The organism is Mesorhizobium tamadayense (assembly GCF_003863365.1).
GTDB lineage: Bacteria > Pseudomonadota > Alphaproteobacteria > Rhizobiales > Rhizobiaceae > Mesorhizobium > Mesorhizobium tamadayense.
Genome location: NZ_RQXT01000029.1, coordinates 1 through 88,880, shown reverse-complemented (window position 1 = coordinate 88,880; position 88,880 = coordinate 1). Strand labels below are relative to the sequence as shown.

Genomic DNA, 88,880 nt, shown 5'->3' with positions numbered 1-88,880 from the left:
GGTCAGCCGAGCGAAGCGGAGGCTGGGTGAGGGGGAGCGTCCTATGCGATAGCCCTCCCGTCGAAGGGGAGGGGGACCTTTGACGGATTTTCACCGCCGCCACCGGCTGATAGGCTGGCTCATCCCGGGAGGAGAAGGCGATGGCGATCAAACTCGACGAGCTCAAGAACGCCACAAATCTGCGCGGGCGTAGCACTTTCATTGCTCCGGTGGACGGCAGGGCGCATGTCTCGGGCGATCGCTCGGTGCCCTTGCTCGACAAGACCATTCCGGCGCTGTTTTCCGATACGGTGAGCAAATACGCCACGCTCGACGCCGCCGTCTTCGTCGGCCAGGACAAGCGCTTTACCTGGAGCGAGCTGTCCGACACGGTCGATGCTTTAGCCGCCGGCTTCCTGGCGCTCGGCCTCGAAAAGGGCGATCGCGTAGGCATCTGGTCGCCGAACCGCTGGGAATGGCTGGTGACCCAATTCGCCACCGCGCGCATCGGCCTCATCCTGGTCAACATCAACCCGGCCTACCGGCTGACCGAGCTGGAATATGCGCTGAACAAGGTCGGCTGCAAGGCGCTGGTCACTGCCGCACAGTTCAAGACCTCCGACTATCTCGGCATGGTCGAGACGCTGGCGCCGGAGATCGCCACGGCCGAGCCCGGCAAGCTCGAGGCAAAGAAGCTGCCGGCGCTGAGGATCGTCATCCGCATGGGCGACGACAACTCGCCCGGCATGTTCAACTTCGGCGACGTGCTGGCCATGGCCGGTCGCGACGAGCATGACAGCCTCGACCGCATCTCCGAAGGGCTGAAGCCCGGCGACGCCATCAACATCCAGTTCACCAGCGGAACCACGGGCGCGCCCAAGGGCGCGACGCTGACCCACGCGAACATCGTCAACAACGGCAATTTCGTCACCTCGGCGATCAAGCTCACCGTCGACGACCGGCTCTGCATCCCGGTGCCGCTCTACCACTGCTTCGGCATGTCGATGGGCACCATGGGCTGCGTCACCAAGGGCGCGACCATGGTCTTCCCGGGCGAGGGTTTTGATGCCGGCGCGACGCTGAAGGCGGTGGCGCAGGAGCGCTGCACCGGCCTCTATGGCGTGCCGACCATGTTCGTCGCCATGCTCGACCATGCGGATTTCTCCAGCTTCGACCTTTCCAGCCTCCGCACCGGCATCATGGCCGGCTCTCCCTGTCCGATCGAAGTGATGAAGAAGGTGGTCTCGCTGATGCATATGGCGCAAGTGACCATCGCCTACGGCATGACGGAGACCAGCCCGGTCTCGTTCCAGAGCAGCGTCGATGATCCGCTGGAAAAGCGCGTCTCAACGGTCGGCCGCATCCATCCCCACGTCGAGGTCAAGGCGATCGACGCTGACGGCGCCACGGTCGCGGTGGGCGCGCCGGGCGAGCTCTGCACGCGCGGCTATTCGGTGATGAAGGGCTACTGGGACGACGCCGAGAAGACCCGCGAGGCGATCGACACGGACGGCTGGATGCACACCGGCGACCTCGCCACCATAGACACCGAGGGCTATTGCAACATCGTCGGCCGGGTGAAGGACATGGTCATCCGCGGCGGCGAGAACGTCTATCCGCGCGAGGTGGAGGAATTCCTCTACCGCCATCCCAAGGTTAAGGAAGTGCAGGTCTTCGGCATTCCAGACCCAAAATATGGCGAGGAGCTCTGCGCCTGGATCGTGCTGAAGCCCAACCAGATTGCCACGGAGCAGGAGATCAAGGCCTTCTGCGCCGGCCAGATCGCGCATTACAAGGTGCCGCGCTACATCCGCTTCCGCACCGAGCTGCCGATGACGGTGACCGGCAAGCCGCAGAAGTTCTTGATGCGCGAGGCGATGATGGAGGAGCTAGGACTCGTGGCGCAGAAGACGGCGTGAGGCGACGAACGCCGGTGGGGTGGGGGACTGCCGGCTTCGCAATCAAGGTTACCACCGGACAGGCTTTTCCCCGGGGTTCTCAGAAACGCACAAGGGCCGAATGAGTGGTTTCACACGATCGGTGACTTCATATGCGATGCCGTTGGCCGCCTTGGTGATGGCAGTCGCTGTCAGAGCTAGCGGTTTGTCGGTAGACGAAGGTTCGACGAGCGTCAGGATCCTCATCGGTGCGCTTTCGAGCGCGATCATGTTCATCACCATTTTCGTGGTGCTCGACCACGCTGAGGCAGTGGCCCGGCGTGTAGGGCAGCCGTACGGCACACTGGTGCTGACCTTCGCCGTGACGGCAATCGAAGTGTCGATCATCGTTTCCATGATGCTGCATGGAGCGAACAACCCTACGCTTGCCCGTGAGTCCGTCTTCTCGACGGTGATGATTACATCCACCGGCGTCGTCGGCACGTGCCTCACGCTTGGCGGCTGGCGTCATCGCAAGCAGGCAATTGTTCGACAAGGCACGAGCGCCTACCTGGCGGTTCTGGTCGCACTGACCGTCATGACGCTTATTCTCCCGACCTACACGCAAACTACGGAACCTGGCACATTCTCAGCAGCTCAACTCGGTTTTGTGAGCGTCCTTTCAGTGCTGCTCTATGCAGGTTTCGTTTTCGCCCAGACCGTCCGGCACCGGGACGACTTCACCGAAGGACAGGCACACGGCGTCTCGATGCGAGCCGCTCCGCAAGAAAGCATCTCTGCCAGCGCTCTGCTCCTGCTGATCGGGCTGATCGGAATAGTCATGCTCGCCGAGCAAGTCGCCGCAAGCGTCGAGAATACGCTCGTTGCCTACCAGGTGCCCCAGGCTGACAGTATTGTAGGGGCATTGATCGCGGGGCTGGTTTTGATGCCGGAGGCCATTTCGGCGGTTCGCGCTTCACTCAACAATGAGCTGCAGCGCGGCTTGAACGTTGCGATGGGTTCGGCTTGCGCCACAATTGGCTTGACGATACCGGCAGTCGCAGCCGCCAGCCTCCTGACGGGAAGAGGGTTGACCCTGGGGCTCCCGGCGACTGACGCAGTACTTTTGATTTTAGCGCTTTTCATATGTAACGTAAGCTTTAGCACCGATAGAACGACGTTCCTGACGGGAATGGTTCATATTGTAGTGTTTTTTACTTATGTATTTCTGATATTTGTGCCGTGAAAGCTTTGATGCAAGCTGGCGGCGGCATAACTGCCGTCGCGCATCAGCGGCAGGGTTCGTCCCCCTGAAACAGAAGACCTTTGAGACATAGGTCTTGGCTTGCTTTCGCAGCTTGAAGAAATCGTATTCGCTTTCGTCGCTCATGCCCCGACACTATCGCAGCATTATCAAGGTGGAAGGGATCTTCTTTACCGGGGCTCAGAAATTGGCGTGCGGGGCCGGTCCGCAACATCTATGTATGTAGGGCGGATTTTGATGGAATGAGCATGCTGTGACTCCAGCTCACGCCGCCCGACTTGTCTGCATCCTCAAAGCGTTGCCAGCCGCGAATTCGGCATGGTCTTTCCATAGGCTCGGCGCAGGGTCGCCTTCTCCTCCAGCGCGACGATGACCCGTGCGGCGAAATCCGTCTTGTACATATCGGCCAGCCGTGCCAGCCCGCCTGGCGTAAAGACATTGATCTCCAGAAGTTTGTCGCCGACGATGTCGAGCCCAGCCAGAAACATGCCGTCGCTGACCAGTTTGGGGCGTACCATCTCGGCAATGCGCAACATCGTGTCCGTTACCTTGACCTTGCGGGCGGTTCCCGCGGCGTGGATGTTGGAGCGGACGTCGCCCTTGGCTGGGACGCGGCGAAAGGCGGCGTAGCTGCCGTCGCGCGCCAGCGGCAGGCCGTTCATCAGGAAAAGCCGCACGTCACCAGCCTTGGCCTCCGAAATGTAGGCCTGCGCGATGAGATAGCCGTCACCGCTGGCGGCCTCGAAGATCTGGTTGAGGTTGGAATCGGCAGGCGTCGCAATATGGAAGACGTTCTTGCCACCCGACCCTTGCAGTGGTTTGACGATGCAGCCCTTCGAGTGTTTGTCGATGAAGGCGCGGATCTCGGCAATGCTGCGCGATATCAAGGTTGCCGGCCGTACCGCTTCGGGAAAGGTCTGCAGGTAGAGCTTGCTCTGTGCCTGTGCCAGACCGTCCGGATCGTTGACGACGATGACGCCCTGTTCTGCTGCGAGCCGCCCGAACATGATGCCTGCGTTGGCGGCCCATGGTCGATCGGTGGCGTCGAGCGACGGGTCGTTGCGCAGAAACAAGATGTCGATATCGCCTGTCGCGAAGGTCTTTTTCTGCTTCGCGGCATCCTTCAGGGCGGCATACAGTTTGTCGGGCGTCTTGTAGGGAGCGTCCGGCAGGACCGCGACGCTGACAGCCAGGCTGTCATCCGGACGCAGTATGAAGTCGCCGGGTTCGACATAGACAACAGAATGGCCGCGCTGGATCGCAGCCAGCGCCAGCGTTGTCGTCGTGTAGCCTGGCGTCTCGCTCTCGATCGAATTGACGAAGAACGCAATGCGCATCGGGGATGCTCCCTCAAGTCTCAACCATATCGATCGGATCGATCCCCGCCATCGCCTTCTTGAGCCGCGGACGCGCCGCGTCGGAAGAGAGGAAGGCAGGTTCGAGGCGCGGCGCGCGCAGCAAGCCGCGCGCGTTGAGTTCCTGGATTGCGCCGAAATGCGCGGCGGAGATCTTGCCGATCCAGAACGGCGTGAGGCTGCCGCCGCTCCTCAGATGATCGAGGACCTGCACCACGCCGCGCAGATAGATGGCGTCCTTTGCCAGGCCACCACCTCGAAAGACACGCAGCACGACGTTGAAGGCGCTGCGATCGTCGAGACCGAAATCCTTGTGGAGGGTGCGGAAGGTTTCTTCGAACGCCGCGCCGTCGAGCATCGCCTGACACGCGACGACCCTGGCCGCGATCAGCCGCAGCCGCGCCGCGGTCATGCCGCCGACCAGATATTCCGCCAGCACTGCCAGTCCCTCCTGCATGCCTTCGTAGCCGGCGAGCCCATTGCGGAAGATGGCGAGCCCCTGCGCAGCACCATTGAAATAGGTTAGCAGATGGACGCCGATTTCGTGACTGAGCAGTGCGGTGAGACGCTCCGGTGGAAGGTTGGTATCGCGCGAAACCAGCAGCAGGTTTCGAGAGACGAGTAGGCCGGCCGGAAGGTCGCCGCGGATCTCCACGGAAGCATCGAAATCGGAGTAGGCGGCACGGTATCCCGCGATCATGTCTCGCGCCGCTGCGGCGACGGCGTCGGCGCCCAGCCCCTTCTGCCTCGCCGCCGACGCAGCGCCGTGCGCCTTTTCAAGAATGGCGCGTGCTCGTGTCGCCAGGCTCGGTTCGACGCTGCCATAGAGGGCTCGTCCGAGTTCGACGAAGCGGGGCGTCTCGCGTGCCCCGAGCATTGACAGTTGGAGATCGAGCTCCTGCTGCTTCTGCGAGAGCAGCGTAGTCAGCAGCGGATCTTCCAGATGATCGAGCGAGACCGAATAGAGCTTCCGCTTCTGGGCGGCGACCTCGAATTCGAGCGGCCTGTAGAGCAGTGCAGGGACATGCTCGAAGCCGCCCGCCTGGAATTCCCGCCAGGCCGGTTCGGCGTTGATCGGTGTGACGGCAAGCAGGAAATCGAATGTCGACGCGACGCTGTCTAGCGCCCGGTCGGCGCGCACGACGGCGTCGATGTAGGCGCGCCGCCCCAGCGAACGGTGGGTTGCCGGCGGTTCCAGCTTTGATGCCTTTAGAAAGGCGCTGACCGCCTGGAGCGCGGAATCTACCATGTTGGCGACAACAAGGTCGCGCAATTCAGGATAGACGCGCTCGCTGCTAGGCACCCTGTAGATCGGCGCGAAGCGCACCGTCAGGCCCGCCACATCGCCGAGACCATCCGAGAGCCGTGCTTCGACGCTTTTCGTGGGAATGAATTCGTCGACGCGGGGCGTGCGGTATTTTGCTTCGCGTCCGGACGCCGCAGTGGCGAAGCGCTTGAGCGCCGCCTTCTCCGCCGTCGTTTCGCCGCTGGCCAGTGCAATCTCGAAAGGCGGCAGGAACGGTACGTCCTCCGTCAGGAACCGGTCTTCGGCCAACTCGCCAATGTCGAGCACGAGGAATGCGCCGCAATGATCGCGCATCCTTCGCGCCACCAGCCGCGCGACCTCGCCGGCTAGGCTGATATCGGCCACGATCAGATAGGACGCGTTGGCGGAAACAATTTGGAACGCCGCATCCTGCTGCGACCCGATATGGACGCATAGAAACGGTAGCGGCCGATCGATGTGCAACCGGTTGCCGTCGCCGAACTCGCGGCGGATCGGTTTGCCGTCCCGGAAAAGCGCGTCCAGGTCCGCCTCGATCTCTGCCAACGGAGACGCAGCCTCGACAAGCTTCGGCTTCATGTCATGCCCCGCACCGCGGCCTCGAGAACGGGCACGGTAGACGCCAGCATGGCGCGCAGCCGTTCGATCGCTCCCCAGTCGGGCTTGCCGCTCCATTCGTCCATGAAGATCTTCTTGAACTCGACTGCGATGGCACACCCGGTCTCGGGGAAATTGGCATGTACGAAACGGGTCTGTTCGCCCTTGCCCTGGAACAACACATTCTCGCGCACGTCGATCGGCTCGCCGTTGAAACGCCGGCCGCGAAGCGCCTCCATGAAGGCGTCGACGACCGGCGCCCAGCGCGCGCGGTCCATCGAGGATGTGCCGATATTGATATCAGGCGCGCCATCCTGCGATGCAGGCACTGCTTTCGGCCCTTCGCGCCGGTGGTTGTAGCTGTGGACGTCGACAAGGACGAACCTGCCATAACGTTTTTCGACATCGGCAAGCACACGCTTGAGCTCGCCGTAGAAAGCATCGTGAAAGGCGAGAGACTCGTTCACAAACTCCTCAGCCGGTGGCTCTCGCCATACGTTCAAGCCCCAGGACTGGTCCGGCGACCGGTAGACCGCCGCCTCGCGCGCGCGGTTCAGATCGACCTGAAAGCGCGATCGATGAACGATGATCTGTGTCGGGAAATCGGCGATAAAGTGCTCGGTGAAGGGATCCTCCTCCCGCTGTCGGTCAGGGTCGGGGATGCACATGAGCGATTGGCACGCGCGCCCGACATCGGAGCCGCTATGGATTGCCGTGCCAATAACGGGGGAATCGCCAAGCTTGATTGTCCAGCCCGCCGATGTTCCACCCCGATTATTGTTGTAAACAGGCTTACTCACCATCCATCGAAATGCGTGGAGAGGGTGGGCGGTTCCGGGGCATTGTACAGGCCAACCGGTTGACGCTTGCAACCAGGCCCGCACCTCACGCCAGAACGGCCGCATCCAACCCCCGAATAATCTTTGCCAACTCCACACACTCGTCCTGACGCACCTTGTTGCGTCGCCAGGCGAGGCAGATCATGCGCTGCGGCATCGGCTCCTGGAACGGCACGATCCTGAGGTCCGGCATGACGCCGGCAGCACTTGCCGCCATCTCCGGGACGAGCGTGACGCCGAGACCGTGCGCCACCATCTGCAGGAGCGTCGTGAGACTGGTGGCGCCATAGCTTGCCATCGCCACCGGCCGCACATTGCCGCAGACGGCTAAAGCCTGCTCGCGCAGGCAATGGCCTTCTTCCAACAGCATCAGCCGCTCCAGCGCCGGGCTTTCCGGCGGCACAGGCGGCGAGGCGAAGGCCGGATCGCCGGCGGGGACCGCAAGGAAGAAGCGGTCCGGGAAAAGCTCCTCCGTGACCAGCCCTGGCTGGTCGAGCGGCAGCGCGGCGATGAAAGCGTCGAGCTTGCCCGAGACATTGTCCTCCACCAGCGCGGCGGTCACCGCCTCGCGCAGCTCAAGCCGCAGGGCCGGGAAATGCTTCTTCAATTCCGGCAAAACCCGCGGCAGGAGATAGGGCGCGACCGTCGGGATGATGCCCAGCCGGAAGCGGCCTTCCATGGCGGGACGGCCGCGCCGGGCAGTCGTCTCGACGTCACGTATGTCGGCGAGGATGCGCTCGATGCGCGGCTGCAGCGCGAGCGCTTCGTCGGTCATCCGCACCGTCTTGCCGCCGCGCTCGAACAGAAGGCAGCTCAGCCTCTCTTCCATTTCAGCGATCTGGGCGGAGAGCGCCGGCTGGCTGACACCGGCGAGCTTCGCGGCGCGGCCGAAATGCAGCGTCTGCGCGAGCGCGTCGAAATAAAGCATCTGCCGGACGGTGAGACCGATCATAAGGAAATCCTATCGGAAAAAACAGGAAAGGCAATTTGTCTTTATCGCCAAGCCGGCCTAGTCTAGAATCATTCCAGATTGGCGCGGCCGCTGGCTGCCTCGCAAATCTCGGCAAAAAATCGGCAAAAAATCGGAGAGTAAGATGGACGCGAAAACCGACGACAACAGCGCTGGCAAATGCCCCGTGGCGCATGGATCCGCCGGCAGGACCAATCGCGATTGGTGGCCGAACCAGCTCGACCTTGCCGTTCTTCACCAGCAGTCGAACCTCTCGGACCCGATGGGCGAGGATTTCGACTATGCCAAGGAATTCCAGAGCCTGGATCTCGATGCCGTGATCAAGGACTTGCACCATGTCATGACGGATTCGCAGGACTGGTGGCCGGCCGACTTCGGCCATTATGGACCGCTCTTCATCCGCATGGCCTGGCACAGCGCCGGCACCTATCGCATCGGCGACGGCCGCGGCGGCGCCGGTGCAGGCCAGCAGCGGTTCGCGCCGCTGAACAGCTGGCCGGACAATGCCAATCTCGACAAGGCTCGCCGTCTGCTCTGGCCGGTCAAGCAGAAATACGGCCGCAAGATCTCCTGGGCCGACCTGATGATCCTTGCCGGCAACGTCGCGCTGGAATCGATGGGCTTCAAGACCTTCGGCTTCGCCGGCGGCCGCGCCGACGTGTGGGAGCCGGAGCAGGACGTGGATTGGGGCTCCGAAACCAAGTGGCTGGATGACCAGCGCTATTCCGGCGATCGCGAGCTTCAAGGCCACCTCGGCGCCGTGCAGATGGGCCTGATCTACGTCAACCCGGAAGGGCCGAACGGCAAGCCGGATCCGGTCGCCGCGGCGCGGGACATTCGCGAGACCTTCCGCCGTATGGCCATGAACGACGAGGAGACAGTGGCGCTGATCGCCGGCGGTCACAGCTTCGGCAAGACCCACGGCGCCGGCGATGCAGCGCTTGTGGGCGCGGAGCCGGAAGCCGCCGGCGTCGAGGCGCAGGGCCTCGGCTGGTCGAGCAAACATGCCACCGGCATTGCCGGCGACGCCATCACCTCGGGCCTCGAGGTCACCTGGACGACGACCCCGACCAAGTGGAGCAACAACTTCTTCGACAACCTCTTCAACTACGAATGGGAGCTGACGAAGAGCCCGGCCGGCGCCCACCAGTGGACGCCGAAAGGTGGCGCAGGCACCGGCACGGTTCCGGACGCGCACGATCCGTCCAAGCGCCGCGCGCCGGCCATGCTCACCACCGATCTGTCGCTGCGCTTCGACCCGGCCTATGAGAAGATTGCGCGGCGCTTTCATCAGAATCCGGATCAGTTCGCCGACGCCTTCGCCCGCGCCTGGTTCAAGCTCACCCACCGCGACATGGGTCCGGTCGTGCGCTATCTCGGCCCGCTCGTGCCGAAGGAAGAGCTGATCTGGCAGGATCCGATCCCGGCGATCGATCATGAGCTGGTCAGCGAAGCGGACATCGCGGCGCTGAAGGCGAAGATCCTGGCCTCCGGCCTCACGGTTCCTGAGCTGGTCTCGACCGCCTGGGCCTCGGCCTCGACCTTCCGTGGCTCGGACAAGCGCGGCGGCGCCAATGGCGGCCGCATCCGCCTCAGCCCCCAGAGGGACTGGGACGTCAATCAGCCGGCGGAACTCGCCAAGGTGCTGGCGAAGCTCGAGGCTGTGCAGACGGAGTTCAATGCCGCGCAGGCGGGCGACAAGAAGGTTTCGCTGGCCGATCTCATCGTGCTTGGCGGCGTCGCCGCTGTCGAAAAGGCAGCCAAGGACGGCGGCCATGAGGTGAAGGTGCCGTTCTCGCCCGGCCGCATGGACGCTTCGCAGGAGCAGACCGATGTCGACTCCTTCGCAGCGCTCGAGCCGAGGGCGGACGGCTTCCGCAACTATGCCCGCGGCACGCTGCCGATGTCGGTCGAAGCGATGCTGGTCGACCGTGCGCAGCTCCTGACGCTGACGGCGCCGGAAATGACGGTTCTGGTCGGCGGCCTGCGCGTGCTCGGCGCCAATCATGGCGGCTCAAAGCATGGCGTGTTCACCGACAGGCCGGGCACTCTGACCAATGACTTCTTCGTCAACCTGCTCGGCATGGGAACGGTCTGGGATCCGGCCGCCGGCACCGATCAGGTCTACGAAGGGCGCGACCGCAAGACCAGGCAAGTCAAGTGGACCGGCACCCGCGCCGATCTGATCTTCGGTTCGCACTCGCAACTGCGTGCGCTGGCCGAGGTCTACGGTTCGGCCGATGCCAGGCAGAAGTTCGTCAAGGACTTCGTCAAGGCCTGGACGAAGGTGATGAACCTCGATCGCTTCGAACTGGCCGCGAAGTAAGGTCTCATCCTCCCAAAGAAGAAAGGCGCGGGTTCATCCCCGCGCCTTTTTGATTCAGACCTCGGAGATCAATCTTTTTCGAAAATGCCTGCCTTGGCGACGACGCCTGCGATCGCCCCGCCGATCAGCGGCGCGACGATGAACAGCCAGAGCTGGCTAAGCGCGGCGCCACCCGAAAACAGCGCCGGGCCGATCGAGCGCGCCGGGTTGACCGAGGTGCCCGTCACCGGGATCATGGCGAAGTGAATCCCTGCCAGCGTCAGGCCGATGACCAGGCCGGCAAAGGCCGTCGTGTGCTTGGCGTTGGTGACGCCGAGGATGACGGTGACGAAGGTGAAGGTGCCGATCAGCTCCCACAGGAAGGCAGAGCTCATGCCCCATTTCGCCTCGTCCCAGCCATTGGCGCCGAAGCCGCCGGTGTGGCCGCCGGCCTGGCCGGTGACGATGATCCACAGCGCCAGCGAAGCGATGATGGCGCCGATGATCCGCGCGATCCAGTACGGGACGACATCCTTGGCCGGCATCCGTCCCGCAAGGAACACGCCGAGCGTCACCGCCGGATTGAGATGCGCACCCGAGATCGGGCCGATCGCATAGGCCGCCGCGATCAGGCCGATGCCGAACGCCAGGCCGATGCCTTCCTGGCGAGCGGCGGCGCGCCGCCGAAACCGCCCGTGACCACGGAGGCCGTGCCGATGAACACCAACAAAAACGTGCCTAGAACTTCTGCCAGATAAGTCTTCATTGCCCTCTCCTCATAGGGATCCGCCAAACCGCGTTTCCCGCGCCGCGAATCACAGACGAAAGAGTATTCCGGCCGGCAAAACTTGGAAAGCTGAGTGGTTAAGCCGACGGCTTGCTTGTATCCGCCAGTCAAAATATTAGAGAAGCTTCATGTTCCGACGGCTTTTTCTTGTTCTCTGCCAACGGCCGACTGCCACGCAAAAAACGTTCCGTTTGTTGCGCGGACGATGGCATGGGATAGGTCGTTTTGGCCGCACCGCGAGAGAACTGTTTCAATCGGAGCAGGAAAGGCTCTAAGAGCAGGGCTGAAAGCAACAATTGACGGAAGCAGGAATGAGACTGGGCGGAAGGCTGGCGGCGGCCATCGAAGTGCTTGAAGACATCGGCCGGCGCCACCGGCCGGTGGCCGACGCCTTGCGCGACTGGGGCCTGTCGCACCGCTTTGCGGGCGGCGGCGACCGTGCGGCGATCGGCAACATCGTCTACGACGCGCTGCGCCGCAGGCGCTCGGCCGGTTGGCTCTTCGGCGAGGACACGCCGCGCGCCATCGGCTTCGGCGCGCTGCTCTTGGAATGGGGCCAGGCGGCGCAGTCGCTGAACGACGCGCTCGACGGCGACAAGTTCGCGCCGCCACTGCTCAGCGCCGCCGAGCTGAAAGCGGCAGCCTCCGGCAGGCTCGCCGACGCGCCGGATGCCGTGCGGGCCGATATTCCCGACTGGTGCGCGCCGCTGCTGGAAAAAGCCTATGGTGATGCCTGGGTCGACGAGGGCGCGGCTCTCGCGATGCGTCCGCCGCTGGACCTCAGGGTCAATGCGCTGCTCTGTGACCGCGGCAAGGTGCTGGCGGAACTCCAGGGTACGGGTGCGGCACCTGCCGCGATCGCGCCGCGCGGCATTCGCATCCCGCCGATCGACGGCGACGGCAGGCATCCGAACGTCCAGGCAGAGCCCGCCTTCCAGAAAGGCTGGTTCGAGGTGCAGGACGAGGGCTCGCAGCTCGCAGCAGCGCTTGCCGGTGCCGAGCCCGGCATGCAGGTGCTCGACTATTGCGCCGGCGCGGGCGGCAAGACGCTGGCGCTTTCGGCCGAGATGGACAATCGCGGCCAGGTGTTTGCCCATGACGCGGAGAAGGTGCGGCTGGCGCCGATCTTCGAGCGCATCCGCCGCGCGCACAGCCGCAACGTCCAGGTCGTCAGCAAGCCGGCGGAACTCGCGCCGCTGTCCAGTCATATGGACATCGTGCTGATCGACGCGCCCTGCACCGGCAGCGGCACCTGGCGGCGGCGGCCCGACGCCAAGTGGCGGCTGACCGACAGGCAGCTCGATGCCCGCAAAGGCGAGCAGCTGGCGATCCTCGACACGGCGCAGGCCTTCGTGAAGCCGGGCGGACTGCTCGTCTACATCACCTGTTCGGTGTTCGATGCCGAAAACGGCGAGCAGGTCGCGGCTTTCCGCGAGCGCCACGGCAACTTTGCGCCGGTCGACCATCGCCGGCTCTGGGACAGCCATTTCCCCGGCCACGAAGGCGAAGCACGCATCGCCGACGTCGGCGGCATCTCGCTTTCGCCGGCGCTGAGCGGCACCGACGGGTTCTACTTTCACGCTTTACGCAGGGCCGCCTGACGGCAAGCGGCATTTTGCTGCGCTGCAACATAAGAGATTGCCTGTCTTGCCTGCCTCTGCAATAAGCTTCGCCAGCAAAAGTGAGGCGAAGGCCATGGCAGCCAAGATCGTACCCGCTCCCGACTACGAGGAACGTGTCAGGGCCTCCTTTGCCCGCCAGAAAGCGATGGCCACCATCGGCGCCGAACTGACGCTGGTCACCCCCGGCATCATCGAGATCGAGATGCCTTATGCCGCCGAGCTGACGCAACAGCACGGCTTCCTGCATGCCGGCGTCATTTCCACCGCGCTGGACTCGGCATGCGGCTATGCGGCCTTCTCGCTGATGCCGGAAAATTCCGGCGTGCTGACCATCGAGTTCAAGGTCAACCTGCTGGCGCCGGGCCGGGGCGAACGCTTCCTGTTCCGCGGCTCGGTGACCAAGCCCGGCCGCACCATCATCGTTGCCGACGGCCAGGCCTATGCCTTCGCCGTCGACGGCGAGGCCAAGCTGATAGCCACGATGACCGGCACGATGATGACGGTGGTCGGCCGCGACGGGATCGAGGGGTGATCCATGGCAACCGTAGCGCGGATAGCGGAAAAATCCGTTCTCTTCGTCATGGCGGCGGAAGCCGAATACGGCCCGCATTTGAAAGAACTGTTCACGCCGCTGATGACTGGCGTCGGTCCGGTCGAGGCCGCCGTCCGGCTGGGCGCCGAGCTTGCGACGCTGAAAGCCGAGGGCGCGCTGCCGGATCTCGTCGTCTCGCTGGGCTCCGCGGGAAGCCGCATGCTCGAGCAGACCGAAATCTACCAGGCCGTGTCGGTGAGCTACCGCGACATGGATGCTTCGCCGCTGGGTTTCGAAAAGGGCGCCACGCCGTTCCTCGACCTGCCGGTGACGGTGCCGCTGCCCTTCGTCATCCCCGGCATCAGGAGCGCCACGCTCTCGACCGGCGGCTCGATCGTCACCGGCGCCGCCTATGACGCGATCGACGCCGACATGGTCGACATGGAAACCTTCGCCTGCCTGCGCGCCTGCCAGCTTTTCGGCGTGCCGCTGGTTGGCCTGCGCGGTATTTCCGATGGTGCGGCCGATCTGAGGCACGTCAACGACTGGACCGAATATCTCCATGTCATCGACGAGAAGCTGGCCGGGGCAATAAGGTTGCTCGAACAGGCGATCGGCGATGGCCTGCTCGATGTCTAAGCGCCGCTCGCATCAAGCAGCCAGGCGTTGCGGATCGCCGAAATCGATGCGTGAAATGCGTCCGCGGATCGCACCGGTCGCATCGACATAGTCGATTGCTCCCGGTGTGTGATCGAGTTTCCAGGAGCCGGTGGGGCCGTCTTTCCATTCGACCTTGTAGCCGTCGTCCAGCAGCGTCCAAAGTCCGTGGAAGCGGGTGCCGTCCGGCAGGAGCATGTGCGCCCGATCGTCGGTTTCGTAGTGGATGAAGGCATTCTTGCCGCCCATGTCGATGACATGCGTGGTGCCGATCATGATAATGGCCAGCGTGCTCTTGCTCAGAATCGTCATTGTTTGTGTCCAGGGTTCGTTTGTGTTTGGGGTTTGCGTTTCGAAAGCGCCTCGACGGCGGGAAAATCGTCAAGTATCTTGACTATATGGAGTTCGGATCAAGTGGTCAAGGAGCTTGACGAAAAAGCCGAGGCTTTGCCCGATCATGTCGGCTGGCGGCTGTGGCAGGCGAGCCGCGCTTGGCAGGCGGAATTTGTGGCTGCCATGCACGCCGCCGGCCACGGCTGGTTCACTGAAGCACGCGCCGGGTTGCTCGGGCATATCCCCCGCGGCGGCACGCGCCAGTCGGCGCTGATCGAGCGCTCGGCCATCTCCAAGCAAGCGGTTCAGCAACTGCTCGACGGGTTGGAGGCAGAGGGCGTGCTGGAGCGGCTGCCCGACCCGCGGGACGGGCGCGGCAAGCTTGTGCGCTATACACGCAAGGGTCTGGATGCCTTGCGCGACGGCGACCGCATTAAGCTTCAGATCGAAAGCGGCTACATTGACCGCATCGGCCGGGAACGGTTTGCGGCACTGATGGACGCCTTGCGCTCACTCGACGCGGGGCGGGCCCACGCGGGGGACATGCCAGTGAATGTTCGAGGCCAGACGCCGGAAACGAAGTGAACGGCGCGACCTCGCAACCCATTGCGCCGACTCGTTTCTTTCTCTAAAGGCTCGCCATGACGACAGCCAATCATCCCGACACCATCCTGATTGTCGATTTCGGCAGCCAGTTCACGCAGCTCATCGCCCGGCGCATCCGCGAGTCCGGCGTCTTTTCCGAGATCGTGCCGTTCCAGTCGGCCGAGGCCGCCTTCAGGCGCATCAATCCGAAAGCGGTGATCCTCTCCGGCGGCCCGGCTTCGACCACCGACATCGGCAGCCCGCGCGCGCCGCAGATCGTCTTCGACGCCGGCGTGCCGGTGCTTGGCATCTGCTACGGCCAGATGACGCTTTGCGTGCAGATGGGTGGCGTCGCCGAAAGCTCCGATCATCGCGAATTCGGCCGCGCCTTCGTCCATATCGAGAAGGACAGCCCGCTGTTCGAAGGCCTGTGGGCGCCCGGCCAGCGCCACCAGGTGTGGATGAGCCATGGCGACCGCGTCATCTCGCTTCCGCCAGGCTTCGAGGTGCTGGGCAAGTCGGAAGGCTCGCCCTTCGCCATCTTCGGCAATATCGAACGCAAGATGTACGGCATCATGTTCCACCCCGAGGTGGTGCACACGCCGGACGGTGCCAGGCTGCTCAGGAATTTCGTCCATAACATCGCCGGCATCGAGGGCGACTGGACGATGCGCGCCTATCGCGAGCACGCCGTCGAGGCGATCCGCAAGCAGGTCGGCAAGGGCAAGGTGATCTGCGCGCTGTCGGGCGGCGTCGATTCCTCGGTCGCCGCGCTGCTGATCCACGAGGCGGTCGGCGACCAGCTGACCTGCATCCTCGTCGACCACGGCCTGATGCGTAGGGACGAGGCTCAAGGCGTGGTGGAGATGTTCCGCCGGCACTACAATCTGCCGCTGATCCTGGTCGATGCCTGCGACCGCTTCATCTCGGCGCTGGAAGGCGAGGCCGATCCCGAGAAGAAGCGCAAGACCATCGGCCGGCTGTTCATCGAGGTGTTCGAGGAAGAGGCGCAAAAGCTCGGCGGCGCCGATTTCCTGGCGCAGGGCACGCTCTATCCGGACGTCATCGAAAGCGTCTCCTTCTCCGGTGGCCCGTCGGTGACAATCAAGTCGCACCACAATGTCGGCGGCCTGCCCGAGCGCATGAACATGAAGCTGGTCGAGCCGCTGCGCGAGCTGTTCAAGGACGAGGTGAGGGCGCTGGGCAAGGAGCTTGGCTTGCCCGAAAACTTCATCGGCCGCCATCCGTTCCCAGGCCCCGGCCTCGCCATCCGCTGCCCGGGCGGCATCACCCGCGAGAAGCTGGAGATCCTGCGCGAGGCCGACGCCATCTATCTCGACGAGATCCGCAAGGCCGGCCTCTACGATGCCATCTGGCAGGCGTTCGCCGTGCTCTTGCCGGTGCAGACCGTCGGCGTCATGGGCGACGGCCGCACCTACGAGTTCGTCTGCGCGCTGCGCGCCGTCACCTCCGTCGACGGCATGACGGCCGACTTCTACCACTACGACATGAGCTTCCTCGCCGCCGCCGCCACCCGCATCATCAACGAGGTGAAAGGCATCAACCGCGTCGTCTACGACGTGACCTCGAAGCCCCCTGGAACAATCGAGTGGGAATAAAGGTCGGTCGTTCGCCAGCATTCGGCGACTATCGAGGAAGCTTCATCAAGCGTTTGAATTTTATCTGTTTTCTTCTCTACGTCTATCGCTGACTATCGCCTCTAAGCGGAATCATTTGACGGTAGATCTGACGGCATTCGCTTTCGCGTCATCTTCGCTGCAGACTGATGCCGTCACTGCGCCGGACTCAAGCCTGTTGGCACCTTTCGAGGTAAGGCATTGAATCCAATAGGCTCTCAGAGAGCCTTGACGGTAAAGCCAATGACGGTAAAATTAGGCATTGCACAATCCCAGATGCGCCCATTCGTCTCCTCCTATGCTCACAGACATCGCGCTTAAGAAGCTGAAATCAAAAGATAGAATGTACAAAGTCACTGATCGTGACGGTATGTACGCGACCGTGGCTCCCACAGGGCAGATATCGTTCCGATACGACTACCGAGTGAATGGTCGGCGAGAGACAGTGACGCTGGGCCGCTATGGTGAGGGAGGCATCTCGCTAGCAGAGGCGCGTGACCGTTGTCTTGCCGCACGAAAAATGGTGGCAGCCGGAAAATCACCAGCCAAGGAAAAACAGCGTGACAAGAGGCGCCTGGCTGAGACGGGCACGTTCGGCGATGCCGGCAGAAGATGGTTTAAAGAGGTGAAGATGGCGGACAGCACGCGCTCCATGCGCAAAGCCGTCTTCGATCGAGATATCTTGCCGATTTGGGACAAAAGGCTCCTCACAGAAATAACATCGGACGATTTGCGGGCGCTGTGCGCAAAGGTGCGGGACCGTGGCGCACCAGCAACCGCCATTCATGTCCGGGATATTGTTAAGCAGGTCTATGGTTATGCCATTCTGCACGGCGAGAAGATCGCCAATCCGGCGGACGAGGTAGGGCCATCTTCGATAGCCACCTTCGAGGCGAAAGACCGGGCGTTGTCACCCGTAGAAATTCGAATCATGCTGAAACAGTTGGAGAATGTGCCGACTTTGCCGACCATTCGGCTGGGTCTAAAGCTGATCCTGCTCACGATGGTTCGGAAGAGTGAGCTTCTGGACGCGACGTGGGATGAGGTCGGCTTCGAGAACGCGGTATGGAGCATTCCCAAAGAGCGAATGAAGCGGAAGAAGCCACATAACGTCTACCTGTCCCGCCAGTCCCTCGACATCATGATTGCGCTCAAGACTTGCGCTGCGAACTCTCGATACGTGCTTCCATCTCGCTATGACGCCGACGAACCCATGTCGCGCGCGACCTTCAATCGGATTACGATGGCGATTGTGGACCGCGCAAAACAACAAAATCTGCCGCTTGCTCCCTTTACGGTGCATGATCTACGGCGGACCGGCTCCACGCTCCTAAACGAGATCGGATTCAATCGCGACTGGATCGAAAAATGCCTTGCGCACGAAGACAGTCGCTCCTCCCGCGGCGTCTATAACAAGGCTGAATACGAACCGCAGCGGCGCCACATGCTGCAGGAATGGGCCGACATGATTGAAGCGTGGGCGGCTGGCAATAAACACGCACCCAAACTGCAGCCGATTTCCGGGGCAGCCATCATCCTCGATCCTATTTGACGGGCCTCGTCTTCCGCGACCGCACGTCTGGTCCCGGGGCCAGTTCGATCGAACCAGAAAAGGACGCGTTCCGCCGTTCCTGAATCCAGGCTTCGACTTCTCCCAGGTCCCAAACGACGCAGCGGGGGGTCAAATTGAACCGTCGGGGGAACTCGCCTCGTTGTTCCATTTCATAAATGGTCGTGTCCGATAACGGGACGATTTCTCGCAATTGCGACCGGCGAACAGTTCGCACGACCTGTCGCGCCTCAATGTGCGGTAGAACCGGAAGGGAGCTGTCCGCTGGCGCGGCCTCTTTGCCTTGGCAGCTTTCGCATTGAGTTGGCTTATGCCGTTTGACCATGTGCATACCGAAGGGCTCCATCGGATCAAAGATCGTGCATCTGCTCCAATCCAGGTATAGCTCTCAACTACGATCCCATGGTCTCCTTGACCAGCAGGCGAGCTTTGGAGGGATCATGATAGCGAGTCTGGAATCTTCTATCGCCATCTCGCCAGCTCATCTTCCGCACCATACGGACGCCAACAAGCCCCCTCAGCCGTATCTCCTGCACGTCGACTCTCGCCGCTTGCAGCGCCCACAAACCGAGTGCACACGGGCAATTGCAGCCCGAATGGCCGCCCCTTCGGATGACTCCGTTCGGAAGTGCTTTCGGGATGCGAACTGGCGAGCCACCCCACGCCCGAGTTTCTACGATGTTGTGCCGTACCTCTAGCTCTTCCAGGTCAAAGGACGTACTAGAAGGACAGCAATACTGACTTATTTGCTTGTGCTTTCTTACTCACAGAACGGGAATCTCTGTTTACTTGCGAAACAAGTTCTGCATAAAAAAGAGGCAGGCGCCGATTCGGCAGCCTGCCTCTGTCTCTACGCGTACTCGCGGTAAATGTGGCGCCGAGTGGACGAACAAAGACCGCGAGTCCGCTCCCTAGCAGGTCGGTAGCTAGCGTCCTGAGGCTTCATTGGCAAGCCACAGGAGTAAAGACTAATGGCGAAGAATCCTCCCCTTCGGCCTGGTCAACCCGCTCCACGGTCAGGTCAGTACGAAATTACTGGCCCACGTGGCGGCAAAGGACCGGAAAGAACAGTGACTCGCAATGAGCCACTGCCGCCGACTCCGTCAAAGGGATCCACTTACAAGCTTGTGGATCCGACCAAGCACGGAAAATAAAGTGACGGCGGGCTTCGGCCCGCCGGTTTCACGATCAGCTGAGGGGCGAAATGGTTAAGAAGATTGAAGTTGTTAAAAGGCCTGCCGGTGACGGGAAAACTCGCACTGGCGCAACCAACAAAACAAAATCTCTGAGTACCGATCACTACAAAGCGCGGCTGGGCGTGAAAAGCGGCGGGACGAAGTCTTGAGCCTATTTGGCCGGTCTCTTCACAGTGATCGGCTTTCCTCTTGGCTTGGTTGGCATCGTACTAGTTTTATACCAAATGCGAACCGACAAATTGTCAGCCTCGGCAGGAGCCGTGGCTACACTACACGAGAATATTCGCGTACGGATCGACATGTTGTCCCGCTTAGAGCCGACTCTCGGCGATAGCGAAAACCCTGAATGGAACGGTGCCTTTCGCGATCTCCTAAACGATCTGGAAGTAGCTTGCGCCACCTACCTAGATAGCCAATTCAGCGGTAGGACTGGCTGGCCGAATTCCTCATTCACGACATGTTGAAGTTGTTCCAAGATGATGAGTCGCTACGGGAGCATCTAAGGGCTGCAATCCACGATCCAGATACATTCGCTAACATCAGGGATTTTTTAGCTCTGGAGAAATAGATGGAGGGTGACCCCAGGGCCATCAGAGCTGGTAGGCGACACCGAGCCGTCTACGACATCCTCTTGCGTCGCGCTCTAGCGTTAACCCCAAGCCATCGGTGACGCTATATGCCACCTTCCGGCGCATCCAACCCAGTGTGCTGTTTGGCGCAGTTGATCGGAACAAGAGAGAGCAAATCGGGTCTGAAGACGGTTCCATCGCGTCTCTAGGTTCGGCAATTGTCCCACACGTCCAAAATCGCGCGATTGCTTGAGCAGGCAGCCCGTCCCGCCGGCTTTCACAAATATTGAGGCCTAGCCGGGCATGAAACCTTTTATTCACAAATTTCAAAAGCGACCGGTTTTTTTCTTGCGACTGCCATTGCGTAGGTTCTATGTGTTTCGTTCTGCATGGGGGTGTAGTTGTCTGACGTCGAAAAATCGGTCTTCCAGAGCGATCTGCCTCTGAGGGAGAAACTCGAGCGTGCCAGGATGGAGCTGCTCGACCTTTCCGCGCGCAATCGGCTTTTGAACGTGCCGCGGTTTTCCAAGAGCGCGAAGACGATCGACATCGTCGATGAGAAGTCGTCCGAGATTTATCGGTTGCTGGTGAACGAAGGCAAGGCCTTTACCTTCCTCGCCGGCAAGCCCGATAGACCGAAGGCAGGCCAAGAAGCCGCCGCGGATGACGAGATTGACTACTCGCCCATTTCCCTGGCTCAGCCAGAGGACGATGGGGTCGACGATCGGGGGATCCCGGCGCGACATTCAGACACCAAGCTGCAGACGCGGATGACTCCCACCGGCTTACAACGCCGGCTTCTTGATCTCTACCACGATGCCAGGACGCTAGAAGAGGAGCAGGGCGTTAACGTCCTTTTTCTGGCGCTCGGAATGCTGAAGTGGGTTGACCGGAACAACAAGGAAAACATCCGTCAAGCACCGCTCATTTTGGTACCGGTTCGTCTCGAGCGAGGAACGGCCGGAGAGAAGTTCCGGTTACGCGCGAGGCCTGAGGATCAGAGCGCGAATCTCTCTCTCGAACTCTATCTCGATCGGATGCACAAGCTCGCCATGCCGAGCTTCGATGCTGGAGACGACTTCGACGCCTCAAAGTACCTCGATGCCGTGGCCGCAGCGATCTCAACCAAAGAGGGTTGGGAGGTGCTCCGGGACGACATGGTGCTGGGGTTCTTCTCGTTCGCGAAGTTTTTGATGTACCGGGACCTTGATCCCGAAATCTGGCCCGATGGCACCAAGATCATCGAACAGCCGAAGATCCGCTCGCTCCTTTCTGACGGCTTTGAAGCACGCGAGCCGCTGATCTCTGACGATATCGCGATCGATCCGCACATTGCGCCTGCGGAGATGTTGCATATCGTCGACAGCGACAGTTCCCAGACGCTCGCGATCCATGATGTCAGGAAGGGGCGCGACCTTGTGATCCAAGGTCCTCCCGGCACAGGCAAATCGCAGACGATTGCAAACGTTATCGCGTCGGCCGTGGCCGACGGAAAAACCGTCCTTTTCGTAGCCGAAAAAATGGCCGCGCTGGAGGTCGTTAAGCGTCGGCTCGACAATGCCGGGGTAGGGGACGCTTGCCTGGAACTCCACAGCAACAAGGCGAACAAGCGCATGATGCTGGAGGAGCTGCGCCGCACCTGGCAGCTCGGATCACCCCGAGGCCAATTTCCGTCTGCGCTCACCGACCAGTTGTTGCAGGCGCGAGATAAACTCAATGCGCATGCCGACCGGATGCATGTACCGTTTGGCGCATCCGCCCTGACGCCGTACCAGGTGTTCGGCCAGTTAACCCGGCTCAGGCAGAGCGGGCAAAAACCCGTTGATATCGAACTCGCGGGTGCCACCGATTGGACGAGTGAGGGCGTCTCGTCACGCCGGAAGTTGCTCGACGAGGTCTCTCAGCGGATAAACGAAATCGGGCTACCCATCCACCATCCCTGGAGAGGGGTTGGCCTGGATGTCGTACTGCCGACCACCGTCGAACGGTTTATCCCACGGATATCATCCTTGCTGGATCTAGCGAAGGCCGTACAGGCTAAACTGATTGACATTGCCGCGCGGATCGAGGCCGAGCCTCCGCGAATTCTGAGCGACAGCGGCGAGATAGAAGATCGCGCGGAACTTCTTGCTTCCGCACCAGAGCTGCCCGCCGACGCGTTGGTCTCGCCGGCGTGGGACGACCAGCCGAAGGAAATCGCGTCGGTCCTTTGGACAGGATCGGATTTCGCCCGCAAATTCGAAGACGTTTCTCGGCATTTGGCGGCGACGGCGATCGACACCCCAATTGACGATCTCGATACCGAGCTTGCGAAACTGCCATCGGAATTTCCGAAAGACGGCTTTGTCCGCGCGCACCATCTGGCCGTTCTGCTCCCGCGATTGCGGGATGAAGCGGAGCGGTTGAACCAGGAGCTGGGGTCAACGGTTGTACCGGATACGCTGGCAGGGCTCGTTAGACTAATCGTGACGGGGGAGAGAGTTGCGGCCGCCCCTGACGCAAGTCCGGAAGCGTTTGCTGCGACCGTGTGGGACTCAGGACTTGAACAAGCAGCAGATCTTGCCGAGAGCGTCGCAACGCTTGAGGCGGTTCAAGCAGAACTGAAGGGCAAGGTTGTCGACGCTGCCTGGAGCACGGACGTAGCACCGACAAGGCAGGCTCTCGCAACCCATACCGGACTGTTGAAGGCACTGAGCGGCGACTACCGTCGCGCCAAAGCACTTGTGCGATCCCTTCTGGTTGATTCCAACGCGCCGTCGACCGAGATCGTGCGTCTCCTAGACGTATTGATTAAGGGACAAGCGGCGGCCTCGAGGGTCCGTGATGGCGACACCTTTGGTCGTTCCGCCTTCGGAGCAGATTGGCGCCGGGAAAAATCGTCGTCGGCACCGCTCCTGGCGCTAGTGGAATGGATGCGCACACTGAGGGGGCTTGGCTCGGAACCGCGTCTTATCGCTGGGCGGATGGCCGAACGCTCCGAAGCGGGCGCGCGTGCGCTCCGGGTTCGCAAGGTGATCGATATCGGCCGGCCGATGATCGAGGGCTTCTGGAATGATCTCGGTCACCTCGCGCCGTCCATGCTGGATGACGTGGCTTCCGCAGAAAGAGCTTCACTGCAGCTGATGGAAGTGAAGGCGCGCTCCGTGGCACAAGCGGATGAAGCGTCTAGAGAGCTTCTGGCCACCGTGCCCGATCAGTTGTCGCATCGGCTGGAGCTCGTAAGACGCCTGCGCGCCCTACAGACGCTTGCTCAAGAGATCGATGCCGCTCACGCCCTTGGCACGTCAGCATTCGGTTCGTCTTGGCTCGGGCGAGGATCCAACTGGGCCGCGCTTACGCAGGCCGAGCTCTGGCTGAAAAATAATAGCGCACTTCGCCACCTTGTCGCCCGTTTGAGTGACAGGGTCGAGATTGCGAAATCAGCTCGTGCAACGCGAGAAGCGACCCAAGCCGCGGCGCTGCAATTCAGGGCGGTTGCAGAGGATTTGAAAGCAGACGCTTCGTCGTTGTTTGGAGTAGGCGATTTCTCCGACGTCGTGATACCCGAGTTGATTGCTCGATTGCAGGGCTGGGTCGAGCATCACGAACAGCTCTCGAAATGGGTTGCCTACGAAGAACGATCCGATACTGCCCGAAAGGCCGGATTAGGGCAGTTGATAGACGGCCTGGCCAACGGCCAGATTCCAACCGCATTGGCGCGGTCGGTTTTCGATATGGCCTATTACGAGAAAATGCTGACGGCGATGGCTTATAGAGAGCCGGAGCTAGGGAGGTTCGACGGCGAGCTCCATTCCAGAGCTGTCCGCGACTTTGCTGATTTGGACCGACAAAGGATCAAGGCTGGCGCCATCGAGGTCGTGACCGCACATCATCGGAAGATACCTCCAAGAGATGGCGGAGCTGGGCCTGTCGGATTGCTTCGATCTGAGATGGCTCGCAAGAGGGGCCATATGCCTGTCCGGCAGTTGATGCTCAAGGCAGGGCCTGCTGTCCAAGCGCTGAAGCCGGTGTTCATGATGAGCCCGCTTTCGGTGGCACAGTTTTTGTCGCCCGGTCGGATGTCGTTCGACCTCTTAGTTATGGACGAAGCGTCTCAGATCCAGCCGGTGGATGCGCTCGGCGCAATTGCCAGGGCGAACCAGGTGGTTGTCGTTGGCGATGAACGGCAACTGCCGCCGACCACATTTTTCGCGAAGATGACGGGCTCGCAGTCTGAAGATGACGACGGAGAGGGTGCACAGGTCGCTGATATCGAGAGCATCCTCGGGCTTTTCATGGCTCGTGGTTTGCCGCAGCGGATGCTTCGCTGGCACTACCGCAGTCGTCATCAATCGCTGATTGCCGTGTCGAATAGCCAGTTCTACGAGAACCGGCTCTTCATTGTGCCGAGCCCCTACACCCAGGAGGCCGGCATGGGGCTGCGATTCCATCACGTGCCGGACGGGGTGTTCGATTCAGGAGGGACCGGAACGAACCCGATCGAGGCGCGAGCTGTAGCAGAAGCGATCATCCGTCATGCGAAGTCGAATCCGCAGGAGTCTCTGGGCGTTGCGACTTTCTCTGTTAGCCAGCGTCGTGCGATCCAAGATGAGCTTGAAGCGCTGCGGCGACTGAATACCGACACGGAAGACTTCTTCCACGCCCATCCGAGCGAGCCGTTTTTCGTCAAGAACCTGGAGAACGTTCAAGGCGACGAGCGGGATGTAATCATTATCTCGGTAGGGTACGCGAAGAATGCCCAGGGCTATATGGCCATGCGCTTCGGCCCACTCGGTTCGGAAGGCGGTGAGCGTCGCCTCAACGTCCTCATAAGCCGGGCCAAGCGTGCCTGTGAGGTGTACGCGTCGATAACAGATGAGGACATCGACCTTGAGCGCGGAAAGGGCAAGGGGGTGTTCGCCTTCAAGCTCTTTTTGCACTACGCGAGGACCGGGCGTATCTCGCTCGCCCAGACGACGACCCGGGAGATGGATTCAATCTTTGAAGAACAGGTAGCCAACGCATTGATTGAACGAGGCTATCAGGTCCATGCGCAAGTCGGTATCGCGGGCTTCTTCATCGATCTGGCGGTTGCTGATCCGGAGCGGCCAGGGCGCTACCTACTAGGCATCGAATGCGACGGCGCTGAGTATCATTCGTCGCGCTCTGCCAGAGATCGGGATCGGCTGCGTCAGGCTGTCCTGGAAGACCATGGCTGGATCATACATCGCATTTGGAGCGCTGATTGGTTCCAACGGCCGCGCGAACAGCTCGAGCGGACAGTGACAGCGATTGATGCTGCGACAAGAGAACTCGCTGAACGAGCAGAGTTGGGAAACCAGAGAAGCCGTGCCGCAGCCGTACAAGTCGTAACCGTCGACCGAGGTAATGTCACCGAAATCGGCTTGGAAACCGCCAACGGAACGGCGGCACCAGATCGGACCTACTCGGAAGCCCATATACAGAGACCGCTCGGCCAGTTTGAACTTCACGAGACGCCCACCGGTCTTCTGGCTGGGCTGGTCGAGCAGGTCGTGGCTGCGGAGTCGCCAATCCATCTCGATGAGGTGGTATCGCGTATTCGGCTTGCGTGGGGCCTGCAGCGGGCCGGCGGTAGAATTCAGGACGCGATTGAACGCAGCCTTATTGTCGCCGAAGCACGGGGAGCGGTGGCACGGCGGGGCGACTTCTGCTTTAAGCCCGGCGCCCCTATTCAGCTACGGGACCGCAGCGGTGTCATGTCCCCTGGATTGCGTAAGCCCGAAATGATCTCATCGGAAGAAGTTGCCCAAGGAGCCATTGAGGTGGTGAGATCCAATCTCGGCGCGACGGAGGACGAAATTGGACCGAGCATCGCGAGGATGCTGGGCTTCAAAGCCACAAGCGCTCAATTGAGGCAATTGATTTCAACGGCGGTCGCCGCTGCTGTCGCCAAGGGATCGTTGCGGTATCAAGACGGGCTGCTGATAGACGGCGCGAACGCTCAGTAAGAAATCAGCGAAATGTGAGGGTGGGCTTAATCGCCCTCGCTAAATCAGAGCGAACCTGGGACGAACCCTGTCCTTGGCTGGAGACTGAATGGCATTTCGATTTGTTCACACGGCCGACATCCATCTCGATTCACCGCTGCGTTGTCAGCGAGTTGTTACGCTAGTTTCGATTGAGTTGACGCCAGAGAATCCAAATTGCGAATCGTATTTTTCAGCTGAACAACTAGACTTGCTCACCCGCAGATGGGCCGGTAGAAGTAAATGGTACTGTTCTCGCCAATGGATGGTCCGCCGAACATGGGCGCGAATCTCCATGTCTACAAGGGCCTAGAAGGATGAGGGTTTAGGTGCATTATAATCTTGGAACTGTCTATTATTCCACTTCCAAATAGGTAAGTGTAGCGAAGGTCAAGGCGCAGCTGGACATGACGCTCCGTGAGGAGACTTCTGCCATCGTGCGTCACGATGGCGACTGTCCACCACCGCCCGCCGAAACTTGCCGCTGGCGCAAGATGGCTGTCCGAACTTTTCGGCGGAACCCGCCAGGCGTTGCGAGTGCTGGTTGGCTAGAGCAACGAATCGCATTTTAGGGTGGGCATTATGTTCAGACGTATTTCAAGCATCAAGGATTTCGGTGTCTTCAACAACTTCACCGGAGGTACCTTACCGGAGTTCGCGCCCTTCAATCTGATTTACGGCTGGAATTACTCAGGAAAGACAACGCTATCGCGTGTGTTTCGCTGCCTGGAAGATGGCGCACTCCATCCGGATTATCCCAACGCGCGCTTTGACGTGGTGCACGCTGACGGCACACAGTACGATCATGCCTTTGCAACGCCCTGCAACGTACGTGTGTTCAATGAGGATTTCCGTAAAGCACATCTTCGTTGGGATGATACCGACGGTCTCAATCCTATCCTCCTGCTCGGTGCCGAAAATATCGAACGACGCGATAACCTCGTACAGAAGCAAATGCAGCGTGCGCAACTCGACGATCAGCGTAAGGCAGCCGTCGCTGAGGCCAAGAGACTTGATGACAGAATCAGTAAGGCTGAAACGGATTGTGCCAGCCAGATCGTGAACGAGCTTCCGGTCGGCCGTTTCAACAGGACTAACCTGCGTCCCATAATCAGTGCTTGGAATGGCACGATGCCCGATGCCCTACCTCCCGAGCAGGTTCAGGCAGCACGCGGCAAAGTGAGTGCCGAGCAGAAGGATGTTCTGCCCGATCTTTCGATTGTCACGCACTCCATCAACCAACTCTGGCGCGACGGCATTGCTCTCCTGAGCGACCAGATCGACTCATCTGCCACGATCGCGCGTCTTCTGGAACACCCGGATATTGCAACATGGGTTGAACATGGGCGACATCTGCATGACGGCAAGTCGCACTGTGAATTCTGCGAAGGAGAACTCACTATCGCGCGCAAGGCGGCACTCAACGCCCACTTTTCCGATGCGTTTGATGATCTCAAGAAGCGGATCACCACAACGATTGATGAACTTACTGGGCAACGGATGGAGTTTGCCGGTGCCGCCTATCCCCTATCAGGCTTTTATGCGGATCTGCACGCTGAACATATACAGGCTGGTCGCGAGTTGGCACTCGCTAGAGACGGCTTCAACGGTGCCATACAGGCGCTCATCGATGCCCTGAAGAAAAAGCAGAGAAATCCGTTCGACATTGTGCAGGCACCGGACGGCGAACCACAATCCGATCCACTCGCTGCGGCAGCGAGGCGTTTTCAGGCCCTGATAGACGAGAACAATGATCGCACCCGTCGGTTCAACTCCGCGCGCAACGACGCTGTTGCCATGCTAAAGGATCATTACGCAGCCGACGCGATGCGCCGGATCGATCGGTTTGCACTTGAGGTCCGAATTGGTGCTCAGAAGAAAGCTGTAACGGACTCTGAAGCGGCCCTTGTTGTCCTTGATCTGGAGATCGCCAACCTTCAGGCGGAACTCTCAAACGCGACCAAAGGTGCGGAAGCCATCAACGAGACCCTTCGGCGATTTTTCGGGAAAGCCGATATTCAGGTTAAAGTCACTGATAGCGACCGTTTTCAGCTGATGCGCGGCGAAGCACCTGCCCGAAACTTGAGCGAAGGCGAGCGTACCGCGATCGCCTTCTGTTACTTCATCACCAAGCTCCTCGAAAACGGAAACAATCTCTCGCAGACCATCGTCTATATCGACGATCCGATATCGAGCCTTGACGCGCACCATCTTCTGCACGTTTGCGCATTCATCAGAACCATATTTTACCGGTTCAACGAAGGGGCGCCCAAACCCGCCAGGCATGAATGTCTGGCCAGGCAACTGTTCATCTCGACCCACAGCCATGAGTTTTTCAATCTCATGCTGGATTGGATGAGGAAGATGAGTGATCAGATGTATCGGACATATCTCGTTGAGCGGACGGACGCGAATGGCCTTGTCGCTTCGAAGATTATTCCATGCCCTGACAGCATTCAGAAATATCGCTCCGAGTACCTCTACATCTTTCACCAGATTGCCGGCTACGCCGAGAACCCCCAGAACGATCATCAGATCATCTTCAATCTCGGCAACATGGCGAGGAGATTCATCGAAGGGTACGCTTCGTTCAAGTTCCTCGAGCACGTTAACATAGATAGCAGTATTGATCGTCTCATCACCGATCCGGTTGATGCTGAGCGCGCCCGCAAATTTATGCATTTCTATTCTCACACGCTTTCGCGAAGTGCCGGAATGCGTTTACCAGACATGAGTGAGGCGCAATCAATCGTTACATTAATCCTGGATGCCGTGCGGAACCACGACCCCGTTCATTACGGTTCGCTTGAAGCAACACGCTGACACTCTTCAGGAGCCTGGGTGACTGGCGTTGCCGAACGACCAGTCGCCTGTGAGCGAATGGCAGTTATCAGCTGCAGTCGCTCCGATAGCGGACGGTCTGCAGTCGTGACAGAGGCGACCTTCGCGATCAGCTTGAGGAGATGGTCTTCTGATGCCGCGAAAGGAGCCATTGGACGGATCATTTGAGCGGCAGCAGTGGCGGAACCATACGGAACGATACGGGAAGGTTCATGGATAGGTGCCCACGAAAAAGTCAACAGAAGCAACGATGTAATTCGCCCTCCACGCCCATCAAAACGGCCGCGTAAGTGGCTGATTTTTAGGTTTTTCCAGAAGAGGCCCACAACGTGGACTCGAACGCCCTCGTTCTGACCAAGCACTCCTTGGTCGCACGTCCGCTACACTGGGCTGATTTCGGGGTATTTTCCGGGCTCGAACTGGCCAATCCAATCAGGTGACCTGGATGGTCGCCCTCAGCCTAAGTCGCACCCGTAAGCTGCCATCCGTTCGTCCTGCATAATTGTAAGCGCGTAGGCATCCCCACGTAGCGTGCAGTCGGTTGATCGCTCATTTTCAGCATGAATCATGCGGAGAATCCTGTGAGCGACAGTATGAGCCATCATCGAACATTCGAGATTTTGACGGCGGAGCCTGTGCCGACCCGACGCAAGCCGCGCCATCGGTCGGACGAAGAGAAGGCACGGCTTGTCGCCGAAGCGTTCTCGCCAGGGGGCAATGTGTCGGCGGTTGCGCGTTCCGAGGGGCTGGACCCCTCGCAGCTCTATGCGTGGCGCCGCAAGGCGCTTTCGTCGGGCATGGTTGCGCCACTGACGGAGGGAGCGAGCAAGCCGGCGAAGTTCACGCGCTTTGATGCGATGGGCAGCGACATGGTGGAAATCGTCATTGGCGATGCCGTGGTGCGCGCCGGCGGCGATGTTGATCCCGATCGCCTGGTGAGGATCATCCGCGCGGTTCGCAAGGCATGATCGCTTCCGGTGTGGTGGTTTACGTGTCGTGCCAGCCGGTCGACTTCCGCAAGGGCGCGGCATCTTTGATGGCGCTGGTCAGGGATGGCGGCCTGGACCCGTTCTCGGGGGCGCTTCACGTATTCCGTTCGAAGCGGGCGGACCGGGTTCGCATCGTGTGGTGGGACGGCAGCGGGGTTTGTCTTTATTCGAAGACTCTGGAAGATCACAGCTTCTGCTGGTCTGCGATATCGGCCGCGCGCATGCGTCTCGACCACGCCCAGTTGATGGCGCTTCTGGCCGGACTGGACTGGAAAAAGATCCGTCCGGCCAGGGTCAGGCGGCCGTTATCGACGGGCTGAAACCGGCCTGCGGCAAGATGAATCATGCGGCTGGAACGGTTGGGAAAGCGGCTGTTTTTGTGCTCTGTTGCTTGCCATGGTTCTACCGGGTCTTGCCCTTCCCGACGACGTTGATGCGCTGAAGGCGATGATCCTTTCCATGGCTCGCGAGCAGGCTGCAAGCGAGGCCCAGATCGCAGTCGCCGAAGTTCGGATCGCAGCATCTGAGGCGGAGGTCGCCCGGCTGAAAGCTGTCGAGAAAAGCGCCAACGAGCGGATCGCCAATCTCACGTCGATCCTGAAAGTTTTACAGCGCACGCAACATGGCACGCGTTCCGAGCGGCTACGCCTGGCAATCGACGACGAGCAGGCCTCCTTTGCCTTCGAAGAGGTCGAGACCGGCCTTTCGGAAATCCGGAGCGAACTCGACCGCGCGGTCGGGAACAAGCCGAAGCGCCCCCCGCGTCCGCGCAAGGGCTTTGCTGCCCACCTCGAACGCATCGAGGAGGTCGTCGAGCCGGAAATCCCGGGCGACTGCGAGGGGCTGGAAAAGGTTCTGATCGGCGAGGACCGCTCCGAGCGGCTGGACGTCGTGCCGCCGAAGTTCCGGGTCATCGTCACGCGCCGTCCCAAATACGCTTTCCGGGGCCGTGACGGCGTGGTCCAGGCTCTGGCGCCGGCGCACATCGTTGAAAGCGGCCTGCCGACGGAGCGGCTGCTCGCCTACATCGCCGTGTCGAAATACGCCGACGGCCTTCCGCTTTACCGGCAGGAGGCCATCTATCTGCGCGATGGCGTTGAAGTCAGCCGGTCGTTGATGGCGCAGTGGATGGGGCATCTGGGCTTCGAGTTGCAGATGCTCGCCGATTACATCCTCGAGCGCGTCAAGGAGGGCGGAAGGGTCTTCGCCGACGAGACGACCTTGCCCACCCTTGCCCCCGGTTCCGGGAAAACCACGAAAGCCTGGCTATGGGCCTACGCACGGGATGATCGACCCTATGGCGGAACCAGTCCGCCAATGGTTGCCTATCGTTTTGAAGACAGCAGAGGCGCAGATTGTGTGGCGCGCCACCTCGCCGGGTTCAGCGGTATCCTGCAAGTGGATGGCTACTCGGCCTATACCAACCTGGTCAAGGCACGGGCCAAAGCCGGCAGCAATGAAACAATCCGGCTCGCCGGGTGCTGGGCTCACCTGCGGCGCAAATTCTGCGACCTGCACATCAGCGGGGTCTCGCAGGCCGCGACGGATTCGATCATCGCCATGACCGAATTGTGGAAGGTCGAGGACGAGGTTCGTGGCAAGGATGCCGGAAGCCGCGCCGCGCTCCGTCAGGAAAAGTCCGTGGCCATTGTCGCGAGCCTCTTCGATCTATGGGAAGCGGAACTGGGCAAGGTCTCGGGGAAGTCCAAAACCGCCGAGGCGATCCGCTACGCGCTCACCCGGCGGGAGGCGCTGGAACGCTTTCTGATGGACGGTCGCATCGAAATCGACTCCAATATCGTCGAGCGTGCAATCAGGCCCCAGACGATCACGCGAAAGAATAGTCTATTCGCCGGCAGCCACGGCGGTGGACGAACCTGGGCGACGGTAGCCACCTTGCTGCAAACCTGCAAAATGAACAGCGTCGATCCGCTCGATTGGCTCTCGCAGACCTTGACCCGCATCGCTCAAGGCTGGCCGGCATCCGAAATCGAAATGCTCATGCCTTGGAACTTTAGGCCTGACGTTATCGGCTGACCGCTTACGCATAATTGCGGTCGTTCTGCGGTGCAGGAACGTCGGGCTTGCAAACGTGTCGACGCGAAGTAGACCGATGCTTGCGTCCGCCTCAACAGCCAGGTCCCTTCTTCCGCCTCGCCTTTGCCGCACCGGTGATTAGGCTGCTTCTGGAGAGCGAATCATCGCTCGATCATGGATTGGGCCTGCGGAAGCCAACACAATGAACGACGTGGCGTCTCAGATCACGGCCTCGCTTGCCATCGACCTTGACGCGAGAACGCCGGGCCGGCGCGCGATCGCCGGCTTTCTGGTTCAGATATTGCGGAGCGTTCACCTCGGCCTCGAGACGAGCATCGCGCTTTCGCCCGTGGACGGCAGCGCCCAGATGATTTTGCATCTCGAACCCACCAGCGGCGGGGACCATAGGCTTCTTCGCGGACCACGCGACATCGTCGAACAGGTGAAGATGCGCACCGGCCGGGGTAAATGGTCGAGCAGTGAGGTCGCCTCAAAGGTGTTTCCCGACTTGCTGCGTGCGGTTCATGTCGCTACCGACCAGACATTTCGCTTCGTCACCAACAATGGGGCCGGCCTTGCCACGCTTCAGGGCTACATCGCGTCGCGCGGGCGGGCCACTGGCAAACCACATCGATGGGGCTCTGAACGCCTGACGACGGCTGAGTTTGAGCAACGCCTCGCGAGATTTGCTGGCCTAGACCAGGTTACTGCCGAGTTGCGCCATCTGCTCGATCGGCTTGAAATCCGGGTATTCGATCCAGCGGCGGCCCAAGACGAGATCGACAAAGTGCTTACCCCGCTCATCGAGCCGGGCGAGCACGTGAGTGACAAGCGCCACCAGCTGATTGGCCAATTGATGATGCTCGCAACGAACGGGGCAAAGCTGTCGTCCGCGGACCTGCTCGCCCTCGTTAGTCCGCGGGCGCATCGCCTGCTTGCCCATATCCAGTCCTTGCCGACGCTGCTCGGCCATCATCTCCAAGAGGATGCCCGCCTCATCGGCTACGCCGGCGAACTACAGGTGCGTCGAGCTCTGCCCGATGTCGTGGCCGATCTCGCCGTCCTCTCGGGCGAGTCCGGACAGGGTAAGACTTGGTCACTCGCACAACTCGCCTTCGAGCAGATCGATCGCGGCGAGCTCGCGATCCTCATGCGCGCGCCCGCGACAATCGAGGAGGTTCTCGACTTCATCAGGGGGCGGATCTGGCAACCGGCGCATCTGGATCGCGCGGCAATCGCGGTCATGGCCAAAAGCCTGCGCGGGGCGCTCCGTCGTGCCGACGGGACGTGGCTCACCCTCTATGTCGATGACGTGCAAGATCGGGCCTTCGCGGAGCGCCTCGCGCGAGCCAGGTGGCACGAGCACGGTGTGCGCATCGTCATCTCGGCCCAGCCGCGGATTACCGAGGCGATCCGCTCGGTTCGCCAGGATTTGCAGATCATTGAGATCGGCAATTTCCGGAGTGCGGAACTGCGCCGCTTCCTAACCGTACATGGGCGTGCCACGGCACTGGAGACGATGCCTGACGATGTTTTCGAACTGCTTCTGAAGCCGGTGCACGCTAGCATTTTCGTTCAGTTACCGAAACGCGATGCCTGGGCGGGCGTGTCCGAGTATCAGCTGTTCAACGCCTATTGGGACTACGCGAGCCTGGATGCCCGCGAGCAATTCGACCATCCCAGCGACCGATACTGCCTGAGGTCGCTGGCCGGCCAACTCCTGACAGGGCAAAGCCACTATCCTTGGCGTATCGGCGAGCTGCGGGCCGCAGGGCTCGACGATCCCGCAATCCTGCGCCTTGAGCAGGTCGGGCTTTTACGGCGCGTGGTTGCCGACCGCGTCGCTTTCGCCGCGGACCGGATGCTCAACTGGGCGGCCGCGGAATTTTTGGTCGACACAATACTGCAGGATGGATTGGCTCCGACGGAAGCCGAGGCCCGTTTTGCCTCGATCGACGTCCTGCGAACCAAGAGTGGCGAAGCGATCGGCACGCGTCTTAGCTACGTCTACTTCGACGCATTATGGCTGCTCGCTGGCCTGAGCGAGCCCGAATTCGTTGCCATGCTCGTTCGCGAGCATGTCGCGCGGACGCCACCGGAAGTGCATGCCGAGGATCAGTGGACAAACGGCTTCGGCAGCCTGGGCCCGCGCATCCTTCCCGCCCTGGAATATCTCGCCGCTCACGAGCTCGATGGACACGGTATTTCGGAAATCCTGAGGGATCTTCCATTCGCCCTCGCCGCCATCGCGGTCGCGGATGCTCGGCCCGTCGAGGACCTGATCGAGCGCCAGATCACGTCGGGCGTTGAGCACCGCGTCGACATCGGATTGCGCGCGGCCTCCGTGGTGCCCGCTCCGAGAGCGCTTGACTCGATCTGGGGCGAGCACCTTGCGCGCACGGCCACCTACGACCAGGCCGCAACCACATCGGACGTCGAGGCACGGTCGCTCGCGATTATCCGGCGGGAGTTGAGTTCCGATGCACTGAGCATAGCCGTTGCCGTGGCCCCGGGGTGGCTCGACAAGAAGCTGGCCGCCGAAACGGACGTAACGGCGATCGACCAGCTGTTGTGGCGGCTCAAGGATGAGAAATCGGTTGACGGTGACACGGCGTCGGCGATCTGGAACAGACATCGCGATCGGTTGGTGGCGCTGGTGCCGTCCTCAAGCGCCGCGCTCATAGAGGCGATTGGCCATTTCCGGGAGACGTCCTTGAGTACGGTGCTCGACGCGGCGGCGACCGATACGCAGGAGTGGATGCCAGAGCGCATCTTGCGAAGCCGCGCACGGCTAGCACCAGGCGATGCCATGCGGCAACTGGCGGAGGGCAGCGACCTCTACGGCTGGAAAGCCTCCAATTGGTGGTTCGACTTACTGGCAGCGGCCGATCCGAAGGGCCTCGCTAACGCGATCCGCATGCGTGCGAGCAGGAGCGACGATCCACCGACCGAGCTCATTTTCTATTACCGCAACAGACCCGAGGCGATGAATGCCGAAACGCTCGACGAAGTACTCGACGCTTTCACCGAAAGGCTCCGTGTCTTCAACGGGACTGGAGATCCCAACCGGGAGGAGGGGCGACTGCATCACCCCTTGGACTTCCTTCCTCGCCTTTGCGAACCTTGGCAATTCGACAGACTGAGAAGTCGTGCCGGCACGGCGCTCGAGGCCGAACTGCTGACGTTCGCTGCACGGCGCCGCGGCCGCATAGATATGACGCGCGATATCACCGGCGGCCATTGCGAACGCATTCTGGCGATGATCGCCGGGGTGGGGTTCGATGACTTGGTCGTGGCCGAGCTCGCAAGACCGAGTACCTTTGGTCGCCAAGATGGATACGTCGCCGCCCGCTGGTCTGAGGCCCACGCGGTCGTGAGGTCGCTGTCGGAGGCTCCGGGCGACCCCGACGCCCAGTCCGTTGGCCAGGTCCTGCACATGGAAGCGCTCGCCGTCCACGGTTGCGACTCGCACATTGAAAGCATGATTCGTAGCGGCTCCCCCATCTATTTGAACGCTGCGGAGATGCGCTCGTCGAACGGCCGGGACACCTCGGCGCTCCGCCTGCGCATCATGGGTCTCCTCACAACTGGCGACGCACAATCTCTCGACACTGCCGCAGCTCTGACGAGCTTCCTCCGAGCCGCAGAGAATGCGTCCCGCCTGGTCGCGACCTTCCTGGAACCAGGGACCTCCCGCCAAATCAGACTCAGGATACTGGCCTCGTTTCGCGCGCTGGGCTTCTACACGCCCGGACTGCTTCCGCTGGCGCGCGAGATGATTGCCGGGCAGATCCACCAGGAAGCGCACCTCGTCGCTACCTACCTCGGCGAACACGGAGATGAAGATGCCCGGCGCGCCGTTATTGACTGGCTGTCGGAGCAGGACATAGGGAGTTCATCATGGTCGCGCCAAGGTTACCTGCGTCCACTCATCGACCATCCAGAGGGCAGGGCTGCGGTCGTCAGCTTCCTGCGGCGCTCGCGGACCAACGGGCACATGATCGTTGACGGAGGGCTGTTGCGACTGCTCGCCGAGGCGGGCGACAGCCGGGCTCGAGACGAGCTACTGCGGGCGGCCTACCGCCACTCGGGTTTTGATCGCGGGAACGCGATCGCGGCCATTCGCTATTTGCGGAACGAGGATCCGGAGGAAGCCTATTTCGCCGCGCAACGCTTGCTCACGCGCCACAAGGTACCAGCTGCCGCCGACCTGATGCTTGAGATCGACCCAGATCGCGCCGGCCCGGAACTCCTGAACCGCTACCCGGACGCGAAGCCTTCCCTTCGCCTGCAGCTCGAGCGGCGCCTTCGCGTACATCTGGGGGGCGACAGACTGGCAGCGCTGCTTGCTCCGCTGGCGAGCTCGCAGCGCTCAAAGGACCAAGTCTTGGCGGCTCAGGTAGCCGCGGTCATCCCTTCAGCTGTGATGGTACCTTGGCTTGACCAGCTCGCGGCCGAAACTCTGCCGGCCGTAAGCGATGCCGCTCGTGTGGCGCTCCGTCAACGTCGCCTTGAAACGGCTGCGTTATTGCATCGCGGTCGGCTGCTCGATTCGCCGAAGCCGATCCAGTGGGCTCGCTTGGTAAAAATCATGGAAATCGTCGATCCTTATTATCTCTGGGCGCGCAACGATCCGGTCAGCCTCAAGGATGTGTTTGAGGCGCTCCCGTATGAGTTTGTCGTCGAGGCCCGCCAGCTTCGTTCGCGACTTCTCAAGGATCGGGAGAACGCGGCTTCCAGGGCGGACAAGGATCGTTGACGTGCCGCGAGCACGGTTGGGTGCAGCTCGGCGAAGATTGGTCCCATGTCTGAACGCAGGACAAATCGAAGGCGGAGAGACGATACAGTATTTTAGCGAGTGGATAGAGTGGAAAGACAGAAAGAAAAGCAAATATGCGTTGATTGTTCATGTCTCGCCGCGCATTATCGAGCTGGGTGGGGACATGACGAAATTTTCGAACATTACTGAATGCGAATGTGTGGTGAAGATCCCGCCGCAGTTCGAGAAATACGCCGATGCCGCGATGCTTCGGCTGCAGGCCCTCTATCCAAACTGCCGCCTTGAGTGGAAAGGCGGTACGATATCAATAGGCTCATCAGCAGGTATTGAAGACCAGCTTCGAAAAGATGTTTTGTACGCCGTCTACCGCGAGAAAATATACGCGCAAACCTTGTCCACGCGTGAAGCGCTGGTCGCCGCGGTGACACGCCGATGAACGTATGGCCATTGAAGTTCCGCGAGATGTCGGACGGTTCGGTGCTGTTCTCCGATGACGCAGGCGAGTTCTTCAAGTCCAGCCACGGCTTCCTGGACCGGTACGCCACCGACAACCTGTCCCCCGCCGATGAGACCTTCCTGAAAGAGGGAAATCACGGCTTCGACAAGGAGTTCGACCTTCGCTGGACATCGTTTGCCTACAGGTGGGCGAGGCGCCAGTCGAGGCCGACGAGAATGAACTACGTCATCCTCGTGCCGACGCTCCGCTGCAATCTTGCCTGCGGCTATTGCCAGGTTTCCCGCGCTCCCGAAACGGCCCGCGGGTTCGATTGGTCGCCCGAAACCCTCGCTGGTGTCCTCTCTTTTCTCGACAGTCTGGAAGGTCCCGACATCAAGATCGAATTCCAGGGTGGCGAGCCCCTGCTTCGGGTCGACATACTGGAAGCCGTCCGCGATTTCTGCCGGGAAAAGTTCTCCCAATGCCAGTTCGTCGTCTGCACCAACCTGCAGCGACTGGATACGCGCGAATGGGCGTTCCTGGATGCCGACGACACCGTCATCAGCACGTCCCTTGACGGAGACCGGGTAACGCACGAGCGCCAGCGCACGCATGGAAGCGAGGTCACCGGCGCCTTCTTTCGAAATCTCGAGGCAGCCGTTTCCCGCTATCCGAAGGGCAAAATCTCAGCATTGCCGACGGTGGACGTCGACAACCCACCGGACTTCGAGGCGCTGCTAGACAACTACGAACGCTATGGAGTCCGGTCCGTCTACCTTCGCCCGATAAACCACCAAGGATTCGCGCGAAAGATTCAACAGGGCGACAATGTCCTTGCGCGTTGGAATCGCCTTCATTGCGAATTCATCGACCTGCTGATCGCTCGCAACCGTCGCACTGGACGCTTTATGGAGGAATACTACTTCAGCCAGTGCCTGAAGCGTGTGCTCCGCTTAAACGCCGACAACCACGTCGACATACGCAACCCGAATTTCTTCGCCTCGGACTATGTCGTGATAGACCACGACGGCCGCTTCTACCCGACCGACGAGGCGCGCATGCTATCCAGGATCGGCCGTATCGATCTCAGCATTGGCGATGTCGGTACGGGAATCGACCGGGCAAAGGTAGACGTTCTCAATTCGGGGGCACTCAACCATTTCGATCCGGATTGCATCCATTGCGCCTATCAGCCGTTCTGCGGCACTGACGTGATCGACGATATCTCCCGGTATGGCCGGATCGACGTTCCGCGGCCTGACACATGGTTCTGCGGCCGACACCTGTCGCTCTTCGACAAGGTTTTTGAGCTCCTCTACCGAAACGACGAGCCGACGCGCGCCTCGCTGGCCGCCTGGCTCGGCGTTGCCGGGTGCACCGGCGACCTGGCGCCGGTGCACCCATGATACCCTTGCGCATCAAGGTGGAAGCTAACGCCGACCAGCCTTTCGTGGTCCGGCTTCGCTCGTTTGAGTTCGCGGTCGGCGAGCAAAGCACTGAACAAATGAACCCTTTCGAGGTCGCGCTGGAGCGCGTCGGCCCGGAAGGGGCTGATTACGTCGGCGAGGGCGGTCCGATACGAATCCTTGGCATCGATCCTTCCAAGGTCGATGGAGACGTGTTGCTCGTGAACCCGAGGCGTGGAACTGCGGATCGCCTTATCCGTAGTGCGTCGCAACACAACACCTTCCTGGTTACCGAGCGGTGCGACCAGGTTTGCTTGATGTGCTCCCAGCCGCCCAAGAACCACCATGTCGACCTATTCCCGCATTTCGAGACTGCGGCGTTGCTTGCGCCGGAAGGTGCGACGATCGGGATCTCCGGTGGGGAGCCGACGCTTTTCAAAACTCAGCTGTTCCGATTTCTAGAAAGGGTGCTTTTGGCGCGCCCGGACCTTTCCTTCCACGTCCTGACCAATGGCCAGCATTTCGATCTGGATGACTGGGAGGCAATGAGTCGTATCGATCGGGGAAGGGTGGTCTGGGGGATCCCTCTCTATTCCTGCGATCCCGCTGTTCATGACGAGATCGTCGGGAAGACCGGCGCGCACGCCCAACTGCTGGAGAACCTGGCGCTCATGTGCCGCCTGGGTGCCCAGGTAGAGCTCCGCACCGTGCTGATGCGTCCGAATGCGGATTGGCTGCCTCTACTGGCAAGATTCATCATCTCCACTCTGCCGTTCATCCGGACATGGGCAGTCATGCAGATGGAGAACATCGGCTTCGGCCGAATGAACTGGAAGACGCTCTTCTACGACAGTTCGGAAGGCTTCGATGTCGTCAGCCGTTCCATCGATCTCGTGCGGAGCCGGGGAATAGATGCCTGGCTCTACAATTTCCCACTCTGCACGGTACCGGAGCCATACCGCCATCTGGCGCCGGCTACGATCTCCGACTGGAAGCGTGCCTACCGAGAGGAGTGTGACGGATGCTCGTTGAAGGCTAGGTGCGGGGGGTTTTTCGAGTGGCATCCAGCTAACCACGGATACAGCAATTTGGGGGCTATCCAATGAAGAAGCGGCTTTTCGCGATACCGTCGCTGCTCGCGGCGGGATTCTTGCCCGCCAACGCACAAGCGCTGCCGACCAAGCCAACGTTGGACGGCGACCTTGGAAGGACGAAGTCTCTCTTCGATATTTTCAAGCTCGACCACCTGTACACGCTGGCCGGACATCGGAGCCATAGCAGCCATAGTTCACATTCGAGCCACCGGTCGTCGTCGGGCGGTTATTCCTACATCCCGCCGGCACCAAGCGAACGGATCCCGGCCTATAACGCGCCGTCAACACCCGCACCGACCTACCAGGCGCCCGCTATCGCGCCGGCGCCGGCACCGCTGAAGACACTCCCAGGCAATGCCTACAAGTTCAAGGACATCGTCCAAGAGGTCCAGTTCGCGTTGCTCGCGTTCGGCTATTACAGCGGCGAGATAGACGGCGAGATGAATCCGGAGCTGAGGGCCGGGCTACTGCGCATGCAGGCGGACTACTCTTTGAAGGTAACCGGCACGATTACGCCCGAGACGCTGACTGCGCTAAGGATAGAGGCCAGATGACATGCTGGGCGCAATAGAACGTGGGCAGGTCTATTGCGAAACCGTGAACCCACACTGCTTCTGTTCTATCTCAATCTGCTTCGTAATGCGAATGTCGTCCTGCGCGTAGGAAATTGACGGCCTGAGTATGCAGAAGCTGACCGTCCGCTTGCGTGCCCATTTCCGGCGTTCTAGACCCTGTCTCCGAACGTTCGCGAACGAGGTTAGCTACGGTCGGCTGTTTGGCGTCGCGGGAGCATACGGGACGATACGGGAAGCTTTCAGATTTTCGCCCACGAAAAACCCAACAAAATCAAGATCTTTAAGACGTCCTCCGGGCCCACCATTACTTTAACTTATTGATTTTATTTTGTTTTATGACTATGTTAACCTCCGTGTTTTGGACTCGAACCCCTCGGATATTCGAGCAACGAACGATGTGGGAATATTTCGCCGTGGCCGGCTTGCAATGATGGTGGCCGCTGGCTGCCATCTCGCCAGGGCAGCACTCCCTAAGTTGGCAGCGCGAATTCACTGGCGAGGTCGATGGCGCGGCCTTGGCGGGCGGAGATTTCGGCGGCAAGACCCATGACGACGGCCCACCAGCCGTCTTGCAAAGTCACCTCCACCTTGCCCTGCCCGCGCACCGCCGCGACAAAGCGGGCGTGCTCGAAATAGGTCGAGCCGTTATGGTCGCCTGCCTCAAGCAGCTGCGGTTCGACCGGGATTTCCAGAAGCTGCGGTCTCGGCGGATTGCGCGGGCTGACGATGAGCTGGGGCACCGGGGCTGATCCGAGATGCGCCGGCCAGAATCGGCCGGGTCCGGGCACCAGGCATTCGATCTTGCCGTTGCCGCCGACGGCGCAGAGTTCCTCCTGATAGCGGCTGCCCTCGGCGAACATGCACAGTTCCAGCATGGCGCGCGCGCCACTGACGAAGTCGACGAGTACATAGCCGTGGTCGAGAATATCCGGCGTCTCGCCGCCGTAGCGTTCGTCGAGATGGTTCACGGCCTGTCCGGCACTCGCCGTCACGCGCACGGGATCGGATTTGAGGATCAGCCGCATCAGGTCGAAGAAGTGACAGCATTTTTCGACAAAGGTGCCGCCGGTGTTGCGGTTGAAGCGATTCCAGTCGCCGACCTTGGTCAGGAACGGGAAGCGGTGCTCGCGCAGCGTCAGCATGCGGATGCCGCCGGTGGCGTCGCTGGCCTGCTTAAGGAAGGCCGCAACGGGCGGCATGTAGCGGTATTCCATGGCAACCCAGACGAACGGCAGCCGGGCTTTCAGCGCCGCGATCCGGCCCGCGTCGGCGACATCGGTGAAGAGCGGCTTTTCCACCAGCACCGGCAGCGGCCGTCGTTCGGCGATCTCCTCCAACTGGGCAAGGTGATGGTGGTTGGGGCTGGCGATGAGGACGCAGTCGACCTCGTTCATGGCCAGCAGTTCGGCGACCGACGCTGCCGGCCGGGCATCCGGCGCCAATGCCAGCGCTGCACCCAGCATTTCTGAGTCGGGCTCGAAGATCGCGGCGACATGCGCGTCCGGCAACAAAGCGATGTTGCGGATGTGCTCGCGGCCCATCATGCCGCAGCCAACGATTCCGTAGCCGATCGATGTTTTGGTCACGCTCTTCCTTCCGATTATCTGAAACGCGAGATGTAGTGCGCCACACCCGGATCGAACCATGTGCGCGAGCATTCCACGCCGGCACCGTCGCCGGCCCAGGCGAGGCGTTCAACGAAGCCGACGACCGTTCCGGCCAGTGGCCTGAATTCGGCCGGAGCCCATTCGGGCACGGGCGCAACGGCGACGTGATCTTCGGCGCGTGCGATCGTGAAGCCGAGCGCCATCCGGTAGTGGAGATAGAGCGATTCCGAGAGGTCCTCGCTGTCGAGCCGCTCGGCACGGCTTGCGTCGAGCCAGATCTCCTCGACCGCGGCCGGCTCACCATCAAGCCGGCGCAGACGGCGGATGCGGTGGGCTTCTCGCGCGCTGCCGAATTCCGGCAGATCGGCAGGTTTGGGCAACCGCTCGACCGACAGGAGGTCGGCGGTCGGCAGGCCGCCACCTCCGATGCGTTCCAGCCGGAAGAAGGCATAGATTCCGAGCAGGTCGCCGCGCGCCCGCACATAGTTGCCCGACCCCTGGACGCGGTCGAGGAGCCCTTTTCCAGTTAGGTCGGCAAGGGCGCGCCTGAGGGTGCCGACGGCGATCCCCAGGCTCGCGGCCATCTCTCGTTCGGTCGGCAGCCGCGCCCCGTCGGCCAGGCGTCCGGCGGCGATTTCGCGGATCAGCATCTCGCTGATCTGCAAGTGGACGGGCAGGGGGCCGCGCATCTGGCTCGATCGGTGGCCGGGATCGGCCCTTGTCAATTGCATCCCGCTTCCCAAGTGATCTCGATTCTCCAGTGGCATCCAAATTGATACAGTATTGATCTACATCAAATCAGATGCTACGCAAGCCCCATTCGCAGCGCTCAAGCCAGCGACTTTCTCTAGAGAGCCGTAATGACCATCGTCCCAATCACCTCGCCGGATCTCGACGCAGCCGAAGTCTCCTGGTTCGCAGCGCTTTGTGCGGACGACTATCGCTATCTAGGCGTGCCGGACGGCGCGCTGCGGTCGAGCTGGGCGCATTGCTCCGAGATCGTGAAGACATCAGAGGAACTCGGCTTCCGCAATATCCTATGCCCGTCGTCCTATCAGGTCGGCCAGGACACGCTAAGTTTTGTCGCCGGCTGCGCGCCGATCACCTCGAAGATCAACCTGCTCGCCGCCGTGCGCTGCGGCGAGATGCAGCCGATCATGCTGGCGCGCACGATCGCGACGCTCGACCATATGCTGGAAGGCCGGCTGACGGTGAACATCATCTCGTCGGATTTTCCCGGCGAGACGGCAGACAGCGGCTACCGCTACAAGCGCTCGCGCGAGGTGGTGCAGATCCTGCGCCAGGCCTGGACCCGGGACAGCATCGATTTCGAGGGCGAGGTCTATCGTTTCAAGGGAGTGCCGACGGCGCCGGCAAAACCCTATCAGCAGAATGGCGGCCCACTGCTTTATTTCGGCGGCTATTCGCCCGACGCGCTCGAGCTTTGCGCCGAACAGTGCGACGTCTATCTGATGTGGCCGGAGGCGAAGGAGGAGCTCGCCGGCCGCATGAAAGCCGTGCATGAACGCGCTGCCCGCCACGGGCGCACGCTGGACTACGGCCTGCGCGTCCACATGATCGTGCGCGATACCGAGGCCGAGGCGAAGGACTATGCCCGCGAGCTTGTTTCGAAGTTGGACGACGAGCAGGGCAGGGCGATCCGCAAACGGGCGCTCGATGCCGGGTCGCTTGGCGTATCTCACCAGGCCAGGAACCGTGAACTCGCCGACGTGGAAGGCTATGTCGAACCGCATCTGTGGACGGGGGTCGGGCGGGCGCGGTCAGGCTGCGGCGCGGCACTGGTTGGCTCGGCCGACCAGGTCCTGTCGGAGATCGAGGCGTATATGAAGATGGGCATCCGCGCCTTCATCTTTTCCGGCTACCCGCACCTCGACGAGGCACGTCACTTCGGCACCAAGGTGCTGCCGCAACTCAAGACCTGCTCGCTGCCGCACGCCTATGGCCGGGTGCCGGACCGGGTCCCGGCGACACCATTGGGAACGGGGGAGCGGCGCTGATGGAACATTTCGTCTGCGATCCGCGCCTGTTGCGCAGTGCCTTCGGGCGCTTCGTCACCGGTGTTACGATCGTCACCACAGGCACCTCAGACGGGCCGGTCGCCATCACCGCCAACAGTTTTTCGTCCGTGTCGCTCGATCCACCTTTGGTGCTGTGGTCGATCGGCCGCCATTCGCGCCGGTTCGATGCCTTCGCCAATGCAGGCCACTACGCCATCCACGTGCTGGCGGAAGACCAGACCGGTCTGTGCTGGCGGTTTTCGAAATCCGGCTCCGACTTTGCCGGTCTCGATCTCAGCTGGAACGAGCACGGCGTGCCGTTGCTGCCGCGGGCATTGGCGCGCTTCGAATGCAGCGTCGCCGACCGTTTTCCGGCCGGCGACCATATGATCCTGCTCGGACGTGTGCTGGAACTGGAGACGCAAGAGGGGTCTCCACTGCTCTTTGCCGGTGGCGCCTCTCGGACTCAAGGCGCCGGCTGATGACGGCCGGCGCCGGCCCGGGCTGGTGCCGTCGACTGGCGCACCACCAGATTGCAGGCGAGCTCGACGCGGCGCGGCAATCCGGAACGGGCCATATCGTCGAGCAGCAGGCTGAGAGCGGCCGAGCCGATCTCGCGCATGGGAATATGCATCGTCGTCAGCGGCGGGCTGCAGAAGGCCGCCAGCGGCAGGTCGTCCATGCCGACGACGGACACATTGGTGGGCACCGAATATCCGGCTTCCTGGACGCCGGCGATGGCGCCGAAGGCCAGGCTGTCGCCGGCAGTCAGCACGGCGGTGAAATCGAGGCCGCGGGCGGCGATGCGCTCTTTCACCGCCTTGCTCGCAAGCTCGGGCAGCCAGTCCTGGACCTCGACCACGAGGTCTTCGAAGCCGGTGATGCCGCCTGCCATGAGTGCGTCGCGCCAGCCTTCGTAGCGCCGCTCGATCGTGCGCCGGCCGCGCCGCATCAGGAACAGGATGCGGCGGTGGCCGAGGCCGATCAGATGCTGGGCGGCAATCATGGCGGCGGAGCGGTTGCAGGGCGTCACGCTGGAATGGCGCATCGAGGGATCGTCGCCATTGACGAGCACGACCGGCTTGGAAAGGCCGGCCGTCAGCGTCAGCACGTCGTCATCGTCGAGCGTCAGGAACAGGCAGCCGGCGACGCTGTCGTCGCTCTCGGAGTCGCGCAACAGGGCGATTTCGTCCTGCGATGTCGCCACCGGCCGGGTAACCAGTTCGACGCCGAGCATGCGAGCGCGTTCGTTGAGGCCGTCAAGGACGTGATAGGTGAACTGGGAACGGGCGCTGTCGATCATGGCCACGCTGCTTGCCGCCAGGATGACTTTGCGGCCGGCGACCGAGGCCGGAATGGCGTAATTCATCGACTTCGCGGTTTCGATGATCGTGGTGCGCAGTTCATCCCTTACGCCGCCGACGCCACTCAGCGCACGCGAGGCGGTGCTGACCGACACGCCGCACCGCGCGGCGATCTCTTCAAGTCGAATACGGCGGCTGGGGCGGCCGCGCTTGCCCTGGATGGTCATATGTTCCCGCGTCTCCGGCAAAGTCACTCAACACAGGTGTCGGGCAAATCTGCAAAAAATTTTCAGATTGCGCAAGAAAAATGCCTGTGGGACAGTTCTGACGGAAGCGGAAAAACCCGGAGGAGTGATGCCGCTGTCGTCCGAACGCCTGAATTCCGTGCTTGCCAGCCTTGTGGCCGGCATGACTGGCCTGCGCCATGACGGGCGGTTCGATGAGCCGAATCTCGACGGGACACCGGGCGATTATGTCAGCTTCGACAGCTGGGAATGGCCGCAAGGCGTCGGGCTCTACGGGCTGGTGCGGCTATGGGCGCAGACCGGCGACGAAAGGCTGCTGCAGACGATCGAGGCCTGGTACGACCGCCATATTGCGGCCGGTCTGCCGGCGATGAACGTGAACACAACCGCGCCACTGCTGGGCCTCAGCGAATTGTGGCGGCGCCGGCGCCAGCCGCGCTACGAACCAGTCTTGCGCGACTGGGCCGAACGGGCAATCGCCACCATGCCGCGGACGCCGGAAGGCGGTTTCCAGCACAATGTTTCGGATCGGGTCAACGACGACGAATTGTGGGACGACACGCTGTTCATGGTGGCGCTGTTTCTCGCCTCCTTCGGCCAGGCTGCCGGTGAGCGTCGCCTCATTGACGAGGCGGAACGGCAGTTCCTCGTCCACGCACGTTATCTCGCTGACCCGGCATCCGGCCTGTGGTTCCATGGCTGGACGTTCGAGGGCCGGCACAATTTTGCCCGTGCCCGCTGGGCGAGAGGCAATGCCTGGATCACCGTTGGCATCCTCGACCTGGTCGAGTTCGCCGAGATCGTGCCTTCGGTGCGGGCCTATTTGCTCGGCGTGCTGGAGACGCAGATCGAGGCGCTGCTCAAGCTGCAGACGGGTTCGGGTGCTTGGCGCACGCTGCTAGACGACCCCAGTTCGTATGAAGAGATCTCCGCCACCGCCGGTTTCGGCTATGGGCTGATGAAGGCTGCGCGGATTGGCGTCGGCCCGGTTGCATGTCGTGCCGCCGGCCTGCGCGCACTCGAAGCGGTGGTAGCCAATATCGACGACAGGGGCGTGGTGGCGAACGTGTCCTACGGCACCCGCATGGGTCACGACCTGCAATTTTATCGCGACATCCCGATCCAGCCGACCGGCTACGGCCAGGCGCTGGCCATACTGTGCCTGACCGAAGGCTCGCGGCATCTGCAGGCGAAGGTGGAGGCGGCATGATGCGGACGAACTACGGCGCATCGCCCGGCGATATCTCCGGCATGGACACCGAGCGGCTGCGGGCCGAATTCCTGGTCGACGGCCTGTTCCGTCCCGGCGCGATCGAATTCGTCTACACCCATATCGATCGCATGATCGTCGGCGGCGCGGTGCCGCTGGCCAACCCGCTGCTGTTCGGCCATGGCGCCGATGTCGGCACCGAGCTGTTCTTCACGGCGCGCGAGATGGGCATCGCCAATCTTGGCGGCGGCGGCACTGTCACTGTCGACGGCAGGCGCTTCGCGGTCGCCGACCGCGACATCGTCTATATCGGACGGGGCGCACGCGAGGTCGCGCTGGAGAGCGACGATCCAGAGAGGCCGGCGCACTTCTACATGAATTCCGTGCCGGCCGGCGCCGAGATACCGCATCGTCTCATCGCCAAGGGCGAAGCCAAGCCGCTGGTGCTGGGCGAGGAGGCGCGCGCCAACAAGCGCACGCTGCGCATGTATATCCATCCCGAAGTGGCGCCTTCCTGCCTCTTGCTGATGGGCATCACCGACCTCGCGCCCGGCAGCGTGTGGAACACGATGCCGCCGCACCTGCACGAGCGGCGCATGGAGGCTTATTGCTATTTCGACCTCGGAGCAGCGGACCGTGTGGTCCACCTGATGGGCCGGCCGGACAATACCCGCCATTTGATAGTCGCCGACGGTGACGTCGTGCTGTCGCCGGCCTGGTCTATCCATATGGGCGCCGGCACAGGTCCCTACGCCTTCGTCTGGGGCATGACCGGCGAGAACCAGGCCTATACCGATGTCGATCCGGTTGCCGTGAAGGATTTGCGATGAGTGAGGCCGCCCAGAACATGCAAGCCGATTTTGCCTTGCGCCGGCCGGTCGCGTCGGGCCAGCCGATCGTTTACTGGCGGCTAGGTTCAATCGCCGAGCAGCGCTACGACGTCGCCGACCAGCCGATGAGGGGGGAGATGGATCCCTTCTTCTTCCTGACCAAGCACAAGAATTTCATTCCGCATGAATATCCGTGCCGCACCGAGTTCGCAGCCGAGCGCCGCGGCAAGCGGCCCGGCCACAAATCGCAGCCGAGTTCAGCGCCGAGCGCATCTGGCTGCCCTTTGCCTCGCCGCGCGTCGACCTGTCGGGCTTCTGGTTCCGGCCGACGGTATTAGGCACCTGGGCCGAGACGATCATCGAGGCCGCCTCGGCCGGCGAGGCCCTGCTCAGGCTACGCACATGCGGCGGCGCCATCCTCTTCGCCAATGGCGCGGAAGGCGGCTGGATGGCGCCCTATGGCCGCAATCTGGAAAGCGCGGAGGACTTTCGCATCGCGCTGAAGGCCGGCCGTAACACCATCCGCATCTGGTTCGACGATCTCGCCGAACGCGACGCCCGCTATTATTTCCAGCTCGACTATCTCTCGGGGCCGGCAATCTCTATCGCGCTGCCGATCGAGGTTGAGGGCGGCGTCGCCGACGCAATGGAAGCAGCCCTCGACGACATGCATTTCGAGCGTCCTGCCTATGATGGCGGCGCTGTGGCTCTGGTCACCGGCGTGGCCCTGCCGCGTGACGCAAAAGTCGCGGTCGAGATCGAGGGCGATTTCATGTCGATCGAGGCGCCGGTGCGCTTCGCCTTCTATCTGGCCAAAGGTCAGACGCGGCTGCCGATTGCCGATACCGAGCAGCTGCCAGCCGACTTTCGCCACTTCAAAGTGACGCTGACCATCGGGGATCACAGCGCATCTCGTGTCTTCGGCGTCGAGATCTGCCATGCGCGCCGCCAGGGCGCCGCACCGGCAACGCTTGCCGCGCGCATTGATGAGGCGCTCAACGAGGTCGCCGATCATGCCGAGGCAGACACGGTGCGCGCGCTGGCGCGCCTGGCGATCGGGCAGGCGGGTGCGGAAACCGACGTCATGATCTCCGGCGCGCTGCCGGCGATCGAGGATTGTCACGACTGCGCCGACTTCATCCTGGTGCCGTTGTTGTGGTGCCGCGGGGCTTACGGTGATCGGCTAGAAGCCAACCTGCGCCCGCGCGTCGACAAGGCCATACTCGGCTATCGCTACTGGATGGATGAGCTCGGCAACGATGTGCAGTGGTATTTTTCCGAGAACCACGCGCTGCTCTTCCATACCGCTGCCTATATTGCCGGTGGGCTTCTGCCCGCCGAACGTTTCGTGCGCTCTGGGCGTCTTGGCCGCGAGCAGTCGGCTGTGGGAGCGGCGCGGGTGCGGGCGTGGCTCGATCATTTCGAGGCATGGGAGATGGCCGAGTTCAACTCGGCGCCCTATTTCCCGATCGACCTCAAGGGCCTGTGCGCACTCTATGCACTCGCTCCGGACAAGGACATCGCCGAGCGTGCCGGCAAAGCCATCATCCGCCTGCTCGAGATCGTCGCCCGCTCGGCGCACCACGGCATGCTGACCGGCGCGCAAGGCCGCTCCTATGAGCACACGCTGCGCGCCGCGCGCTCGCTGGAGCTATCGGGCATCTGCCGCATGGTCTGGGGCAAGGGCAATTACGGCATGCGCTTCCATGCGCTGCCGCAGCTGGCGCTCTGCCTTCGAGACCACGGCTTGAGCGTTCCCGCCGAGCTGGCGCCTATTGCCTCTCTCGCCGACGATACGGCGTGGGAATGGACTTTTGCGCAGGGACAGGACCGCTTCGCCCGGCTCTACCACCACAAGACGCGCAACCATGCGATGGGTAGCGCCGCCGGCTATCGCTGGAGCCAGTGGGGCTACCAGGAGACTGTCATCCATGCCCGGCTGGGCAACAATGCGGATGCGCAGATATGGATCAACCATCCGGGCGAAGTTTTGCAGTCCGGCTATGGCCGCCCGTCCTATTGGGGCGGTTCCGGCACCTTGCCGCGGGTTCACCAATACCGCGACCTTGCCGTCGTCAGCTTTGCCTGTTCGGACGAACAGCCCGACTTCACGCACGCCTGGTTCCCGGCCAGCGCCTTCGATGCCGTGCAGGTGGATGACCATCGCGCCTTCGCGCAATCGGGCAACGCCTTTGCCATGCTGAAGACGGATGTGCCGCTGATCGAGATCAAGGGCGGACCGACGGCCGGCAACGAGTTGCGGGCGGCGGGGCGCAAGGCGATCTGGATCGTTCGCCTCGGCAGCCGGGATGCCGGTCTGCCGACGCTCGACGGCTGGGTCGCCGCCTTTGCCGGCCTGTCGGTGCAGCCAGGCTCCGATGGCGAGTTGATCATCGAGGATCCGGAATACGGCACGGTGCGGTTTCTCGCCGACGCAAGGGTCATGGCGCAGGGCCGGACCCTCGATCCGACCAGTTGGACCGTGCGCGGCGAGGCGACGCTTATGCAGCGCAGGGAATAGGAGGATCGCCGCGCCCCTCATGGGAGGAGGGTGTGGCGGCTTGGATCATCGGGGCGAGCCCCGGACAAAGGAGGAGACGAAAGCATGAAAAAGACCCGCACTTTGCTGGCCGCGCTATCGGTCAGCCTGCTCGCATCGACCAGCGCGTTTGCTGGCGACGTGCGCATCATGTGGTATTCGGACGGTGTCGAAGGCGATGTCATCCAGGACATCCTGAACCGCTTCATGAAGGACAATCCCGACATCCACATCACCCTCGACAATGTCGCCTACAAGGTGATCCAGGAGCAGCTGCCGATCCAGCTCGAAGCCGGCCAGGGCCCGGACATCGCCCGCGTCACCAACATCAAGGAGCTCGCCCAGCACTGGCTTGATCTCAGGCCACTGGTGGCCGACGCGAAGTACTGGGACGACAATTTCGGCGACACGCTGGACTGGATGCGACCCGACGGTTCCAAGGCCATCACCGGCTTCATGACCCAGCTTACGCTCACCGGCGGCTTCGCCAACAAGACGTTGTTCGAGCAGGCCGGCGTGGCGTTACCGGGCGACAAGGCGACCTGGGACGACTGGATCAACGCCGCTGCCGAAGTGGCGAAGAGCCAGCAACTGCCGGCAGCGTTCGCGATCGACCGCTCGGGTCACCGCATTTCGGGCGCCAACGTCTCCTTCGGAGCGAACTACATCGGCGCCGACGGCAAGCCGGCGAAGGTCGACGACGGCACCAAGGCGTTCGTCGGCAAGCTCGTCGACTGGACCGCCAAGGGCCTGATGCTGAAGGACACCTGGGTGTCGGCGGCAGGCTCGACCTATCGCGCTGCAACGGACGATTTCATAAACGCGCAGATCCCATTCTATTATTCGGGCAGCTGGCAGGTCGCCAATCTGTCGACCAAGATAGGCGACAGCTTTGACTGGGTGGCAACCGGCTCGCCCTGCGGCACCGCGGGGTGTTCGGGCTTGAAAGGTGGCGCCGCACTCGTTGCCATCAAATACACCAAGAACCCCAAGGATGTGGCCAAGGTTATGGATTACCTGGCCAGCGAAGCCGTGGTGAAGGAGTTCAGCGAGCGCACCCTGTTCCTGCCGGCGCACAAGGGCGTCATCGCGAAAGGCGGATTGAAATGGGGTTCGACCGACAAGAATGTCGGTCCGGCGCTCGACAAGTTTGTCCAGGCGGCGGGTGAGACCTTGCCGGCAGCCGACGCGCTGCCGCCGTGGAAATGGGCCAATGCCTACTTCGCCGCGCTCGTCACCCGAGTGAGCCAGGTGATGGCCGGCGAACTTACCCTCGACGCTGCCTGGGTCAAGATCGACCAGGATATCGCCGACAAGGTCGCCGAGGCCAAGTGAGCGCCGTTGCGACATTGAAGTCATGGACCGGCGCTGTGCTCGCGGCGCCGGTCTTCTGGCTGGCATTGATCGTCAACGTGCCGCTCAAGGCCTGGCAGCGCGCGACGGGCACCGGCGGCATGGCCGCCTTCTTCCTCGCCCCCAACATGGCGATCTTCGGCATCTTCGTCCTGGTGCCCCTGGTCATCAACTTCTTCTATTCGGCCACATCAGGAACCGCCTACTTCCTCCAGGATCGCTCGTATGTAGGGCTGGAGCAGTATCAGCGCCTGCTCGATTGCAGCAACTATCTGGATACCGCCACCTGCCGCGAGGACCTGTTCTGGAAGGCCGTGCACAACACCGGCCTGTTCGTCATCGTACAGGTGGCGCTGTTGACCGTCGTGTCGATGGCAACCGCGCTGATCCTCAACCGCGAGATCATCGGACGCTCTTTCTGGCGCGCGGTGTTCTTCTTTCCGGTGCTGTTGTCGCCCGTCGTCACCGGCCTGATCTGGCGCTGGATCCTGCAACGCCAGGGGCTGCTGAACATGATCGTGCATGACTTTGGGGGCGAGCCGCACAACTGGCTGACCGACCGCTTCTGGGCCTTCACTGCCGCCGTCAGCGTTTCGGTCTGGGCGCATATGGGCTTCTATACGTTGATCCTGCTTGCCGGATTGCAGGCGATCCCGCGCGACCTCTATGAGGCGGCCGAGATGGACGGCACCAGGCCGGCGCGGGTGTTCTGGCGCATCACGCTGCCGCTGCTGATGCCGAACCTGCTCGTCGTCATCGTGCTGGCGCTGATCCGCGCCGTGCAGATCTTCGACGAAGTCTATGTGCTGACCGGAGGAGGGCCGGGAACCTCGACGCTCTACCTCACGCAGTACATCTACGAGATCGGCTTCGCCTCGCTGCTGCGCAATCCAGGGCTGGCTTCGGCGGCCTCCATCTTGATGGGACTGGTGCTGGTCGTGCTGACCTTGGTGCAGTTGCAGGTCGGGCGCCGGGGCGAACGCAAGGGGGCGCGGCAATGAGCGGCGTCGCGGCATTCCTGACTCGCCGGCGCGGTGGTCGCTCCTGGCACTGGACCGACACTGTGACTTGGCTGTGGCTCGTCGGCGGTCTAGTCATCATGTTCGGCCCGGCGGTCTGGCTGGTCGGCTCGTCGTTCAAGACGCCGGCGCAGCTGGCCGAGTTTCCGCCGACCATACTGCCCTATGTCGGCCAGCAGATGAGCGTCGAAGGCTATGACAAGCCGCTCACCCTCTACACGGTGAAGCTGCCGGACGGCTCGAGCAAGGTGATGGCCGAGGTCCGCCGCATCGGGATCGTGGCGCAGATGATCGATCCCAAGGCGCCGAAGGACATCATCAAGGTCAATATTGCCGACCGGCAGCCGGTGCGTGAGATCGGCTTCGCGACTGAGAACTATACCGAACCCTTCGTCCATTTTGACTTCCTGCGCTATCTCCGCAATTCGGTTTTCGTCACTGCAATGGCGACGCTGATCACGCTGCTGACCAATTCGATGGCCGCCTTCGCTCTGTCGAAATACAAGTTCCGCGGTCGCGATTTCACCATGCTCCTGATCGTCGGCACGCTGATGGTGCCGCTGTCGGTCATCCTGGTGCCGCTCTATTCGGTGGTCAGCGCCTTCGGCCTGCTGGATTCACTGTGGGGCGTCATCCTGCCGACGGTGGCCACACCAACCGGCGTGTTCCTGCTGCGCCAGTATATGCTCACCATCCCCGACGAAATGCTCGATGCCGCGCGCATGGACAATGCGTCGGAATGGCAGATCTACTGGCGCATCGTGTTGCCGCTTGCAGCACCCGCGCTGGCGGTGCTTGCCATCTTCTCGGTGGTTTGGCGCTGGAACGACTTCCTGTGGCCGCTGGTGGTGCTGTCGCGCAAGGAGCTCTACACGCTCCAGGTAGGGCTCAATACCTATGCCGGCGAGCTCAATGTGCAGTGGCACTACATCCTGGCGATGACCGTGGTGACGATGATCCCCGTCGTGCTCGTCTTCGTTTTCCTGCAGCGCTACATCACCTCCGGCATTGCCGGCACCGGACTGAAGTGAGGGCACGATGGGACGGATAACCCTGACCAACATCGATCGCGCCTATGGCAAGGTGAAGATCCTGCACGACATCAGTCTAGATGTCGGCGACGGCGAGATGCTGGTGCTTGTCGGCCCGTCGGGCTGCGGCAAGTCCACGCTGCTGCGGCTGATTGCCGGGCTCGACCAACCGACCGGCGGCAAGATCGAGATCGACGGCGCCGACGTCACCGAGGTCTCGGCCGCACAGCGCGGACTCGCCATGGTGTTTCAGTCCTATGCGCTCTACCCGCATATGAGCGTGCGCCAGAACCTTGCCTTTGGGCTCGAAAACATCCGCATGCCGAAACCCGAGATCGACCGGCGCATCGCGGAAGCGGCGCGCATGCTGGAAATCGCGCCCTATCTCGACCGCAGGCCAGGGCAGCTCTCCGGCGGCCAGAAGCAACGCGTGGCGATCGGCCGTGCGGTGGTGCGCAATCCGACCGCCTTCCTGCTCGACGAACCGCTGTCCAACCTCGACGCTGAACTGCGCATCTCGACGCGCGCCGAACTCGCAGCCCTGCACAAGCGGCTGGCCACCACGATGATCTATGTCACCCATGACCAGGTCGAGGCGATGACGCTCGCCGATCGCATCGTGGTGATGCGCGCCGGCAAGATCGAGCAGGTCGGCCGGCCGCTCGATCTCTACAATGCGCCGGCCAATCTGTTCGTTGCCGGCTTCATCGGCGCGCCGCGCATGAACCTTTTGCCGGTCAAGGTGCGCTCGGCCAGTGCCACACAGGTGGATGTCGACGGTCCGAGCGGGCTTTCGGCCACGATTGCCGTCAACGGCGCCGCGCTGAAGCCCGGAGACGATGCGACGCTCGGGATCCGGCCACACGACATAGAGCTTTCGGATGGCGGCAAGGGGTCGGTGGAAGCGCATGTGACGCTGGCCGAGGCGCTGGGGCCGGAAACCGTCGTCCACGCCACCATTGCCGGCGACAATAAGCTAGTCGCCGTGCTCAAGCGGCAGGGCGTCGAAACGCAGGGCCCGCCGCTCACCTTGGCTCTGCCGCCGGAGCGTATGCACCTCTTCGATGCCGCCGGGCTGCGCGTCGCTTCGCGCTAGTCTCCGGCAAGGAAGCGGCGAAAAAAGCCGCTCGCGGCGGCGCGCATGGCCGGCGTTTCGACATGGCGGCGTCAGTGGGTCCTGGTCGCCGATGCCGATGAATTGCGGCCGCGGCGCGATCCGCCCGGCGATTTCGCCATTGCCAGCAAGATTGAGCAGTCCGGGAATCGTGAGATAGATGCCGTGCAGATCGTGCACGCCGGTATCGATCAAGCTGGCGAAGTCGGCAAAACAGCACAAATGCGCCACGCAGGCGATGCGCGGTTCGACCGCCGCCAGCCAGTAGCCCAGCGTCGCGCCCATCGACATGCCGTAGACACCGATGCGGTCGGCGAGAATGTCGTGGCGTGCGCGCGCAACCTGACCATTGGATATTTGAAGCAATGAAAAGTCGAGGCTATCTAGGCAGCAAGTCCGGTCAGAAGGCCAGACCGGACGGGTGAGCTTTGCACGTGTTTGTGCCGCGGCGACGAGGACCGCATGCGTTGGTATTTTCCGAAAAAAGCCGGCAAGCCACTTTCCGGCGCTACGCAGAGGTGCCTGGAGGTGCGGAACCTGTCATGCCGCAGATCGAGCCGCGCTCGGGGATGTGGCATATAGGGCACTGAACCGCCGCCCAGTCGCGGGACCATACGGAACAATACGGGAAGACTTTTGATTTTAGCCCACGAAAAAGTCAATGAAATCAACGATGTTAATACGTCCTCCGGGCCCACCATTCAGTCCGCCAGTTTTGGCGTTCTTTCGACCGTCTCAAAATAGTGTCGACATTTCCGTAGGTTAGTGACGCCATCGCGGCAATGCTTGGCGGAGACGCCGCGTTCCCAGCCCAGAATGCCCGGAATTCTGGGGTTCGTCTCTCCATGCCCATTTCCGTAGCCAACCGTTTGGAAAAGCGATGCTCAGCTGATGGTCGGAATCAGAGGCCGAGCAGGGCAGACTGATCAGACCATACGAGGGGAAGGCCGGACAGGCGCGACAGCCTATGGGCTGTGAGTTCGACTGGCTGGTTGCCGGCGATAATCTTCGACACGATCTTCGGTGCGAGAAATGCCAGCGGCAGCAGCCTGCTCACCTCAGAGACCGTCGTCGCGTTCAAGTTAGCCACCTCTGTCAAGCTTCGGCCAGAACCATCTGTAAGTTGATGGAGATACCGCTGAGAGCGTTGCACCACGTCGATCAATCCGGCGTCAGGGTCAGCGCTATTGGACGAGGCCTCGCCTAGTACGATGCGCATCTCGACGCCACGTCGCTTGATGTCGAATTGGCAAGAGATCGAAAGGGTCTCGGCGCCGCCATCCGATGGCAAAGGTTGATCGAGCAGATGTTCGCACAACGCTCGGCCGTCGATGTCGACGGCCAGCGACTTCTGACCAAGGGCGATACGGCGGACCATTTTCTGCAGCAGTGATCGCTTGTGGTCGGCAGTGTCGGAGGTCCAGGCAGCCTTGATCTCAGCCGCGCGACGCATAGCGTTTTGAATGTCGGCTGCGCTTCCCCATCGCTGAATCAAATCAGCGATTTGGTCATGATCGCTGAGAATGCGATTCAGCTGATGCTCAACTACCGATTCAACTGCATCGGCGGGAAGGCGCCATCCGTCGGAGCTGCCGCGCCGCTGATCAACAAACTGTTTTGAGACATAGTAGCGATAGCGGACGCCGCGCTTGTTGGCATGCACTGATCGAAGCTTCTCACCGTGTTCGTCAAAGAGCAGTCCGGTGAGAAGATGAGGCTGTGTGACGTTCGACGTGCTCCTGCGGCGCGGCGCCTGAGTGGCCAAAAGCGCCTGGGCCTCTTCGAACATCGGACCTGCAATGATCGGCTCGTGCTCGCCTTCGTGGAGCTGATCTTTGTGCTTAATCTTGCCGATGTAGATGGGGTTCGAGAGCAGGTGATAGAGGTTCCCGCGGCCGAATGGCATCGTGACTGCGACGGTCCCATCCTGGCGTTCGCGGGTTCGGGCAACGAGGCCATCGCGTGCGGCCTCGTCTGCAAGACCGCGGACCGACTTCAGAGCGAGATATCGACCGAACAGGTGTCGGACGATCTCCGCTTCGAGATCGTCGATGACGAGCTTGCGGTGCTCCACACGATAGCCGAGCGGCACCACACCTCCCATCCACATACCCTTCTTCTTGGAGGCGGCGATCTTGTCGCGGATGCGTTCAGCTGTGACTTCTCGCTCAAACTGCGCGAATGACAGAAGCACGTTCAGCGTCAGCCTGCCCATCGATGTGGTGGTGTTGAACTGCTGCGTGACAGAAACGAATGATGCCGAGCTGGCATCGAAGATCTCAACGATCCTCGAGAAGTCCATAAGCGATCGGGTTAGGCGGTCGATCTTGTAGACCACCACGACATCGACCTTCTTGTCGCGGATGTCCTGCAGCAGCCGCTGCAGGGCAGGGCGCTCCATCGTCCCACCTGAGATGCCGCCATCATCATAGCGATCCGGGACGAGCTTCCAGCCGAGGCCGATCTGCGAGGCGATGAACGCGACGCAAGCCTCGCGCTGGGCGTCGAGCGAGTTGAATTCCTGGTCGAGACCTTCTTCGCTCGATTTGCGAGTGTAGACGGCACAGCGTAGGCGGGACCTTGAGCTGCTCATAGTCCGAAGAACCTTGGACCGGACCAATGCGCGCCGGTGATCTTGCGTGCGATCGATGACAGCGAGGGGTAGATCTTCCCTTCGAAGACGAAGCCATCCTCGATCACGTCGACGATATGGGTCTTGCCGTTCCAGTCGCGGACCAACCTGGTGCCGGGCAAAGCTTGTTTGCGCTTCTGCGCGTTCGTGACCTTGATGTCGTCGTCGACGACGTTAGCTTGGCTGTCGCGGTCGGCGATCTTCTTCTCGACCCGGTCTATGGCGGACCTGAGCATGCGACGCGTCTCGGTGGAAAATCCACCGAGACGCTTTGCCTGAAGATGCCAAGCTGCTGCCCTGATCAGAAGTTCACGCCTGACACCCTTTGGGGGCGCGCATCTGTAGATCCTCTCCCATTGGGCTGCGAGTTCCTCGCGGGAGAGGTCGCCTAGGGCGGCGACCTCTGCTTCGATGTTGAGCTTGGCTCGCATGGCCATCATGCACCGCCCTTGGCGCCGTCATCGATGCGATATCGGCGGACCCCATCCTTGCCGACGTCGCTGACTAGGTTTAGGCCGAGCTTCTTCTTGACCGCCGCTGACAAGAAGCCCCGCACCGAGTGCGCCTGCCAGCCGGTGACCTCCATCAGCATCTCGATTGTGGCGCCCTTCGTCAGGCGGAGCTTCTTCAACACCAGATCCGACTTGCTCTGCTTGGTCTCGGCGCGGGGCGCAGCCTTCGGTGGTTTTGCCGGAGCCGGCTCCGCACCGGCCTCTCCACGAGCTTTCTTTTTGGGCGACTTCGCCTTCTTCGCCCGCTTGGGCGGGGTCTCTAGCGCATCCCAGATGTGCTCATGCGGCTCCGGCGGAGTTTGAAGCTTGTCGTTGTCCGATTCGGTACCTTGATCAGTGCCCAGGGTTGCCATGGTCGTTCTCCTCAGTTTGCAGTTGCCGGTCAATCCGGCGCCTGTACTGATTCGAGCCCGCTTGGCGGGCTGGAGAGTCTCTGTTTCTTGGCGGAGGATAACCGCCGGGTTGTTACCCCCAGCAATGCTTGCGTGCGTAACGAAGTCCAGCGGAATGTGCCTTGGCTACGGCCATTTCTGGCAGGGTGCAAGTCTACAATCTGCCCCCGACATGCACTGCACCTAATCCGATAAATCGGTCTGCCGGAAAACCTAAACGGCGAAGATGCGACGACCCCGTCAAACCAATCGGAATGCTCGTCAAGCCCATCCATTCTGCAATGATGCAAATACCGGCAGTAACAATCCCCGCGTCGCGCCACAGAAGACTTTCGGGATGTTGGTAAGCTGCAGATACCTTGGCGTAGTCACCGACCAGCCTGAGTGTGCACCCCGCGACTATCGCACCGGTAACTCGAGCATCGACAGCGTTCGCTGTGTGGGCATCGTCTTCGGCTTTAGTTAGGCAGGCGAACGCATGCCTCCCGGGAAGGTAAAGGCGGGGCGGCTCGGATTGCTCTACCATTTGTGCGATCACGCCCACTGCATGCAGACCTCCGGCAGATGGTAGTGCCCGATGCTCGATCGGAATCCCAGCACGTCCAACACCACGCCATTGACGGGTTCGACACGTGTGCCAGAGCAGTTCTGAAACCTGCAGCCAGGATATTGTCCCGCCGAGGTTCGAGCGCCTGGCCTCGAGAACACCCATAAAGGGTTTGTCGGCGCGTGGCTCGGGCCGAGGCAGTGTGATGATCTTCGATCCCTCTGGCAGCCAGGCTGCCCAAGTCCCCGGCTCATTTCGAGGTACGGGATCGTCAGTGAGGAGTCCAGCCAAGGGCGTGCCAGGTGTTGAAGTGCTTGATGCAACCGCGGCAGCGGCCGCAGGCAAAATTTCCGACATGGCAAGAGTGCGCCCACGCAAGAGTAGCCTGATCAATGCCTGATTGCCGCACCAGTTCGACGGCGTCCAGTCCAATCGCGGGTGCGCTAACGAGCATGCTGCCTTCTTGAAAGCTCATTAGGGCGGAAATCCTTTCGACGAACTCAGGGCGGCCATCAGCGTGCTGGCCATCGGTCGCCAACGTGCCAATCAAGAGCCTTCCACACCCCATACGAACAGCTGCCATGCCGGCCAAGGTGAGAATGAGCTGATTGCGGAACGGCCACCATTCGGAGACGGGTGCCGCCGACAACGGAGCTGTGCCTGCCATGTCACCCGAGCCCAGGGAGGAACAATCCACCCGAATGATCTCATGCTTGATAGTTAACAGCTCAGCGACTTTGCGGGCAGCAGCTATCTCGGCATCTGCGGGCTTTTGTCCGTAGTCAATCGTGATAGCTAAGTCGGGTTTCATCCACCAGGCGATACTGACGGAATCCATCCCGCCTGAAAGCAACAAAGCTGTCTTCATCGACCTAGGCTCCAAATCGTCCGATAGATTGCCGTCACAAAATCGTCCGTGATGGTCATCCCGCTGCCGGCCATCATTTTGAGGTCCTCTTCCCGCTCGTTCTCAGCGAGCGCCACCACCGGGATTCCAAGTTTCTTGGCATACCCCACCTCAAAAATAGTGCCCGGATCCATTCCGTTCAGGATAGCAAAGACTGCTTGGCAACCTTCCAAGCCCTTAAGATCAGCCGTGGCAACCTCTTCCGCCTTGCCAGGTCCGATCTCATGTATAGGCGAAAACACCTCGACCCCGGCCTGTAACAGTGCCCGTCTAGCTTCCTCGACTACCCAGCGTTGGCCCAAGTCAAAGAATGGGCCAGCAAGATAAATCTTGCCTGTTGCGGGAACCAACGGCTCCATTGAAAGCATTCGCAACGTCCGTGGATCGGGCGGCGGAAGGGAGCGGTTTTCGCAATACCAGGCGACAGATCTCGACGCCAACTCAGCCGCATCTTCGGCACCCATACCCTGCACCGCCCAAAGTGCCGCGAAAGTCGACGAAAACACGTCCCCCGAGCCCAATTTCCAGACCTTATTTGATTTGTAGAGCGGAATGTCATGCACACCGGTGCGGGCAATTACACGGGCGCCCATGGCGCCCATCTTTAAGACAACAACCTCGGCGTTGTCCTGCTCGAAGAATCACTGGGCACCCTTGAACGGGTCGTCGTTGCCGGTGATATTCCGCATCTCTAGCTGGTTGAGAATTACTGCTAGCCGGTCTGCGGTGGATCCGTTCGCCGTGAACGAGATCCCATTGAAGGCGGACTGCGGATCGTAAACGGCGGTTTTGGCACGAACGATCGCGTCGCCTTCAAGCATCCCGTATCGAAGGACGTTCTCGTCTTCGATCGGGATAGGAGCCTGGCGTGCAATTCGCCATAAGGGTGGAGAAATCGATGGGTCCGCCAGCGTATGTGTGTAGTCGAATGTCACCGCAGTTGGCGCCGGAGTGGCCATGACTTCGAAATCAATAAGCTTAGCCAGCAAGTCGACGTCATCGCGAATTCGATCAGCGACATATCCTGCGAGCCTTTTTCGTCCTGGCACGAGCGGGGAAATATTCTGCGCTGCTCTCCCAGCAGAACCGAACACGGCGTTCCATGTCGGATGCAGGCAACGCTCCCGATAAATGCCGCCGACTACCGTTATCCCGGAACTCAAAGCGGAGCGACTTCTACCGTATATACGCCGCCCGTAATCGTTTGGATTGTTGCCTTGTAAGCGATACCCTGTTGCACGATGCAATTGATGACCGTCAAGTATCCCAAAAACGTCAATGCGCCAGCTAAGGCGCCGGCCGCATCTTTGACCACCAAAGCACTTGAGCTGCCGCTTGTGAGCACGTCGACATCAAGGACCGCCCCTGCCGCAAGCGGCCCCAGCACTGCAGCTTTCGGGCTGTTGATCGGCGCGATATAGGACTTCCCGCACTGGTCGGCGCCACCGCCGACGCCCGGTGAGAGATCATCCCTACCGCCTCCTCCGCCGCCCCCCGACATCCGAATCTCCCTCACTGTATGTCAAAGCATTAGAGCGGGAATTCGAAGAAGGAATCAAGATGCCCATTAGGATCGGACCAACATTCCGCATGGTGCGCCACATAACGGCGTCCATTTGCGATGGCCGGACACTTACTGATCGGCAGAAAGTCAGAAATTTTGCTTCCAGACCTAAATACCCACGCGTTGGACTGGAGCCTTTTTCAAACACGCCCATCATGATCCCAGCTCGCATGATGTGCACGTCGAGAATGGCCACTTGATCGCTGCCGCGCTGATTTCGGACGATCCAAGATGCGGTTTTGAGGCCGATCCCCGGCAAAGCACAAAGGCGGTTTCGCAACTCAATATCGTCCAGTTCGCTCTCTTGTATATGCGGCAATGCTTCTAGGCTGCCCGCCAAATAGCGAGCCCTTGTATTGGCAAACCTGTATCTTACCCACCTGCCGTTTACAGAGAGCGGTCGAGACAGAAGCTCGACTGCTGTTGCATGAGATAGGGTGGGACCGTGCTCACGGAGATGAGTCGCGACACGTTGGAGGCGGCCAGGCCGACTTCTGCGGGCGCGCCATGCCCACCTAGCAGGCAGGCTGCCAGTTCCTCAGCCAGGCTTCTGCCCAAGGAGAAATTTCCGTCAGCGTGCGACGGGTCCATCCAGGCCTGGGCGGCCCAGAATGCCGGGGTAAAGACGTCCTCGAATCGCCCCCAAAGCACGTTGCTCATGACCTCGGTGTCCGGGGCGGGCAAATTCAAAAATATCGGCTGGCTGGCTGCGAGCGCGACGACCTGTTGCATAAATTGCCTCTTCGATATATGCACTTTATGCATTACTGGGATTTCGTCAACGTGCAAGATCTTCTCCGACGTGTCATGTCCGTGTCCGTGCAAACACGCACTACCCAAACGCAACTTGGTGCATATTGCGGTCGTTCACAGGCGCACATTAGCAAGGTTCTGCGCGGCGTCGTGCCTGTTTCCAAGCTCATGGCTGCCAAACTGGAAGCCTGGGTTTCGGAGAGGTCCGAGCCTGATAAGGCTGAAGTTGAAGCCTTAATAGAAGGAATTGCCGCGGCCGCTCCAGAACGAAGAAAGCATATTTTGCATATTTTGCGAGAACTGTCGGCTCTTGCGTAATGCCATGGCGCCAGGAAAGGTCCCGCTTCTCAGAACCACAGGCAGTTCATTGCGTATCGACGCCGCCGCTCTGCATAGGATAGGAGTGTGCCACTATGGCGCTCGCAAACGCGCATTCTGGCTTGGTCATTTGCCAACCGAGCGTTTACGGTCCGCAATGTATAAACCAGCGACTCAGCAAGAGTCTGAATGTGGCGATGCGGCAGTTTTGACAATGGCTCCGAACGGAAAACCGACACACCCCGGCGGGGCATTGTCTTTTCGTAAGGATGCCACGTTGGATCGGCTTGCCGATCATTTCAATGTCGCGCAGTTTGTCAGCTTTGCGCCGTCGCCCTCTGGCCCAGTGCTGGCATACTGTCGCCTGGCGGGCGTGGAGCCGAACCACCGCTTTTCCGACATTGGAAAGGCCATCGACGCACTTTTTGAGCGATGCGCCTATGGCACGGTGAATATCCGCAGTTTCAAACAGACTGCTACCCAGAGCCGTGAGTTCCTCTATGCCTTAAAAACGCGCGACGAGGTGCTTTCCGCGCTTGAGAGGCTCGCCCTGCAAGGCGACTTCACTATTGCCAACGAGACCATCGACGTAAGTGACGGAGGCGTTTCTGGCGTGATTCTCGATCAGGTGGTCGAGTTCAAGCCCGACGCCACGCCGCGGGGCGTCGAGAAAGCGGGCTTTGCTTCGCTTCCGGCCTCGTGGGCACAGCGCGCCTTCGAGATCGTCTATGGGTTCGCGCCGGCTTTTAGTGATGCAAAGGGCGCCCGACTGGAGTTCAGCTTGCATCCGTCTCCGTGTGGCTACAAGCGATCGCATGTCCTCTATTGGGAATTCGACGAACACGAACCCCTGCGTTTGAACCGCGTCGAAGCTTCGTGGCCCAACGACTTTTCCAGGATGATGGGCGACAAAGCATACGGATTGCTCGTTGCCCACCTGGCTGGCGTAGCCGTGCCGAAGACGACGGTTATCGGACGCCGTTTGCCGCCCTTTACATTCGGCGATGAAACCGGATCGAGCGAATGGTGGACCCGAACCTGCCCCAATGAGCAGGTGCCCGGAAAATTCACTACCACGCGCGGTTGGGTCGACCCTTTCAAGCTGCTGGCCAGCGAAGATCCTAGCGGTACAGCAATCGCCTCTATTATCTGCCAGCGCGGCGTGCCGGCCACGCATTCCGGTGCGGCGATTGAGGGCGCTGACGGCCGTCTTTATATCGAGGGCACGCAGGGCACAGGCGAGGCCTTCATGCAAGGAACTGTCGGACCTGGGCTCTTGTCTGAAAATTTGGTGGAGAAGGTGACGGCGCTCCACGACAAGCTTGCAACGACCCTCGGTTCCGTGCGTTTCGAATGGGTGTATGACGGCAACGCAGTTTGGGTTGTTCAGTTGCACCGTGGTCGGAGTGCATCGGCCGGTCATGTGGTTGTACCAGGAGAGCGGTCGAAATGGATTTCATTTAGGGTCGAGGACGGCTTGGAAGCGCTGCGAACAATGTTGGAATCTTTCCCTGCGAACGCTGGGCTAATCCTTGACGGTGAAGTCGGCCTTACAAGCCATGTCGCCGATGTAATCAGGAAATCAGGCGTCCCAGCAAGGATTTGCGTTCCTAAACAAAGGGTTAACGCTGTTCCGTGAGAGGATTGTCCTTTGCTCGAAAAAAGAACATAATGAGAACAGACGGTGGCAGTGCCGATTGAAAAGGGGAGAATGTTATGGTGTTAATGGCTGTGATAGAAGCGAGAAAACAGGCAGACGCCGAAATGGACACCTTCCGGGAGGCCATTGCTCTGCGTGCAGCACAACGCGCAGAAAAGCGTAAGGCAGCGGCTAATGAAAACGACGGGTACCGGCCAAACGACCAAGGTGGAGATCAGCCCGCAGCCGGCTAAGCCGCTAAAACCTCTATATCGAAAAGAGGACGAGACCCGGGAAGTCACCAAGCCCGACGATCACGACAAGGAGTGGCGCGACAATTATACGCGTGATTACGGGCGTATAGTGCACAGCGCAAGCTTCCGCCGGCAGCAGGGGAAGACCCAGGTTTTCCCCGGTCATGAGTCAGATTTTTTTAGGAACCGCCTGACCCATTCCCTTGAGGTTGCGCAGATTGCTCAAGGCATTGCCGAGCGCCTAAACCATAGACATCCCGAAGTCCTGAAGCACGACCCGATCAAGGGCAGCCTTTGTGCCACCGCCAGCTTGGTTCATGACATCGGGCATCCGCCTTTCGGTCACAACGGGGAACGCGCACTAGACAAGGCAATGCTGCAGTATGGCGGGTTTGAAGGCAACGCGCAGACTTTTCGCATTCTCACTCGGCTTGAGAAGAAGGAAAGGTACAAGACTCCCGTCGGGGGTGACGACCGCGCAGGACTGAACTTGTGCCACCGTACGCTAGCCGCGACGCTTAAATACGATAAGCGTATCGCAACGGTCCGGAAGAGCGATGCCAAGCTGGAGAAGGGCTACTACGGATCGGAAAGCGAAATCATCGCCAACATCAAAAGGTCTGTTCTAGGGGACTACCAACTTCCTAAAGGCAAGCAATTCAAGACGATCGAGTGTGCCATCATGGATATGGCCGACGACATCGCCTACTCGGTATATGATCTAGAGGATTGTCTGAAAGTCGGTTTCCTTACCCCGGCAGAAATGCTCGCATCCGACGACGCGTTGCTGGACGAAGTAGCCGCTGCCGTTTCCAAGCAGATGGGCGAAAGGGAGGCTATTGGGCGGGTCGATGTGCAAGCCGTCCTGATCGACATCTTTTCGGAGATTGGTGAAGCGGCGTCGGGGGAAGAGGATGGCAAGAGCGACAACCTGCTTCTCCAACTCACAAGGGCATACAAGGCATCGCGGAAGTTGAGTGAGGACGGCTACGCGCGGACTCAGTTCTCTTCCGAGCTGGTTCATAGATTTATCGAAGCGGTGGAGCTGGACTATAACGAGGAATGCCCAGCGCTCAGTGATGTGATTTGGCCAAGGGAGATCCGCCTGCGCAAGGAGGTGCTCAAGCAGTATACCTTCATTGCGGCCATCTACGCGCCACGGGTCAAGCTCGGCGAATACCGTGGCTACGACCTTGTGTCCGATATTTTTGAAGCGCTAATGGGCGATCGTGGTGATCTACTGATGCCGGCAGATGTCCGTGAGCGAATAAGAAAAGCTGCCCACGTGTCAGTTAAGGCCCGCGAAGTATGCGACTTCGTTGCCGGCATGACCGATCGTTACGCGATGGAATTCTGGGCGCGGCTTAATTCGGACACCGCTGAGAGCATGTTTAAACCGATATAAACCTTGTTTCGGGGCGACTGCAGCTTTGATCGCTTTTCTGACATTCAGTCTGATCTTCAACAAATGACCGCTTTGCGCCTCAGTTCGGTCGCCCGCTCGAGACTTATCCAAGCGACTGCCCGCGAGACGGTTTGCGAGCACCTGGTGAGAAAGCGGAATACCTCTTTCGACGAGCAGCCGAACGCTGCCTTAGATCGATGTTCCGAACATGCGAGATGGTTTACCTTTCGACGAGTGGCGAGATCGGATCGAGTTCCTCCTGTTCCAACTCCAGTGGCGACGGCAAATTGAGCATCGATGACCACAATGCCGACAATGCCGACTTCGAGACGGCACGAGGCATTGCAGGCATAGGGCGGTTCGCTGGTCTACCTCGGTGAACTAGAAGCTCTGCAGTCATGAGATGCGGCACTAGATTTCGGCCGACGCGCTGCAGGGCGGCCTCAAGGTAGGCGAATATTCTGAGACCGCCCTGATCAACATCGCCCCAATGATAGATCGGGCAGTCGGTCTGAACGACCAGCGACAATATCGATCTCAAGATCGCTCTAGCTGGAAACCCACCAGCATAGACGACTAGAGCATCGCTTTCGTCGTTTACCTCGCGACAATGCCGAATGAAGGACGAGAAGTTCTCCACCAGCAAAACGTACGACGGGTGTGTTACACCAAGTCTGAAGGACTGTTCAGTCGGTAACCCGATAAACGGCACACTGGGCAAGGCGACGCCATCCAGCGAGAGTGTTCCGCTGACGAGCAATGGTTGCGGGAACTTGACGACGCCCAACTCGGCCAACACGTCCACGTCGTCCAGCGAACCGTCGCCAACAGGCGCAGGATAGAGTCGGTTCAGAAGCTCGACGACAAGCCTGATACGCCTCTCTAGCACCTTGCTATCGCCGCAGCTGCGTCGGGAGAACGTCCTGTAGTCGACTGAGACCAGATCTCCAGCTTGCCCCCGGAGACCGTTCAAGGCCTTTGCCAAGCTGAGCGCAGCAGCGAGTGTTTTGGTATCACCGGGTTTCAGGCCCGACCAAGCTACGTTCCGCGACCAGGCATGCTCGACTAGCTCAAGCACCCATTCCGCATTCGGGGGTAGTTCAGGAAGCGCCCGAATCGTATCGACCGCCTCCAATGACAAGGTCCTCGAAGAGGTTCGACCGCGATAAGCGTAGAGCTTCGCGATATCCCCGGGGCGGATGCTGACGACCATGTCCACCCCGTCCACACGAGCGCGCTTGACGAACAAAGCACCATCGGCCTCGAGCGACTTCAGCCGAACCATGAAATCGTCCTCGCTCGCAATACTTGCGAACTTTCCCGGATAGGCCAGCAGCCTTCGCTCATGCGCTCGGCTCTCCAAACGAATGAGCAGGTCGTCGATCATTGCCTCCAGATTAGTGAATTGTCTCATCGCGATCCGTCCCGCCACTCGACGCACTCGCTGGGATGGTGTCGTTCACCAGATCGGTGATCCGAAGCAGAAGAGCCTCGTCCGTAAGATGGTCGGGGTTCGCTTCTCGCATAGCATCGCGGACGCGGTCTTTGATCTTCGACACTTCCACCTCGGCCGTATTGCCGAACCTGTAAACATCCACCACGCTATCCAAATTCTCGTAAACGACTGCGCGTTTCTCGGTCGGGGCAGCGATTAGTACCTGCAGACCGATCTCGTTATAGAACTCGAGCATCGTCCGCTGGTTTTGACCGTCCATCTTGCTGAACGCTTCGTCGAACACGGCCAACCCCAGCCCAGGCAACTCTGCCGAGCGGCGTGTTCCGTGATAGATGCTTGAAAGGGCCGCTCCTATGATGACGTAGAACGGCACCTGACGCTCCGCGCCGCTTGCAACGCCACGTCTGCGGTCATACGTCGTCTCGTGGCCGCTATCGACGTCCTTCATCTTAAGCTCGAATGTGTAGTAGTTGCGATAATCCTGGTATCGCTCGAAACCGGATTGTTCATCACGCAGAAGCCGCTCGACCTGTTCGATGACGGCACGGTAGGGATGGTCGACCTGGTCGGCCGAGAACAACAGCGAAAGGATTTTGTCGTCCGTTTCGCTGGTTCTAGCCAGATTGTAGAGGTCCCGGAACTCTGGACGGACAAGCGCATGGAGGGAATAGACCTCGCCATGAAGCTGCTTGCTCCGCAGAGCCTGGCGAACGTCGTCGATTTCGCGTTCGAGGTCTCGGAAGCGACTGTTGATCTCCTGGACAAAGGATGTGCGGAAAAAGAAGGTGATGCGCTCAGCTGCCTCGTCGGCTTGGCGCCGATAACGAACCAGATCGTTACCCTCGAGCACGGCGATGGTCTGCTCCACCCATGGCTTCATGTGCTGAAAGATTGACGAGTTGGCATCGAAGGGCCTTTGTACGCCGAAGCTGTATAGGTAGTCCGACACCTTATCCCTGATGACCGCGTCGCAACCCTGACGGTCGCTGGTCAAGCGTTTGAGATAACCCTCCAACTGCTGCGACAGCGCCGCATCAGTCTTGGCTGCTCGGAGTTCGGCATACTTTGGACGGAGCCGTTGGAATAGGGCCTGCGATCTCACCCGTTCGCGAAACAGCCGGAGACGATGCTTTACAGACCACCAGGACCCCCGTATCGCTTGGCCGTCGCCTAACACTCGGCTTAGCTGTGCCAGTTCGGTCTCCAAAGCGCCGATCTTTTTTTGATTGGTTTCTCGCTCTTCGCGCAGACCAGCGATTCTGCCATCGAGAAGCTTTCGGGACTCATCCAATTTTGGGTCCACCAGCAGGCCAACGCGTTCCAGGCGGTCAAGCAAATCCCTTTTTCGCTCTTCGCTATCGGCCAAAGCGATGCTCAGCGTCTCAAGACGATCGCCTTCACCAAAATCCGAGCAAAGACGAACCAGCCGTTCGAAAATATCGGACAGCAATCGTTCGTTCGCCAAATGCGTCTTGGCTATTGCCGACTCGTCGGCGAATTCCTTTTCGAGGACGCCTGTCATCAGCGTCGCTGCCACTTTGCCAATCTTGAAGTCGCTTGCGACCCTAATCTCCACGACCAGGCCGTCATAATAGGACCCGTCGTCCATAACGGCACGTCCGTCCGCCATCAGTTCGACTTGAGAACGCGCCAGCCTCACGCTGCCCAGGCGCGATATCACGAAGGACATCGCAATTGCGTCGTCGCTCGTGAAAACCGATGCAAGGCTTCCGGATGCCGGAACGCCGACGCTCGATCTCAGCTTGCGTGTGTTCGCGACCCTGCAGCCCGGGAAACGTCCGCGTTCGCGACGAAGCAGGGTGACCGCCTCCTCAGCATGATCGGGGTCGACCATGATGGTTTCCCGATCCCGTCCGAGCAGTGCCTCGGCTGCAACACGCCATGTCTCGTCGGAAAGGTCCAATACCTCGCAAAGTGCGCGCGGCCGCATGCCTCGTTCGCGAAGCAAGTCCATTAAGCTTGCCACGTGGCGGTTCAGTGTCACCGTACCCTGCCTGCTCTGTCCGAGCCTCGCGGCAATATCGGCGGCCCTGCCTTCAGCAGCAACGCGCTGCGCTATGCTATCGTCACGTTTGCCAGTCACCCGCTCGAGGCGCTCCGCCGCTGTACTGGCCGCTGACGCGATCAACTGGTCCATCAGAATGGGATTTCGCGGCCAGGCTGGCGGAAGAAGCGGGCCGCTTTCGTCCCTAATCCTGGACAGATCGTCCAGAAGCCTGCCCAGCCCGAGACCAAGAGCCTGCATCCGATCCTTACTGTCGAGCAGCTTCAGAGCCGCGGCGACCGGGGCATGCCGTCCCTTTAGACGACCGATGACCCTGCCGTACTCGGCGGCTTCCAGTTCGAGTTCGGTCCGCAATTGAAAGCGCTTGGCCTCCACGCCGCTGGTCGCTATCTGCGCCCTGACGCTCTCGAGCTCAGCTGTCAGGAAGACGATTTCGTCGTTTAGGCGAAACAACTCACCGTCAAGAGTTCCTTTTTCGATTGCCTTATTCCGGCGCAGGCCAAGGAGCCGAAAATGTTCCTTCGACACGTCCAGCAAGTCGGCAAGGCGACGCATGCATTCGGCGCTGTCTTCCTGCTCTAGGATCGAAGCCAAACGCTCGATCTCGGCTCGGATTGGTCTCAGCGCCGCAAGCTTGCGATCCAGTTCGGCGATGTCCGACTGTATCTGTTGGTAGCGCTGAACTGAACCGCGAAGCTCTGCAATATCGACGTCGTTGCGTTCGAGCAGATAGCTGCATACGAAATCCTCCACCGATCGCATATCCTCGAAGGACAGCGCCATGATGAATGCTTTGATGAAACGATCGGGGTCGGGCGCACGCCGCCCGGTGAAAAGTATCCGCATATACTCGCGGATGAATTTTGGGGCCGAGGTCGACTGATGTTCGAAAAGCTCGCCGCCCACATCGGCGCAGGCCTGCTCGAGCCGCATCTTGAGCGTGGCCCAGGATGATGGTTTCGTTGCGTCCTTCGTCCGATCCAGAAGCATGTCGGAGTTTACAGCCACACCGGAGACGACGTACCGTCCGGTTACCCTCGCTGCATCCTCGTTCTCGGCGATATCGATGCAGAGCCCTAGAGATACTGGCCGTTCGAGGCCCGCCCCGCCGAACGTCAGAACCAAATGTGTGAATCCCGACCGTCGAAGTGAGACCGCTTGGTCAGTCTGGCCAAGGCAGTAGCTCCGCAGCGTCCGCTCGGACCTACTTCCGCCTTCTCCCGCGGATCGATTGAACTTGTGGTAGGAGGCCGACCCGCCGGTCATTACGGCTTGTATAAGATCTATCAGCGTCGATTTGCCAGTGGCGTTCTTGCCCAGCACGGCCGTATTGCCTGAGAACCGCATGTCGGCAACAGCGAACAAGTGCCAGTTCACCAGCGAGATGCCCGTAAGCTGGATCATGGCAGCCTATCCCTCGATTGTTCACCGGCAGGGGCCTCGTTAGCGGGTACCGGATTGAGTCGCAGGAACCCCTCCAACGACGCCAGGAATTCCTCGCCTGCCAACAGACTGACGATCGGACGGATCACGAGCTCCTGATCCTGGCCCTCATCGTCGAACGCGTGCAGCTTGACCACGGCGCGCCGACCCAGTTCCTGCACGGCGTCGCGATACTCCTCGATCCTTAGGGCTTGCCGGCGCGAGCGAGAGACCAGGTCTACATAGGCGTCGTAGGAATCGTTGAGCGTTGTCAGCACGGTCCCGTAGTCGCCAATGTCGCCGTCCTGCACACCCTCCTGCCACTGCCTAGTCAACACAAGAAGAACCAAGGTTTCATTGATCCCCATGCGAGGATGGCCCACCCTTTCCACGTCCGGAAAGATGCCGGCCCAGCCTTCGCTTTCTCGGATGACGAGGCGATAACCTGCAGTGTCGAAGAACTGCTCGATAGGTTTGACGGTGGCGGCGCGACGCAATGTTTCGAGCAAAGACGGGGAGCCCCGATCGCCGATATGGAGGAATTGGTGACGCAACAGATGATGAATGGTTTGGGTGATCCTCGCCATGGTCTTGGGATCTCTGGATTCGATATCCCTAAATTCGCTCAGCATCGCCAGTCGGTCCTTTCCCAGTCCGGATGCGACGTATGTCGAAATCGTCGCAACTGATCCAATCGTTGTCCACGCGCTCTCGCCCCGCCACAGTGAACTCGTAGGTACCGCGCAGACTGCGCGAGAGGGCGTCTGCAAATTGATTGTTGAGCATCCCGCGCGCCGATCGGCGCAAGACCTCGAATGCCAGGAAGTCGTCAAGACCATCGATGTTGAGAGAACTTGCCGAGACGGGCTCGTCCCGTACCTGCCGATCGAGGAACGCCAAAACCTGCGTTGGCAGCACGGTGATCCGATCAAGATATTCCCGTTCCAGTTGGCGGCGAAGCAAATGGATGGGCTCTGGCTCGGGCAACGTGAGCGCTTCGACTTCGACTTCTGCACGGTCGCCACGCGGTCGCGCCAGCAGGCTCGGTGAATAGGGCCCGGTTACGGGCTGCAGATATCCCGGAACGAACACAGCTTCCCGACTGCCGCCGCGGCGCTCGACAAGCCGGTCGAGTTCGAGAACGAGCTTCTCGCTGCGACGGAGGAACGCATCGGCCCTGCGACCCGCATACCGCACCGTGTTCCGCAGCCGCACCTCCAGCCGTGCGCGATGCTGCTGGATGCGGAAGAAGGCCTCGTCGATCTGGGCGAGCACGCGACGGATCTTGTGGAGGTCGTCAAACACTATGTCCCTGGCTTTGTCCCGCCCGTCCGTCAGGCCGGTGTCCGCATAGGCGGCCGCAAGGCTGTCGACGTCGACTGGAGAATCCTCAAGCTTCTGGAGGGATTCCAGGATCGCGTAACGGAATCGATAGGGATGCGCTGTCGTCGAGATCGACGCATAGTCTTTCAGGAGCACCCGCTCGACGAAGTCCTCGAAGAAATGCGCAAGGCGTTCGTTAAGATCCTGGCTGGCCAAGACATGCCGCTCGATGTCCCGCAGTGAGGACAGCACGCTACGCAGATATCTGCCAAAGCCTAATGCGTCTTTGGCCGCCTTATGTAATCCTAGCGCGTTATGGGACGCGTTGGCTTTCACTGCCTCCAGCGCGTTACGCACCTCGACGATCAGGCCGCCCAGCTGCTGCTCGGTTCCCTGCCTCAGCGTCGAGAGGAAATCGGCTAGACGCATCGCGGCAGCTGGCATGTCGACCGTCACCTTCAGCCCATAACGGCTTTCCTCTAGCCAACCGGTCTCTATTAGGCGCGCGTATATGTGCCGGGCCTTCCCCATCGCTTCGACTGTGGCTTCCCGGTCTCCGTCAACGCGATTTCGGGGTCGCAGGCGACGGCCGCGCGACGACACCTCATCAAGCGTGACCAATTTGCCTTCGTCGTGCCATAGCTCTGGATGCGCCGCCAGGACCTCATAAACGATGCCGACAAGCTCGTTGCGCGTCGGGAAAAGAATATCGGCTCCGAAACAGCCGTCGTAAATTCGAAGCAGAACCTCTTCGTAGAGAAGTCGGTTCTCGCCTGCGAACAGCATGAAGATGTTCGGGTTAAGAGCGCCGAACAACATCACGCCTCACCGAGCCGATTGGCAACCACTATCACCCCGCCCCCCGCGGCAAGGCGAAACTCCGCGCCGCATTTTTAGAACATCATGCAAATGGTCAAATCGAAAGCCCCTACCGTATTTTTTCACAGTGAATAGCCTACGAGTGCGCTGAGTTCCTCTGGGTGAACTGGATACTCAGATGAACTCCCATCTGTTTCTATGCCGTATTGACCGGGGACGTGGCTTTCGGAAGTATGAAGATGAGGTTCGCGTCGATGCTGAACGTCGAGGCTCAGTTGGTGAAGCCAAATCCATGACCACCGTGCTCGGACTGAGAGAAGTTCCAAACTACGTCGAAGGGACCGCATGTGTCCCCACAGCTATCGCTGCAATTACTGGGCTGACTCCGCAGGAGGTGGCCAACTATATTTCCGCTGTCGCGCCTGTCAGCGCGCAGGCGGAGTTGATAGCGGCCGACCCTACGAGGCCGTTCAACATTAATCATTGGCTCCCTGCCTTGAAGGAAATGGGGCTTCAGTGGCATGAGGGTGAGGGCTGGTATCGAATGCCCGTCGACCACCGCATCCCGATGCGAAACTTTCTCAACGATTATGTTGCGGAAAAGATGATATGCGCCTGCTCCTACTGTTTGCTGAGCGGGACGCTCCGGAGAAAGATCCGGCGACTCACGTCTTTGCCATTCAGGGAAACGAGATCGTCGACACCTCGACTCGTGGCAAAAGGCTGCCTCTGAAGAAGGCCGTCATAACCGACGACTTCAACGAATTCCGGTTGAAGCGCATCTTCGAGATCACACAGTGATGACCCCCAAACGGTCTTTATAGGAAAGCGCAAGCCGCGTTTGTACTAGAGACGATGAATGAAGTGCCAATTCCGGAACGGGGTCGGAGGGGCAATTGCTATCAGCCAGCTCTCCTTGGTAGCTACCCGATCTCGACTGGCGAAATCATACATTACGTTCGGGCCTCCCCTCGACCTGTCCTTACGACGAGCTGCCAAAGTTCGCTATCGGAGAGTCGCTCGCTGAAAGCTGCCTGTCTGTTGAGGGCCTGTTGTCAAGCGAATATCCAAGGGATTCCAGCGTTTCCAACTTTAGACGCGCGCGACTTCTACCGACGTAGGGCGCCGCAGATGTTGTTTTTCTCTCGTTTCGTCGGCAGATAATACAATCCTTGGGGGACTTTGGACATGACGCTTGCGGATGCGCGCACTGAACGCCTGAGAACATCGGACGGTACCAGCGATCAAGGGGAGGCCTGGACGCCCCCGGACTTCGAGCCGAGCGATTTCGCACAGTCCATAGGTGCTTCGTTCGTGGAGCAATTCGTCCTCGGACACGATCCGATCGACGTGTTGCGCGAACTGGTCCAGAACGAGTTCGATGCCGGCGGAGAGACGATGTCGCTCGTTTTTGGTCGGTCCGGGCTGACCATCAAGGGAAGCGGCCGCCATATCGACGAGCTGGGGTGGAGTCGGCTCAGCGTGATTGTAGGGGTGGGCCGCGTTGTCGGCGACACGAGCGCTAGGGTCGCGGAAGTTGCCCCAAAGGAGCGAGGTATCGGATCGAAGAATTTTGGACTTCGATCGTTGTTCCGGTTCGGCGATCGCATACACGTCAGGTCGAACGGCACCATGGCGGTGATGGACCTACCCACGCTCGGGACGAAACGCCTCGCCGATCCGGCGAGCGAAGGCGTCATCGGCGTGACCATATATGTACCGTTTCGGGATCGAGATGCGGGCAAATTGCCTGCATTCACTGAGGAGGTTGAAGCCTCTGCGATCGAAGGCATGGCCGCGGAGCTCTTCGATACGCTCGGCAAGCTCTCGTTGGCCGGAGCCACCCGGGGGATCAGGCGTCTCGAGCTCAAGTCGTCTCGCACCGGCAAGAATCTGCTGTGGTTCCAGACAGCGCTGACCGAGAAGTGCTCCATCAACGGAATCGACGCGATCCGTCGTATCGGCAGGCTGGAGCGCTGGTCGAATTCGGATCCCGACCAGAAACAAACCGAATCGTCCGAGGAAATTGAGTACGGCCGGTCCGTCGAGCGCCCAAGCGCGATGACCATTCCGGATTTCTCCGCCTACTACGACGAACCCAAGGGAAAACTGCGGGTCGCAGTATCGTTGCCGATCAAGCGCAGGCGTGTTCAGCTGCAGCAGCAGGGCTACTATCACTATCCATTGAAGGCGCCCGGTGCGTTGACCGGCGCGGTGGTGGGCATCAGCGCTCCGTTTGAGCTGAATATTGATCGATCCGAGATCGTGGCGACGCCGTGGAACGAGTGGCTCGCCAACCAGGCCGCCGTGCTGTCCGCCGACCTACTGACCAAGGACTGGCTCGATGCGTTCGGAGCCGATGCCTATCTTGCTCTGGCCCCGTCGCATCCCCCGAAGCGAGCATGGTTCATGGAGCGCACCGCTTCCGAGTTGTCGACGAGAGACTGCTGGGCCACGGAGAAGAAGGGCGTGTTCTCTTCTGCCGAAAAGCTCGTCGTCCCCAGCCACCCTTTGCTGCGGGGTTTCTTGGGCGAACTCCGGGATGTGCGCTCCGACCTCTCGGCCGCGCAAGAGGTCTTGAAGATGGCCGCCGCAGCCGGGGCCAAGCAGTTCACTCCCAATTCCCTAGTGAGATTGCGCTGCAGCGTAGAACCTAGAGGGGCTGGCCTGGCCTCAAAAGCCAAGGCCGACGAAGCGCAATTCCATTACCCGGACCATGCCGCCAGCCTCAGAAAAGTTGCTCTTCAAGTCTCCTTCGGAAAATCGCTCGACGCGGTCTCAAAGAGTCTCTCTAACAACAATCGAACGGACCTCGCGAATTCTCCGTCGACGCTAGCAGCGGACGGGACCTTGGACGGCGCCGGCGTGCTGGTCATCGTCCCAGACGAAATCTGGGACGTCTGCCCGGTGCCGCTTGGACGACGGCTGCATCCTGCGTTGTTCGTCAGTCGCGTTCTACGGGGACTGGCGAAGCAATTCGACGTAAACGAGTGGGCGTGCGACATCGCGGAAAGGGCTTCTGCCGGCACCGCCGATGAAGGCGAGATCGAAGCTCTCTATCGCCATCTGCTCGCGGGTGCGGAAGGCCTCAACAGGCGCACGATCAGCCAAATAAAGCGCAGCCCGGTCCTCAAGGCCAATGGGGGTGGTTGGCACGCCGCGGACGACCTGGTGCAGCTTCCCCGGGAACTGATGAAGGCTCTCGGGGACGCCGTGATGGCCCCGGCGACCGCCGTGTCCAGGAATGGGGCTCTGCTGAAAAAACTGGCCATCCGGCGAAAACTGTCGTCGAAGGATCTCGTGTCGCTCGCTGAGCGGGCTGCCACCGGGGAAACTGATCCTGATGCGTGCGCGGCCCTGATCGTGCGCTACTTGAAGCTATTCACCCCGAGCGCTCTTTCGACGCTTGGAAAAGTCGCGTTCATGCGGAATGCAGCGGGAGGATTGTCCGAGCCGCGTTCCCTGCATGCCGACACCGACCTGAATCGGGCGATCTTGAACGACGAGACGAAGATCGTCGGATCGGTGCCTGCGGCTCTGGTAAAGGCCACCAAGATTCATCGACTTCCGCCGTACTCGACGTTGATCGCTTGCTTGAACCAGTGGCGCGCCGCAAGCGTCGGGCCCAAGAACCCCGCCGTTTTCTACAGCGCCCTTGTCGCGATTATGGCTGAGGAGAAGAAATCGGCCTTCAACCTCAAGTCCGACCCTGTCCTGTGGTTGGGCAATGCCTATCGCGCGCCCGAGGACACGCTAGTGGGTTCGATGATACCGCGCTGCTTTGACTTGGTTTTTCCGGTGGTACAAGGCGAGGACCTTCAGAAGGCCCTCGTATCTCTTGGCGCTCAGCGCACGGTCGGTGAGCGGCACTGGACCATCTTGTTCGAAGGAATAGCGGAAAAGGCCGAAAACGGATGGACTCCGACGGCTCCAGAGCGAGCTGCGTTGCGCCAATGCTATTCCAAACGAGGCAACCAAGGCCTGCCGAACGGGATTTCCAATGACGCCGATGTGTTCTTGGCGCAGACCGGCACCCTGCATTCGCGAAACGATCTGGCGAACGGCGTACTTCTTGAGAACGACTTCCCGGAACTCGCTCGAGCGATTGCCAAAGAGAGCGCTGAAATCGTCTTCGCCGATCTTGATGACGGGGGGGCGGCCTTCTTCGGCAGATCCGGCCTGCGACGACTGAGCGAAGTGTGTGGCAGCCCTTTCGTGTCCACCGGCGACGAGCAGAAGCGGCCTCTCTGGTATCAACCGGCGCACGAGGCCGACCTCTTGACCATGCTGCATGATCCTGACTTCGCGATAGCGCTGCAAGAGTTGCGCTGGGCGACTAACCGCAATCTTTCACCGGACCGATCTGCGAGGGAGATGGGAAGTCGCCTCGCGGCAGTGTCGAAGGTCCAATTCTATGCCGCGATCGAGAAGACATTCTCGATCGGAGGCATTTCCGCAACGGTGGCTTCCAGCCATGCCGCGGCGAACGGGGAGATCGCCTTGTTGCCTCCTCGAAACCTGTTCGACTATCGGCTCGACGTTGCGGCGGTTCTCGCCGAAGTGGCAGGGGCCGAGCGCTTGGACGACATCCGAGCGCTGGCGGCTGCAATTCTACCGCTCCTGGCGGCACAGAGCGTTGCCGACATTCGAAGCTACCTAGCGAGCCGGGGCCTGAGTCCGCGATGGACGAAGAGCGAAGCAGAGGATCAGCTGTTCGAGGATACGCGGCCGGCAGTTCAGGCGGAGGCGGCAGTGAACGACCTGCTGGGACAACTCATGTCCGACATCGCCTCCCGAAACCCTTCGACCGGATCGGCGCCCAGCAGACCTTCGGCTCCGACGGCGACCGCACCAAGCCAATCGATTGCCCCCACGCTTCCGCCGATCGACACCGTACACGCAACGGTATTGGCTGTCATAGGGGCTCCGGTCGCGCAGATCGGCGGTAATGGCGGAGGCTACGGAGGAGGCTTCAGCTACCGAACCCCTGCCGAGATGGAGCGCGACCGCCTGACGGGCATGCGGGGCGAAGAAATCGCGTTCGATGCGGAACTGCGTCGGGTGACTGCAGAGGGACACGCGGATGCGGCCGACCGTGTCGTCTGGACCTCAAAGACGAATCCCGGTGCGGATCATGACATCCGATCAGTCTCCTCCGATGGAAGGACAATCTATATAGAAGTAAAGTCCACGACAGGTGACGATGGTCGCTTCGAATGGTCAGCTGCCGAGTTCGCACTGGCATTGAAGTATGGCGACGACTACGAGCTATGGCGCATTTACCGCGTTGACGAGAAGAACCCCACGATCAAGAAATTCAAGAACCCCGCAGCCATGCTCGCACAAGGAACACTCAGGCTGCAGCTGTCGGGCGTTCGGGCGGCTGTCGAGCCTCGAATTTGATTTATTTCCCACCTGACTGCCGCGCGGCAACATGACCAGCAAACTTTTCCGCGTTCTGGTATCGCCCCTTCTGAGCGAGGCCGGATGCTCGAAGTCACATTCTCAATAGTTGATCTGGTGCTTTCGGCATCAAGGCATGCATCTGCGGCCTTGGCCCACTGGGCTACAGCATGATGTCGCTTTCCTGGCTTGGAGCACCAACACCGGTCACTCCGCTACCGGCCCCGTTTCAGACTACTAGTCAGATCCAGGGCTGCACGAATGCTTCGCCTGACTCTCCGCCGATCATCTAGTCGTCGTCGTCAGCCAGGAATCCAAGAGCGGACCGACGGCGGCCCACAAGCTCTCGTTTGAGCAAGTGGGCAATGTCAAAGAGCCGACCGCGCATTAGTGCCCTGCGTAGCCCCGCTGAAGCTAGACGGCGAGAGCCAGCCCGCCATATCGGCTTATCTCACTCTCGATTTCGAAGGTCAGGCTTTCCAGAGCGGGGTTCCGGGCCTTCCTGGCGCGGCGCAGTACGTAGGCCAGCGCTGGAGGCGCGGGCAGACGGCTAGCGATGATTTCCATCTCCGGACGCGTGTGGCGATCGCTCAGCAGCGCGACGCCAAGTCCCGCATTCACCGCAGCCACGATGCCCGCGGCACTGGAGCACTCGAAGACGGTTTCCAGAGCCGCCCCTCCGTCTTGCCCGATGTCGAGTGCCCAGCGTCGGCAGAAACAGTCGTCGTCAAAAGAGAGGAATGGGATCGCTCCCTCGGGCTCCAGCGACAGCGCGCGGGATTTGACCCAGTGCAGGTTCTCGCGAAGCAGCACCACGTCTGCAGGCCTGACCTCGTGGGCGAAGACCTGCATGATGGCGACATCCAACTCCCCGCGCTCGAGCATCGAGCGCAGCACGAGGCTCGTCCGGACTTTCGTCCGAACGGCCACCTGCGGGTGCAGGCGACAGAAGCGCCCGAGGATGCGCGACAGGTCGGAACAGGTAGTGTCCTCGGTGAAGCCCAGCAGAATGCGGCCGGCGACGTCCGACTTCGCAAGGCTGACCAGCGCCTCGTCATGCAGCCTCAAAATCCGCACGGCATATTCGAGAAGGTCTTCGCCTTCTGAAGTGAACATAGAGCTGCCTGGACTGCGGTCCAGCAACTCACAACCGAGGCTGGTTTCCATGCGCTTCACCTTGTGGCTCACCGCCGATTGCGTGAGGTCGAGAGCCTTAGCTGCCCGGGTAACGCCTCCATGCTGCCTAATGGCACGTAGTGCCCGCAGCCCATCGATGTCGAGTCGCCTGCTGTCTATGTTGGTCATCGGTTGCCTGTTTTTGATCCCACTTAGAATGGAATGAGCCGAGAAGGTCGCTCTGGCAACAAGAAGTTAAACAGACAGCAGATTTGTCATTGCATGATCGAAATTTGTCATATGCGCTTAGGTCTCGGCGCAGCATGCTAGAGACACTTGCTAGGCCTCTCACCGCGCTCACCTTGCCTAAGGGACGTTGGCCGAATCCATCGCCATCAATGAAGCCGACATGGAGGCTCGAATCGAATCCAAAGCGTGCTCTCACCCGAGCGCATCGCCATCTCGATTCGATCAAGCGGCGCTACGGCGCTGAGCAGCACGAGCACCTGCTCGATCTGGCGCGGCAGGGGGCCGGGTCGGCTCCGGATTGGGATTGAGATTGTCCGACACCGGTATGGGACTATTCGGATCGAGACGCTTTTTCTGATATTCAAGGGCGCGGGTAGGGATCGTGGAGCACGATGCGCCGACCGCGACCAAACGGCATGGTGGTTCACGGAAGAGCAGATCATCGCGGTGCTGCGCGAGGACGAGGCAGGGGCGAAGACGGGCCATCTCGCCCGCAAGCAGGGGGTCAGCGAGTTCACGCTGTATACTGAAAGGTCAAGTTCGGCGGCATCTCCCCGGCGGCAGCCGAGAAGATCCGGCAAGATCAATCGCTAGCGGTCGATGAGACCATGATCATTTCGATGCTCTGCGGCGCATCGGTTTCACTATGAGCCGGTTCATCGGGCTGCTTGCGCTTCCGGACAGTCAGGCTGATACGGTCATTTCGGCCTGCAAGAGCATTTTATCGTCGGGTCGAACGGCAGTTTACTGCGATTTGACACCAGCACCGGACAGTCTGGTTTCGGCCCCATTTCGGCCATTGTGTCTTTGGTTGGACCGCCGACAATGCAGACACAAAAAGCGCGGAGGCAGCTACGGCCTGGTCCACCCACGGGGGCTTTCGCCGGCCGGATGAGTTCAGGGCCAAATATCCTACTTGTCACCATCAAAGGGAACGACAGCCCAGAGTGTGTCGTCGCCCCGCCCATGCCATCGCGTAAGATGTGCAGACCAGCGCCCAAAATCCAAGTGCAGCAGCAATAGGTACGCTATTGCACCTCCTAGACCGCGGCGCTTCCATAATGCGCCCACCTTCAGTCGGTCACCATGAGAGTTGTTGCTGAAAAGGAGAAAGATATCCGGATTTGAATCGGCGGTTCCGAGCATGGCTTCTCCCGTTAACTCTAAATCGAAAGCAGGTGTAGCGATCTTCCCCTTCAATGCTTTCCCGTCGATGTTAATGTAATTGGTGCTGGGCTTACGCATCGCAATTATTTCCCCTTCGCGGCCATACCGGTTCGTGGCAGCGATCCGCTTAATGCAGCATAAGGAAAGACCCGAGGATGTCCGGCGGGGCGCTGATCTTCAAGTCGAGGCTGAGCTACGCCTGGAACCACACAATGAGCGCAAGGCCGATTGTAGAGAGCAAGACATAAAGAAGAGCCGCAATACGTTCTTCTTCGGGCGAAAGCTTTGGTGCATTCTCAAATTCAGGCGGTAGAATTCTCTGCTCCATTTGTATTTTTCCCCTTTCAGATACCACCAAGATGGAGCGTTTTCAGCTCTAGAAACTCCTCCAGCCCGTGATGAGATCCCTCACGACCGAGGCCCGATTCCTTGATGCCGCCAAACGGTGCCGCGGTGGTCGAAACCGAGCCAGCATTGATCCCAACCATCCCGAATTCAAGGGCTTCGGCGACGCGGAAGGCGCGTGAGATATTCTGCGTATAGAGGTAGGACGCTAAACCAAATGGCGTGTCATTCGACATCGCGACGGCTTGTTCTTCCGTCGAGAAGCGGAACAGCGGAGCGACCGGGCCAAACGTCTCCTCCTTGGCGATTTTCATATCGACCGTCGCATCCCTAAGAATCGTGGGCTCATAGAACAGTCCGGATCGCAGTCCGCCACCGACGACTACAGCCGCTCCATTCGACGTAGCATCGTCCACATGTTCCTGAATCTTGGCAATCGCCGCCTGATTGATCATTGGGCCGACAGTTGTACCCTCTGATAGGCCGTCGCCGACTATGAGCTTCGAGGTTGCGGCGGCAAGCTTCTCTGCAAATGCGTCATAGACTCCATCCTGAACAAGGATGCGGTTTGCGCATACGCAGGTTTGACCGCCGTTGCGGAATTTGCTTGTCATCACCCCGGTGACTGCCGCGTCGAGATCCGCGTCGTCAAAAATCAAAAACGGCGCATTTCCACCCAACTCCAGGCCGACCCGCTTTACCGTCGCGGCGCATTGTTCCATCAGCATCTTGCCGACGCGGGTCGACCCGGTGAACGTCAGCTTCCGCACAACGGGGCTGCTTGTTAAAGCGCGGCCTATCTCGGCAGCCTGACCGGTCACAATGTTGATGACACCGTTCGGTATCCCAGCCCTTTCCGCAAGGATGCCGAGAGCCAAGGCAGAGAAGGGTGTGAATTCTGCTGGCTTGATCACAATCGTGCAGCCGGCTGCCAGAGCTGGAGCCGCCTTGCGCGTGATCATTGCATTCGGGAAGTTCCACGGGGTGATGGCCCCGACAACCCCGATAGGATGTTTCTGCACGATGATGCGGCCGTCCGCTGACGCCGCCGGTATCGTCTCCCCATAGATGCGGCGGGCCTCTTCCGCGAACCATTTCACGAACGAGGCACCATAGACGATCTCGCCCCGCGCTTCTGCGAGCGGCTTGCCCTGTTCCAAGGTCATGATACGTGCGAGGTCGTCACCGTTAGCGATCATGAGATCGAACCACCGCTCCAAAAGGGCAGCGCGCTCGCCCGCAGTCTTCCGGCGCCACGATTTGAAGGCCATATCCGCGGCCGCTATGGCGGCCTCAGTCTCCTCAGCGCCACATTTTGGAACGCTGCCAATTATCTCGCCTGTGGCTGGATTATCTACCGGAATGATGGCAGCGCTGTTTGCTCCCACCCACTTTCCATCGATGTAACAAAGCTCTGCAAAAAGCGATGGATCTTTCAGTTGCTTGGCGATGGACACGGCAATCTCCAAATAAGTTTGCCGCGATCATCACTCAATGTCGCAGCACAATCTGCCGAAGCGATATCCAACATCGATAGCAACGGCCAAAATTGCCCGGCGATCTATCCAACACCGCTGCTCCGGAGGCGCACACTCCCTAAAACGAGGTGAGAAATGGAAAAGACTCAGATCGTCTATGACGATTTTGCCAAGGTTGACATAAGGATCGGTCGCGTCCTGGCAGTGTTGCCGTTCGAGCGCGCACGACATCCGGCTTACAAAGTTGAAGTCGACTTCGGCCCACTTGGCCGGAAATGGTCAAGCGCGCAGATCACCAGCTACAAGGCTGAGGACTTGGTGGGCAGTTTGGTGGCCTGCGTTATCAACATGCCGCCGCGGAACATCGCCGGGTTCAATTCAGAGATCCTGATTCTTGGGGCACGCAATACAGCTGGCGAAGTAAAATTGCTGACGCCGACACACGAGATCGAGATAGGCGAAGCCGTTTTCTGAGTCTGACTCCGCAATGCATCTCGACGAAAAGTATCTATTTCGAGGAACAAAAAGATGGGCATACAAACCGCAGACTTCATTGTCATAGGCGCCGGCATTGCTGGAGCTTCGGCCGCCTATGAATTGAGCAATGGTGGCAAGGTCATTCTTCTCGAAATGGAGGCCTCGCCGGGCTATCATTCAACGGGCCGGTCTGCCGCGGTGATGACGGAAAATTACGGCCCCGCGCTATGGAGCCGGCTTGTTACCGCCTCTCGAAATTTCCTTGAGCAACCCCCAGAGGGTTTCACTGACGTTCCACTTGTCACGCCGCGTGGAGCGCTTTTTCTCGCCCGGGACGGCGAGCAGGCGAAGCTTGCTGCACAGGCGCAGGAACTAACACGGAGGGGTGCGTCCATCCAGCTGACTTCTTCGGAAGACGCCCTCCGGTACTGCCCTGTCGTAAAGGCAAGCGAATTCGTCTCGGCTCTGTACGAGCCAGACTGCATGGACGTCGACACCAATGCGCTTTTGACGAGCTATCTGAAAATGCTTCGAGCCCGTGGCGGTCAGCTCGTCACGAATGGCAAGGTCAAAGCCCTTAAACATTCTAACGGCATGTGGACCGTTTCCACGCCGGCTGGAACCTTCGAGGCTCCCGTTGTGGTCAATGCGGCTGGAGGCTGGGTACAGCAGATCGCCTCGCTTGCGGGCCTTTCCTATCGCAATGTCGTCCCGTTCCGTAGAACTGCCGTTGTCTTTGATCCGCCGGCCGGCAGTGATGTTCGGACCTGGCCGATGACCTTCGATGTCGCCGAGACGTTCTACTTCAAGCCGGAAGCCGGCCGGATCATGGTATCGCCAGTCGATATGGCGGGGTCGGAGCCCTGTGACGCGCAGGCCGATGAACTTGAGGTCGCGATCGCCATTGATCGCATCCACAGGTTCACGACCATGGAAGTCCACAGCGTGAAGCACAAATGGGGCGGCCTGCGGACATTCGCCCCCGATCATGAGCCGGTAATCGGATCTGATCCCGAGGAGCCAAGCTTCATCTGGTTGGCGGGACAGGGTGGCAACGGCGTGATGGGCGGCGTGGCGGCGGCCCGTCTTGCGGCAAGCTTCGCGCTGAATGCCGCAATTCCCGCGGACATCGCAGCCCTCGGAATCACGGCCGAGAACGTCTCTCCCGGTCGGGCCTGCGTTCTCGATGCCAGCGGTGACAGGCCGGTGGTCGGTAACCTCGAAGTGTTCGAATCGATGTGATCCGAACCAGTCAGCACTGATGTTGGAGGCGTGTGCCGAAGGCGACATGTCTTTCGAGACTTCCCGTCACCGCTACCCCAAACACTGTCAGCCCGCGACGGGCTGAGAAAGGAATGCTTCATGTCGTCGAACCAGCGTAGTCCGAACGAACTCCTGACCGCTCGCGCGAACAACATCCCAAGGGGGATCCTCACGGCGCATCCCATTGTCGTCGATCACGCAGAAGGCGCCTACATCTGGGATACGGATGGCCGTCGCTACCTCGATTTCGTCGGCGGCATCGGCGTCATCAACGTCGGCCACAATCATCCGCGCGTGAAAGCGGCCGTTGAGCAGCAGCTGAAACGCCTCACACACACGGCCTTTCAGGTTGCAGCATATGAGCCGTACATCGCTCTAGCGGAACGGCTCAACAAGTTGGTCGGAAAGGGCGCGGCCTACAAAAGCGTCTTCCTGACCACAGGCGCCGAAGCGGTTGAAAACGCCATCAAGATCGCCCGCAGCTATACCAACCGTCCGGGCGTCATTTCGTTTCGGGGCGGTTTCCATGGGCGCACCCTGCTTGGCGTGACGCTGACGGGCTTCGCCCAACCATACAAGCAGAATTTCGGGCCGTTCGCTGGTGAGGTGTTCCACTCGGCCTATCCAGACAGCTATCGCGGCATCACGACCGAAGGCGCTATCTCGGCTCTCGAAGAAGTCTTCGCCACGCAAGTCGCACCGGACCGCGTTGCCGCCATCGTTATCGAGCCGGTGCAGGGTGACGGCGGGTTCCTCCAGGCCCCACCTGAATTTCTGCGCGCTTTAAGAGAGATCACCGAGCGCCATGGCATCGTCCTCATAGCCGACGAAATCCAGACTGGCTTCGGCCGCACCGGCAAGCTTTTCGGCTTCGAGCATGCCGGAATCCAGCCCGACCTGGTCACGGTTGCCAAGAGCCTTGCAGGTGGGTTCCCACTCTCGGGCGTCGTCGGTAAAGCCGAGATTATGGATGCGCCGGCTCCGGGTGGACTCGGCGGTACCTATGGTGGCAATCCGATAGCATGTGCTGCGGCTCTTGCCGTCCTGGATGCATTCGAGCAGGACGGCCTTGTGGAACGCGCCGCCGCGCTAGGCACAAGGCTGTCCGACGCCCTTGAGGCGTTGAAGGCAAACCATACCGACATTGGCGTGGTGCGCGGCATTGGCTTCATGCGGGCTATCGAATTTGTCACGGATAGCGAGACAAGGAAGCCGGATGCCGATCGCGCGCAGCAGGTGATGGTGCGTGCGCGGGAGCGAGGCCTCTTGGTGATCAAATGCGGTGTTCACCGAAATATCGTTCGCTTCCTGGCGCCCGTGGTTCTTTCCGATGACGACCTCGACGAAGCCATGCGGATCCTGGGCGAGGCCTTGGATGCCGACAAGATATCTGCCGCTGCATAGGGCATGAGAACTTCACGGCCCGGTCGCCGCCGGGCCGTGATTCCAGCCGCGGAAAGAGATCGATCGCCCGCGCCGACCGACAAGAAGGAAGAACCCCGATGCGCGCGATATTTGTGGACTGCACGGATGAGCTGGCCCGCGTCATCGAAGCCCGCAACTTGCCGGTTCCTGATGCGATCAGGATCAATCAGGGAAATCCGACCGAGGCGGCGCTCATAGCCATGGGCTCTGAGGCCGACGTGCTTTTCGTCGAACATACAGTCGTTCCGCCCAGCGTCCTCGATGCCTGTCCCTCCATCCGGGCGATTATCTTCATGGGCACGGGAGCGGGGACCTACGTGGACCTGCAAGACGCTGCCAAACGCGGAGTCGGGGTCTACACCACGCCAGGATATGGCGACCGAGCGGTCGCCGAACACGCGTGTGCGTTGATGTTTTCGGCGGCGCGCAAAGTGGCGCAGATGGACCGAGACATCCGTTCCGGCGTCTGGTCGCCCTTGGGCGGATTGCAGTTGATGGGGCAGAAGATCGCGGTGGTCGGTTTAGGCGGCATCGGCGCCTGCATGGCCGATCTCGCCGCCGGCATAGGCATGGAGGTCGCAGCCTGGAACCGTACCCCCCGCGATCACCGCGCCTTCGTTGCTGACCTTGATGAGGCTCTGGAGAATGCCAGCGTCGTATCGCTGCATCTGTCACTAACGCCCGAGACCGCCGAACTGCTGAACGCCCGTCGGCTTCGCCTTCCGGCAAGGGGCTTCATTCTGGTCAACACCGCGCGAGCCGGGTTGATTGAGGAGCCCGCACTGTTCCAGATGTTGGCCGAAGGTCAGGTTGGACATGCAGCTCTGGATGTATTTCCCGAAGAGCCCTTGCCTGCAGTCAGTTCTTATCGTTCGCTCAAAAACGTCACGTTAACCGCCCACGCGGCTTACATGACTGACGCAGCATACAAGGAGCTGTGGCTCAGGACACTTAACGCTTACGGAAAGCTCTAAGCCGATCAGGGAAGTGCTTTGGGCCGGTGCCTATTGAAGATCCATCCTAGTGGAGTGACAGGAAATGAAGATCCTTGTGCCCGTGAAGCGGGTTGTGGATGCGAACGTCAAGGTGCGCGTCAAGGCTGACGGTTCGGCGGTTGAGCTTGCCAACGTCAAGATGGCGATGAACCCATTCGACGAGATTGCGGTCGAAGAGGCGATCCGGCTGAAGGAAACCGGCAAGGCGGAAGAGATCATCGTCGTCTCGATCGGGCCGCAGCAGGCGCAGGAAACCTTGCGCACCGCACTCGCCATGGGCGCCGACCGCGCCATCCTGGTCAAGACCGACGAGCAGACCGAGCCGCTCGGCGTCGCCAAGGTGCTGAAGGGCGTGGTCGAGGCTGAACAGCCCGGCCTCGTCATCCTCGGCAAGCAGGCGATCGACGACGATTCCAACCAGACCGGCCAGATGCTGGCGGCACTGCTCGGCTGGGCGCAGGGCACTTTTGCTTCCAAGGTTGTTGTCGAGGGCGACAAGGCCAAGGTGACGCGCGAAGTCGACGGCGGCCTGCAGACGGTGGAGCTGAAGATGCCAGCGATCGTCACCGCCGACCTTCGCCTCAACCAGCCGCGCTATGCCTCGCTGCCCAACATCATGAAGGCCAAGAAGAAGCCGCTCGACGAGAAATCGCCGGCCGACTACGGCGCCGACGTCAAGCCGCGGCTCAAGGTGCTCAAGACCGAGGAGCCGGGCGGCCGCAAGGCAGGCGTCAAGGTCAAGAGCGTCGCCGAACTGGTCGACAAGCTCAAGAACGAAGCCGGCGTGTTGTAAGCGATCGGGAAAGGAACAGACAAATGACCATTCTCCTCATCGCCGAACACGACAACGCAACCCTCTCCGACCAGACCGCCAAGGCGCTGTCGGCGGCCCTGCAGATCGGTTCGGACGTGCATGTGCTGGTGGCCGGCAAGGGCGCCAAGGGCGCTGCCGACGCCGCTGCCAAGCTCAAGGGCGTCAGCAAGGTGCTGCTCGCCGAAGCCGACGAACTGGCCGAGCGCCTCGCCGAGCCGCTGGCCGCTTTGGTGGTCTCGTTGGCCGGCGCCTATGACACGATCGTCGCGCCGGCGACCTCATCGGGCAAGAACGTCGCGCCGCGCGTGGCGGCTCTGCTTGATGTCGCGCAGGTGTCCGAGATCATCGACGTTGTCTCGCCCGACACCTTCAAGCGACCGATCTATGCCGGCAACGCCATCCAGACGGTGCAATCGACCGATGCCAAGAAGGTGATCACGGTCCGCACCGCCTCCTTTCCTGTCGCCTCCCAAGGCAATGCGGCTGCCGTCGAGAATGTCTCGGCGGCAGCCGACCCTGGCCTGTCCTCCTTTGTCGAGAACAAGCTGTCCGAGAGCGACCTTCCCGAACTGACCTCGGCCAAGATCATCATCTCGGGCGGCCGTGCGCTGGGCTCCTCGGCAAAGTTCCAGGAGGTCATCCTGCCGGTCGCTGACAAGCTCGGTGCCGCCGTCGGCGCAAGCCGAGCCGCCGTCGACGCCGGCTACGCGCCGAACGACTGGCAGGTCGGCCAGACCGGCAAGGTCGTGGCGCCTGACCTCTACATCGCGGTCGGCATCTCCGGCGCCATCCAGCACCTTGCTGGCATGAAGGATTCGAAGGTCATCGTCGCCATCAACAAGGACGAGGAGGCGCCGATCTTCCAGGTTGCCGATTACGGCCTGGTCGGCGACCTGTTCGTCATCCTGCCGGAACTGCAAAAGGCGCTTTGACGCTCTTGTCCGAATGGCTTCGACTGCACCCTCAAATGCTGCAGTCGGGACTGCTCCACATAGGGTCTACAGGTCCGCAAACGTCCAGAACGGAAGCTCTTGAGCACAAGGTCGCCAAGATCGAACGATGCTAAATCAGACGAGCGGCGCGTTCGCGTCGTTGTCGCCGAACACAATCCGCTTGTTGTATCAGCTTTGCGCGAAATGCTGGATTGTGACGGGCGCTTCGAACTTTTGGCCTCGGTGCAAAGCGGCAAGCATTTCCTTGAGCTGGCAACGACACAGCAATTCGACGTCGCCGTCATCGGCTTGAAGCTTGCCGACATGGATGGCGCGGACGTTCTCGCCGAGATCCAGAGCCGCAAGCTCAACGTTCGCATCACAGTCTTTTCCAACGACCACGATATTGGAATCCTGAAGCAGTGCGTGCGCCTCGGGGCGCAGGGCTACTGCTTTCAGTTCGACGACCCGCCAATCATCTTCGAGACGATCCTGGCGGTCGCGCATGGCCGCATCTGCATTCCGTATATCGACTTTGGCAAGGTCAATGACACACCCTTGTCTCAGCTCACTGTTCGGGAACGGGAACTGCTTGCGGTGCTTTCCGATGGTTGGACCAACCTTCAGATCGCGACGCGCACCGGGATCTCCGAGAATACGGTGAAATACCATCTCAAGAATCTCTACGATAAGCTTGCCGTCCGCAATCGGGCGATGGCGGTCGCGCTCTATTCAAGCGAGAAGCGCCGTATACCGAGGTTGCCTTTCGGCTAGGCCGGCCTCGGCGCCGTGGCCCGTTTGAAACGGTCCCCGCAAGCAGTTCATTGTGGTGTTCAGGTGGAGAACCGTGGCAGCCAGATGGGTGCTCGTATC

General features: G+C 60.6%; 66 protein-coding genes and 3 pseudogenes. 42 read left to right on the top strand and 27 right to left on the bottom strand.

The annotated features are described in order from the left end of the window. Positions 1 to 140 precede the first annotated feature (140 nt). Positions 141 to 1,898 carry an AMP-binding protein gene (locus EH240_RS21915; protein WP_125002496.1) on the top strand — a complete coding sequence of 586 codons (1,758 nt, stop codon included), beginning with the start codon at positions 141 to 143 and terminating at the stop codon, positions 1,896 to 1,898. Between the two features lie 48 nt (positions 1,899 to 1,946). Here the strand turns inward: EH240_RS21915 and EH240_RS39135 are convergent, their stop codons facing one another. Beyond that, entirely contained in the window at positions 1,947 to 2,153 is a 207-nt protein-coding gene (locus EH240_RS39135) for a hypothetical protein (RefSeq protein ID WP_245436272.1), read from the bottom strand. Here EH240_RS39135 and EH240_RS21910 point away from each other — a divergent pair. Beyond that, the gene (locus EH240_RS21910; protein ID WP_245436270.1) at positions 2,146 to 3,102 is read left to right on the top strand and encodes a calcium:cation antiporter; all 957 of its coding nucleotides are present in this window, start codon (positions 2,146 to 2,148) and stop codon (positions 3,100 to 3,102) included. The genes EH240_RS39135 and EH240_RS21910 overlap by 8 nt on opposite strands. Before the next feature lie 308 nt (positions 3,103 to 3,410). Here the strand turns inward: EH240_RS21910 and EH240_RS21905 are convergent, their stop codons facing one another. The 4 genes from EH240_RS21905 to EH240_RS21890 all read right to left on the bottom strand — a co-directional run bounded on the left by EH240_RS21905 (position 3,411) and on the right by EH240_RS21890 (position 8,148). Continuing rightward, the gene (locus EH240_RS21905) at positions 3,411 to 4,457 is read right to left on the bottom strand and encodes a glutathione synthetase (protein ID WP_125002492.1); all 1,047 of its coding nucleotides are present in this window, start codon (positions 4,455 to 4,457) and stop codon (positions 3,411 to 3,413) included. A gap of 13 nt (positions 4,458 to 4,470) precedes the next feature. Then, positions 4,471 to 6,339: a flavohemoglobin expression-modulating QEGLA motif protein gene (locus tag EH240_RS21900; protein WP_125002490.1), complete on the bottom strand. Its 1,869-nt coding sequence runs from the start codon at positions 6,337 to 6,339 to the stop codon at positions 4,471 to 4,473. Next, a complete protein-coding gene (locus EH240_RS21895; protein ID WP_125002509.1) occupies positions 6,336 to 7,160 on the bottom strand; it encodes an N-formylglutamate amidohydrolase in 825 nt (274 codons plus the stop codon). Before EH240_RS21895 ends, EH240_RS21900 begins: the two co-directional genes overlap by 4 nt. Before the next feature lie 82 nt (positions 7,161 to 7,242). After that, the gene (locus EH240_RS21890; RefSeq protein WP_125002488.1) at positions 7,243 to 8,148 is read right to left on the bottom strand and encodes a hydrogen peroxide-inducible genes activator; all 906 of its coding nucleotides are present in this window, start codon (positions 8,146 to 8,148) and stop codon (positions 7,243 to 7,245) included. A gap of 142 nt (positions 8,149 to 8,290) precedes the next feature. Between EH240_RS21890 and katG the strand changes: the two genes are divergently transcribed. Next, positions 8,291 to 10,492, top strand: coding sequence for a catalase/peroxidase HPI (gene katG / locus EH240_RS21885; protein WP_125002486.1), 2,202 nt, complete (start codon positions 8,291 to 8,293; stop codon positions 10,490 to 10,492). 68 nt (positions 10,493 to 10,560) lie between these two features. Here katG and EH240_RS21880 read toward each other — a convergent pair. Then, positions 10,561 to 11,237, bottom strand: a pseudogene (locus EH240_RS21880) (MIP family channel protein). Between the two features lie 332 nt (positions 11,238 to 11,569). Between EH240_RS21880 and EH240_RS21875 the strand changes: the two are divergent. The 3 genes from EH240_RS21875 (at position 11,570) to EH240_RS21865 (ending at position 14,051) form a co-directional block, all read left to right on the top strand. Then, the gene (locus tag EH240_RS21875) at positions 11,570 to 12,859 is read left to right on the top strand and encodes an RsmB/NOP family class I SAM-dependent RNA methyltransferase (protein ID WP_125002484.1); all 1,290 of its coding nucleotides are present in this window, start codon (positions 11,570 to 11,572) and stop codon (positions 12,857 to 12,859) included. A gap of 94 nt (positions 12,860 to 12,953) precedes the next feature. Next, positions 12,954 to 13,412: a PaaI family thioesterase gene (locus EH240_RS21870; RefSeq protein ID WP_125002482.1), complete on the top strand. Its 459-nt coding sequence runs from the start codon at positions 12,954 to 12,956 to the stop codon at positions 13,410 to 13,412. A gap of 3 nt (positions 13,413 to 13,415) precedes the next feature. Beyond that, entirely contained in the window at positions 13,416 to 14,051 is a 636-nt protein-coding gene (locus tag EH240_RS21865) for a 5'-methylthioadenosine/S-adenosylhomocysteine nucleosidase (RefSeq protein ID WP_125002480.1), read from the top strand. A gap of 12 nt (positions 14,052 to 14,063) precedes the next feature. On the opposite strand, the gene EH240_RS21860 is transcribed toward EH240_RS21865, so the two are convergent. Then, on the bottom strand, positions 14,064 to 14,381 hold the full coding sequence (locus tag EH240_RS21860) for a hypothetical protein (RefSeq protein ID WP_125002478.1): 318 nt from the start codon (positions 14,379 to 14,381) through the stop codon (positions 14,064 to 14,066). Positions 14,382 to 14,483: 102 nt separating this feature from the next. Here EH240_RS21860 and EH240_RS21855 point away from each other — a divergent pair, with 102 nt between their 5' ends. The 3 genes from EH240_RS21855 to EH240_RS21845 all read left to right on the top strand — a co-directional run bounded on the left by EH240_RS21855 (position 14,484) and on the right by EH240_RS21845 (position 18,176). Further along, a complete protein-coding gene (locus EH240_RS21855) occupies positions 14,484 to 14,987 on the top strand; it encodes a MarR family winged helix-turn-helix transcriptional regulator (protein WP_125002476.1) in 504 nt (167 codons plus the stop codon). 56 nt (positions 14,988 to 15,043) lie between these two features. Next, positions 15,044 to 16,606 (top strand): glutamine-hydrolyzing GMP synthase, encoded by a 1,563-nt coding sequence (gene guaA / locus EH240_RS21850; protein ID WP_125002474.1) that lies wholly within the window; start codon positions 15,044 to 15,046, stop codon positions 16,604 to 16,606. A 316-nt stretch (positions 16,607 to 16,922) separates the two neighbouring features. Then, a complete protein-coding gene (locus EH240_RS21845) occupies positions 16,923 to 18,176 on the top strand; it encodes a tyrosine-type recombinase/integrase (RefSeq protein WP_125002472.1) in 1,254 nt (417 codons plus the stop codon). Here EH240_RS21845 and EH240_RS21840 read toward each other — a convergent pair. Further along, positions 18,169 to 18,519 carry a helix-turn-helix transcriptional regulator gene (locus EH240_RS21840; protein WP_425374822.1) on the bottom strand — a complete coding sequence of 117 codons (351 nt, stop codon included), beginning with the start codon at positions 18,517 to 18,519 and terminating at the stop codon, positions 18,169 to 18,171. The two genes, EH240_RS21845 and EH240_RS21840, sit on opposite strands and share 8 nt — an antisense overlap. Positions 18,520 to 20,360: 1,841 nt before the next feature. Between EH240_RS21840 and EH240_RS21830 the strand changes: the two genes are divergently transcribed. The 10 genes from EH240_RS21830 to hxsA all read left to right on the top strand — a co-directional run bounded on the left by EH240_RS21830 (position 20,361) and on the right by hxsA (position 40,083). After that, positions 20,361 to 25,928 (top strand): DUF3320 domain-containing protein, encoded by a 5,568-nt coding sequence (locus tag EH240_RS21830; protein ID WP_125002470.1) that lies wholly within the window; start codon positions 20,361 to 20,363, stop codon positions 25,926 to 25,928. Positions 25,929 to 26,528: 600 nt separating this feature from the next. Continuing rightward, complete coding sequence (locus tag EH240_RS21825) at positions 26,529 to 28,769, top strand: AAA family ATPase (RefSeq protein WP_125002468.1); 2,241 nt, start codon at positions 26,529 to 26,531, stop codon at positions 28,767 to 28,769. 599 nt (positions 28,770 to 29,368) lie between these two features. After that, entirely contained in the window at positions 29,369 to 29,755 is a 387-nt protein-coding gene (locus EH240_RS21820) for a transposase (RefSeq protein WP_125002467.1), read from the top strand. After that, positions 29,752 to 30,096: an IS66 family insertion sequence element accessory protein TnpB gene (gene tnpB, locus EH240_RS21815; protein WP_023693549.1), complete on the top strand. Its 345-nt coding sequence runs from the start codon at positions 29,752 to 29,754 to the stop codon at positions 30,094 to 30,096. Before EH240_RS21820 ends, tnpB begins: the two co-directional genes overlap by 4 nt. Positions 30,097 to 30,172: 76 nt before the next feature. Continuing rightward, positions 30,173 to 31,813 carry an IS66 family transposase gene (gene tnpC, locus EH240_RS21810; protein WP_125002465.1) on the top strand — a complete coding sequence of 547 codons (1,641 nt, stop codon included), beginning with the start codon at positions 30,173 to 30,175 and terminating at the stop codon, positions 31,811 to 31,813. 202 nt (positions 31,814 to 32,015) lie between these two features. Beyond that, positions 32,016 to 36,572, top strand: coding sequence for an NACHT domain-containing protein (locus EH240_RS21805; RefSeq protein ID WP_125002463.1), 4,557 nt, complete (start codon positions 32,016 to 32,018; stop codon positions 36,570 to 36,572). Between the two features lies 1 nt (position 36,573). Beyond that, a complete protein-coding gene (locus tag EH240_RS21800; RefSeq protein ID WP_167484104.1) occupies positions 36,574 to 37,029 on the top strand; it encodes a hypothetical protein in 456 nt (151 codons plus the stop codon). Next, positions 37,026 to 38,435 (top strand): His-Xaa-Ser system radical SAM maturase HxsB, encoded by a 1,410-nt coding sequence (hxsB, locus tag EH240_RS21795; protein ID WP_125002459.1) that lies wholly within the window; start codon positions 37,026 to 37,028, stop codon positions 38,433 to 38,435. The genes EH240_RS21800 and hxsB overlap by 4 nt, the downstream gene beginning before the upstream one ends. Then, complete coding sequence (gene hxsC, locus EH240_RS21790; RefSeq protein ID WP_125002457.1) at positions 38,432 to 39,541, top strand: His-Xaa-Ser system radical SAM maturase HxsC; 1,110 nt, start codon at positions 38,432 to 38,434, stop codon at positions 39,539 to 39,541. Before hxsB ends, hxsC begins: the two co-directional genes overlap by 4 nt. Beyond that, complete coding sequence (gene hxsA, locus EH240_RS21785; protein WP_125002455.1) at positions 39,538 to 40,083, top strand: His-Xaa-Ser repeat protein HxsA; 546 nt, start codon at positions 39,538 to 39,540, stop codon at positions 40,081 to 40,083. The genes hxsC and hxsA overlap by 4 nt, the downstream gene beginning before the upstream one ends. A 491-nt stretch (positions 40,084 to 40,574) precedes the next feature. On the opposite strand, the gene EH240_RS21780 is transcribed toward hxsA, so the two are convergent. Both EH240_RS21780 and EH240_RS21775 read right to left on the bottom strand, forming a co-directional pair. Next, a complete protein-coding gene (locus EH240_RS21780; protein WP_281035147.1) occupies positions 40,575 to 41,690 on the bottom strand; it encodes a Gfo/Idh/MocA family protein in 1,116 nt (371 codons plus the stop codon). Between the two features lie 14 nt (positions 41,691 to 41,704). Then, a complete protein-coding gene (locus tag EH240_RS21775) occupies positions 41,705 to 42,442 on the bottom strand; it encodes a GntR family transcriptional regulator (protein WP_245436268.1) in 738 nt (245 codons plus the stop codon). A 129-nt stretch (positions 42,443 to 42,571) separates the two neighbouring features. Between EH240_RS21775 and EH240_RS21770 the strand changes: the two genes are divergently transcribed. Both EH240_RS21770 and EH240_RS21765 read left to right on the top strand, forming a co-directional pair. Further along, complete coding sequence (locus tag EH240_RS21770; protein ID WP_125002451.1) at positions 42,572 to 43,729, top strand: LLM class flavin-dependent oxidoreductase; 1,158 nt, start codon at positions 42,572 to 42,574, stop codon at positions 43,727 to 43,729. After that, positions 43,729 to 44,211, top strand: coding sequence for a flavin reductase family protein (locus EH240_RS21765; RefSeq protein WP_125002449.1), 483 nt, complete (start codon positions 43,729 to 43,731; stop codon positions 44,209 to 44,211). The genes EH240_RS21770 and EH240_RS21765 overlap by 1 nt, the downstream gene beginning before the upstream one ends. On the opposite strand, the gene EH240_RS21760 is transcribed toward EH240_RS21765, so the two are convergent. Further along, on the bottom strand, positions 44,196 to 45,260 hold the full coding sequence (locus tag EH240_RS21760; RefSeq protein WP_125002447.1) for a LacI family DNA-binding transcriptional regulator: 1,065 nt from the start codon (positions 45,258 to 45,260) through the stop codon (positions 44,196 to 44,198). The two genes, EH240_RS21765 and EH240_RS21760, sit on opposite strands and share 16 nt — an antisense overlap. 127 nt (positions 45,261 to 45,387) lie before the next feature. On the opposite strand from EH240_RS21760, the gene bglB reads away from it, so the two are divergent. The 8 genes and pseudogenes from bglB (at position 45,388) to EH240_RS38075 (ending at position 54,743) form a co-directional block, all read left to right on the top strand. After that, positions 45,388 to 46,488, top strand: a complete 1,101-nt coding sequence (gene bglB, locus EH240_RS21755) for a beta-galactosidase BglB (protein WP_125002445.1) — start codon at positions 45,388 to 45,390, stop codon at positions 46,486 to 46,488. Beyond that, complete coding sequence (kduI, locus tag EH240_RS21750; RefSeq protein ID WP_125002443.1) at positions 46,485 to 47,318, top strand: 5-dehydro-4-deoxy-D-glucuronate isomerase; 834 nt, start codon at positions 46,485 to 46,487, stop codon at positions 47,316 to 47,318. The genes bglB and kduI overlap by 4 nt, the downstream gene beginning before the upstream one ends. Positions 47,319 to 47,335: 17 nt before the next feature. Next, a pseudogene (locus tag EH240_RS21745) lies at positions 47,336 to 49,839 on the top strand (hypothetical protein). 84 nt (positions 49,840 to 49,923) lie between these two features. Then, positions 49,924 to 51,192: an ABC transporter substrate-binding protein gene (locus tag EH240_RS21740; RefSeq protein WP_125002441.1), complete on the top strand. Its 1,269-nt coding sequence runs from the start codon at positions 49,924 to 49,926 to the stop codon at positions 51,190 to 51,192. Beyond that, entirely contained in the window at positions 51,189 to 52,211 is a 1,023-nt protein-coding gene (locus EH240_RS21735) for a carbohydrate ABC transporter permease (protein ID WP_425374820.1), read from the top strand. Before EH240_RS21740 ends, EH240_RS21735 begins: the two co-directional genes overlap by 4 nt. After that, a complete protein-coding gene (locus tag EH240_RS21730; RefSeq protein WP_125002439.1) occupies positions 52,208 to 53,260 on the top strand; it encodes a carbohydrate ABC transporter permease in 1,053 nt (350 codons plus the stop codon). Before EH240_RS21735 ends, EH240_RS21730 begins: the two co-directional genes overlap by 4 nt. Positions 53,261 to 53,267: 7 nt before the next feature. Beyond that, on the top strand, positions 53,268 to 54,356 hold the full coding sequence (locus EH240_RS21725) for an ABC transporter ATP-binding protein (protein ID WP_125002437.1): 1,089 nt from the start codon (positions 53,268 to 53,270) through the stop codon (positions 54,354 to 54,356). Positions 54,357 to 54,401: 45 nt separating this feature from the next. Then, on the top strand, positions 54,402 to 54,743 hold the full coding sequence (locus tag EH240_RS38075) for a hypothetical protein (protein WP_167484103.1): 342 nt from the start codon (positions 54,402 to 54,404) through the stop codon (positions 54,741 to 54,743). A gap of 532 nt (positions 54,744 to 55,275) precedes the next feature. On the opposite strand, the gene EH240_RS21715 is transcribed toward EH240_RS38075, so the two are convergent. From EH240_RS21715 to EH240_RS21685, 9 genes are all read right to left on the bottom strand, one after another. Then, the gene (locus EH240_RS21715) at positions 55,276 to 56,967 is read right to left on the bottom strand and encodes a recombinase family protein (RefSeq protein WP_125002435.1); all 1,692 of its coding nucleotides are present in this window, start codon (positions 56,965 to 56,967) and stop codon (positions 55,276 to 55,278) included. Beyond that, complete coding sequence (locus tag EH240_RS21710) at positions 56,964 to 57,437, bottom strand: DUF2924 domain-containing protein (RefSeq protein ID WP_125002501.1); 474 nt, start codon at positions 57,435 to 57,437, stop codon at positions 56,964 to 56,966. The genes EH240_RS21715 and EH240_RS21710 overlap by 4 nt, the downstream gene beginning before the upstream one ends. A 5-nt stretch (positions 57,438 to 57,442) precedes the next feature. Beyond that, entirely contained in the window at positions 57,443 to 57,904 is a 462-nt protein-coding gene (locus EH240_RS21705; protein WP_245436267.1) for a DUF3489 domain-containing protein, read from the bottom strand. 824 nt (positions 57,905 to 58,728) lie between these two features. Continuing rightward, complete coding sequence (locus tag EH240_RS21700; protein WP_125002433.1) at positions 58,729 to 59,325, bottom strand: 7-cyano-7-deazaguanine synthase; 597 nt, start codon at positions 59,323 to 59,325, stop codon at positions 58,729 to 58,731. Continuing rightward, entirely contained in the window at positions 59,322 to 59,957 is a 636-nt protein-coding gene (locus tag EH240_RS39130; protein WP_245436266.1) for a nucleoside 2-deoxyribosyltransferase, read from the bottom strand. Before EH240_RS39130 ends, EH240_RS21700 begins: the two co-directional genes overlap by 4 nt. 48 nt (positions 59,958 to 60,005) lie before the next feature. Further along, positions 60,006 to 60,353, bottom strand: a complete 348-nt coding sequence (locus EH240_RS39125) for a hypothetical protein (RefSeq protein WP_245436265.1) — start codon at positions 60,351 to 60,353, stop codon at positions 60,006 to 60,008. 170 nt (positions 60,354 to 60,523) lie between these two features. Next, a complete protein-coding gene (locus EH240_RS21690; RefSeq protein ID WP_125002431.1) occupies positions 60,524 to 60,865 on the bottom strand; it encodes a hypothetical protein in 342 nt (113 codons plus the stop codon). Further along, on the bottom strand, positions 60,837 to 61,337 hold the full coding sequence (locus EH240_RS40120; RefSeq protein WP_425374821.1) for an 8-oxoguanine DNA glycosylase: 501 nt from the start codon (positions 61,335 to 61,337) through the stop codon (positions 60,837 to 60,839). Before EH240_RS40120 ends, EH240_RS21690 begins: the two co-directional genes overlap by 29 nt. Beyond that, the gene (locus EH240_RS21685) at positions 61,316 to 61,660 is read right to left on the bottom strand and encodes a hypothetical protein (protein ID WP_125002429.1); all 345 of its coding nucleotides are present in this window, start codon (positions 61,658 to 61,660) and stop codon (positions 61,316 to 61,318) included. Before EH240_RS21685 ends, EH240_RS40120 begins: the two co-directional genes overlap by 22 nt. Before the next feature lie 75 nt (positions 61,661 to 61,735). Here EH240_RS21685 and EH240_RS21680 point away from each other — a divergent pair, with 75 nt between their 5' ends. The 3 genes from EH240_RS21680 to dgt all read left to right on the top strand — a co-directional run bounded on the left by EH240_RS21680 (position 61,736) and on the right by dgt (position 65,297). Then, positions 61,736 to 61,999, top strand: a complete 264-nt coding sequence (locus EH240_RS21680) for a hypothetical protein (RefSeq protein ID WP_125002427.1) — start codon at positions 61,736 to 61,738, stop codon at positions 61,997 to 61,999. Positions 62,000 to 62,276: 277 nt separating this feature from the next. Beyond that, positions 62,277 to 63,638: a hypothetical protein gene (locus EH240_RS21675; protein ID WP_245436263.1), complete on the top strand. Its 1,362-nt coding sequence runs from the start codon at positions 62,277 to 62,279 to the stop codon at positions 63,636 to 63,638. A gap of 195 nt (positions 63,639 to 63,833) precedes the next feature. After that, complete coding sequence (gene dgt, locus EH240_RS21670; protein WP_125002423.1) at positions 63,834 to 65,297, top strand: dGTP triphosphohydrolase; 1,464 nt, start codon at positions 63,834 to 63,836, stop codon at positions 65,295 to 65,297. 220 nt (positions 65,298 to 65,517) lie between these two features. Here the strand turns inward: dgt and EH240_RS21665 are convergent, their stop codons facing one another. Genes EH240_RS21665 through EH240_RS21650 form a run of 4 tightly spaced genes read right to left on the bottom strand, consistent with a single transcriptional unit; the run spans position 65,518 to position 72,343 of the window. Beyond that, positions 65,518 to 66,684: a Wadjet anti-phage system protein JetD domain-containing protein gene (locus EH240_RS21665; protein WP_167484102.1), complete on the bottom strand. Its 1,167-nt coding sequence runs from the start codon at positions 66,682 to 66,684 to the stop codon at positions 65,518 to 65,520. 10 nt (positions 66,685 to 66,694) lie between these two features. Further along, positions 66,695 to 70,183, bottom strand: a complete 3,489-nt coding sequence (locus tag EH240_RS21660) for an SbcC/MukB-like Walker B domain-containing protein (RefSeq protein ID WP_125002418.1) — start codon at positions 70,181 to 70,183, stop codon at positions 66,695 to 66,697. Further along, positions 70,180 to 70,833, bottom strand: a complete 654-nt coding sequence (locus EH240_RS21655) for a DUF4194 domain-containing protein (protein WP_125002416.1) — start codon at positions 70,831 to 70,833, stop codon at positions 70,180 to 70,182. The genes EH240_RS21660 and EH240_RS21655 overlap by 4 nt, the downstream gene beginning before the upstream one ends. Continuing rightward, a complete protein-coding gene (locus EH240_RS21650) occupies positions 70,817 to 72,343 on the bottom strand; it encodes a Wadjet anti-phage system protein JetA family protein (protein ID WP_125002414.1) in 1,527 nt (508 codons plus the stop codon). The genes EH240_RS21655 and EH240_RS21650 overlap by 17 nt, the downstream gene beginning before the upstream one ends. A gap of 609 nt (positions 72,344 to 72,952) precedes the next feature. Here EH240_RS21650 and EH240_RS21645 point away from each other — a divergent pair. Next, positions 72,953 to 73,144: a hypothetical protein gene (locus tag EH240_RS21645; RefSeq protein ID WP_125002412.1), complete on the top strand. Its 192-nt coding sequence runs from the start codon at positions 72,953 to 72,955 to the stop codon at positions 73,142 to 73,144. A 387-nt stretch (positions 73,145 to 73,531) separates the two neighbouring features. Then, a complete protein-coding gene (locus EH240_RS21640; protein ID WP_125002410.1) occupies positions 73,532 to 77,746 on the top strand; it encodes a protein NO VEIN domain-containing protein in 4,215 nt (1,404 codons plus the stop codon). A gap of 414 nt (positions 77,747 to 78,160) precedes the next feature. Here the strand turns inward: EH240_RS21640 and EH240_RS21635 are convergent, their stop codons facing one another. Then, positions 78,161 to 79,051, bottom strand: coding sequence for a LysR family transcriptional regulator (locus EH240_RS21635; RefSeq protein WP_125002408.1), 891 nt, complete (start codon positions 79,049 to 79,051; stop codon positions 78,161 to 78,163). Positions 79,052 to 79,549: 498 nt separating this feature from the next. Between EH240_RS21635 and EH240_RS39120 the strand changes: the two are divergent. Then, a pseudogene (locus EH240_RS39120) lies at positions 79,550 to 79,689 on the top strand (IS3 family transposase); the annotation flags it as partial. A 334-nt stretch (positions 79,690 to 80,023) separates the two neighbouring features. On the opposite strand, the gene EH240_RS21625 reads toward EH240_RS39120, so the two are convergent. Both EH240_RS21625 and EH240_RS21620 read right to left on the bottom strand, forming a co-directional pair. Then, on the bottom strand, positions 80,024 to 80,356 hold the full coding sequence (locus EH240_RS21625) for a hypothetical protein (RefSeq protein WP_125002406.1): 333 nt from the start codon (positions 80,354 to 80,356) through the stop codon (positions 80,024 to 80,026). A gap of 266 nt (positions 80,357 to 80,622) precedes the next feature. Beyond that, positions 80,623 to 82,080 carry an NAD-dependent succinate-semialdehyde dehydrogenase gene (locus EH240_RS21620; RefSeq protein ID WP_125002404.1) on the bottom strand — a complete coding sequence of 486 codons (1,458 nt, stop codon included), beginning with the start codon at positions 82,078 to 82,080 and terminating at the stop codon, positions 80,623 to 80,625. A gap of 156 nt (positions 82,081 to 82,236) precedes the next feature. On the opposite strand from EH240_RS21620, the gene EH240_RS21615 reads away from it, so the two are divergent. The 7 genes from EH240_RS21615 (at position 82,237) to EH240_RS21585 (ending at position 88,781) form a co-directional block, all read left to right on the top strand. After that, positions 82,237 to 82,575: a tRNA-binding protein gene (locus tag EH240_RS21615; RefSeq protein ID WP_125002402.1), complete on the top strand. Its 339-nt coding sequence runs from the start codon at positions 82,237 to 82,239 to the stop codon at positions 82,573 to 82,575. Between the two features lie 54 nt (positions 82,576 to 82,629). Further along, complete coding sequence (locus EH240_RS21610) at positions 82,630 to 83,820, top strand: NAD(P)/FAD-dependent oxidoreductase (RefSeq protein ID WP_125002401.1); 1,191 nt, start codon at positions 82,630 to 82,632, stop codon at positions 83,818 to 83,820. Positions 83,821 to 83,940: 120 nt separating this feature from the next. Continuing rightward, positions 83,941 to 85,245, top strand: coding sequence for a 4-aminobutyrate--2-oxoglutarate transaminase (gene gabT / locus EH240_RS21605; protein WP_125002399.1), 1,305 nt, complete (start codon positions 83,941 to 83,943; stop codon positions 85,243 to 85,245). 98 nt (positions 85,246 to 85,343) lie between these two features. Further along, the gene (locus EH240_RS21600) at positions 85,344 to 86,240 is read left to right on the top strand and encodes an NAD(P)-dependent oxidoreductase (RefSeq protein ID WP_125002397.1); all 897 of its coding nucleotides are present in this window, start codon (positions 85,344 to 85,346) and stop codon (positions 86,238 to 86,240) included. A 64-nt stretch (positions 86,241 to 86,304) separates the two neighbouring features. Next, a complete protein-coding gene (locus tag EH240_RS21595; protein ID WP_125002395.1) occupies positions 86,305 to 87,054 on the top strand; it encodes an electron transfer flavoprotein subunit beta/FixA family protein in 750 nt (249 codons plus the stop codon). Positions 87,055 to 87,077: 23 nt separating this feature from the next. Further along, positions 87,078 to 88,007, top strand: a complete 930-nt coding sequence (locus EH240_RS21590) for an electron transfer flavoprotein subunit alpha/FixB family protein (RefSeq protein ID WP_125002393.1) — start codon at positions 87,078 to 87,080, stop codon at positions 88,005 to 88,007. Between the two features lie 99 nt (positions 88,008 to 88,106). Then, positions 88,107 to 88,781, top strand: coding sequence for a LuxR C-terminal-related transcriptional regulator (locus EH240_RS21585; RefSeq protein WP_125002391.1), 675 nt, complete (start codon positions 88,107 to 88,109; stop codon positions 88,779 to 88,781). Positions 88,782 to 88,880: the final 99 nt, after the last annotated feature.

Excerpts from the sequence above, each read along its gene's own strand:
- guaA (WP_125002474.1), top strand. The coding sequence starts at position 15,044 with ATGACGACAGCCAATCATCCCGACACCATCCTGATTGTCGATTTCGGC.
- EH240_RS21910 (WP_245436270.1), top strand. The coding sequence starts at position 2,146 with ATGTTCATCACCATTTTCGTGGTGCTCGACCACGCTGAGGCAGTGGCC.
- EH240_RS21650 (WP_125002414.1), bottom strand. The coding sequence starts at position 72,343 with ATGTTGTTCGGCGCTCTTAACCCGAACATCTTCATGCTGTTCGCAGGC.
- EH240_RS21590 (WP_125002393.1), top strand. The coding sequence starts at position 87,078 with ATGACCATTCTCCTCATCGCCGAACACGACAACGCAACCCTCTCCGAC.
- EH240_RS21905 (WP_125002492.1), bottom strand. The coding sequence starts at position 4,457 with ATGCGCATTGCGTTCTTCGTCAATTCGATCGAGAGCGAGACGCCAGGC.
- EH240_RS39130 (WP_245436266.1), bottom strand. The coding sequence starts at position 59,957 with ATGGGCGCCCGTGTAATTGCCCGCACCGGTGTGCATGACATTCCGCTC.
- EH240_RS21710 (WP_125002501.1), bottom strand. The coding sequence starts at position 57,437 with ATGCGAGCCAAGCTCAACATCGAAGCAGAGGTCGCCGCCCTAGGCGAC.
- EH240_RS21840 (WP_425374822.1), bottom strand. The coding sequence starts at position 18,519 with ATGGTCAAACGGCATAAGCCAACTCAATGCGAAAGCTGCCAAGGCAAA.
- EH240_RS21660 (WP_125002418.1), bottom strand. The coding sequence starts at position 70,183 with ATGATCCAGCTTACGGGCATCTCGCTGGTGAACTGGCACTTGTTCGCT.
- hxsB (WP_125002459.1), top strand. The coding sequence starts at position 37,026 with ATGAACGTATGGCCATTGAAGTTCCGCGAGATGTCGGACGGTTCGGTG.
- EH240_RS21635 (WP_125002408.1), bottom strand. The coding sequence starts at position 79,051 with ATGACCAACATAGACAGCAGGCGACTCGACATCGATGGGCTGCGGGCA.
- EH240_RS21610 (WP_125002401.1), top strand. The coding sequence starts at position 82,630 with ATGGGCATACAAACCGCAGACTTCATTGTCATAGGCGCCGGCATTGCT.
- hxsC (WP_125002457.1), top strand. The coding sequence starts at position 38,432 with ATGATACCCTTGCGCATCAAGGTGGAAGCTAACGCCGACCAGCCTTTC.
- EH240_RS21860 (WP_125002478.1), bottom strand. The coding sequence starts at position 14,381 with ATGACGATTCTGAGCAAGAGCACGCTGGCCATTATCATGATCGGCACC.
- EH240_RS21740 (WP_125002441.1), top strand. The coding sequence starts at position 49,924 with ATGAAAAAGACCCGCACTTTGCTGGCCGCGCTATCGGTCAGCCTGCTC.
- EH240_RS21715 (WP_125002435.1), bottom strand. The coding sequence starts at position 56,967 with ATGAGCAGCTCAAGGTCCCGCCTACGCTGTGCCGTCTACACTCGCAAA.
- tnpB (WP_023693549.1), top strand. The coding sequence starts at position 29,752 with ATGATCGCTTCCGGTGTGGTGGTTTACGTGTCGTGCCAGCCGGTCGAC.
- EH240_RS21805 (WP_125002463.1), top strand. The coding sequence starts at position 32,016 with ATGAACGACGTGGCGTCTCAGATCACGGCCTCGCTTGCCATCGACCTT.
- EH240_RS21655 (WP_125002416.1), bottom strand. The coding sequence starts at position 70,833 with ATGCTGAGCGAATTTAGGGATATCGAATCCAGAGATCCCAAGACCATG.
- hxsA (WP_125002455.1), top strand. The coding sequence starts at position 39,538 with ATGAAGAAGCGGCTTTTCGCGATACCGTCGCTGCTCGCGGCGGGATTC.
- dgt (WP_125002423.1), top strand. The coding sequence starts at position 63,834 with ATGAAAACGACGGGTACCGGCCAAACGACCAAGGTGGAGATCAGCCCG.
- EH240_RS21775 (WP_245436268.1), bottom strand. The coding sequence starts at position 42,442 with ATGCAATTGACAAGGGCCGATCCCGGCCACCGATCGAGCCAGATGCGC.
- EH240_RS21640 (WP_125002410.1), top strand. The coding sequence starts at position 73,532 with ATGACGCTTGCGGATGCGCGCACTGAACGCCTGAGAACATCGGACGGT.
- EH240_RS21625 (WP_125002406.1), bottom strand. The coding sequence starts at position 80,356 with ATGCGTAAGCCCAGCACCAATTACATTAACATCGACGGGAAAGCATTG.
- EH240_RS21665 (WP_167484102.1), bottom strand. The coding sequence starts at position 66,684 with ATGATCGACGACCTGCTCATTCGTTTGGAGAGCCGAGCGCATGAGCGA.
- EH240_RS21730 (WP_125002439.1), top strand. The coding sequence starts at position 52,208 with ATGAGCGGCGTCGCGGCATTCCTGACTCGCCGGCGCGGTGGTCGCTCC.
- EH240_RS21595 (WP_125002395.1), top strand. The coding sequence starts at position 86,305 with ATGAAGATCCTTGTGCCCGTGAAGCGGGTTGTGGATGCGAACGTCAAG.
- EH240_RS21900 (WP_125002490.1), bottom strand. The coding sequence starts at position 6,339 with ATGAAGCCGAAGCTTGTCGAGGCTGCGTCTCCGTTGGCAGAGATCGAG.
- EH240_RS21875 (WP_125002484.1), top strand. The coding sequence starts at position 11,570 with ATGAGACTGGGCGGAAGGCTGGCGGCGGCCATCGAAGTGCTTGAAGAC.
- EH240_RS21765 (WP_125002449.1), top strand. The coding sequence starts at position 43,729 with ATGGAACATTTCGTCTGCGATCCGCGCCTGTTGCGCAGTGCCTTCGGG.
- EH240_RS21685 (WP_125002429.1), bottom strand. The coding sequence starts at position 61,660 with ATGCAACAGGTCGTCGCGCTCGCAGCCAGCCAGCCGATATTTTTGAAT.
- EH240_RS21760 (WP_125002447.1), bottom strand. The coding sequence starts at position 45,260 with ATGACCATCCAGGGCAAGCGCGGCCGCCCCAGCCGCCGTATTCGACTT.
- EH240_RS21895 (WP_125002509.1), bottom strand. The coding sequence starts at position 7,160 with ATGGTGAGTAAGCCTGTTTACAACAATAATCGGGGTGGAACATCGGCG.
- EH240_RS21865 (WP_125002480.1), top strand. The coding sequence starts at position 13,416 with ATGGCAACCGTAGCGCGGATAGCGGAAAAATCCGTTCTCTTCGTCATG.
- EH240_RS21890 (WP_125002488.1), bottom strand. The coding sequence starts at position 8,148 with ATGATCGGTCTCACCGTCCGGCAGATGCTTTATTTCGACGCGCTCGCG.
- bglB (WP_125002445.1), top strand. The coding sequence starts at position 45,388 with ATGCCGCTGTCGTCCGAACGCCTGAATTCCGTGCTTGCCAGCCTTGTG.
- kduI (WP_125002443.1), top strand. The coding sequence starts at position 46,485 with ATGATGCGGACGAACTACGGCGCATCGCCCGGCGATATCTCCGGCATG.
- EH240_RS39135 (WP_245436272.1), bottom strand. The coding sequence starts at position 2,153 with ATGAACATGATCGCGCTCGAAAGCGCACCGATGAGGATCCTGACGCTC.
- EH240_RS21845 (WP_125002472.1), top strand. The coding sequence starts at position 16,923 with ATGCTCACAGACATCGCGCTTAAGAAGCTGAAATCAAAAGATAGAATG.
- EH240_RS21600 (WP_125002397.1), top strand. The coding sequence starts at position 85,344 with ATGCGCGCGATATTTGTGGACTGCACGGATGAGCTGGCCCGCGTCATC.
- EH240_RS21725 (WP_125002437.1), top strand. The coding sequence starts at position 53,268 with ATGGGACGGATAACCCTGACCAACATCGATCGCGCCTATGGCAAGGTG.
- EH240_RS21700 (WP_125002433.1), bottom strand. The coding sequence starts at position 59,325 with ATGAAGACAGCTTTGTTGCTTTCAGGCGGGATGGATTCCGTCAGTATC.
- EH240_RS21915 (WP_125002496.1), top strand. The coding sequence starts at position 141 with ATGGCGATCAAACTCGACGAGCTCAAGAACGCCACAAATCTGCGCGGG.
- EH240_RS38075 (WP_167484103.1), top strand. The coding sequence starts at position 54,402 with ATGGCCGGCGTTTCGACATGGCGGCGTCAGTGGGTCCTGGTCGCCGAT.
- EH240_RS21825 (WP_125002468.1), top strand. The coding sequence starts at position 26,529 with ATGTTCAGACGTATTTCAAGCATCAAGGATTTCGGTGTCTTCAACAAC.
- EH240_RS21870 (WP_125002482.1), top strand. The coding sequence starts at position 12,954 with ATGGCAGCCAAGATCGTACCCGCTCCCGACTACGAGGAACGTGTCAGG.
- tnpC (WP_125002465.1), top strand. The coding sequence starts at position 30,173 with ATGGTTCTACCGGGTCTTGCCCTTCCCGACGACGTTGATGCGCTGAAG.
- EH240_RS21690 (WP_125002431.1), bottom strand. The coding sequence starts at position 60,865 with ATGTCGGGGGGCGGCGGAGGAGGCGGTAGGGATGATCTCTCACCGGGC.
- gabT (WP_125002399.1), top strand. The coding sequence starts at position 83,941 with ATGTCGTCGAACCAGCGTAGTCCGAACGAACTCCTGACCGCTCGCGCG.
- EH240_RS21615 (WP_125002402.1), top strand. The coding sequence starts at position 82,237 with ATGGAAAAGACTCAGATCGTCTATGACGATTTTGCCAAGGTTGACATA.
- katG (WP_125002486.1), top strand. The coding sequence starts at position 8,291 with ATGGACGCGAAAACCGACGACAACAGCGCTGGCAAATGCCCCGTGGCG.
- EH240_RS21645 (WP_125002412.1), top strand. The coding sequence starts at position 72,953 with ATGCGCCTGCTCCTACTGTTTGCTGAGCGGGACGCTCCGGAGAAAGAT.
- EH240_RS21770 (WP_125002451.1), top strand. The coding sequence starts at position 42,572 with ATGACCATCGTCCCAATCACCTCGCCGGATCTCGACGCAGCCGAAGTC.
- EH240_RS21680 (WP_125002427.1), top strand. The coding sequence starts at position 61,736 with ATGTCCGTGTCCGTGCAAACACGCACTACCCAAACGCAACTTGGTGCA.